General features: G+C 69.4%; 98 protein-coding genes, 1 tRNA gene and 2 pseudogenes (2 of these 101 running past the window's edge). 49 read left to right on the top strand and 52 right to left on the bottom strand.

All coding sequences use genetic code 11. The features are described from left to right. Both ACFOSH_RS02835 and ACFOSH_RS02830 read left to right on the top strand, forming a co-directional pair. Positions 1-455: the 3' portion of an NPP1 family protein gene (locus ACFOSH_RS02835; RefSeq protein ID WP_378237022.1), read on the top strand. The gene continues 298 nt to the left of window position 1, outside the view; only the last 455 of its 753 coding nucleotides appear in the window; its start codon lies off the left edge, out of view; it ends in the stop codon at positions 453-455. Positions 456-887: 432 nt separating this feature from the next. Beyond that, positions 888-2,021, top strand: coding sequence for a helix-turn-helix domain-containing protein (locus ACFOSH_RS02830; protein ID WP_378237021.1), 1,134 nt, complete (start codon positions 888-890; stop codon positions 2,019-2,021). Between the two features lie 3 nt (positions 2,022-2,024). On the opposite strand, the gene ACFOSH_RS02825 is transcribed toward ACFOSH_RS02830, so the two are convergent. Both ACFOSH_RS02825 and ACFOSH_RS02820 read right to left on the bottom strand, forming a co-directional pair. Beyond that, positions 2,025-4,337: a LuxR C-terminal-related transcriptional regulator gene (locus tag ACFOSH_RS02825; protein ID WP_378237020.1), complete on the bottom strand. Its 2,313-nt coding sequence runs from the start codon at positions 4,335-4,337 to the stop codon at positions 2,025-2,027. An 89-nt stretch (positions 4,338-4,426) separates the two neighbouring features. Next, positions 4,427-4,660: a hypothetical protein gene (locus ACFOSH_RS02820; protein WP_378237019.1), complete on the bottom strand. Its 234-nt coding sequence runs from the start codon at positions 4,658-4,660 to the stop codon at positions 4,427-4,429. A 180-nt stretch (positions 4,661-4,840) separates the two neighbouring features. Here ACFOSH_RS02820 and ACFOSH_RS02815 point away from each other — a divergent pair, with 180 nt between their 5' ends. The 7 genes from ACFOSH_RS02815 (at position 4,841) to ACFOSH_RS02785 (ending at position 9,402) form a co-directional block, all read left to right on the top strand. Next, complete coding sequence (locus ACFOSH_RS02815) at positions 4,841-6,025, top strand: sensor histidine kinase (RefSeq protein ID WP_378237018.1); 1,185 nt, start codon at positions 4,841-4,843, stop codon at positions 6,023-6,025. Continuing rightward, positions 6,026-6,697: a response regulator gene (locus tag ACFOSH_RS02810; RefSeq protein WP_378237017.1), complete on the top strand. Its 672-nt coding sequence runs from the start codon at positions 6,026-6,028 to the stop codon at positions 6,695-6,697. Between the two features lie 116 nt (positions 6,698-6,813). Beyond that, positions 6,814-7,389 (top strand): dihydrofolate reductase family protein, encoded by a 576-nt coding sequence (locus ACFOSH_RS02805; RefSeq protein WP_378237016.1) that lies wholly within the window; start codon positions 6,814-6,816, stop codon positions 7,387-7,389. A gap of 119 nt (positions 7,390-7,508) precedes the next feature. After that, the gene (locus ACFOSH_RS02800) at positions 7,509-7,874 is read left to right on the top strand and encodes an ATP-binding cassette domain-containing protein (protein ID WP_378237015.1); all 366 of its coding nucleotides are present in this window, start codon (positions 7,509-7,511) and stop codon (positions 7,872-7,874) included. Next, positions 7,858-8,175 carry an ATP-binding cassette domain-containing protein gene (locus ACFOSH_RS02795; RefSeq protein WP_378237013.1) on the top strand — a complete coding sequence of 106 codons (318 nt, stop codon included), beginning with the start codon at positions 7,858-7,860 and terminating at the stop codon, positions 8,173-8,175. Before ACFOSH_RS02800 ends, ACFOSH_RS02795 begins: the two co-directional genes overlap by 17 nt. 131 nt (positions 8,176-8,306) lie before the next feature. Then, the gene (locus tag ACFOSH_RS02790; RefSeq protein ID WP_378237012.1) at positions 8,307-8,825 is read left to right on the top strand and encodes a DUF4232 domain-containing protein; all 519 of its coding nucleotides are present in this window, start codon (positions 8,307-8,309) and stop codon (positions 8,823-8,825) included. A 25-nt stretch (positions 8,826-8,850) separates the two neighbouring features. Continuing rightward, positions 8,851-9,402 (top strand): DUF4232 domain-containing protein, encoded by a 552-nt coding sequence (locus ACFOSH_RS02785; protein ID WP_378237010.1) that lies wholly within the window; start codon positions 8,851-8,853, stop codon positions 9,400-9,402. A 40-nt stretch (positions 9,403-9,442) separates the two neighbouring features. On the opposite strand, the gene ACFOSH_RS02780 is transcribed toward ACFOSH_RS02785, so the two are convergent. After that, positions 9,443-9,856 (bottom strand): ATP-binding protein, encoded by a 414-nt coding sequence (locus tag ACFOSH_RS02780; RefSeq protein WP_378237009.1) that lies wholly within the window; start codon positions 9,854-9,856, stop codon positions 9,443-9,445. A 153-nt stretch (positions 9,857-10,009) separates the two neighbouring features. Here ACFOSH_RS02780 and ACFOSH_RS02775 point away from each other — a divergent pair, with 153 nt between their 5' ends. After that, positions 10,010-10,360, top strand: a complete 351-nt coding sequence (locus ACFOSH_RS02775; protein WP_378237008.1) for an STAS domain-containing protein — start codon at positions 10,010-10,012, stop codon at positions 10,358-10,360. A 13-nt stretch (positions 10,361-10,373) separates the two neighbouring features. On the opposite strand, the gene ACFOSH_RS02770 is transcribed toward ACFOSH_RS02775, so the two are convergent. After that, positions 10,374-10,832 carry an STAS domain-containing protein gene (locus ACFOSH_RS02770; protein ID WP_378237007.1) on the bottom strand — a complete coding sequence of 153 codons (459 nt, stop codon included), beginning with the start codon at positions 10,830-10,832 and terminating at the stop codon, positions 10,374-10,376. A gap of 231 nt (positions 10,833-11,063) precedes the next feature. Beyond that, complete coding sequence (locus ACFOSH_RS02765; protein WP_378237006.1) at positions 11,064-11,402, bottom strand: winged helix-turn-helix transcriptional regulator; 339 nt, start codon at positions 11,400-11,402, stop codon at positions 11,064-11,066. Between the two features lie 68 nt (positions 11,403-11,470). On the opposite strand from ACFOSH_RS02765, the gene ACFOSH_RS02760 reads away from it, so the two are divergent. Then, on the top strand, positions 11,471-12,022 hold the full coding sequence (locus ACFOSH_RS02760; protein WP_378237005.1) for a carboxymuconolactone decarboxylase family protein: 552 nt from the start codon (positions 11,471-11,473) through the stop codon (positions 12,020-12,022). Here the strand turns inward: ACFOSH_RS02760 and ACFOSH_RS02755 are convergent. Continuing rightward, complete coding sequence (locus ACFOSH_RS02755) at positions 12,019-12,231, bottom strand: hypothetical protein (protein ID WP_378237004.1); 213 nt, start codon at positions 12,229-12,231, stop codon at positions 12,019-12,021. The two genes, ACFOSH_RS02760 and ACFOSH_RS02755, sit on opposite strands and share 4 nt — an antisense overlap. An 89-nt stretch (positions 12,232-12,320) precedes the next feature. After that, entirely contained in the window at positions 12,321-13,307 is a 987-nt protein-coding gene (locus ACFOSH_RS02750; protein ID WP_378237003.1) for a LysR family transcriptional regulator, read from the bottom strand. 90 nt (positions 13,308-13,397) lie between these two features. Between ACFOSH_RS02750 and ACFOSH_RS02745 the strand changes: the two genes are divergently transcribed. Then, positions 13,398-14,813 carry an aminopeptidase P family protein gene (locus ACFOSH_RS02745; protein WP_378237002.1) on the top strand — a complete coding sequence of 472 codons (1,416 nt, stop codon included), beginning with the start codon at positions 13,398-13,400 and terminating at the stop codon, positions 14,811-14,813. 44 nt (positions 14,814-14,857) lie between these two features. Here ACFOSH_RS02745 and ACFOSH_RS02740 read toward each other — a convergent pair whose 3' ends face one another. Continuing rightward, entirely contained in the window at positions 14,858-15,991 is a 1,134-nt protein-coding gene (locus ACFOSH_RS02740; RefSeq protein WP_378237001.1) for a metalloprotease, read from the bottom strand. 236 nt (positions 15,992-16,227) lie between these two features. Here ACFOSH_RS02740 and ACFOSH_RS02735 point away from each other — a divergent pair, with 236 nt between their 5' ends. The 6 genes from ACFOSH_RS02735 (at position 16,228) to ACFOSH_RS02710 (ending at position 21,597) form a co-directional block, all read left to right on the top strand. After that, a complete protein-coding gene (locus ACFOSH_RS02735) occupies positions 16,228-16,827 on the top strand; it encodes a helix-turn-helix domain-containing protein (RefSeq protein WP_378237000.1) in 600 nt (199 codons plus the stop codon). A 78-nt stretch (positions 16,828-16,905) separates the two neighbouring features. After that, positions 16,906-18,078: an NAD(P)/FAD-dependent oxidoreductase gene (locus tag ACFOSH_RS02730; RefSeq protein ID WP_378236999.1), complete on the top strand. Its 1,173-nt coding sequence runs from the start codon at positions 16,906-16,908 to the stop codon at positions 18,076-18,078. Beyond that, a complete protein-coding gene (locus ACFOSH_RS02725; RefSeq protein WP_378236998.1) occupies positions 18,075-18,341 on the top strand; it encodes a (2Fe-2S)-binding protein in 267 nt (88 codons plus the stop codon). Before ACFOSH_RS02730 ends, ACFOSH_RS02725 begins: the two co-directional genes overlap by 4 nt. Continuing rightward, positions 18,338-19,687 carry an FAD/NAD(P)-dependent oxidoreductase gene (locus ACFOSH_RS02720; RefSeq protein WP_378236997.1) on the top strand — a complete coding sequence of 450 codons (1,350 nt, stop codon included), beginning with the start codon at positions 18,338-18,340 and terminating at the stop codon, positions 19,685-19,687. Before ACFOSH_RS02725 ends, ACFOSH_RS02720 begins: the two co-directional genes overlap by 4 nt. Next, positions 19,684-20,595: a dihydrodipicolinate synthase family protein gene (locus ACFOSH_RS02715; protein ID WP_378236996.1), complete on the top strand. Its 912-nt coding sequence runs from the start codon at positions 19,684-19,686 to the stop codon at positions 20,593-20,595. Before ACFOSH_RS02720 ends, ACFOSH_RS02715 begins: the two co-directional genes overlap by 4 nt. Then, positions 20,596-21,597: a proline racemase family protein gene (locus tag ACFOSH_RS02710; RefSeq protein WP_378236995.1), complete on the top strand. Its 1,002-nt coding sequence runs from the start codon at positions 20,596-20,598 to the stop codon at positions 21,595-21,597. Between the two features lie 60 nt (positions 21,598-21,657). Here ACFOSH_RS02710 and ACFOSH_RS02705 read toward each other — a convergent pair whose 3' ends face one another. The 3 genes from ACFOSH_RS02705 to ACFOSH_RS02695 are packed head-to-tail and all read right to left on the bottom strand — an operon-like array spanning position 21,658 to position 24,697. Continuing rightward, on the bottom strand, positions 21,658-22,872 hold the full coding sequence (locus tag ACFOSH_RS02705) for a metal-dependent hydrolase family protein (protein ID WP_378236994.1): 1,215 nt from the start codon (positions 22,870-22,872) through the stop codon (positions 21,658-21,660). After that, positions 22,869-23,309, bottom strand: coding sequence for a GAF domain-containing protein (locus ACFOSH_RS02700; protein ID WP_378236993.1), 441 nt, complete (start codon positions 23,307-23,309; stop codon positions 22,869-22,871). The genes ACFOSH_RS02705 and ACFOSH_RS02700 overlap by 4 nt, the downstream gene beginning before the upstream one ends. Further along, the gene (locus ACFOSH_RS02695; RefSeq protein WP_378236992.1) at positions 23,306-24,697 is read right to left on the bottom strand and encodes an MFS transporter; all 1,392 of its coding nucleotides are present in this window, start codon (positions 24,695-24,697) and stop codon (positions 23,306-23,308) included. Before ACFOSH_RS02695 ends, ACFOSH_RS02700 begins: the two co-directional genes overlap by 4 nt. Positions 24,698-24,832: 135 nt before the next feature. Here ACFOSH_RS02695 and ACFOSH_RS02690 point away from each other — a divergent pair, with 135 nt between their 5' ends. The 6 genes from ACFOSH_RS02690 (at position 24,833) to ACFOSH_RS02665 (ending at position 29,027) form a co-directional block, all read left to right on the top strand. After that, complete coding sequence (locus tag ACFOSH_RS02690; RefSeq protein ID WP_378236991.1) at positions 24,833-25,759, top strand: MurR/RpiR family transcriptional regulator; 927 nt, start codon at positions 24,833-24,835, stop codon at positions 25,757-25,759. A gap of 80 nt (positions 25,760-25,839) precedes the next feature. Continuing rightward, positions 25,840-26,013 (top strand): hypothetical protein, encoded by a 174-nt coding sequence (locus ACFOSH_RS02685; protein ID WP_378236990.1) that lies wholly within the window; start codon positions 25,840-25,842, stop codon positions 26,011-26,013. Between the two features lie 96 nt (positions 26,014-26,109). After that, the gene (locus ACFOSH_RS02680; protein WP_378236989.1) at positions 26,110-26,415 is read left to right on the top strand and encodes a hypothetical protein; all 306 of its coding nucleotides are present in this window, start codon (positions 26,110-26,112) and stop codon (positions 26,413-26,415) included. After that, the gene (locus ACFOSH_RS02675; protein WP_378236988.1) at positions 26,408-27,490 is read left to right on the top strand and encodes a VanZ family protein; all 1,083 of its coding nucleotides are present in this window, start codon (positions 26,408-26,410) and stop codon (positions 27,488-27,490) included. The genes ACFOSH_RS02680 and ACFOSH_RS02675 overlap by 8 nt, the downstream gene beginning before the upstream one ends. Positions 27,491-27,575: 85 nt before the next feature. Next, positions 27,576-28,541, top strand: coding sequence for a hypothetical protein (locus ACFOSH_RS02670; protein ID WP_378236987.1), 966 nt, complete (start codon positions 27,576-27,578; stop codon positions 28,539-28,541). A 99-nt stretch (positions 28,542-28,640) separates the two neighbouring features. Continuing rightward, positions 28,641-29,027: a hypothetical protein gene (locus tag ACFOSH_RS02665; protein ID WP_378236986.1), complete on the top strand. Its 387-nt coding sequence runs from the start codon at positions 28,641-28,643 to the stop codon at positions 29,025-29,027. Here ACFOSH_RS02665 and ACFOSH_RS02660 read toward each other — a convergent pair whose 3' ends face one another. Then, complete coding sequence (locus ACFOSH_RS02660) at positions 29,028-30,122, bottom strand: S1 family peptidase (RefSeq protein WP_378236985.1); 1,095 nt, start codon at positions 30,120-30,122, stop codon at positions 29,028-29,030. Positions 30,123-30,549: 427 nt separating this feature from the next. Here ACFOSH_RS02660 and ACFOSH_RS02655 point away from each other — a divergent pair, with 427 nt between their 5' ends. Then, entirely contained in the window at positions 30,550-31,719 is a 1,170-nt protein-coding gene (locus ACFOSH_RS02655; protein WP_378236984.1) for an LLM class flavin-dependent oxidoreductase, read from the top strand. A 10-nt stretch (positions 31,720-31,729) separates the two neighbouring features. Here the strand turns inward: ACFOSH_RS02655 and ACFOSH_RS02650 are convergent, their stop codons facing one another. From ACFOSH_RS02650 to ACFOSH_RS02625, 6 genes are all read right to left on the bottom strand, one after another. Continuing rightward, positions 31,730-32,665: a M56 family metallopeptidase gene (locus ACFOSH_RS02650; protein ID WP_378236982.1), complete on the bottom strand. Its 936-nt coding sequence runs from the start codon at positions 32,663-32,665 to the stop codon at positions 31,730-31,732. Continuing rightward, on the bottom strand, positions 32,662-33,024 hold the full coding sequence (locus ACFOSH_RS02645) for a BlaI/MecI/CopY family transcriptional regulator (RefSeq protein WP_378236981.1): 363 nt from the start codon (positions 33,022-33,024) through the stop codon (positions 32,662-32,664). The genes ACFOSH_RS02650 and ACFOSH_RS02645 overlap by 4 nt, the downstream gene beginning before the upstream one ends. Positions 33,025-33,061: 37 nt before the next feature. Next, entirely contained in the window at positions 33,062-34,108 is a 1,047-nt protein-coding gene (locus tag ACFOSH_RS02640) for a C40 family peptidase (protein WP_378236980.1), read from the bottom strand. A gap of 114 nt (positions 34,109-34,222) precedes the next feature. Then, positions 34,223-34,792: a vitamin K epoxide reductase family protein gene (locus ACFOSH_RS02635; RefSeq protein ID WP_378236979.1), complete on the bottom strand. Its 570-nt coding sequence runs from the start codon at positions 34,790-34,792 to the stop codon at positions 34,223-34,225. Further along, entirely contained in the window at positions 34,789-35,466 is a 678-nt protein-coding gene (locus tag ACFOSH_RS02630) for a DsbA family protein (RefSeq protein ID WP_378236978.1), read from the bottom strand. Before ACFOSH_RS02630 ends, ACFOSH_RS02635 begins: the two co-directional genes overlap by 4 nt. A 101-nt stretch (positions 35,467-35,567) precedes the next feature. Then, positions 35,568-35,993 carry a hypothetical protein gene (locus ACFOSH_RS02625; RefSeq protein ID WP_378236977.1) on the bottom strand — a complete coding sequence of 142 codons (426 nt, stop codon included), beginning with the start codon at positions 35,991-35,993 and terminating at the stop codon, positions 35,568-35,570. Between the two features lie 227 nt (positions 35,994-36,220). Between ACFOSH_RS02625 and ACFOSH_RS02620 the strand changes: the two genes are divergently transcribed. From ACFOSH_RS02620 to ACFOSH_RS02610, 3 genes are all read left to right on the top strand, one after another. After that, positions 36,221-36,433 carry a hypothetical protein gene (locus ACFOSH_RS02620; protein ID WP_378236976.1) on the top strand — a complete coding sequence of 71 codons (213 nt, stop codon included), beginning with the start codon at positions 36,221-36,223 and terminating at the stop codon, positions 36,431-36,433. A 110-nt stretch (positions 36,434-36,543) separates the two neighbouring features. Next, complete coding sequence (locus tag ACFOSH_RS02615; protein WP_378236975.1) at positions 36,544-37,059, top strand: hypothetical protein; 516 nt, start codon at positions 36,544-36,546, stop codon at positions 37,057-37,059. 256 nt (positions 37,060-37,315) lie between these two features. Beyond that, a complete protein-coding gene (locus ACFOSH_RS02610) occupies positions 37,316-37,726 on the top strand; it encodes a hypothetical protein (protein WP_378236974.1) in 411 nt (136 codons plus the stop codon). A 35-nt stretch (positions 37,727-37,761) separates the two neighbouring features. On the opposite strand, the gene ACFOSH_RS02605 is transcribed toward ACFOSH_RS02610, so the two are convergent. Beyond that, complete coding sequence (locus ACFOSH_RS02605) at positions 37,762-38,982, bottom strand: XRE family transcriptional regulator (protein ID WP_378236973.1); 1,221 nt, start codon at positions 38,980-38,982, stop codon at positions 37,762-37,764. A gap of 41 nt (positions 38,983-39,023) precedes the next feature. On the opposite strand from ACFOSH_RS02605, the gene ACFOSH_RS02600 reads away from it, so the two are divergent. After that, positions 39,024-39,248: a hypothetical protein gene (locus tag ACFOSH_RS02600; RefSeq protein WP_378236972.1), complete on the top strand. Its 225-nt coding sequence runs from the start codon at positions 39,024-39,026 to the stop codon at positions 39,246-39,248. A 300-nt stretch (positions 39,249-39,548) separates the two neighbouring features. On the opposite strand, the gene ACFOSH_RS02595 is transcribed toward ACFOSH_RS02600, so the two are convergent. Both ACFOSH_RS02595 and ACFOSH_RS02590 read right to left on the bottom strand, forming a co-directional pair. Next, on the bottom strand, positions 39,549-40,361 hold the full coding sequence (locus tag ACFOSH_RS02595; RefSeq protein WP_378236971.1) for a S1 family peptidase: 813 nt from the start codon (positions 40,359-40,361) through the stop codon (positions 39,549-39,551). Positions 40,362-40,873: 512 nt separating this feature from the next. Then, positions 40,874-41,194, bottom strand: a complete 321-nt coding sequence (locus ACFOSH_RS02590) for a hypothetical protein (protein WP_378236970.1) — start codon at positions 41,192-41,194, stop codon at positions 40,874-40,876. A gap of 351 nt (positions 41,195-41,545) precedes the next feature. On the opposite strand from ACFOSH_RS02590, the gene ACFOSH_RS02585 reads away from it, so the two are divergent. Next, a complete protein-coding gene (locus tag ACFOSH_RS02585) occupies positions 41,546-45,409 on the top strand; it encodes an nSTAND1 domain-containing NTPase (RefSeq protein WP_378236969.1) in 3,864 nt (1,287 codons plus the stop codon). Between the two features lie 240 nt (positions 45,410-45,649). On the opposite strand, the gene ACFOSH_RS02580 is transcribed toward ACFOSH_RS02585, so the two are convergent. From ACFOSH_RS02580 to ACFOSH_RS02570, 3 genes are all read right to left on the bottom strand, one after another. After that, the gene (locus ACFOSH_RS02580; RefSeq protein WP_378236968.1) at positions 45,650-46,234 is read right to left on the bottom strand and encodes a hypothetical protein; all 585 of its coding nucleotides are present in this window, start codon (positions 46,232-46,234) and stop codon (positions 45,650-45,652) included. A gap of 108 nt (positions 46,235-46,342) precedes the next feature. Continuing rightward, positions 46,343-46,471 (bottom strand): hypothetical protein, encoded by a 129-nt coding sequence (locus tag ACFOSH_RS02575; protein WP_378236967.1) that lies wholly within the window; start codon positions 46,469-46,471, stop codon positions 46,343-46,345. 147 nt (positions 46,472-46,618) lie between these two features. Continuing rightward, complete coding sequence (locus ACFOSH_RS02570; protein WP_378236966.1) at positions 46,619-47,905, bottom strand: serine/threonine-protein kinase; 1,287 nt, start codon at positions 47,903-47,905, stop codon at positions 46,619-46,621. Positions 47,906-47,915: 10 nt separating this feature from the next. Here ACFOSH_RS02570 and ACFOSH_RS02565 point away from each other — a divergent pair. Continuing rightward, positions 47,916-48,170 (top strand): annotated as a pseudogene (locus ACFOSH_RS02565) (histone-like nucleoid-structuring protein Lsr2); the annotation flags it as partial. 33 nt (positions 48,171-48,203) lie between these two features. Here ACFOSH_RS02565 and ACFOSH_RS02560 read toward each other — a convergent pair. The 4 genes from ACFOSH_RS02560 to ACFOSH_RS02545 all read right to left on the bottom strand — a co-directional run bounded on the left by ACFOSH_RS02560 (position 48,204) and on the right by ACFOSH_RS02545 (position 51,794). Further along, positions 48,204-49,529 carry a hypothetical protein gene (locus tag ACFOSH_RS02560; RefSeq protein WP_378236965.1) on the bottom strand — a complete coding sequence of 442 codons (1,326 nt, stop codon included), beginning with the start codon at positions 49,527-49,529 and terminating at the stop codon, positions 48,204-48,206. Between the two features lie 241 nt (positions 49,530-49,770). Continuing rightward, on the bottom strand, positions 49,771-50,022 hold the full coding sequence (locus ACFOSH_RS02555; protein ID WP_378236964.1) for a hypothetical protein: 252 nt from the start codon (positions 50,020-50,022) through the stop codon (positions 49,771-49,773). A gap of 72 nt (positions 50,023-50,094) precedes the next feature. Next, positions 50,095-50,877: an ABC transporter permease gene (locus ACFOSH_RS02550; RefSeq protein WP_378236963.1), complete on the bottom strand. Its 783-nt coding sequence runs from the start codon at positions 50,875-50,877 to the stop codon at positions 50,095-50,097. Continuing rightward, the gene (locus ACFOSH_RS02545; protein ID WP_378236962.1) at positions 50,874-51,794 is read right to left on the bottom strand and encodes an ABC transporter ATP-binding protein; all 921 of its coding nucleotides are present in this window, start codon (positions 51,792-51,794) and stop codon (positions 50,874-50,876) included. The genes ACFOSH_RS02550 and ACFOSH_RS02545 overlap by 4 nt, the downstream gene beginning before the upstream one ends. Before the next feature lie 146 nt (positions 51,795-51,940). On the opposite strand from ACFOSH_RS02545, the gene ACFOSH_RS02540 reads away from it, so the two are divergent. Continuing rightward, positions 51,941-53,086: a sensor histidine kinase gene (locus tag ACFOSH_RS02540; protein ID WP_378236961.1), complete on the top strand. Its 1,146-nt coding sequence runs from the start codon at positions 51,941-51,943 to the stop codon at positions 53,084-53,086. Next, positions 53,083-53,733 (top strand): response regulator, encoded by a 651-nt coding sequence (locus ACFOSH_RS02535; protein ID WP_378236960.1) that lies wholly within the window; start codon positions 53,083-53,085, stop codon positions 53,731-53,733. The genes ACFOSH_RS02540 and ACFOSH_RS02535 overlap by 4 nt, the downstream gene beginning before the upstream one ends. A gap of 377 nt (positions 53,734-54,110) precedes the next feature. Here the strand turns inward: ACFOSH_RS02535 and ACFOSH_RS02530 are convergent, their stop codons facing one another. The 7 genes and pseudogenes from ACFOSH_RS02530 to ACFOSH_RS02500 form a co-directional block, all read right to left on the bottom strand. Further along, positions 54,111-54,296, bottom strand: coding sequence for a DDE-type integrase/transposase/recombinase (locus ACFOSH_RS02530; protein WP_378236958.1), 186 nt, complete (start codon positions 54,294-54,296; stop codon positions 54,111-54,113). A 12-nt stretch (positions 54,297-54,308) separates the two neighbouring features. After that, on the bottom strand, positions 54,309-54,620 hold the full coding sequence (locus ACFOSH_RS02525) for an IS3 family transposase (RefSeq protein WP_378236957.1): 312 nt from the start codon (positions 54,618-54,620) through the stop codon (positions 54,309-54,311). 196 nt (positions 54,621-54,816) lie between these two features. Further along, positions 54,817-54,987: a transposase gene (locus ACFOSH_RS02520; RefSeq protein WP_378236956.1), complete on the bottom strand. Its 171-nt coding sequence runs from the start codon at positions 54,985-54,987 to the stop codon at positions 54,817-54,819. Positions 54,988-55,140: 153 nt separating this feature from the next. Next, positions 55,141-55,404, bottom strand: coding sequence for a hypothetical protein (locus ACFOSH_RS02515; RefSeq protein WP_378236955.1), 264 nt, complete (start codon positions 55,402-55,404; stop codon positions 55,141-55,143). Between the two features lie 188 nt (positions 55,405-55,592). Beyond that, positions 55,593-55,666: transfer RNA gene (locus tag ACFOSH_RS02510), tRNA-Pro, on the bottom strand. Positions 55,667-55,808: 142 nt separating this feature from the next. Beyond that, positions 55,809-56,975 (bottom strand): alginate lyase family protein, encoded by a 1,167-nt coding sequence (locus ACFOSH_RS02505; protein WP_378236954.1) that lies wholly within the window; start codon positions 56,973-56,975, stop codon positions 55,809-55,811. 155 nt (positions 56,976-57,130) lie between these two features. Beyond that, positions 57,131-58,157 (bottom strand): annotated as a pseudogene (locus ACFOSH_RS02500) (lactonase family protein). Positions 58,158-58,199: 42 nt separating this feature from the next. Here ACFOSH_RS02500 and ACFOSH_RS02495 point away from each other — a divergent pair. Further along, positions 58,200-58,907 (top strand): SDR family NAD(P)-dependent oxidoreductase, encoded by a 708-nt coding sequence (locus ACFOSH_RS02495; RefSeq protein WP_378236953.1) that lies wholly within the window; start codon positions 58,200-58,202, stop codon positions 58,905-58,907. A 52-nt stretch (positions 58,908-58,959) separates the two neighbouring features. On the opposite strand, the gene ACFOSH_RS02490 is transcribed toward ACFOSH_RS02495, so the two are convergent. Further along, on the bottom strand, positions 58,960-61,176 hold the full coding sequence (locus ACFOSH_RS02490) for a glycosyl hydrolase family 18 protein (RefSeq protein ID WP_378237080.1): 2,217 nt from the start codon (positions 61,174-61,176) through the stop codon (positions 58,960-58,962). Between the two features lie 220 nt (positions 61,177-61,396). Here ACFOSH_RS02490 and ACFOSH_RS02485 point away from each other — a divergent pair, with 220 nt between their 5' ends. Beyond that, entirely contained in the window at positions 61,397-61,999 is a 603-nt protein-coding gene (locus tag ACFOSH_RS02485; RefSeq protein ID WP_378236952.1) for an RNA polymerase sigma factor, read from the top strand. Continuing rightward, positions 61,992-62,891, top strand: a complete 900-nt coding sequence (locus tag ACFOSH_RS02480; protein WP_378236951.1) for a CU044_5270 family protein — start codon at positions 61,992-61,994, stop codon at positions 62,889-62,891. The genes ACFOSH_RS02485 and ACFOSH_RS02480 overlap by 8 nt, the downstream gene beginning before the upstream one ends. A 4-nt stretch (positions 62,892-62,895) precedes the next feature. Here ACFOSH_RS02480 and ACFOSH_RS02475 read toward each other — a convergent pair whose 3' ends face one another. Next, positions 62,896-63,675: an enoyl-CoA hydratase/isomerase family protein gene (locus ACFOSH_RS02475; RefSeq protein WP_378236950.1), complete on the bottom strand. Its 780-nt coding sequence runs from the start codon at positions 63,673-63,675 to the stop codon at positions 62,896-62,898. Positions 63,676-63,712: 37 nt separating this feature from the next. Then, complete coding sequence (locus ACFOSH_RS02470; protein ID WP_378236949.1) at positions 63,713-64,603, bottom strand: PaaX family transcriptional regulator; 891 nt, start codon at positions 64,601-64,603, stop codon at positions 63,713-63,715. A 147-nt stretch (positions 64,604-64,750) separates the two neighbouring features. Here ACFOSH_RS02470 and ACFOSH_RS02465 point away from each other — a divergent pair, with 147 nt between their 5' ends. Beyond that, positions 64,751-66,388 carry an ABC-F family ATP-binding cassette domain-containing protein gene (locus ACFOSH_RS02465; RefSeq protein ID WP_378236948.1) on the top strand — a complete coding sequence of 546 codons (1,638 nt, stop codon included), beginning with the start codon at positions 64,751-64,753 and terminating at the stop codon, positions 66,386-66,388. Positions 66,389-66,475: 87 nt separating this feature from the next. Here the strand turns inward: ACFOSH_RS02465 and ACFOSH_RS02460 are convergent, their stop codons facing one another. From ACFOSH_RS02460 to ACFOSH_RS02430, 7 genes are all read right to left on the bottom strand, one after another. Continuing rightward, the gene (locus ACFOSH_RS02460) at positions 66,476-67,315 is read right to left on the bottom strand and encodes a carbohydrate ABC transporter permease (protein ID WP_378236947.1); all 840 of its coding nucleotides are present in this window, start codon (positions 67,313-67,315) and stop codon (positions 66,476-66,478) included. Then, complete coding sequence (locus ACFOSH_RS02455) at positions 67,312-68,199, bottom strand: carbohydrate ABC transporter permease (RefSeq protein ID WP_378236946.1); 888 nt, start codon at positions 68,197-68,199, stop codon at positions 67,312-67,314. Before ACFOSH_RS02455 ends, ACFOSH_RS02460 begins: the two co-directional genes overlap by 4 nt. 7 nt (positions 68,200-68,206) lie before the next feature. Further along, entirely contained in the window at positions 68,207-69,478 is a 1,272-nt protein-coding gene (locus ACFOSH_RS02450) for an extracellular solute-binding protein (RefSeq protein ID WP_378236945.1), read from the bottom strand. A gap of 128 nt (positions 69,479-69,606) precedes the next feature. After that, complete coding sequence (locus tag ACFOSH_RS02445) at positions 69,607-71,721, bottom strand: alpha-galactosidase (protein ID WP_378236944.1); 2,115 nt, start codon at positions 71,719-71,721, stop codon at positions 69,607-69,609. A 458-nt stretch (positions 71,722-72,179) separates the two neighbouring features. Continuing rightward, complete coding sequence (locus ACFOSH_RS02440) at positions 72,180-72,617, bottom strand: PPOX class F420-dependent oxidoreductase (protein ID WP_378236943.1); 438 nt, start codon at positions 72,615-72,617, stop codon at positions 72,180-72,182. Next, entirely contained in the window at positions 72,617-73,582 is a 966-nt protein-coding gene (locus ACFOSH_RS02435; protein ID WP_378236942.1) for an RNA polymerase subunit sigma-70, read from the bottom strand. The genes ACFOSH_RS02440 and ACFOSH_RS02435 overlap by 1 nt, the downstream gene beginning before the upstream one ends. Before the next feature lie 100 nt (positions 73,583-73,682). Then, entirely contained in the window at positions 73,683-74,630 is a 948-nt protein-coding gene (locus ACFOSH_RS02430; protein ID WP_378236941.1) for a methionyl-tRNA formyltransferase, read from the bottom strand. Positions 74,631-74,767: 137 nt separating this feature from the next. On the opposite strand from ACFOSH_RS02430, the gene ACFOSH_RS02425 reads away from it, so the two are divergent. From ACFOSH_RS02425 to ACFOSH_RS02410, 4 genes are all read left to right on the top strand, one after another. After that, positions 74,768-76,111, top strand: coding sequence for a lysine N(6)-hydroxylase/L-ornithine N(5)-oxygenase family protein (locus ACFOSH_RS02425; RefSeq protein WP_378236940.1), 1,344 nt, complete (start codon positions 74,768-74,770; stop codon positions 76,109-76,111). Positions 76,112-76,157: 46 nt separating this feature from the next. Further along, entirely contained in the window at positions 76,158-98,423 is a 22,266-nt protein-coding gene (locus ACFOSH_RS02420) for a non-ribosomal peptide synthase/polyketide synthase (RefSeq protein ID WP_378236939.1), read from the top strand. Next, entirely contained in the window at positions 98,420-98,629 is a 210-nt protein-coding gene (locus tag ACFOSH_RS02415; protein ID WP_378236938.1) for an MbtH family protein, read from the top strand. The genes ACFOSH_RS02420 and ACFOSH_RS02415 overlap by 4 nt, the downstream gene beginning before the upstream one ends. A gap of 120 nt (positions 98,630-98,749) precedes the next feature. After that, complete coding sequence (locus tag ACFOSH_RS02410) at positions 98,750-99,787, top strand: metallophosphoesterase family protein (RefSeq protein ID WP_378236936.1); 1,038 nt, start codon at positions 98,750-98,752, stop codon at positions 99,785-99,787. 533 nt (positions 99,788-100,320) lie between these two features. On the opposite strand, the gene ACFOSH_RS02405 is transcribed toward ACFOSH_RS02410, so the two are convergent. The 3 genes from ACFOSH_RS02405 to ACFOSH_RS02395 all read right to left on the bottom strand — a co-directional run bounded on the left by ACFOSH_RS02405 (position 100,321) and on the right by ACFOSH_RS02395 (position 104,950). Further along, positions 100,321-101,406 (bottom strand): iron-siderophore ABC transporter substrate-binding protein, encoded by a 1,086-nt coding sequence (locus ACFOSH_RS02405; RefSeq protein WP_378236934.1) that lies wholly within the window; start codon positions 101,404-101,406, stop codon positions 100,321-100,323. A 113-nt stretch (positions 101,407-101,519) separates the two neighbouring features. Further along, positions 101,520-103,277 carry an ABC transporter ATP-binding protein gene (locus ACFOSH_RS02400; protein WP_378236933.1) on the bottom strand — a complete coding sequence of 586 codons (1,758 nt, stop codon included), beginning with the start codon at positions 103,275-103,277 and terminating at the stop codon, positions 101,520-101,522. Then, positions 103,274-104,950, bottom strand: a complete 1,677-nt coding sequence (locus ACFOSH_RS02395) for an ABC transporter ATP-binding protein (protein WP_378236932.1) — start codon at positions 104,948-104,950, stop codon at positions 103,274-103,276. The genes ACFOSH_RS02400 and ACFOSH_RS02395 overlap by 4 nt, the downstream gene beginning before the upstream one ends. A gap of 92 nt (positions 104,951-105,042) precedes the next feature. On the opposite strand from ACFOSH_RS02395, the gene ACFOSH_RS02390 reads away from it, so the two are divergent. Both ACFOSH_RS02390 and ACFOSH_RS02385 read left to right on the top strand, forming a co-directional pair. Continuing rightward, positions 105,043-106,086, top strand: a complete 1,044-nt coding sequence (locus ACFOSH_RS02390) for a FecCD family ABC transporter permease (protein ID WP_378236931.1) — start codon at positions 105,043-105,045, stop codon at positions 106,084-106,086. 38 nt (positions 106,087-106,124) lie between these two features. Then, positions 106,125-107,162 (top strand): FecCD family ABC transporter permease, encoded by a 1,038-nt coding sequence (locus tag ACFOSH_RS02385; RefSeq protein ID WP_378236930.1) that lies wholly within the window; start codon positions 106,125-106,127, stop codon positions 107,160-107,162. Here ACFOSH_RS02385 and ACFOSH_RS02380 read toward each other — a convergent pair. Then, positions 107,143-107,994 carry a DMT family transporter gene (locus ACFOSH_RS02380; RefSeq protein WP_378236929.1) on the bottom strand — a complete coding sequence of 284 codons (852 nt, stop codon included), beginning with the start codon at positions 107,992-107,994 and terminating at the stop codon, positions 107,143-107,145. The genes ACFOSH_RS02385 and ACFOSH_RS02380 overlap by 20 nt on opposite strands. Positions 107,995-108,035: 41 nt before the next feature. On the opposite strand from ACFOSH_RS02380, the gene ACFOSH_RS02375 reads away from it, so the two are divergent. From ACFOSH_RS02375 to ACFOSH_RS02350, 6 genes are all read left to right on the top strand, one after another. Next, positions 108,036-108,560, top strand: coding sequence for a DinB family protein (locus ACFOSH_RS02375; RefSeq protein ID WP_378236928.1), 525 nt, complete (start codon positions 108,036-108,038; stop codon positions 108,558-108,560). Between the two features lie 17 nt (positions 108,561-108,577). Next, positions 108,578-109,288, top strand: coding sequence for an MBL fold metallo-hydrolase (locus ACFOSH_RS02370; protein WP_378236927.1), 711 nt, complete (start codon positions 108,578-108,580; stop codon positions 109,286-109,288). Between the two features lie 139 nt (positions 109,289-109,427). Beyond that, the gene (locus ACFOSH_RS02365) at positions 109,428-110,531 is read left to right on the top strand and encodes an LLM class flavin-dependent oxidoreductase (RefSeq protein ID WP_378236925.1); all 1,104 of its coding nucleotides are present in this window, start codon (positions 109,428-109,430) and stop codon (positions 110,529-110,531) included. 113 nt (positions 110,532-110,644) lie between these two features. Beyond that, positions 110,645-111,586, top strand: a complete 942-nt coding sequence (locus ACFOSH_RS02360; protein ID WP_378236923.1) for an alpha/beta hydrolase — start codon at positions 110,645-110,647, stop codon at positions 111,584-111,586. A 33-nt stretch (positions 111,587-111,619) separates the two neighbouring features. After that, a complete protein-coding gene (locus ACFOSH_RS02355; protein ID WP_378236922.1) occupies positions 111,620-112,075 on the top strand; it encodes a GbsR/MarR family transcriptional regulator in 456 nt (151 codons plus the stop codon). A 9-nt stretch (positions 112,076-112,084) separates the two neighbouring features. Next, on the top strand, positions 112,085-112,900 hold the full coding sequence (locus ACFOSH_RS02350; protein ID WP_378236921.1) for a class I SAM-dependent methyltransferase: 816 nt from the start codon (positions 112,085-112,087) through the stop codon (positions 112,898-112,900). A 16-nt stretch (positions 112,901-112,916) separates the two neighbouring features. On the opposite strand, the gene ACFOSH_RS02345 is transcribed toward ACFOSH_RS02350, so the two are convergent. The 3 genes in view from ACFOSH_RS02345 to ACFOSH_RS02335 are tightly spaced (at most 24 nt apart) and all read right to left on the bottom strand, a layout consistent with a single transcriptional unit that may run on beyond the window. Then, a complete protein-coding gene (locus ACFOSH_RS02345) occupies positions 112,917-113,504 on the bottom strand; it encodes a class F sortase (protein ID WP_378236920.1) in 588 nt (195 codons plus the stop codon). Continuing rightward, positions 113,494-114,336, bottom strand: coding sequence for a DUF4397 domain-containing protein (locus tag ACFOSH_RS02340; protein ID WP_378236919.1), 843 nt, complete (start codon positions 114,334-114,336; stop codon positions 113,494-113,496). Before ACFOSH_RS02340 ends, ACFOSH_RS02345 begins: the two co-directional genes overlap by 11 nt. Before the next feature lie 24 nt (positions 114,337-114,360). Next, positions 114,361-115,343, bottom strand: the 3' portion of a protein-coding gene (locus ACFOSH_RS02335; RefSeq protein ID WP_378236918.1) for a glycosyl transferase. It continues 841 nt past the right edge of the window; only the last 983 of its 1,824 coding nucleotides appear in the window; its start codon lies off the right edge, out of view — the gene reads right to left on this strand; the stop codon is at positions 114,361-114,363.

The raw sequence follows: 115,343 nt of genomic DNA, 5'->3' as shown, positions 1-115,343 counted from the left end.
GCGCTTACCTGTACGCGCTCTACTTCGAGAAGGACCAGGCCGCGCTGGGCCCCGGGAGCGCCGGTCACCGGCACGACTGGGAGCACGTCGTCGTCTGGGTCCAGGGCGAGTGGGGCCAGTACGTATCGACGTCGGCGCACGGCAAGTACACGACCCGCGCACGCGACCAGGTCCCGTGGGACGAGACCGGCAAACACCCCAAGGTGATCTACCACAAGGACGGGATCGGCACGCACTGCTTCCGGCACGCGGGCTTCGGCGAGGAGCCGGAGAACCACAAGAAGCAGTGGCAGTACCCGCCGCTGGTCGGCTGGGACGGCTACCCGCCGGGCCTGCGCGACAGGCTGACCGGGCACGACTTCGGCAGCGCCCAGCTGGGGATCCGGGATTCGTCGTTCAACGGCGAACTCGCCAAGGCGAAGCCCGCCGGGATCCCGTTCGACCCGAACGCCTGAAGCCTGGGCAGGAGTCGTGAGTGGCGTTTCGGGCTCTCTTGAGAGGTAAGGCAAAGGTGGCGTCGGGTCTGAACCTGCGGTGAACGGCGTCCGATCACGCGAGATCCCGCTCTGATCACGAGTGATCGCCGTTTGATCACGCGAGACCGCACGACCGTAGGTACCTAGGACACAGTTGGTTCTATGTGGGTTTTGGTGCGTTGGATGAGCAGAAATCCACACACCCCTCACCCTGAGTGACACCTCGCGCCCTCGTCGGACACGTCGACCCGACACCTTTGCCTTACCCCTCGAATAACCCGAAGCGCGCCTTCACGAACGGGTGATGCGCAGGCGGGATGGGCCCGAGTACGTAATTCACCCGATGTGCCCCTCTACCGCGGAGTAGCAGACTCGGCGCCCCGACGATTCCCGCTGCCCCGGAGGTCGACGATGACCGCGTCCCACGCTCCAGTCCGCCCCGCCCCGGCCCCGACCCGCTCCGCCGCCCTCGTGATCGCCCGCGTGGTCGTCGACGGCATCCGGCATTCGCTGCCCGAGCACGCGCCGCTGTTCGACGCGCGCGCCACGGAGTTCGTCGCGCTGGTACTGGAGCACGACGGGATGAACTCCGCGCTGGGGATCGCCGCCGGTGCGGACGCCTTCCGGCAGGTCGGCGTCGCCGAGTACGCCGCGGGCAAGGACCTGGCCCGGCTCTCCCGGGCCTACCACTCGGCGGGCCGGTGCGCACTGCCCGTCCTGGCCTCGCTGTCACGGCAGCCCGGAGCCGGATCGGCCTTGATGGACACCGGCGTGGAGGCCCTGCTCCGGTGCGCCGACGTCTTGATCCGGCTTTCCACCGCCGCCTATCGGGCCGCGCACACGCCTTCGATGGCCGAGCTGCGCCGAGACCTGCTGAAGGAGATCCTGAGCGGGCGCCCGCCGTCGAAGTGGGCGGGACTCGCGGCCGAGGCGGGCTGGGTACCGCCCGCGCGGATGGTCGCCATAGCCGCCGAGCCCGGTGCGGTCCGCGCCTCGTTCGGCCCGGAGGTGCTGGCCGACCTCACCGGCGAGTATCCGCACCTCCTCGTGCCCGACGACATCGAGATCAGCGGTGTCCTGGCGGGGACACGGGCGGCGGTCGGGCCCGCGGTGGCGCCCGCCGAAGCCGCGGCGTCCCTGCGGTGGGCCCGCCGGACGCTGGAACTGGTCCGGCGCGAGGTGATCGAGGACGGCCCCCTCGTGTGCTGGTCGGACCACCTGACCACGCATTGGCTGTTCGCCGACGAGGTGCTCACCACCGCGCTCGTCACGCGCAGCCTCGCGCCGATCGCCGGCCTGCCGGTGAACGAGCGCACCAAACTCGCCGAAACCCTCGAAGCCATGCTCGCCGCCCGCGGCGGGGCGCCCGAGATCGCGAACAACCTGGGTGTCCACCCGCAGACGGTCCGCAACCGCCTCCGCCGTCTCCGGGTCCTGTTCGGTGCCCGGCTCGACGACCCGCAGGAGCGGCTGGACCTGCGGATCGCCCTGCGCGCGGAGCTGCTCACCCCCGACCGGCAGGCCACCCCGATCAGGGCGGCGTGAGCGTCAGGCTGGATCGCCGGACCGGGTCACCCAGGTGGCGACCTGGACGCGGTTCGAGTAGCCGAGTTTGGTGAGGATGTGGTCGATGTGGGTGTCCACCGTGCGGCGGGCGATGCCGAGCCGGTCGGCGATCTCCTGGTTCGTCAGCCCCTCGGCGACCACGTGCGCGATCTCGGTCTCGCGTTTGGTGAGCACCTGCGCGGCCTGTTTCGGCGGCTCGGGGGAGCGCTCTTCGAGGGCGTAGGCGATGGCGTCGGCGGTGGGCATCGCGGCGCCGTCGGCGAACTCCTTGATCGCGACCTCCCACCCCAGCGCCGCCGTCACGGTGTCGGTGTCGGTCTGCAGCGGTTCGATGAACGCCTCGTACCGCGTCGGCCACGCGCCCACCGTGCGCCAGACGTTCATCGAGGCACCCTGCAGGATCGCCGCCCGGTTGGGACGTCCGGTACGGGCCGCGCAGCCCGCCAGGACGGTGAGCGTGAACCCGACGACGACGCGGTCGTCCACCCGCTCGTGCAGGCGCAGGACCTGCTCGCAGCACCGGCTCGCGACCGCGAGGTCACCCTGCAGGTACTCGGCGGCGGCGCGCGACCACAGCGCCCAGCCCCGCCAGAACACCTCGCCCCGCCGCTCGCAGCGCTCGACGGCTTCGGCGAGGATCGCCCGGCCGCGGTCGATGTCGCCGTCCAGCCAGACGGCCAGTCCGTGGTTGTAGCTCGCCCAGAGGTCCGCGCCCTCGTCGCCGTGGGCGCGGAACAGGTCGATCGCCGTGCCGAACAGGCGCGACGCCTCGGGCATGTCGTCGCCGATCAGCGCGGCGTAGGCCCGGACGTGGAGCACGTACGCGGCGGCGAGTTCGTCACCGCTCGCCTCGGCCTCGGCGGCCGCCCTGTCCAGCATGCACCGATGGGCGGACAGGTCTCCCTGCACCAGCGCCAGGAAACCGGACAGCCACAGCCCGTGCGCCCGCTCCGGGACACCGGGCGCCGCGACCTCGTCGAGCCGCCGGACCCACATCCGGCCCTCGGTGTTCAGCCCGCGGACGATCCAGAACTCCTTGACGTCGCGCAGCATCCGCAACCCGACGACAGCGTCCTCAGGTTCGCCGGTGCAGTAGTCGAGGGCGACGCGCAGGTTCGCGTGTTCGCGCCGCAGCCGTCCGATCCAGGCGAGCTGATCGGTCTCCAGCCACTCGGTGGCGTACCGGCCGGCGAGTTCGGCGAACCAGTCCCGATGCCGTTTCCGAACCTCCGCCGTCCCGCCCGTCTCGCGGAGCCTGTCGACGCCGTACTCGCGCACCGACTCCAGCATGCGGTACCGCGCGCCGCCCGGGTACTCCTCGCGCAGCAGGATGGACTTGTCGAGCAGCCCGTCGACGACTTCGAGGACCCGTTCGCGGGGCAGTTCGCCGCCGGAACAGACCTGCTCGGCGGCGTCGAGGTCGAAACTGCCGGAGAACACCGACGCGCGCGCCCACAGCAGCCGTTCGGGCCCGGTGCACAGCTCGTGGCTCCAGTCGATCAGGGCCCGCATGGTCTCGTGCCGCTCCGGACGGCCGCGCCGGTCCTTCGTGAGCACGGAGAACTGCTTGTCGAGCCGGTCGGCCAGCTGGCGCAGCGACAACGCCCGCGCGCGGACGGCGGCCAGCTCGATGGCCAGCGGCAGCCCGTCGAGCCTGCGGCACAGCCGGATCAGCGGTTCGGTGTCGGATTCGGTGAGCCGGAACGACGGCGCGACCGCGCTCGCGCGGTCCACGAACAGCCGCACGGACTCGTCGTTCACCGCGCGTTCGAAGGAGTCGCCCTGCTCCGGGATCGCCAGCGGCGGCACCGGCAGGACCCGCTCGCCCGCCACGCCGAGGGACTGCCTGCTCGTGGCCAGCACCCTCACCTGGGGACAGGCCCTGACGACGGTGTCGGCGAACCAGGCGCAGCTGTCGACCAGATGCTCACAGTTGTCCAGTACCAGCAGCAACCGGCTCGCCTGCAGTGCTTCGACGACGACCTCGATGGCCGGTTTCGCCGAGCGGTCACCGAAACCGAGGACGTTCGCCACAGTCGGCACCAGCAGCGCGGGTTCCCGCAGTTCGGCGAGCGACACGAACACGACCTCGTCGGCCGTCGACTCCCGGTGGGCCGCCGCCACCCGCCACGCCAGCCTGGTCTTGCCCACGCCGCCCGGTCCGGTCAGCGTGACCAGCGACGACGCCGCCAAGAGGCGCCGCGCCTCGCCGGTCTCGACGTCGCGGCCCACGTAGCTGGTCACTTCGGTGGGATCGGCCGACCACCCCGAAAGCGAGCCGACCCCGTCCGCCATGCACTCTCCCGCTATCGCCCAGACTCGCGAAGTCCGTCCGATGTAGACGGAAATCGCCCGGCTGGGGATCCTAGCGGACCGAAGTCCCCCTAGCCGGACACTTGCTTGCCGCGGCTGTGCGCCCAGCCCGCCAGCACCGTTCCGGCCGCGGCGAGCAGCAGGAACACGATCAGCCTGCCGCTCCACTCACCGGGTACCCAGTCGAACGCTCCCCATAACTGGGTCCCGGAATGATCGAAGAGACCGCGGATGCTCGCCTGCACGAAGACGGCGACCGCCACCATCCCGAAGATCTGCAGCCCCAGATAGCCGCCCTTGCCCATGTTCCCCGCCTCCTGTTTTGCCGTTGTGCGACCAGCGTCCCGCGGGTTTGCCGCGATCACATCGGCATCGCGTCGCGCGTAGCCTTCGACCAAAGTCGAGCCACGCCGCGACCGAGGTCGGGGCCGGGATCGTCCCGTGTCCGGCTGCGCCGCCCCGGGCCGGTCCACCATGATGGGCCCGTGATCACCGACGTCGGCGCCCAGCCGCTTCTCCGTCCGTGGGGACAGGCCTGGCGCCTGCTCGCCGCGGCCGCGCTGGGTGTGGTGCTCTGGATCATCACGGCGGCGCAACTGCCGGTGGGCGCGGCGGGACCGAGGGTCGAGTGGCTGATCACCGGTGATCCGCTGCTGGCGCTCGCCTGCCTGATCGCCCTGCTGTGGCGCCGTCGCTTCCCGGTCACGATCACGCTCGCGGTCATCCTCGCCTCGACGGCTTCGACGCTGGCGAGTGGCGCGGCGTTGCTGGCGCTCTGTTCGCTGGCAGCCAGGCGGCGCCCGGCCGAAACGGCGGCCGCCGCCGTGTTGTCCGTGGTCTCGGCGGTGCTGACCACCGACCTCTACCCTCGGCGCGCCCTGCCTGAGCCGCTGTGGCTGCTGATCAGCCTCCCGGCCCTGATGGTCGGCATCGTGGTGGCCGTCGGCGCCGCGATCGGCGCGCGCCGGGAGGAGGTGCGCTCCCTGCGGGAGCAGGTCGAAAGCGCGGAACGGGAGCAGGCCGCTCGCGCGGCCGAGGCCCGGATCGTGGAGCGGCACCGGATCGCCCGCGAGATGCACGACGTCCTCGCGCACCGGGTCTCGCTGGTCGCCATGCAGGCCGGGGTGCTGGGGCACCGCCGCGACCTGCCGCCCGACCAGGTCGCGGAGCTGGCCCGCGGGATCGCTGACGGCTCCCACCAGGCGCTGGAGGAACTGCGCGACGTCCTCGGTGTGCTCCGGGCGAGCCCTGGCGAACTGGAGCCGCCGCAGCCCTCGCTCGCCGATCTGCCCGCGCTCGTCGCGGACGCGCGGGCACTCGGGCTGGACGTCACCCTGACGACCACGACGGCGGGCGAGCCGCCGGCCGCGATCGCGAGAACCGTCTACCGGATCGTGCAGGAAGGGCTGACCAACGCGGGCAAACACGCGCCAGGGGCGAAGGTGGCCGTCACCGTCGAGGGAAAGGCGGGGGACGGCTTGCGGGCGACGATCCGGGATTCCGGTGCGGCGCGGAAGATCGCGGGCCCGCCCGCTTCGGGATTCGGATTGCTCGGCCTCTCGGAGCGGGTCGAACTGGCGCGCGGCGAACTGGACCACCACGCGGTACCCGGCGGCGGATTCGTCCTCTCCGCGCGGCTACCGTGGCCGGTCCGCGAAGGGAACGAGTGAATGGACAGCGAGCGGGTACGGGTCGTGCTCGTCGACGACGAACATCTGGTGCGGATGGCGTTGCGGCTCATCGTGGACGGCGAACCGGACCTCGTCGTGGTCGGCGAGGCCGCCGACGGTGACACCGCGGTCACCGTGGTGGGGGAGCAGCGGCCCGACGTCGTCCTGATGGACGTCCGGATGCCCGGTCGTGACGGGCTGAGCGCGACCGAGGAGATCCTCCGCTTCCCGGAACCGCCGCGGGTCCTGGTGCTCACCACGTTCGATTCGGACGAGATGGTGCTGGGCGCGCTGCGAGTCGGCGCGCTCGGGTTCGTCCTCAAGGACACCCCGCCGCCGCGGATCCTGGCGGCGATCCGGACGGTCGCCACCGGGGAGCCCGCGCTGTCGCCCGCCGCCACCGCCCGGCTGATCACCGTGGCCACCGGGCCGAACTCTTCCGATGCGCGCCGGGCTTCCCGCGAAACGGCCATCGAGCTGCTGGCCACGCTGACCGACCGCGAACGCGAGACCGCGGGCGCCATCGCCGAGGGACTGTCCAACACCGACATCGCGCGGCGGCTGGAGATCACCGTCGCGACGGTCAAGGCCCACACCAGCAGCATGCTCTCGAAACTCGGCGTCGAGAACCGGGTCCAGATCGCCCTGCTCGTCCGCGACGCGGAGAGGTGACGCGGCGGCGGCCCTCGAAAAAGCGAAGTGAACTTTCTTCCGGCACGGTGTCGAATCCGCCGGTTCCCGGTCGACGCAGTGTCGAAAGCAGTTCGGAACCACCAAGGAGAAACCAGATGCGCACCCTGATCGCCACCGCGTTCGTCTCGCTCGACGGCGTCGTCGAAGGGCCCGGCGGGGAGCCGGGCTACCGCAATTCCGGCTGGACCTTCAACGGCATCGAGTTCGACGAAGCGGCCTACGAGCTCAAGGGCCGTGAACAGGGCGAGGCCACGGCGATGCTGCTGGGTCGCGTCAGCTACCAGGCGTTTTCGCCGGTGTGGCCGGACATGACCGCCGAATTCGCCGGCTACAACGCGATGCCGAAGTACGTCGTTTCGACCACGCTGCGGGAGGAGGACCTCGTCGGCAACTGGGGCGAGACCACGATCCTGCGTTCGCTGGAGGACGTCGCGAAGCTCAAGGAGACCGAAGGCGGGCCGATCATCGTCCACGGCAGCGCGGAACTGAACCGGAACCTCGCCGACGCCGGCCTGCTCGACCGCTACCACCTGCTGGTGTTCCCGGTCCTGCTCGGCGCGGGCAAGAAGCTGTTCAGTGACACCGACAAGGACAAGCAGAGCCTCGAACTCGTCGAGAGCGAGTCCTACGGCAACGGCGTCCAGAAGCTGGTCTACGACATCGTCGGATGATCGGACCCCGGCCGGGACCGGGCCGCGCGCCCTGCGATCATGAACCGCGGTCAGTCCGGTCCGAGGAGGTCCCGTGCACAAGCCCGTCTTCGTCCGGCCGAACCTCGACGGACCGGCGGGTGGACTACGGCCAGCGCTGGGTCGTCCTCGGCCGCAACGGCGCCGGGAAGTCGACGATCCTTTCGGTGGCCTCGACACAGCGGTTCCCCAGCGCGGGCACGGCGGTCGTGCTCGGCCACCGCATGGGCGCGGTCGACCTGCGTGACGTGCGGACGCACATCGGCTTCGTCGGGGCCAATCAGCGACTGCCCGACGCGGAGAACCACGACGCGCACACGGTGGTGCTCACCGGGTTCGGCGGAAGCGTCCTCCCGCTGTGGGACCGCTACGACGACGCGATCCGGGACAGGGCCCTCGAAACTGCTCGAACTGGTCGGCTGCACCGAACTGCGCGACCGGCCGGTACGGGTGTGCTCACAGGGTGAACGCGCCCGTGTCCGGCTCGCCAGGGCGCTCATGGCCGACCCGCTGCTGCTCCTGCTGGACGAGCCGTTCGCCGGTCTCGACCTGCCGGGCCGCGAGGATCTCCTGATGGCGCTGGAGAACCTGGAGGAGATCCCGGCGACGGCCACGCACGCCCTGATGGTGCGCCGCGGCAAGGTCACCGGCGCGGGGCCGATCGACGAGGTCCTCACCGACGAGGGGCTGTCCGCCTGTTACGAACGGGACGTCCAGGTCCACCGCATCGACGGCCGCTGGGCCGCGCACGCGGCTCGACGTTCGTAAAGACGCTCGTCACTCCTCGGGGTTGCTTTCGGGGGATCAACATCATCTTCACGCATCTTCCCGGCGTAGGTGGGCATCTTTCCCAGTGAGTTCGATCAACGTGAATCGATCACCGAGCGGGAGGAGATGTCATGAACGTCCAGGTGAAGCGAGCGGCCGCGGCGATGACCGTCGGAGGACTGGTCACCGGTGGGCTCCTGGTCGCGGGCGGTGTCGCCGGAGCGATGCCGAGCGACAAGCTTTGCGGCGCCTCCGACGTCGAGATGACGGTGACGCCGGATCCGTCGCACTCGGCGGGCCACGAGGCCTACGTCCTCACCTACACCGCGGCGTCGCCGACCACGAACTGCAAGCTCCAGGGCGCGCCCACCGCGCTGACGTTCGTCGATGACGGGCAGCTGATCGACGACGTCGCCGCCGTGCCGGACGCCACCGCGGCGAACGCGGCACCGGTGAACCTGCGCGACGGGCACCCGGCGGTGTCACGCGTCGTGCAGGCCTCCGCCGAGGCGCCGAACCCGCGCACGCCGACGACGGTCACCTTCGATCTGCCGACCGGGCCGGGCGGTGTTCCCGTCGTCGCGGACTGGCCCGCCGGCGGGCCGCTGAAGGGCGCCACCGTCCAGGTCACCGCCGTCACCGCCGCCTGAATCTCGCTGATCGAGGGAGGAAACCATGTCCGGCAAGCAGATCAAACGTGTTTCCCTGGGTGTCGCGGTGCTCACCGGAACGCTCGCGCTGACGGCGGCCGTCCCGGCCGAAGCCGCCGCGACGCGGTGCGGCACGGCGGATCTCGCTGTCTCCTTGGGTGAGCCGAAGCAGCTCGAAGAGTCGACGGGCCAGTACGACGTTCCGCTGGCCTTCAAGAACATCTCGTCGCGCTCCTGCGGCCTGCACGGGGTGCCCGGTGTCGACCTGGTCGGTCCGGGCGACCCGAACGGACCGGTCTACCACCTGCAGCGGGTGGACAACGGCGTGCGCGTCAACGAGGTCCCGCCGGGTTCGACGGCGACCGCGACCGTCACCGTGCTGTCCCCGACGCCGGGTTCGGTCGGCAGCGGAGGCTCCACGTCCTGGACACCCTCGAAGCTGGTGACCATCCCGCCGGGTCAGACCGAGGCATTGAGCGTGGACTGGCCGTCCGGGCTGCCTGTGCTGCGCCAGGACGCCGCCACGCGTCCGGGCAGCTGGGTCAACGGGATCCTCGCCGACCCCCTGGTGGGCTGAAATACAGGACGGGCGCTCCGATACGGGGCGCCCGTGCTTGTCAGCGGGAGGGGCAGGGCCAGGCGAGCCGGACGATGGTCCCGGTGGGCGTGCTCGTCACCGACGCCTCCGGCGCGAAGGCCCGGATGATCGGCAGGCCGCGTCCACCGTCCGGGCGGCGGCCGTCGCGCCAGCGGCCCTCGTCGGCGACGGTGATCTTGACGTGGCCGTCTTCGTGGGTGGCGGTGACGGTCATGGCGTTGTCGTCGGTGCCGTCCGGATAGGCGTGCTTGACGACGTTCGTCATCGCTTCGTAGGCGGTGAGTTTGAGATCCTCGGCCAGCTCTCGGGGGAGGCCTCGTTCGAGGGCCCAGTTCGCCAGGAGATCCCGCAACGCGGCTGCTTGGGCGGGGACGGCGGCGACCTCGAGGACCAGCTCGTCGGTGCTTTTGCGCACCGGCTCGTCGATCGGCATCACGGAGCTCTCCTCCTCGTCCGCCGCGGTCCACGACCGCCGGATCCATCGACCAGGCTAAGGCACCGCCGGAATCGGGACGCGAGTGCCGCGCGGGCGGGCGCCGCCATCCGATATCTTCGGGACTCTCGGGGTGCCGATCGTGAGGGGTGGATGACGGTGACGAGCGGAGACGGCGACAACCGGGAGGTTCCGTTCTCGGTGACCGTCGCCAGGCCGGATGGCGCCGAGGTCGTCATCGAGGTGGCGGGCGAGATCGACCTGACGACGTCCGAAGATCTCAAGGAGACGTTCGAGGAGGCGCTGGAACCCGTGCCCGGTCGGCTCGTCGTCGACCTCGAAGGCGTGGAGTTCTGCGATTCCACCGGTTTGGCGACCCTGGTCAGGATCAACGACCGGTGTGTCACCCAAGGCGTCGACCTGAGTTTCCTGCCGTCGCCAACGATCCGGCGATTGGCCTTGAAGACGGGACTTTCCACGCTTCTGCCACTCGCCGGATCCTGAACGTTCCAGCGGCTCAGGGATTCGGCGCGGGCAAGGACTTCGGTACTTCGCGGATCGCGCTGTCGAGGTGCCGGTAGACGGGGATTTGCGTCTCGACGCCGAACAGGTGCAGCAGCCTCAGTACGGGCCGGGTGTCGGCGACGACCCCGGTCGTGCGGTGTTCCGAGTGGGCGCGGGCTGCGGCGGATTCGATGACCCGCAACCCGGCGACGCCGAGGAAACTGACCTGGGTGAGGTCGAGCACCGTGGCGGCGGGGAGGTCGCCCCGCAGGGCGCGCTCGAGCCGTCCGGCGGTGGCGAGGTCGATCTCGCCGGTCGCGGAGACGACGAGGACGTCTTCACTCCATCGGGTCCGCCGGACCCGCAGCAGGAGTTCGTCCGCCGGACGGGGCCGCGGAACCACGGAGTGGATGACGGTGCGGAGGACGGGGCCGTCTCGGCTGCCCCGCGTGAAGGGGATTCGGTCGGTCATGATGCTGTCTCCCGGATAGCCGGGGACGAGACGGACAACGGGTAAGCCTGCACAACTGCTGCGCAAGTCAACTCGCCGCCGCGTCGCCCTGTGAAAGGAGCGGAACCGCGGACATGCGGGTCGTTCGCGCGGGCTGGTGGACTCAACCTACGTACTACTCACCGTACGCCGTTCACTTCGCCTGGCAATACCGAGTGTGGTGATCAAGGCATGATTCACGCCTGCGCATGATCACTCGCCTAAGGCCTTTTCCCAGGCGAGGCCCCAGTTTTCGAGTGGGTGCAGCGCGTCGAGGAGCTGTTCGCCCAGTGGTGTCAGACGGTAACCCTCCCCGCCGGTTTCGACGATGCGGGCTTCGGTGAGCTCGCCGAGCCGGGTGGCGAGCACGCTCGACGACATGCGCTCGCAGCGTCGCTGGAGTTCGCGGAACCCGACGTCGCCCTGGCGCAGTTCCCAGATCACCCGCAGGGTCCACCGGCGTCCCAGCAGGTCGAGCGCGGCCATGAGCGGGCGACCGGTTTCGGAGCCGCGGACCGGCCGTCCGGGACGCGGGATCGGATCCTCGGGCATGCCGCCCCCTTGTGCTTCGACTTCAGAAGCATCATAGTGGTTCGAAAGTCGAAGCACCCGAGGTGGTCATGGCCCGCATCGCACCGCTCGCCCCGCCCTACGAGGCGGACGTCGAACAAGCCCTCCGGAAGTGGATGCCGCCCGGCGTGGCGCGGGAGCCGCTGACGCTGTTCCGGTTGCTGCAGCACCATCCGGAGCTGGCGTCGCGGATGCGCGTCCTCGGCGCGGGGTTGCTCGCGCACGGCGAACTACCCGCGCTGGACCGGGAAATCGTCATCGCGCGGGTGACCGCACGATGCGGATGCCGCTACGAATGGGGTGTCCACGCAGCGGTTTTCGCAGCCGGGGTCGGGCTGACGCCGGAACAGGTCGAGGCGACCGTGTCCGGCGACTCCGGGCATCCGGCGTGGTCCGCGCGGCATCGGGCCCTGATCGCCGCCGTCGACGAACTCCACGACACGGCAACGGTTTCCGGCGACGTGTGGGCCGCGCTCGCCGAGCACTATCCGGTTCCGCAGCTCCTGGAGTTCCTGGTGCTCGCGGGCTGGTACCGGACGATCGCCTACGTCGCCAACGGTGTCCGTCTCGAAGAAGAGCCTTGGGCCGCCACGTATCCCTAGGGCTGGTGCGAGTCTGCTTTCCCGGTGTTGTCCCGTTCTCGTTTCGAGGCCTTCCACGCGGCGAGGACGCACAGGAGTGCCGCCACGAAGCCTGCCGCGGTGAGTGTCCCGGCCCAGACGGCGCCGGTGCTGGCGAGTAGGTAGAGCTGGATCACGGCGGTGCTCGTGTAGACGACCGCCAGTCCCAGCCACAGCCGTTGCGTCATCATCTCCCGTCTCCGTTCGCCCGGTACGGGAGGTCAATCGCGGCGAAGCGGGATCGGGTTACAAGCTGTTCGAAAGCGGTCGTTTCCCGGCCTCAAGCACCGGTCGCGCGGAAGAAGTCCACCAGCCCGTCCCAGGACCGGGAGTCCCGCCGCCGTTCCCACCAGGTCCGGAACGGTGTCGACGCCATGGCGTGCCGCGTGTACGACGTCATCATCGCGCGGTACACGTTTTCCGCCTGGTCCCACGTCAGCCGTTCCTTGCGCCAGGACAGCACCAGCCGCATCCGCATGGGGTCGTCCTTCAACGGCCGGACGACCATACCCGGCAGTTCGGGCGCGGTGGGTTCCACGAGTTGCACCGCCTGCCCGGCGGCGATCAGGTGCCGTCCGCCGCCGTTGGGGCATTCGAAGCGGATCCGCGGCGTGAACCCGGCACGATGGGTCGCCGCGCGCAGCGACGTCAGCGAGCCGTCCTCGGGGCCCGGCGGCCCGATCCACGCTTCGTCCGCGAGATCGGCGAGGTCGACCTCGAAACTGTCGGCGAGCCGATGCCGGGCGGGAAGCCCGATGAAGACAGGCACCCAGGAGAACAGCACACGATGGCCCAGATGCTTCGCCAGCGGCACTTCCTGGTCGTCGGACATGGCGATGACGGCGATGTCGAGGGTCGCGCGGGCCAGCGCCTGCGCCAGCACCGCGCTCGACGGTTCCACATGGACTGTCACGTCGAGCCCCGGCAACGCGTCGTCCAGCCGCTCCACGAAGGTCGGCAGGCAGTCCATTTGGGACGATCCGAGCCGGACCGGGCCGTCGCCCAGCGCGCCGAGCAGATCGCTTTCGAACCGGTCGAACTCCACGAGCAGGGTCAGCGCGCGGCGCAGCGTCTGCTCGCCGAACGGGGTCGGGGTCACGCCCGTATGGCTGCGGACGAACAGCGGCGCGCCGATCTGCCGTTCGAGCCGCTGGAGCAGCGAGGTCAGCGACGGCTGGGACATGCCGAGCGCGGCGGCCGCCTGCGAGAGGCTGCCCGCTTCGGCGATGGCGCAGATCGCCCGCAGGTGCCGGATCTCCAGGGCCATAGACGGAGTCTATCGCCGCCGGTCATTACGCCGGACGACTTCGCGGTGTGAGGGTGCGGCGAGGACTCCGACAACGTGAAAGGGGAGCCGATGACCGGCGACCGAACCCGGCCGGATCTGCGCGCGCTGCTGGCCGCCAAGGGGTTCCGTAACTGGATCCGCGAAGGCTGGGAGCCCGCCGATACCACCGTCGCGGTGCCATCGGGCACCGCCGAGGCCGCGGCCGCCCATCGCGGCAGGTTGTCCGCGGAACTGCCCGGACAGCGGATCGCGCTCGCGGCAGGCCGCGCCGTCGTGCGGTCCAACGACACCTTCCACGGCTTCCGCGCCGACAGCGACTTCGTCTGGCTCACCGGCTGCCAGCGCGAAGGCGCGATCCTGGTGCTGACCCCGGCGGGGGACAGCCATCACGCCACGCTGTACGTCCCGCGCCCGGCCGAGCCGGACGAGCCCGACTTCGTGGGCGACGCCGACACCAGCCCGTTGTGGGTCGGCACCGCCGCCGGACCCGCCGCGTACGGCGACGCGCTCGGCATCGAATGCCGTCCGCTGGAGGACCTCCCGCACGGCTTGCGCGGGCGGAACCCGAGCTTCCTGGTCGGCGCCGGGGTCGATCCCGCGCTCGACGCGTACGGCTTCGGCCACAGTGAACGGCTCCGGACGGCCCTCGCGGACCTGCGCCGGATCAAGGACGAGTGGGAGATCGGCCAGTTGCGCGACGCTGTCGACGCCACCTCGCTCGGCTTCGCGGACGTGCTGGCCGCGTTGCCGGAGGCGGTCCGCGGTGGCGGGGAACGCTGGCTGCAGGGCACCTTCGACCGGCGTGCCCGCACCGAGGGCACCGGCCCCGGCTACACCTCCATCGTCGCGGCCGGTCCGCACGCGCCGATCCTGCACTGGACGCGCTGCGACGGACAGGTGACCGAAGACAGCCTCCTGCTGCTCGACGCGGGGGTCGAGCTGGATTCCTTGTACACGGCCGACATCACCCGTACCTTCCCGGTCGGCGGGGAGTTCACGACGGCCCGGCGCGACGTCTACGACCTGGTGCACAAGGCGCATCTCGCGGCACTGGCGGAGGTGCGCCCGGGTCAGGACTTCGCCGCCTTCCAGACGACGGCGCTCGGCGTGCTCGCGTCGGGGTTGCACGATTGGGGCCTGCTTCCGGTGTCGGTGGACGAGGCGCTGTCGCCGGACGGGCAGCAGCATCGGCGGTACATCGTCTGCGGGACCGGCCACTTCCTGGGACTGGACGTCCACGACTGCGCCTCCGCGAGTCCCGGCGCCTATCGCCAAGGCACGCTCGCCGAGGGCATGGCGCTGGCGGTGGAGCCCGGTCTGTACTTCCACGCCGGCGACCGCACGGTGCCGCCGGAACTGCGCGGCCTCGGCATCCGCATCGAGGACAACGTCGTGGTCACCGGATCCGGGCACGACCTGCTCTCCGGCGGTTTCCCCTCGACCGCCGACGAGGTCACCGCCTGGGTCCGGGCCGCCAGGAACTGAAGGACGCTTTCCCCGCATGGCATGCGGGGAAAGTCCCCTTCAGCTCAGTACGAGATCGTGTGCCCGGCGAGGATCCGTCCGGCCGCGCCGGTCGTGGGCAGCCCGGCGGCCGGCCGGTCTTCGGTGAAGTACTCGCGGAAGTCCTGGCTGAAGTCGCGGGTCATCAGCGCGATCGTGCGGTTCCAGTTCCCGCCGTCCGGCCCGTTCGAGGCCCACAGGTCCAGCAGGGACGAGCCGACCCGGCCCTGCACGGTGTCGCCGGCGTCCCAGCCGGGCGTCGAAGCGTCGTTCCGGAAGCTGTAGGAGCTGCCGTTGTCGTAGACGTAGCGGTAGTCGCCGAGGGCGTAGGCGGCGACGGCGTCGGCGAACCCTTCGGTCCACGCGCACGATTCCGAACTGTGCTTCTCGATGTAGTGCGGATTGCAGTCGTCGACCACGGGGAAGCCGCGCCCGTAGAGCTGCCACTGCAGCCAGTGCCCGGCTTCGTGGAGTACGAGATGCTTCGAGTCCGGCATCGTCGCGCCGAGGAAGACGTAGTTCGTGTTCGAGTAGTCCCAATAGCCGCCGTCGGCGACCTTCGGATCCCAGACGAACGTGATCCGGTCACAGCGGCCGTCGGACTGGCGGCTCGTCCAGCAGGACGAAGTGGGGTTCGCGCGCTTCCAGTAGAGGACGTTGAGCGTGTCGACCACCTTCCACGCCCGCTGCAGCGTGGACGGCACCTTCACCGTGCCGAGGTCCTGGGTGCCGGACACGTTGGTGCGGCGTGCCGAGTCGAACGTGTAGTCGGTGGTGTTGTTCGCGGCTTTGACGACCCGCCACATCGACGTGCTGCTCGACCGGAACCTGACGTACGCCTCGGCGAGGGATGCGGTGTGGCAGGCGGTGAAGCGGCCGTCCGACGCGCCGGTGATCCCCTCGGCCAGCCTGCTCGCCGCGCCGGAACCGGTGCGCCCCCAAAGCTCCCAGTTCGCGTTCCGCGCCACCTGCGTGCGCACGGGTTTGCCGGTTCCGGCTTCCGCGCCGAGATGGTCGAAGGCGAGTGTGCCGGTGAGACAGGCGTTCGCGGCCGCCGTCGCCGGGGCGGTGGCCACGGCCGCTGTCAGCCCGAGGGTGGTGACGAGCACCGCGCCGAACGCCCGAAGTCGTCGGCCTGCGGATCTGCGGATCAGCTGCACGGGAATCTCCTCGCTGGAGGGAACCGACGGTGCGCCCGTGACCCTGTGTCGACGGTGACACACCGGTTGGTGAAGGAGTTTCATCGCGGCCGGAGCCGCCCACCATCGCGTCGCCCCATCGGCCGCGGCTATGCCCTCCCCGTCGTTAGCCGTGTCATGATATCCGCGAACTCGATCGGCAAAGCGAACGATTCGCCCTCCGGTCGTACGGTTTGACGAACGACAGGGGAACGGCAGTGGAGGACGAGGCGCCCTCGATCCGGGACATGCTGGCGGTCAACCTGCGTGCGGCCAGGGCGGCGAGGGGGATTTCGCTGTCCGAGCTGTCGCGGCGGTCGGGCATCGGCAAGGCGACGCTGTCGCAGCTGGAGTCCGGCGGCGGCAATCCGACCATCGAAACCGTGTTCAGCCTGTCCAGGGTCCTGGAGGTGGCGATCTCCGACCTGCTCGACCACCGGGCGGGCAGCGCGCTCACCGTGGTGCGCGGAGCCGACGTCGAGGTGCTCAGCGGCGAGGGCGTCGACCTCCGGCCGCTGCGGCGGATCGAGACCGGTGAGGGCGTCATCGAGGTGTACGACCAGGTGGTGCGCGGAGACGCGCCGCAGCGCTCCCAGGGGCACGTCGGGGTCGAGCACACCGTCGTGCAGTCCGGTTCGCTGCGGGTCGAGGTGGCGGGCCGGACCGTCGAGATCGGCCCGGGGGATTACGTCGCCTTCGACGCCCGCGAGCCGCATCGCTACACCGCTTCGGACGGGCCGGTGCACTCGGTCCTGCTGCTGCAGTACCGCGCCGACGAACGGCTCGACGGCAGGCCGCACCCGGTACTGAAGGGCTGACATCTCCCGAGCTATTGACACCTCTCCGGGAGGGAACCTACTCTCCGATCGTTCGCTATACCGAACGCTGGAGGGTCGATGAACCGAACGCGCGTGGTCATCCTCGGCGCGGGGATCGTCGGCGCCGCGTGTGCCCGTGAGCTGAGCCTGGCGGGCTTCGACGTCGTGGTCGTGGATCGCGGCCGCCCCGCCGGAGGCACCACCTCGCACGGTGAGGGCAACATCCTCGTCTCCGACAAGGGGCCCGGGGCCGAACTCGAACTCGCGAAGCTTTCGAAAGTGCTGTGGCCTCAGGCGGTCGCCGAGATCGCCGACGAGGACGCGCGTGCCGCTTCGGCGATCGAGTACGACCCCAAGGGCGGCATCGTGGTCGCCACCACGGACGACGGCGCCCGCGCTCTCGCCGCGTTCGCCGCGTCGCAATCCGGGGTTCGCGCGGAACCGTTGTCCGCCAAGGAAGTCGCTGACGCGGAACCCGCGCTGACCCGCGAGGTGACCGCCGCGTTCCACTACCCGGAGGACGCCCAGGTCCAGCCCGCGGGTGCGGCGCTGGCCCTGCTCGGGTCCGCGCTGCGCCACGGCGCCCGGCTGCGGTCCGACACCGAGGTGGTCGGCGCGTCCGTCCACAAGGGACGGATTACCGGCGTCCGCGTGCCCGGCGAGGTCATCGAGGCAGACGTCGTCGTGAACGCGGCGGGCCCGTGGGCCGGTGAAGTTTCGGCACGGCTCGGCGCCCCGATCGCGATCCGCCCCCGCCGGGGCGAGGTGCTGGTGACCACGCCGATGCCCGGTGTCATCCGGCACAAGGTCTACGACGCCGATTACGTCGGCGCGGTCGGGGCCGATTCGAGCGAACTGCAGACCTCCGCCGTGGTCGAGTCGACCTGGGGCGGCACCGTGCTGATCGGCTCGTCCCGCCGCCGGGTGGACTTCGACGACACGATCCGCCCGGAAGTGCTGAGCGCCATCGCGGTCAAGGCGCTGCGGCTGTTCCCGGCGCTCGCCGACGTCGCGGTGATGCGGGCGTACGGCGGATTCCGGCCCTATGTGGACGATCATCTCCCGGTGCTCGGCGAGGATCCCCGGCTGGGGAACCTCTGGCACGCCACCGGACACGAAGGCGCCGGCATCGGGCTGAGCGTCGGCACCGCGCGGTTGCTGCGCGAACTGCTCACCGGGACGGAGCCCGCGATGCCGGTCGGAGAGTTCACCGTGGCGCGCCCGGCGGTATTGGCGGGGGCGGCCGCGTGAGCGCCCGGCCGATCCGGATCACCGTCGACGGCGAAGCCCTGACCGGGATCGCGGGCCAAAGCGTGGCGGGAGTACTGCTCGCCGCGGGCAGGATCTCCTGGCGTACCACGCGTTCCGGTGCGCCGCGCGGCGTGTTCTGCGGGATCGGCGCGTGCTTCGACTGCCTGCTCACGGTCAACGACGTGCCCGACGTCCGCGCCTGCCGCCGCCCGGCCGCCGACGGCGACGAGATCCGCACCCAGTCACGGGAGGAGAACGCGTGAGCCGGCACGTGGTGATCGTCGGCGCCGGGCCCGCCGGGCTCGCGGCCGCCGAGCACGCCTTGCGGGCCGGTGCCCGCGTCACGGTGCTGGACCAGGCGGAAACGCCCGGCGGCCAGTACCACCGCATGTCGCCGGAGGACTACGCGGCACGGCATGGCGGACCGGAGTTCGACCGGCGCCGCCGGATGCTCGCGCATCCGCGGTGCCGGTGGTGGCCCGGGTCCACCGTCTGGGCGTTCGACCGGGCGGAGCGCCGGGTGCACCTGCTGCGAGGACAGTCCGACGGCGGCGGACGGCAGCGGCTGACCCTCGTCCCGGACGCGCTGATCCTGGCGACCGGCGCGTACGACCGCACGCTGCCGTTCCCGGGCTGGGAACTCCCGGGTGTGTACACCGCGGGCGCGGCGCAGGCGCTGGCCAAGGGGGAGCGGGTCGCGATCGGAAGGCGTGTCCTCGTCGCCGGGGCCGGGCCGTTCCTGCTGCCGGTCGCGGAATCGTTGCTGGGTGTCGGGGCCGAGGTGGTCGCGGTACTCGAAGCGAACCCGCTCTCGACCGTCCGAAAAGGATGGTCGTCCCGTCCGTGGCGCTTGGCCGCGCACGTCGGCAAGGCGAGCGAACTGGCGTGGTACGCCGCGACGCTGGCCCGCCATCGCGTCCCGTACCGGCTGGGCCGGACCGTGATCGAAGCCCGCGGCGCCGACCGCGTCCGCGAGGTCGTGACCGCCGGGGTCCGTGCGGACTGGTCGATCATCCACGGCACAGAGCGGACGTACGAGGTCGACGCGGTCTGCGTCGGACACGGCTTCGTGCCGCAACCGGAACTGGCGGTCGCCGCGGGCTGCGCCCTGGACGGCGGTTTCGTCCGGGTCGACGGGGCCCAACGGACCACAGTGGACGGTGTCTTCGCCGCGGGTGAGATCACCGGTATCGGTGGCGCCGTCACCGCCGCGGCCGAGGGCGCGGTGGCGGGACACGCCGCCGCCGGGGGAGCGCCGCCCCCGGCGTTGATCCGAGCGCGCGACCGGGCCCTCGCCTTCGCCGGACGACTCGCCAAGGCTCATCCGATCGGCCCGGCCTGGCGAGGCTGGCTGCGCGAAGACACGATCGTCTGCCGCTGCGAGGAAACCACGTACGGCGAATTGACGCGTGCGGCCGGGGACGCGGCTTGTCCCGGCTCGCACGCCCTGAAACTCGGCACCCGGGCAGGACTCGGTCCGTGCCAGGGCCGGATGTGCGGTCCGGCCGTGTCCGAACTCTGCGGTGGCACCGAACGGCACCACCGCCCGATCGCCCAGCCGATCCGGCTCGGCGAGCTCGCCGCCCGAACCGAAGGAGAATCTGAATGAGCACCCCCGACCTCGGTGGCGTCGTCGTCGCGACCGCTCTCCCGTACCGGGCGGACGAGTCGGCGCCCGCCGGGCTGGCCGTGGACTACGACGCCTACGCCGCGCACTGCCGGTGGCTGATCGACAACGGCTGCCGGGGCGTCGGCCCGAACGGCTCCCTCGGCGAGTACTCGTCGCTGACCGACGAGGAGCGCCGCCGGGTGGCCCGCACCGCGATCGAAACCGTGGGCGAGGACGGGATCGTCGTCGTCGGTGTGCACGGTCCCGGGTCGCACCAGGCCAGGCACTGGGCCGAGGTCGCGGCCGAGGACGGCGCCGACGGCCTGCTGTGCCTGCCGCCCACGATGTACCGCGCGAACCGGGGCGAGGTGCTCGCGCATTTCGAGGCGGTGGCGTCGGTCGGCCTGCCGGTGATGGTCTACAACAACCCGATCGACACCAAGGTCGACCTCACCCCGGCCTTGCTGGCCGAAATCGCGCAGATCGACAACGTGGTCGCGGTCAAGGAGTTCTCCGGTGACGTCCGGCGGGTGCTGGAGATCCGCGAACAGGCACCGGGCCTGGACGTGATCAGCGGCGCCGACGACGTCGTGCTGGAAAGCCTGCTGATGGGCGCGACGGGCTGGTTCGCCGGCTTCCCCAACGTGTTCCCGGCCGAGTCGGTGCGCCTGTTCCAACTGGCGAGGGCCGGCAAGCTCGAGGAGGCCAGGGCGCTCTACGAACCGCTGGTCGCGGCGTTCCGCTGGGACTCGCGCACCGAGTTCGTCCAGGCGATCAAACTCGGGATGGACCTCGTCGGCCGCTACGGCGGGCCGTGCCGTCCGCCCCGGGGCCCGCTGACCGGCGAGCACCACGAACAGGTCAACGCCGACATGCGCCGCGCGCTCGCCTCGCTGGGGGTGGCGTAGGTGCGGTCGATCCGGTCGATCACCGCCGTCGACTCGCACACCGAGGGCATGCCGACCCGGGTGGTGACCGGCGGGGTCGGCGTCATTCCCGGTGACACCATGGCCGAACGCCGACGCTACTTCATGGCGTGTATGGACCACCTGCGGCAGTTCCTGATGAACGAGCCGCGCGGCCATTCCGCGATGAGCGGCGCGATCCTGCAGCCGCCGACCCGGCCGGACGCCGACTGGGGAGTGGTCTACATCGAGGTGTCGGGCTGCCTGCCGATGTGCGGGCACGGCACGATCGGCGTGGCGACCGTGCTGGTGGAGACCGGCATGGTCGAGGTGACCGAACCGAAGACCGTGGTGCGCCTGGACACCCCGGCCGGGCTGGTGCACGCCGAGGTCGACGTCCGTGACGGCCGCGCGGAACGCGTCAAGCTGCGCAACGTCGCGTCGTTCCTCGCCGAGCGCGACGCCGTCGTCGAGGTGCCCGGTCTCGGAGAGGTGCGCTACGACCTGGCCTACGGTGGCAACTTCTACGCGATCCTCGAACTGTCCCAAGTGGACATCCCGTTCGACCGGGCGGAGAAGGACCGGATCCTCGCCGCGGGGCTGGACATCATGGCGGCGATCAACGACCAGCGTCCGCCGAAGCATCCGGCCGACCCGTTGATCGGCGGGTGCAAGCACGTCCAGTTCCTCGCCCCGGGCTCGGATGCCCGCGCTTCGCGGAACGCTATGGCGATCCACCCGGGCTGGTTCGACCGGTCGCCGTGCGGCACCGGCACTTCGGCCCGGATGGCCCAGCTGCACGCCCGCGGTGAGCTGCCGCTGCACACGCCGTTCGAGAACAGCTCGTTCATCGGCACCACGTTCACCGGCGAACTGGTCGCCGAGACCACCGTCGGAGGTGTCGCCGCCGTGGTGCCGGAGTTCTCCGGACGCGCCTGGATCACCGGCAACGCCACCTACCTGCTGGACCCGGACGACCCGTTCCCCGCCGGGTTCGTCCTCTGAGGCCCGCAATTGGTCACCTGCTTGCGCCGGACAGAGGGCGCAAGCAGGTGACCAATTGCGTCAGGAGGAGACCACCGTCCCGCCCTGGACGATGTGCCGGAACGCCTTCGGCTCGGCCAGGACACCGATGTCCTCCAGCGGATCCCGGTCCACGACGAGCAGATCCGCGTGCGCGCCGGGGGACAGGGTGCCGATCTCACCGGTCAGGTTCAGCAGGCCCGCCGCCGTCGACGTCGCGGAGCGGATCACCTCAAGCGCGGACTGGACCTCGCCGCGCAGCCGGAACTCGTGGTTCTGGTGCCGGTGCATCCCGCCGAGGAGGTCGGTGCCGTACACCAGTTTCACTCCGCCGCGAGCGGCTCGCTCCAAAGCGGCCATACCCGCCCCGAGGACCTCGTCGACCTTGCGCCAGCTGGATTCCGGCAGGCCGTGCTCGCGCCCTTCCTCCTTCAGCGCCCAGTACGTGACCAAGGTGGGCACGAGGTACGCGTCGTGCCGGAGGAAGAGTTCGACACTGAGGTCGTCGATCAGGTTGCCGTGCTCGATCGAGCGCACGCCCAGCTCCAGCGCCCGGTTCACCGCACGGGCGGTGTAGGCGTGCGCGGCGACGTAGCGGTTGGCCGACTCCGCCTCCTCGACGATCGCGCGCAGTTCGTCGGCGGAGTACTGCGTCGAGTCGATCCGGTCGGTGGGGGAGGCGACGCCGCCGGAGGCCATCACCTTGATGTGGTGCGCCCCCTTGCGCAGTTCGTCGCGCGCCGCCGCGCGGACGGCGTCGACACCGTCGGCGACCCGGCCGAGACCGGCGCAGCACGGGTGGTCTTCGCTGGCGTTGGCGCCGCGGGTCCGGCTGTCGCCGTGCCCGCCGGTCTGGCTCAGCGCGCGTCCGCAGAACAGCAGGCGCGGGCCACGGAACAGGCCCTCGGCCTGCGCGTCGGCGAGGCCGTAGTCGGCACCGGAGGCGTCCCGGACGGTGGTGAAGCCGCGGTCCAGCATCCGGCTCATGGTGCGGGCGCTGTGCGCGGTCACGTAGGCGGGCGAAGACGCGGGAAGCGAACCGAGATCCGCGGTCGACGCGGTCACGTGCACGTGGGCGTCGACGAGACCCGGCAGCACGAACGCGCCACGCAGGTCCTCGGTCCGCACATCGCCCGCGCTGAGACCTTCGCCGATCTCGACGATCCGGCCGTCGGCGCACCGGAGGTCTCCCTCGGTGTACTCGCCCTTGACCGGATCGAGCAGACGGGCGTTGCGCAGCAGCAGCGATCCGTTCATCGGGTCTCCTCCAGGAGTTCGCGCAGAGCCGGGACCGCCAACGGTGCCAGAGACCGGGCCGCCGCGACGGAATCATCGTCGTAGCTGCCCTCGGCGTCGAGGATGTTGAGGACGCCGAGGGTGCGGCCGTCGTCCACCACCGGCACGTTGATCACCGCGCCGCAGCCGAGCCGGTCGATGAGTTCGTGGTCGGCGAAGATCTCCCGCACGGCCGCGCTGTCCGGCCCGAAGTAGGGCTCCTGCCCGGTGATGCACCGCTCCAGCCAGCCCGCCGCCACCTCGACGGTCTTCTCGCCGCCGACCGGGTAGTCGGCCGGGTGGCTGCTGTGCACCCGGCGCAGCGCCCGCCGTTCGGGCACCCACGCCAGCACGGTGAACAGCCGTACGCCGATGGTGGCGCGGGTCTTGTCCTCCACAGTGGACAGGGGAACGGTCACTTCGTCATCTCCTTCGCGGTCTTCACGGGCGCGCCGTGTTCGGTCAGTTCTTCCAGGGAGCGGCCGGCGGTGGAGAGGCCGAACACGACCACGCACACCACCCCGGCCGCCAGGACGGCGGTAGTCAGGCCGAAGACGCCGGCGAAGCCGAGGCTTGCCGAGGACAGGCCGATGATCGTCGGGGCCAGGATGCTGCCGACCCGGCCGAACGCGCTGGACAGCCCGGTGCCGCTGGCGCGGATCCAGGTCGGGAACACCTCGGGGGTGTAGGAGTAGACGCCGGCGTAGGTGCCGTTGAGGAAGAACGACAGCACCGCCCCGGCGAGGGTGATCGACCACGGCGCGTCCATCTGGCTCAGCCAGAACGCGCTCACCGCCGACCCCGCGAGGTACAGCGCGATGGTGTGCTTGCGGTCGAGCCGTTCCGAAAGCCAGGCCGCGGAGAAGTACCCGGGGATCTGCGCCAGGTAGATGATGATGGAGAACTCGAAGCTCTTGGTCACCGTGATGCCGCGTTCGACGAGCAGTGTCGGGATCCAGGAGAAAAAACCGTAGTAGGAGAACGTGATCACGAACCACACGGTCCAGATCACCGCCGTGCGGCGCGCCATCGCCGGGCTCCACAGGAACTTCAGCGCGCTGAACAGGTTGACCTTCGGAGTTTCCGTCGCGGGCTGGGCGTCGGCCTCGGGGACGGGCGGAAGTTCCCGCCCGGTCGCCTTTTCGACGTCCCGCTCCAGCTTCGCGACGATCTTCTCGGCCTCGGCGTGCCGTCCGTTCGCGACGAGGAACCGGGGTGATTCCGGCAGGGAACGGCGCCACCACAGCAGCATGACGATCGGCAGCGCGGTGATCAGCTGGGCGACCCGCCAGCCTTCGGGCACCGTCGGGACGATGAACCGGCCGATCAGCGCGGCCATGACGAACCCGAACGAGAAGAAGCCGGCGAGCGCGCCGACGAACCAGCCGCGCCGTTTGGCGGGGACGAACTCCGACAGGAACGGCGCGATGATCGCGCTTTCGGCGCCCGCGCCGGCTCCGGCCAGCACCCGGGCGCCCAGGAAGATCTCGTAGTTGGGGGAGAACGCGGCCAGCACGGAGAACACCGCGTAGAAGGCCAGCGCGTACATCATGACCTTCTTGCGGCCGATGCGGTCGCCCAGCAGGCCGGCGGCGATCGCGCCGAAGAGGAAGCCGAACGGCGTCGCCGAACCGATCAGCCCGAGCTGCCCGTTGTCGAGGCCCCAGGCCGCTTTCGCGCTCGGCAGGAGGAAGGCGACCACGGCGGAGTCCATGCCGTCGAAGGTGTAACCGAGCCCGCCGATGAACAGGAGTAAGTAATGGGGACGGCTCAGCGGGAGCCGGTCCAGTCGTGCCAGAAGCGTCATGGGGAACGCCTTCCGTGGTTCGGGCGACGAGGAGTGCGGACAACGTATACTGCGTTTCGTCAAAACTGCAATGGTTGTTGCAAGTGGTCCGATGGGCACGATGCGTTACCGTGACGCGGTCGAGGGAGGGCGTGCGTGACAGAGACGGGAGCCGACGACGGTTTCGAGGCGTGGCTTCGGGATCGGACGCCGGAACGCGGCCTGCGGCCGAAGTCGGCCGCCGTGCTCGAAGTGCTGGTCTCGCAACCACGCCGGGCGTCGTTCGGCTCGACGGCCGAGCTCGCCCAGCTCGCCGGGGTCAACGTCGCCACCGTCACCCGCACCGCGCAGGCTTTGGGTTTCGCCGGTTGGCCCGCGCTGCAACAGGAACTGCGGGCGCGGTACCTGTCTTCGCTGAGCGCGCCGCAGGTCGCCGAGGAACACCGGGACGTCGACTCGCCCGGATCGGCGTCGCTGCGCCGCGACCTCGACAGCCTCGCTCTGCTCAACCGGCGGGTCGCCGAAGACGAGATCCGCAACGTCGCGGAGGCCGTCGCCGCCGCGCGCCGCACGCTCGTCATCGCCGACGGCAGTTACGCCGCCGTCGGGATCGCGTTCGCGCACAACGCGCGGCTCGCCGGTTACGACGTCCACGCGGTCACCGCGGGCGACGCCGAACTCGCCAACGCCACAGCGAAACTCTCCTCCGAGGACGTGCTGATCGCGATCAGCTTCTGGCGGCTGTACGAAAGCACCGTGCTCGCGGCCGACGAGGCCAAGGCCAGGGGAGCCCGCGCCTTCGCCATCACCGACGCGGCCAGCCCCGCACTGGCGGGCGCCGTCGAGCAGGTGCTGATGGTGCCTGCGGAAGGCGTGACCTTCTTCCCGTCCCTGACCGCGGGAATGAGCCTGGTGCAGGCCATCGTCGCGCAGCTCGCCGCCGTCGATCCGGTCCGCACCGGGGAATCCATCGAAGCGGCCGAGGCCATGTGGTCGCGGTTCGATCTGCTGCATCGCCGTCCCGGGTCGGCCGAAAGGCCGGTCCCGAAAAGGCCGACCGGTCGAGGCGTCTCCGCCGGATGACCGATCCGCAACCCCTTGCCGGGAGGCGATCCTGGTTCCAGGCCGCCGGAACGGGCGGCACGGGGATCGAGGAGGCAGCAATGACGATCATCGCGACTTTGGGTGCTTACGCCGGGCTCGCTCTGCTGGCACTGATGGCGGCGACCCCGCTGCTGGTCGAACTCGACCAGCGCTTCCCGGTCACCCACCGGGCCAAGACGGCCAAGGCGGCCGAACGGGAACACCGGGTGCCCGCCGGACTCGCTTCAGCGTGACGCAGAGCACAGAGAATCGCGTGAGACTACCTCACGTGAGTGATTCCGAACCTGTCAAGTCGTAACTTTGTGTCGCGTTATGGAACGCTCAGTGACGTGACCGTGGATCTCTGCCTCAACGCCCAACCCGCCGACGCCTTCGCGGAATTCCGGAGGAACGTCGACGAGTTGACCCAGGCGTACATCGACGCCTGCCGTCAAGGCCGCGCTCCGGGCGACGCCACACTCGACCTTCTGCAGCAGGTCCACCGCGAGGACCGCAACTGGGTCGTCGTCCATCTGACCTTCGCCATCGCCGCGCTCGCGCATCAGCGAGCCCTCGCCCCGGCCGACGCCGTCACCCGGCCAGGTGGTGTAACAGGTGCTCCGGAGCGAGCGTTGTTAGCTTCCGCGAGTGACTGATCCGACCATCTCCGCGGTCATCGCGGTGTTCGCGGGTTTCGTGCTCGCGGGCCTCCTGGCCGTCCCGTACATCGCCGCCAGCTACCGGCGACGCGGCGAACTCGGGCTCTGGCGGGTCCTGCTGGTGTTCGGATTCCTGGTCTACGCCATGTCTTTGTGGACGTACACGCTGCTCCCCATCCCGGAGACCACGGCGTCCTGGTGTGCCGAGCACGCGGCCGGCCATCTGCAACTGCGTCCTTTCCAGTTCGTCGCCGACATCCGCCGCGAACAGACCGGCGCCGGCCTCCGGGCGTTCCTGCGCAATCCCGCCGTCCAGCAGGCGGTGTTCAACATCGCGCTGTTCGTGCCGCTCGGGATGTTCGTGCGGCACCTCTTCCGGCGGGGTTTCCTCACCACCGTCGCCCTCGGCTTCGCGGTCTCGCTGTTCATCGAGTGCACCCAGCTCACCGGGGTCTGGTTCCTGTTCGAGTGCCCGTACCGGCTGGCCGACGTCGACGACCTGCTGATGAACACCCTCGGCGCCGCCGTCGGCTTCGGGCTCGCCCCCTTGCTTCGCTTGATGCCGGGGAAGGAGCCGTCCGCGCCGCCGGGAACACCGCGACCGGTCACCGCACGGCGCCGTCTGCTCGGGATGGCCGTCGACGTCCTCGCGGTCGTCCTGCTCGGCACCACAGCCGGGATCGTGACGGTGGTGCTCGCGGGCGAACAGAACGCCGTCGTCACCGCGCTGATCGGCACCCTGCTGCCCGCGGTGCTCCTGCTGTTAGTCATCCCCGTCGCGGGCAACGGCGCCAGCTTCGGCCAGCGGGTCGTGCTGCTGCGTCCCGCCGGTCCGGACGGCGGGAAACCCGCCGTGTGGCGGATGATCGTGCGGTTCCTGGCCGGTTCCGGCGGCTACTGCACCCTGCTCGCCCTGGCGTCCGCGGTGAACGGCGGGTTCGAGCCGCTCGCGAACCTGTTGTTCTTCGTCAGCGGCGTCCTCGCGATCCGGCCGCAAGGTCACCAAGGGCTGTCCGGGCTGATCGCCGGTCTGAGCGTGGTCGACGCGCGCGCGATCGGCGATGCCGGGTAGTCCTGGTAACAGGATCCGCCTGACCTGGTTGCGCCGCGCCCGGGACGCGAGGCTCGGAGACGAAAAGCGACAGGGAGGAAACACAATGCGCTTTCGTCAACGCCTGGTCCTGCCGGTACTTCTGGCCGCCGTCGTCGCCGGGATCGGGGCGGCTCCCGCGGAAGGCAAGGGAGGCGCGGTGGACATCACCGCGCCGTCGCTCTATCCGGAAGGGGTCGCCTGGGATCCGGGCAGGCGGACCGCCCTGGTGGGTTCCGTCCGGTTCGGCACGGTCGCGGTGGTCCAGCGCGACCGGACCGTCCGCACCCTGGTGAGCGACCCCGGCATGGTGTCGGTGTTCGGCATCGCCGTCGACGCGGCACGAAGCAGGCTCCTGGTCACCTACGGCGATCTCGGGCTCGGGGAACGGTCCGCGCCGTCGACGGTGAACCGGCAGTCCGGGCTCGGGATCTTCGATCTGCGCACGGGAAGGCGGATCGCGCTGGTCGACCTGGCCGCCGGCGACGGTGACCACGCCGCCAACGACGTCGCGGTCGATCCGCGCGGGAACGCCTACGTCACCGACACCCTCGGCGACGCGCTGTTCCGCGTCGACCCGCGAGGCCGGATCACCGCGCACGTCACCAGCCCGGCGTTCACCAGCGAGGGGTTCGGGCTCAACGGCGTCGTCTGGCATCCGGACGGCTACGTGCTCACCGTCCTGTACAACTCGGGACGGCTGTTCAAGGTGGACATGGACTCGGGGAAGGCCGCCGACGTCGCGCTGGAGCGTCCGCTCGTCGGCGGGGACGGACTCGTCCTGCGCCGCGATGGCGCGCTCGTCTCGGTCACCAACGACCTCGGTGGCCTGGGACCGAGGGCGGTCCGCGTGGTGACGTCCGCCGATCACTGGCGCTCCGCGGCCGAGCGGCGGATCGTGGCTCCGTGGCCGGACGGGAAACCGACCACCGCGGCGGCGACCCCGTCCGGGGTCATGGTGCTGACCGGCCACCTCGACGCGCTGCTCGCGGGCGACTCGTCGGTGCGGACTTTCCAGCTTCGCCGCTTCTGACACCCGCCACCCGATCGGGTCGATCCTGAAGTTCGCGCGAGTCATTACGCCTGGCAGCGGGCTCGGACCGGAACACTCCGCGCGGTGAACGTGGAGTCGATGGACGACGTGGCCGACTGTCTGCTCTCGGTGGCCTGGAACATCTTCCCGTTGATGGGGAAACCTCCCGAGAGCCCGGGCAACCGGACGGAAGAGGTCCGGACCCTCCTCGTCGACGCGTGTCACGACGCCGGGATGCTGGCCCGCGAGTGGGCGGCGGAACACGGGGCGGGGACCGAGGAGGACCGCGTTCCGTTCCTGCGGCTCGCGGAGGTCGGGACGGACGCGAACCTGTTCCTGGGTATGGTTTCCGGCACGCTGGTCGCCGATCAGGAGCGGATCCGCCGCCGGTGGGCGGAGATCGAGACGCTGGTCCGCGAGGCGGGCGAACTCGCCGGGTGGATCAGGGGGCGGCCGAGGGTCCGGCCGCCCCTCCCGGCGGGGTGATCAGTCCTTTTCGAGGGTCAGGCCGTAGCGGTTGAGCACCTCCTTGACGGGCTGGAAGAAGGTGGTGCCGCCCGAGCGGCAGTCGCCGGAACCACCCGACGTCATTCCCTGTGCCTGCACGAGTTTCGTACCGGAACCCGACGAGGGGCGGCTGACGAACGAGCCGCCGGAATCGCCCGGTTCGGCGCAGGCGTCGGTCTGGGTGAGGCCCCGCACGACGTTCCCGTTGCCGTAGTTGACCGTCTGGTCGAGCGCCTCGACCCGGCCGCACTGCCAGTGGGTGGTGATCCCGGACCGGCAGATCCGCCCGCCGACGCCGACGACGTCCGCACCCTCGATCCGCACGTCGTTACCGTCCTCGTACCGGTCTACCCGGGGCGGGGTCGAGACGTCGGAGTGGGTCACCTCGACGGTCCCGTAGTCGTTGCCGGGGAAGGACGACCTCGCGACCCGGCCGATGGTGCCGTCGACGCCGTGCACGGTGCCGCCGAGTTCGGTGCAGTGGCCCGCGGTGATCACGTAATGGTCGTCATCGTCGTGGGCGTTGAACCCGACCGAACAGGCGCCACCGCTGAAGTACAGACCCTGCCCGCCGACCACGCTCCACAACGGACGGGGCGCGCTCTCGACCCGGTCCACCCGGACCGGGACACCCGCCGCTTCGGCCCACGCCCGGCCCGCGGCGTCGCCGCCCACCACGCTGACGACGACCTCGTTCGCGGGCGCGTCGACATACCAGCCCGCGACCGAGCCCGGCAGTCCCGCGGTTCTTTCGTCCAATGTGGACTGGATTCTCTTCAGTTCGGCGGCGCTGTGCCGCACCACCTTCGGGATCGCGCCCGCCGAACGGATCCCGGCCGTGCGGCTCGCGTCGGTGGTGCCGACGACCAGCCGGCCGGTCGTCGTGTCCAACCAGGAACCGGCGAAAGCGGCTCCGAGTGAAGTGCCGATCTTCTGCTGCGCGGCGGCCAGCGTGGCCGGGCTCGCCGCTTCGGTCAGCGCCGAAGTCGCCGCCGAGGCCGGGGCCGCGAAGGCGGTGACGGCTGCCGCGGCTCCGATCAGGACGGTCGTGGTGCGCAGAGGACGTCGTATCACGAAAACCTCCATGTATCGCGGAATTCGTTGCGGGATGTGGAACGAGAATCGACGTTACGACAGTGGCATCGGGAGCGAATGCCGCCATTGGAGTAGCACTGACAATTCCCCTTTCCGGCGCAAAGGGAGGTGCCATTGCCGGGTTCTGCTCACTCTTGTGAGTGGATCATGCCCGATTTACCGTCCCCGATGTGTTGTCGGGTCCACGACAATCCGCGACCGGGGTGTGGCATTCGGGAAAAGGCGTGTTCGGAGCCCGTCACCTGATTGTGTGCGGCTGAACCCGTTTGCCCGCCTTGATGACGAACGGGTTTCGTTCGCATCCGTGGCGTTCCGGCCCCGTTGCGCCGAACGTGCGACTTCTGTAACGCGGCGCGCGCACGCGCTGACCGATCTTTCGGTGACCCGGAGCAGACGGAGGCCGTGGATGAAGATCGACCTGTTCAACGAGATCCAGAACCCTCGGCCGTGGCCCGAAGGACACGAGGGACTCAGGTTCTCCCAAGCGATCGAACAGGCCGTCCTCGCCGACGAACTGGGCTACGACTGCTGGTGGCAGGTCGAACACCACGGGGCGGAGGAGTCCAGCCTGTCGTCCGCGCCGGAACTGATACTGGCCGCGCTTTCGCAGCGGACCAGCCGGATCCGGCTCGGCCATTCCGCTGTCCTCGCGCCCGGCCGGTTCAACCATCCGATCCGTGTCGCCGAACGCGCCGCGACCCTCGACCATCTCAGCGGAGGCCGGGTCGAACTCGGCCTGACCCGCTCGACGATCCCGGAATGGCGCCTGTTCGGCATCGAACCGGACGAGGCCCGCGCCCAGACGCAGCAGGCGTTCGAAATGATCCCGCGAATGTGGACTTCCGAACGGTTCTCCTGTGAGAACGACGCTTACCGAGTCGACGACGTGCCGATCTCGCCGAAACCGGTCCAGAAGCCGCATCCGCCGCTGTGGCAGGCGGCGGCGAGTCCGGCGTCGTTCGAAGAGGCGGGCAGACGCGGGGTGGGTGTCCTGGGCACGACGATGTGGGAATCGCTGGAGCGCGCGGGAAGGCTGATCAAGCTCTACCGGGACGCGGCCGGGGAATGCGCCGATCCGGTCGGGGCGTTCGTCAACAACCAGGTCGGGTTCTTCACCTTCGTCCACTGTGCCGACACCGACGAAGAGGCGATGCGCAACGGCGCCGCCGCGGCCGCGGCCTGGTACACGGTGACGGCGCTGACGTTCTTCGAGGCGGCGAGCGAGTTCGTGCGGCTCAACGCCCGGCAGGAGGAGATCGTCGCCGCGCCCGACGGTGGCGGGCTCACCGGCGACTTCCTGCGCGGTGAGGCGACGAACGTCCCGACGGAGGCGAATCTCCTGATCGCCCGGATCCTGCAGGGCGAGTCCGTGCCGGACGACGAGATCTTCAGCGTGCTGAGCGCCCAGGACTCGCTGATCGTGGGCAGCCCGGACACCTGCCGCAAGAAGCTGCGGGCCTACGCGGAGCTGGGCATCGACCGGATGATGTGCCTGCAGCAGATCGGCGGCATCCCGCACGAGAAGGTGCTGAAGAGTATCCGCCTGATCGGCGAGCTCATCCCCGAACTGCGCTGAGGCATCCCGCTCACCAGCAGGACACGAGCCCGGCCACGAAGAGCAGCTCGACGGTGAAGGCGGGCGGCGCCAGCAGCGCGAGCGTCCCGCCCGCGACGGCCTTCGCCCTGGCCGGGAATCGGGGCGACTCGGTGGGATACGCCGCCAGCAGGCGCAGCCGGATCTCGGTGTCGCCTCCGGCCATGCCGAGCGCGCGGCGCGGCCCGTCCGTCGCGTGGATGGCCACCAGCGCCGACCGCACGGCCTCGGGTCCGTGCCAGGTGGCGGCGGCCCGGTCGGCGGCCAGTTCCACGAGCAGCCGGATCGCGCTGGGAAGCTCGCGCATGAGCGGGACGAACCGCAGCGTGCGGCCCAATACGTCGGCCGAGGCGGTCAAGAGGTGGTGCCTGCCCCGGAGATGGGCCCTTTCGTGAGCGAGCACGGCGTTCAGCTCGCGGCGCGAGAGACACGCGGCCAGCCCCTCACTGGCGACGATCAGGCCGTGACGGCCGCCGAGACTGTAGGCGATCGGACGGTCGTCGGGCAGCCACAGCGTCGGCCCCGGCCTGGCCCCGGAAAGCCGGAGCACGTCGAGATGGCGCCGGTGCAGCAGCGTGCTGTGTTTCCGCCGCCGAGCCGAGGACACGGCCAGCCGGATCGCCGCGATCAAAAGGGCGGCGCCCGCGAAGGCGCCGGCGACCGGATCGAGGGCGGGAAGGTCGCCGTGGCCGACCGCGGCCCAGCAGTCGTGGAGGATCCGGGTGATGGCCGCGGCGGGACCGTGGTCCGGCAGCACGAGGAGCAGGACGGCGCCGAGGGTGCCGGCGACGACGCCGAGCGCGGTCAGCAGCCACCACGCGAGCGCCGTGCCGGGGCTGATCCCGCCGGCGGTCAGCCTGCCGAGCAGGCGCGGCGAGAACCAGCCGATCACCACGACGCCGAACAGGAGCACCGCCGCCAGGATCATCGCTTGCCGGGCTTCCGCCGCAGCGCCCGCCGCAGGATGTCCGACTCCTCTTCGGTGACCGAGCGCGCGAAATGCAGCAGGACCGATTCCCTGTCATCCGAGGCGTCGAGGAGTTCGCGGAGGCTTTGGGCGGTGGCCTCTTCGCGGGTTGCCACGGCGCGATAGCGGTACGCGCGGTTCTCCATCTCGCGGACGACCCATTCCTTGCGGTGCAGGTTGTCCAGCACCGTCATGACGGTGGTGTAGGCGAGATCGCGGTGCTGGTTGATCGCCTCGAGAACCTGGCGCACCCGCAAGGGTTCCGCCGAATCCCAGAGCACATCCATCACCGACGCTTCGAGTTCGCCCAGCCGTTGCATGACACCTCCGCCCGGAAGGATACTGCGTGCGTCGCGCTCAGCCGACGATGCGCCGGGCGCCCATCAGATGCCCGTCTCCCTTGACCGACCGGACGTCGACCAGTTGCCCTTCGGTGGGGGCGTCGACCATCTTGCCCGGTCCGACGTACATGCCGACGTGGTGGATCGCGCCGGGATCGCCGGTGCCGTCGTCGTAGAAGACGAGGTCGCCGGGGACGAGCTGGTCGAGCGGGACGGCTTTGCCCACGGTGTACTGCTGGCGGCTGGTCCGCGGGAGCGAGATGCCCGCCTGCCTGTACGCCCACGACGTCAGGCCGGAGCAGTCGAATTCGCCCGGGCCGGTGGCGCCCCATTCGTACTGCGAGCCCCGTTTGGACAGTGCCGCCTGCAGCGCGTCGTTCGCGGCACCGGGCGGGCCGAGGTAGGAACCCTTGTCCTGGACCTTGCCGAGTTTCGCCTTGTCCGACGAGGGAAGCTCGCCCAGCGCTTCGCGGACCTTCTTGATCTGGGTGTCGAGGTCGTTCTTGCGGGTGCGGACCTGGTCCAGCGCCAAGGTGGCGTCGTTCGCCGCGAGCTGGGCCGATTCCCGCGCGCCCGCGGCGGTGGTGCGCGCGGTTCGCGCCTTCCCGAGCGCGTCGCTCAGGCCGTTCAACGCCTTGGCTTTCTCGCCGGCCAGTATCGACAGCGCGGACGAGCGGTCCAGGTACTCCTGCCTGCTCTCGCTGTCGAGCAGCAGGACGGCGTTCCCGAGTTGCTCGCCGTTCATCGCGGACCGCGCGATCGCCTCGACCTGCGGCCGGAAGCGATCGATGGCCGACTGCGCCTGCGCGAGGTCACCGTCCGCCCGGCCGAGAGCGGCGGTGGCCTGGTCGCGTTCGGACTCGCGGGTTTTCAGCCGGTCCTGCGATTCCTGCAGATCTTCGTCGGCCTTGGCCGCCTGGGCACCGAGTTCCTGGTATCGCCGCAGCGGATCCTGGCTGTCCGGTGCCGGTTGCGCGCTCGCGGGGAGCGTGCCGAGGCCGAGGGCCATGAGGGCGGCGGTGGCGGCGAGGGGGTGCCGCAGCGGGCGCCGATGTGGGGTCACGGGTGCCGAATCTCCTGTCGCACAGGTTCAACTATCGCGCTTAGTAGTACGGGGACGGAGGTGAGCGCGCGGTGAAGTCCTACTATGATGGCTAGTACTACGTGGCAGAGGAGCTCAGACGAGGGTCTTCCAGTAGCTCCAGAAGGCCTGCAGGACCGCCGCGGCGATGACGGCGTACCAGACCACGAGCACCACGGTGTGGTAGCGGAGCACCGTCCGTCCTTTATGGAGGTTGCGCAGGGTCGTGTACCAGAAGACGGCGATGGTGACCGCCCAGACGACCATGCAGTACGGGCAGAGCGCGCCGATGACGTACAGGCTCTGGTACATCAGCCAATGCACGAACACGACGCCGAGCAGCGAGCCCGCCTGCAGGCCCAGCCAGTACCACCGGGGGAGCCGGGCTCCGCCCAGCACCGCGACACCGGTCGTCACGACCACACTGAACCCGGCGATCCCCAACAGCGGATTGGGGAAGCCGAACAACTCCGCCTGCGGTGTCTTCATGATCGAGCCGCAGCTGAGGACCGGGTTGATACCGCAGGTCGGGATGTAGGAGAAATCCTTGAGCAGCGCGATCTTCTCGATGGTGAGGACCAGCGCGGCGACCAGCCCGATCGCGCCGCCGGCCAGCAGCACCCACGGCGTCACGCGTACCGCGAACGGTGCGCGCTCGTCCGTCATTTCGCCAGTTCCCGGTCGAGAGCGGCCTTGAGCGCCTGATAGGACGGTGAACCCGAGAACTTGACGCCGTTGACGAAGAACGACGGGGTGCCCTCGACGCCCGCGTTCGCGCCGTCGGTCCGATCGGCCAGGACCCGGCCGAGGGTGGCCGGGTCGTCGAGCGCGGCCTCGAAGGCGGGCAGGTCCAGGCCGAGCTCGCGCGCGAAGCCGAGGAAGGTGTCGCGGTGCGAGACCTGCTGGTCACCCCATTCCTGCTGCTTCTCGAACATCAGGCGGTACATCGGTTCGAGCTTGCCCTGCTTGCCCGCCGCCTCCACCGCCCGCGCGGCGAGTTCGGCGTTCCGGTGGCTGGGGATGGGGAAGTAGCGCATCACGAAGGTGACTTTGTCGCCGTATTCGGCGCGCAGCCGCTCGACGCCGGGAAACGCGGCACCGCACGCTTCGCACTCCAGGTCGAGGAACTCCACGAGGGTCACCTTGGCGCCGGCCGGATCCGACAGCCGATGGCTGTCCGGCCGGACCAGGATCGAGGCGGGTACGGCCGCAGGCGGGCTGTCGCCGCCCGCCTGCGCCGTCGGGGTGTCCTCACCCAGCCTGGTGAAGACGAGCAACGCGGCCACCGCCGCGATCACGACGGCCACGACCGTCAGGGAAACCTTGGTGTTCTTGGTCATTGTGCTGAGTCCTTATGCTCGAGTCCGGGCAACTGAAGGCGGCATGGCAGGACCGGTCCGCCTCGGTGAGAGGGCGGACCGGTCATGACCGGGACTGCCGATCAGGTGCGCGAAACGCAGAGCTGGACGAGCGGAGGCGTGGTCGCCAGACGCCGGGACAACAAGGACAACGGCATCGCGGGTGGCGTGCCCGCGGTGTCGGGGCGGCGCCGGACGAGCAGGAAGAGCAGGGCCAGCAGCGCGACGCCGATCCCTGTGACGTCGTCGAGGTGGTTGTGCGGAGGTTCCGCCGGGACGAGCGAGGCGGCGTGGTCACCGGCCGGGCTCAGCTGGGACGTCACCGGTTCGCATTCGTCGACCGTGTTCGCGGCATGGCCCGTTTCGGCGGCGAACAGGGGAGCGCAGGGTGATCCGGCCGCCGCGGCGCCGTCGCTGCACAGCGCGCCCTGCAGCAGGGCGACGACGACGAGCGCGGCCAGCACGGCGAACAGCCGCGCGGCCGTCGTCGCAGTCCTTCCACCGGGCACGGACAGCAGGGTAGAGGTGACCTTGTGAAGCCACGGCGAACTCGGCGGCAGGTGGCGATGGGGTGGTTCCTCTCGCGCTCAAGCACGCGCGGCATACCCGGTCTCGTCGAAATACCTCATTCAAACGCGAACGGGCACCCGGTGCCCGTGAATGATCCGACTCGGCGCGCGGGAACCGCCGTCGGCGAATCGCATTGTGGAACCAAGGAGGGAGTACCGCGCGAGTCTTGACCGTGTCCGGTCCGCTGGACAGCGTCGGCGCCAACTGGGCACGTAACAGATATCTCGCCGTGCCGAGATTCAAGAATGTTCTCGCTGTACTGCCGGTGTCCGACCACGCCGCCGCAGTCGCCTGGTACAAGCAGTGGATCGGCCGGGGGCCCGACGTCGAACCCACGGAGGGTGTCGCGGAGTGGCCGCTCGCCATCACGCTTCGGTAGGGTTCTTATCGACGTCGTGAAGGTCTCCTTCCTTACCTTGAGGGTAGGGAAGGAGACCTTCACGGCAGTGGGCCGCGGTTTGTGTCGGTGTGCTCCGCCAGTATGGGATTGTGCCGAATACCGAACGCTTGGTCCTGTCGCTGACGGGACCGGACAGCCATACCATCAAGCTGGCCCCGGGGCAGGGGAACCTGGTCATCGGGCCGTCCGCCGGCGACGGCCCGAGGCCTGATGCGGTCGTCGATCCACAGGATCGCATCGACTGGTCGGTCTTCGATCAGTTCACGGCGCCCGCCGGATATCCGTGGCCCCGGTATTTCACCTACCGGGGTGACGACACGGGTTTCCTGGAGTGGTCCCGCACCCGGCGAATCGAGCGGTTCGAGTGGGCTCCGCGGACGGCGGCCGCCATCGACGCGAGCCGGGCCGGGATCTCCGTGTTCACCCTTCGCTTGGGGACCGAGCCGGTGGAGGTGGTCGTACCCCAGTCGGTGGACGGCCGCAACGAGTTCGTGGTGGCGGGGGAGCTGTCGCTTCTCAAGCGCTACCGTTTCCACGACAGCCACGAACCCCTGGCCGGGGTTCGTGGCCTTCTGCCCGACGATCCGGCCCGACCTGGCCGGTGAACCGTCGCGATTGCCGGAGCTCCCGGCCTTGGAGGCCGCGACGAACGTCAGTGTCAATTGCGCGTCCCTGCGGTATCCCTTCGATTGCGCCAGTTTGGCGCAGTTCGCCGGAGCCCGGTCGGTGACATTGAGCGGCAGGTTCGTCAATCTGGATGCGTTGGCCCGGCTCAGCGAGCTGGAAACCCTCCGCCTGCATGACAGCCCCGATCTGTCGTCGTTTCCGCCTTTGGGAGATTTCCCGAATCTTCGCGGCTTCATGGCCTCGAACGTGGAACAGGAGGCCGGAAAGCGCCTGCGATCCGAGCTGCGTCACCTGGTCAAGAAGTCCGGCCACGTGTGGCAACACAGTGGGGTGTCACAACTACGAGCCCCGTCCTGGTTCGTCACGGAATACGGGCTGCCGTTCTCCGACTGGCCTGCCAAGGCATGCCGGTTCGCCACCAAGATCTCCCGCGCCGCCGCACTCGGCATCGCGAACGCGAAGTCCCCGGAGGAGGTGGCGGAAGCCGTACGCGGCTTCGTCCGGGTCTTCAACGATCGGCCCGGTATCGACACGATCGAACGAGAAGACCTCGGTGAGGCTGTCGCCCTCCTGGTCGCCGAGGAGCCGTTCGCCGTCACGGAAGAACTCGCGCTGTCCTGGTTCGACCAGGAGCGTGACTATTGAGACCTACTTGTCTGGGAGGTTGTGCTGTCGGACGACTACCGCCGACGCTCGGTAGCGCGGAGTTGCTCCAGGTAGGAGGCGGTCTCCTGTTCGCCAGCGAAGCGCTCCCGCAGGGCCCCGGAGAGGTCGCGAGCGACGAGCGCGAGAGAGGGGAGGGACTTACGTTCTCCGCTGAGCGCTCGTCTACCGCGGCTGATGGCCTCGTCGAGGTCTCCTTCGCGGGCGGCGACGACGCCCAGCGTGATCTGCGCTTCGGCAACCCGCATCGGCCAGCGTTCGTGTCGGTCGAAAACGGTGCTCGCTCTGAGGACTTCTTCCGCCAGTTCGCGGGCGAGGTTGTTTTCACCGATGTGTCGATAGCAGTCCATCGCGTAGAAGTCGAACTTGCTCGGGTCCACCACGAAGTGGTTGTCGATGTTGCCCGGGTACGGCATCGTGTCGAGAAGTGCTCGCCCCTTTTCAAGGGCGACCCGCATCTCGTCTCGACGGCCCGTGCGCGCCCAGGCTTTCGCTTCCTGCGCGGCGAGCTGGACCGACACACTGTGGTTCCCGGCGACGGCTTGGCCCGCCCCTGCGGCGATCGTGACGCCGCGGTAGTCGCCTTGGGTCAACGAGAACCAGGCGCGCATCTCATGAGCCCAGCCCATGACTCCACCGCTGCCGGATTCTCGCCCGAGGCTGAGGGCGGACTTTCGGCTAGCTTCTGCCGATGCCCCGTCTCCGAGGTCGTACTCGAGGCATCCGACAAGCAGGGCGAGCCAGCCGGCCAGTTCGTGAACGTCCCGTTGCCGTCGAAGTCTCTGCTCTTGCATTTCGAGCAGCAGGTGAAGCCATTGGCGAGCTTCGAGGATCAGCTCGGCAGGGGAGCGCCGGGCGTATTCGGAACACAGCTTGTCTACCGTGATCCGGACTGCGTCGAGAGTGGCTTCGTTGACGTCGGAAGCCTGAAGCCGGCCGACTGTCTCCAGATGGTCCAGGCCGGCCGAGGCCACGAGTCCGTGAGTTGTTGCGGAGCGTGGTGGGAACAAGGCTGCCGTCACAGTGCCGAGGGTGGCGGCGATGATCGGCTGATGGAAGGCAGCGGGCTTTTCCGCGCCCTGTTCCCACCCCTTCCAGCGTCGGCTGAGGTCAGCTGTTTCAGGCAACGGCTCGCTAGCGTGCTCGCGCATTCGCTGAGCGGCCTCGGTCCGCGTCCATCCACGCGCTTCGCGCATCGAGCGAATTCGTCGGGCCCACGATGGAAGATCGGCAGTCATGCGGTTCCGCCCCTCGGCATCCGCGTCCAGTGTGGCACTGGATGGTTGTCGCGGGGCTGGAACTGCTGACCTTCCGTGCCGAGATCGAGGAGCCGATCAACCGCGAGACCGTGAAGGTCGCGTTCACCGCGGCGGGCCGGACCATGCCGGACAAGTTCGGTCACAGATTTTCGCCGCGGTGCGCGCAACCCCAGCGGGCCAGTGGTGCTGGATGCGCAGGACCAGCCTGTTGTCACGGCAACCCGGCGAACATTCGGGCCTGGTGACATCCGTCGGTTCGCGAAGCTGGTCGTGGAACCGGTCGAGAGCCGGGCGAGGTGCCCTTACCGTCGTGCAGCCCCGGCCTTCGCTGATTCCGGCGAGGTGAAGAGGCAAGAACTCCTGCACCGCGCCTGCCAGCGAAGGCCGAGGCAGCACTGGTGCCACAGGACTCGGCCAGCTCATTCACTTGTCCCGTGGCCGGCGACGTCGGCTTAAGGTGACGCTCTATTCGGTGGGATGGACCTCGTTCGGTCCCCGCGTGTGAAGAGGGCCCCGGCAACAGGACGCTCGGGGACATGGAGGAGTTATGACGTCGCTTCCCACGCGGTCACCGCACCGCCGGTGACCTGGTCGATCCAGGTGCGATAGCCGGGGACGCTGTTGTAGATTCCGGGACCATTGAGGCAGTTGCTGCTGTTGTTGCCGGATCGGCTGGTGGCACCGGTCAGCTTACCGTCCAAAATGGAGGGTCCACCGGAATCGCCGTAGCAGGCACTGGTTCCAGGTGCGCCCTGGAAACAGATCTCCTTGCCTCGCTTGAAATCGGCGGTGCACCTGGAGTCCGCGGCGGTAGTGGTGTCCACCTCGCGAAGCTGTGGCGAGGCGCCACCGCAACCAGGGGTACCGCAGGTCTGACCGTGTCCGATCAGCTTGTTGACGGTGCCGACGGCCGGGCTGGAGGCCGCGATCTTGATCGGCGTGGCAGTGGCTGCTCTCGACAGCTTCACCACGGCGATGTCGTTCGCGCCAAGGGTCGCGCTCGCGGCGGTGATGAGCTCGCCGCCGGAGCCGGTGTTGATCGCGCCGATCCGGGCGGAGAAGCCGCCACCAGTGGAGCCCTGGACGCAGTGTTTCGCCGTGACAAGCCATTGCGGGGCGATCAGCGACGCTCCACAGAAATGACGACCATTGCGCTGCAGCGACGCGAAGAACGAATAAGGAGTCGTGACGACCTTGCCGCCGATGATGAAAGGTTCGATCGGCGGTCCGGCCGGTGATTCGGCCACAGCCGCAGGTCCGGCGAAGAGCGACCCGGCAACGAGGGCGGCGGCGATCATGGACATACGTCGGATCCACATGATTTTTCGGCCTCCTGTACAGAAAGGGGAGTCCAGCATGGGACGGGATTCAGCAGTGTCAGATCGATCAACACCCGACCGTAGTGCTCTGTAGAGTATCCGGTACCTCCCTTGGTACTGAATCGGACATACCATCGATGGGTGGGCAAAGGACAGCCGGCGGGTGCCCTACGGGCCCGACGCCCGGTTCGGTGACGAGCAGCCATCCGCACCCGCCGAACGGGGGCACCGTGTACGCCGCGCCTGTGTTCTTCATCGTCAAGGTGATGACCAACTTCATGCTTGGTTCGGCCCAGACGGGTAGTCCGTCCCCGTCGGCGTCGTGCTCGCCCTGGGCACCGCGGGGTGGTTGGTGCTGATCGGCCTGTTCGTTCTCGCGGTGGGCGTCCCGTCCAGACTGGCCCGGTTCATCCAGTGAGGATCGCCTTGATCACGAGGGTCCTCTTCTCCGGAGTCGTCGACGCGAAAGCCTCGTGACCTTCCCAGACAGATGAGCCGCCCGAGAAGGTCAGGAGGCTGGTATCGCGGTGTTTCACTGGCGAGGCTGTCGTTCAGCAGCTCGATGCTGTGACAGGAGCACCGTAGATCGGGTTCGCCGCTCCGGCGACCCAGACGTATGGCCTGATCGGCTTGTTGTCGAGCCAGGAGTCCCAGACGGGCCCGAACCAGCCTCCACCCGCGGCGATCGTCCGCGTCTCGTTCCAGGGGAATCGAGCGCCGACGCTGTTCTCCCGGCCCATGCTGATTGTGACTGGGCAACCTGAGAATTTGGCGTAGCCGACGCCGACCTTGCCAGGGCGGCCCGGGGTGCCCGTGATGTCACCGGTGATCGCGACCGGTATGAGAAGTCGTCGGGTCAGGGTCGTGCGCACGGATTTTTCCTGTCGGTTGTGATTTCGGGTCGGCCGCGCTGTTGTGCGGGAGCTCCGGTCGTGTGGCGGAGACGGCGGCCGGGCTCCAGGTCTAGCCCGCCGCTCGTGTCCGGTGTCGCTTCGCTCCGCACCGAACAACAGGTCCGGACAAACACTTCGGGATCGGGCCGGATCTCTACCTCTCGGCATGAGCGCATAGCCGCAGGACAGCCCCACTGCGACCGGAGAAGTGGCAGGAGCCCGATCGTGGCGTCGGCGCGTGATCGGATGTGCTTCGTTCGGGTTGTCCGCCGGATGGCCGACGCGCGGACGATGATCGTTTTGAGACCCTCGACAAGGGGAGGGGGAGCGATGCCGCGTGTGGAACAGCCGTTGCCGTCGGATGGCACGGTGCTGACGGAGTTCGCGCAGGCGCTGCGGGAAGTCCGGAGAGCTGCGGGGAAGCCGGCGTATCGGGCGTTGGCGGCGCGTGCGCACTACTCGTCGACGACGTTGGCCGACGCGGCGGGCGGCAAGAAACTGCCGAGCCTCGCGGTGACCCTGGCGTTCGCGAAGGCCTGCGGTGCGGACACCGACGAATGGGAGCGGCGGTGGCATACCGCCGCATCGACGCTCGCGGCCGAAGCACTGACGCGGACCCCGACGAAGGCGGGCCCTGGCGAGGCCGACGGTGCGGCGCCGTATCTGGGGTTGCGCGCGTACCAAGCCGGCGACGCCGCGCGCTTTCGCGGCAGGGAAGAGCTGGTGGCCCGGTTGCGTGACCTGGTCGCGGGACATCGTTTCGTGACTGTCGTCGGCGCGTCCGGCGCCGGAAAGTCCTCGCTGCTGCGCGCGGGTCTCGTCGCAGCGGCGGAGCAGGCGGGCCAGCCGGCCGTGGCGATCACGCCCGGTCCGCATCCGGTCGAGGAGATCGCGCTGGCCCTCGCCGCGGGAAACGGTGCATCGGCAAGGTCGTTGAGCCAGGACATCGCCGCCGATCCGGCGGGGCTGCACTTCGGCGTCCGGGAGTTGCTGGCCGTCCGCGAACCTGCGGGTGACCTGCTGGTGGTGGTCGATCAGTTCGAGGAACTGTTCACTCTCTGCCGGTACACCGCCGAGCGAGAGGCGTTTCTCGCGGCGCTGGTCACCGCCGCCTCCTCCGCCACCAGCCATACCAGGGTCGTCGTCGGGCTGCGCGCGGACTTCTTCGCGCACTGCTGTGCGCATTCCGACCTGGCGCAGGCGATGAACGACGCACAGCTCGTCGTCGGCCCCATGACCTCTGAGCAACTACGCACAGCCGTCACCGGGCCCGCCATCGATGCCGGGCTCAGCGTCGAGAGCGCCCTGCTGGCCGAAGTGCTCGCCGAGGCCTCCGGCGAGCCCGGCGCGTTGCCGTTGGTGTCCCACGCTCTGCTGCAAGCCTGGCGCCGTCGCCGCGGCACCGTGTTGACCCTGACCGGCTATCAGGCGGCCGGAGGGATCCGGCACGCGCTCGCTCAGACCGCCGAGACCGCGTACGACGATCTCAGTCCCGCTCAACAGGCCACCGCGCGTGATCTGTTCATCCGGCTCACTGCGTTGGGCGAGAACACCCAGGACACCAAACGACGCCTGCGACGACGCGAACTCGACAGTCACGACACCGACCTCGAGGCCGTGCTCGACAGTCTTGCCGCGGCGCGCTTGATCGTGCTTGACCACGACACCGTCGAGATCGGGCACGAAGCCCTCATCCGCGCGTGGCCGCGGCTGCGAGCCTGGCTGGAGGCAGACCGGGAAGAACTCCTGCTGCACCGCCAGCTCACCGATACCGCCCGCACCTGGACCGATCTCGAGCGCGACGACGGCGTGCTCTATCGCGGCACGCGACTGGCCAGGACCCGCGTGTGGCGGGACACCCACAATCCGGTGCTTCTGGCCGAAGAGGCCGCCTTTCTCCAAGCCAGCATCGCGGCACACGACAGGGAACGGGAAACAGAACTCCGGAGCGCCCGCCGGCTGCGGCGGCTGGTCGCCGTACTGGCCGCGTTGCTCCTGGTCGCCGCGCTCGCCACCGGCTACGCCGTGGAGTCCGGTCGCGCCGCGACCGAGCAGCGCGACACGGCTCTGGCCCACAAGGTGTTCAGCCAGGCCCAGCGGCTGCGTGAGACGAACCCGGGTCTCGCGCTGCAGCTCGAACTGGCGGCTCACCGGCTTTCGCCTCAGCCGGAGCTGCACGACGATCTCCTCAGCGGCGTTTCGGCTCCGCTGCCGACGCCACTGACCGGCAACGCGGGACAGATCACGGCCACGGCGGCCAGCCACGCCGGACATCTCTTCGCCGCCGCCGATCTGGACTCGAAAGTGGTGTTGTGGGACATCGCGAACCCGCGGCGCCCGGACACGCTGGCGACGTTGTCGATTCCCGAAAGCGCTGTCACCGCCACGGCGTTCGGTATGGACGGGAGAACGCTGGCGACAGGCAGTCTGTCGGGCGAGATCCGGCTGTGGGACCTCACCGAACCGCGGCAGCCGCGGCAACTGTCCGTGGTCTCGGCGCCGGATGCCGTGGCATCCCTGGCGTTCAGCCCGGATGATCGGACACTGAGTGCCGGTACCACGGCGAAATACGACCCGGATCCTTCCCGGCCGTCCCGAGACAACCTGGGGCTGTGGGACGTCCGGGACCGGGCACACCCGGCGCGGATGTCCTCGCCCCGATTCGGCTCGGACGTCATGGCCGCCGTTTTCACCGGGGAAGGCCGGGTTCTGGCCACCGGAGGCGGCGACGGCGTCCTTCGCCTGTGGGCCATGGGCGGCGCGGGGCCTCCAAGTCTCCTGGCGGAGAGGACCGCGAGGCCCGGTGCCATCTCCTCGATCGCGGTCAGCCCGAGCGGGAACATCCTCGCCACCGGTGACACCACGTCGGCGCAGCTGTGGGACATCACCGATCCGCTGCACCCGGCTGGTCTGGCCGTGCTTCCCGCGATCCCGCTCGGGGTGTCCAGCCTGGACTTCAGCCCGGACGGGCACACACTGGCCACCTCGGGCGATGACAAGCTCACCCGGCTGTGGAGCGTCGGCGAACCGGCGCGACCACAACAGGCTCTGGTCTTCGGCGGTCACGCGGGCAAGGTGAGCACCGTACTGTTCACCGCTGACGGGCGATCGTTCGCGACCGCCGGCGAGGACAAGGTCGTCCAGCTCTACGACGTGCCGGAACTGGCCTTCGCCGGCATGTCCGGCATGACGACGTCGGTCGCGACCGGTGCCACTGGCGTCGCCGCCTTCGGCGGAGCGGACGGGATCACACGATTGTGGGGCATCGGCGACCCCGAAGCCCCCAGATCGCTGGCGGAGTTGCCCGGGCACGCGCGACCCACTCTGGCTCTCGCCGTCAGTGGCGACGGACGGCTCCTGGCCACCGCGGACGCCGACGGCGTCCTGAACCTGTGGGACATCACCGATCCGCGGAATCCTTCGAAGAAGGCGACAACCTCCGTCGGCGGCACGTTCTCCTGGGTCACCTTCAGCGGTGACGCGCACTACCTCGCCACTTCGGACACGGTCCGCACCCGTCTCTGGGACATCACCGACACCACCCGGCTGCTTACGCTCGCGGCGCTGCCGGACTACAGCGGCGGCGGTGGTGCGGCGGCCTTCGCGCCCGACGGGAGAACGCTGGCGACCGACAGCAATGACAACTCAGTGAAGCTGTGGGACCTTTCCGATCGGCGACGGCCCGCGCTGCGGGCGAGCCTGAGCGGCCATCAGAAGTACATCGCGGCACTCGCGTTCAGCCCGGACGGGCGCACACTGGCCAGCGGGGGCGGCGACACCACAGTCCGGCTCTGGGACGTCGCCGATCTCCGGCGGGTGGGCGCGGGGACCGTACTCACCGGCCACACCGACAACGTCGTCAGGATCGCGTTCAGCCCCGACGGCCGGACGCTCGCCAGTGGCAGCAAGGACTCCACCGTGCGGCTGTGGTCCATGACCGGGCCCTTCACCGCCGGGCCGGCCGCCACGCTCAGCGGTCACACCAACGGGATCGACGGCGTCGCCTTCGGCCCGGACGGGTCTCACATCGTGGCAGGCGCGAGCGACGGCACCACGCGGTACTGGACCGCCGACTTCGACCAGGCCACCCGCCGGATCTGTGCGGTCTCCCCACCGCTCGGCGAGTCCGATTGGAAACACTACTTTCCCGGCATCGACTATCGACCGCCGTGCGAGAACAACGCGCGGGGTTGACCAGCCGCGGAGAGACACCCGCCGACGCCAGGCGAGGCGAGAACACCGAGCTCCGGAAACAACGCCGATCCGCTGTGACGGCGACCGCAGCCCTCGCCGGCTTCGGCCTCGCGGCGGGCACGACCGCCGCTGCCGCCACACACAAGATCGTCGGGAGTACCGGGGCCGGAACAGTCCTCGCCCTGGCGCTCCCGACGCTCGCTCGATGTGCTCTCTGCGCTCCTGCCGGCTACTCCGCGGCTAGCAGGAAAGAGATGTGTTGGAGCAGCTGATGAAGCCCGCTACGCCACTGAGAACGTCAGGAGCGAAAACCAGGTACCACAGCGTGCGGCCAGTCCCCGCAGGATATTCGTCTCCCCGCGCCGCGGCGTAGGTACGAAGATCGTAGTTGCCCCCGACGCTGCCCACATACGTCTCGCCGCTGACGCTCGGCTTGCTGTGCTGCCAGATCGCCTGTCCGGGCGGGGTGGTACTCAGCCGCGTACCGACGTCTAGGCAGGAAGACCCGTTGCCGATCTTGATGTCGTGGTCGCCGATGAACCCGGCGAACCCGCCCGTCTGGTCGATGATGAGCCACCATTTCGCATTCCCGCCGACCGGATCACCCCACACCGAGCAGAACCCGACGATGGAGTCGCCCGGATTGGCCGTGCCGACAACCTTTCCGGCGTATCTGGCGCTGGCATGTACCCACACACCTGCTGTCACGTTCGCAGACTGAGCGCCGCTAACCATGGTTTCGGCTGTGGCCTGCGTAAATGTGTTCAACGCGAGCCCGGTCAGCGCTGCGAGCCCGACGACAGCCGTCCTGAACCACCGTTTCATGTCTTCCTCTCCAACAGCCGCATGATGCGGGCTGCTGGGGACATGGCAGCTGACAAACGTTGTCCGTTGTCGCTCCTGCGACGCCGGACAACAAATGCCGGACAAATCTCAGTGGATCTTCAGAGGCTCGGCGAACTCCCGCAGGTGGCACTCGGGTTCGAACATCAGGGACTCGTCGAACTCGACGCCACGCAAGCTCGGCTGACTGTTGACGACCAGCAGTCCGCGACGTGGCACCGATGGAACGAGGTCGGCCAACGGTGAGCGAGCCTGCTCGAAGGAGTCTTCTACGCACCTGTGGTTCGTGGGAGCCGCACACGGAAGCTGTTGCCGACCATCGAACCGGCACCCCGCTCGTGGACCGTGCGGGGTGGGCTTGCGTCGCTACTCGACGGTCTTCTCGTCGGCTTTCTCGATCATGAGTGATCCGCCGCCCGCCGCGCCCGCGATGATCACGATCGCCCCGATGGGCGACCAGCGTCCCCAATTCCCAGGGAGCATGGTGAGGAGCCCCGCGTAGGCGAATGTCGCGGCCGCGCCGGCCAAGAGCATGATGGTGATGGCGAGCCAGCAGCTTTTGAGCGGGTGGCGCACCAGGTTCAAGGCGAGCAGGCTGCCGCTGAGTCCGCAGAAGAACATGGCCCCGAACAGATGTCCCACGTTGTCGAACGCGTCGGTTTCGCCGTTGGCGACTCGGCTGATCCCGATCATGCCGAGGACGGTGAGGGAGAACAGAATCATGAGTCCTGCGAACCATGCTGCGTTGCGGCCATGGTCCGGCGCCGTTGGTGTCGGTCGGGTGAGCTCCTTGGTCGGCTCTGGACCCGGCGTCGGAGTGATCGCCTTTGTGTCGGTGTTGAGCCGGGTCAGTACTGTGGCCACGGTGGGTCGTTGTGCTGGGTCCTTGGTCAGCAGGTCCCCGATGAGGCCGGCCAGCGGACTTCCGGCACGCTGGGACGGAGGAACCTGGTAGGTAAGGATGGCCGCCAGTGCCGCGGTGGGAGTGTCGCGGTGGAATGGCGAGTTGCCTTCAACACCCTGGTACAGGGTCGCGCCGAGGGAGAACAGGTCGCTGGCGGCCCCTGCTTTTCCTCCGTCCCATCGCTCGGGGGCCATGTACTCCACCGACCCGATCAGCGTCCCGGTTGCCGTGAGCGTGGTATCGGTTTCGTGGACCGCGATGCCGAAGTCGGTGAGCAGAATTTCCCCAGTGTCCGCGAGCAGGACATTGGCCGGTTTGACGTCGCGGTGCACGATGCCCGCGTCGTGTGCGGCGCCGAGTGCGAGCAGCAGGGCTCGTGCGATGTCGATGGCCCGGTCGGCCGGCACCGGGCCGTGTGCGCGCACGTGCTCATCCAGCGAGAACCCCGCGACCAGTTGCATGACGATCCACGGGATGTCGTTCTCGACCACCACGTCGTGGACGGTGACGATGCTCGGATTGTCGCGCAGTCTCGCCGCGTTGCGGGCTTCCCGTTCGGCGCGGCGCAGCCGGTCGGCGTGCTCGGCTGCGGTGATCGCTGTCGGTAGCCACACTTCCTTCACCGCGACATCGACGTCCAAAGTCTCGTCTCGTGCCCGCCAGACCCGGCCAAACCCGCCCGCGCCGAGCTTGCTGATGAGGCGATACCGCCCGACGACGAGATGCCCCGGCTCTGCCGATTGTGTCACGCATCGCAGTCTAGCCAGCCAGAACGCCGAGGAGCTTCGTGACGCACTGGCGCAGTACGTCGAGCACGCCCGTCGATCCGGTGGCCGTAAGCGCAGGGTAACTCCCGTGGTGGCCGCGGTTCCGGGGGCAGCCAATCCGACGACAGTGGTCGATCGTGAACAGAACCAGGCTATCCGTCTCTGGGCCCGGAAGAACGGGTTCGCCGTGTCCGATCGCGGGCGGATCCCGTCCGAGGTCGTCGAGGCGTACCCCAAGAAGCACTAGCCCACACGGGCGCGTGGTGGAGTCGGCGAGCTGTCAGGCTGCAATGCTGATGGCTACAGCTCCTTGGTCGAGCCATCCGCCCGGGGTGATGGTGTCCTTCGCGTAGACCTGGTTGGCCGAGTTCCGCAGTAGCAGCCGGCCTTGGTCGCTGATGGCGACCTGCGCCGCGGCCGCGCCTTGGTCGATCCAGCCGCCGGCGCCGAGGTGGTCTTTGGCGTAGACGTGGCTGTCCGGTGTCAGGATGAGGAGCCGGTTCGCGCCGAGCTTCAGTTGGGTGGCGGTGGCGTTCTGGTCGAGCCATCCGCCTGGCCCGGTGATGGTGTCCTTGGCGAACACGGCACCGTCTGTCCTGATGAACGCGACGCGTCCGGTCGAGCTCACTTCGACGTCTGTGGCGGTGTAGCAGTCGCTTTGCTGGATCCAGCCACCATTGTCGAGGTTGGTTTTGGCGTAGATCGCGCCGCACGGTGTCACGATGGCAACGCGGTCGAGGCCGACAGCGACATCGATGGCTTGCGCGCCCTGGTTGAGCCACGCTCCGACGCTGGTTATGTCGTCCTTGCCGTACACCCAGCCGTCCGGCGTGACGATGAACAGGCGGCCACCGAAACCAACGACGACCTTGCTGGCCGCGGCGCCTTGATCGAGCCACCCACCTGCGCCGAGGTGGTCCTTGGCGTAGACGCGGCCGGCAGGGTTGATGAGCGCGATGCGGCGACCGCCGACATCAACTGAGGGTGCCGCGGTGTTCTGGTCGAGCCAGTTCCCTCCGGCCAGATCGTCTTTGGCAAAGACCTGGCTGTCCGAGGTGAGCAGCGCGACCCGGTTGGGGACGAGGCCGCTGTGGACAGTCCCGAACCTCCACACGCGCAAGATCCAGCCCGCCGCCGGCGCGGGGACCGTGTTGTCGGCGCGGGTCACCAGCCCTGAACCTGCCGGCGAGTTCGATTGCACGATGTCGAAGCGGCCGTTGCCGTGATTGGTGATCACGACCATGGTGTGGGCGTGCGACCAGTCCTGGTCGTTGCCGTTCGCGTTGGTGTACTGGATGACGTCACCCGTGACCGCAGAACTCAGCGACACTTCTTGGGCGCCGGAGTTCCCATAGCCGCTGATGACCCCGCCGCCCCCGAAGGAGCCTCCGGCCTCTGCTACCCAGCGCTGCACGCTTTTGATGCATTCACCCGGCTGGTTCCACCCGGTCGGCCGGGACGTCCCCAGTTCCGCGAGCCCCGCGTCCGCCACGTCGGCATTGTCGAACGGCTGCACCGCATATGCGGTGCTCGTGAGGGTGACACTGCTCAAGATGACGAGCAATCCGGCCAGGATCGCGCCCACCTTCATACGTACACTGATCAAGGCTGTCCCTTCACGGGTACGACGTGGAACTCGCCGACGTGACCTGTCGAGTGGCAGTCGCCGCCCTCGCACAGGCCGTTACAGAGCTGACAGTGCATTCTGCGGTGCTGGCAACGAAGCATGTAGTCGCGGTATGGCCGATGACTTTCAGCCTGATGTGGAGTACATGACATCCGACCTCATTGCCCTGGGTGTCTGACGGCGACTTGGGCGGACCTGTTGCACCGGGCGGCTTCCGGGATCAGGCTGCCGCGGGCATCGATATCGGGCTCGACGGGGCCCGCGGCGCGTTCCGGGCGGCCGTCAGGTCAAGCCGAGAGGGGTCGACGAGATGCAGAGACACCGTGCCGACCGAATGGGGTCCGGTGGGTGGCGGCAGGGCGAACTGGAGCAGCCCCGCCGCCGGGGCGGCGTTGGCGGTGTGGATGGATCCCGCCACGCACAACGCGGTGGCAGCCAGGGCCGCGAGGCGTCCCGTGCGGCTCGTTTCCACATGCTCTCCTCGGGTCGTGATTGTCGCTGTCATTGACTTCGGGCCGTAGCCGCTGGAGTGCCGGCCCCCGGCTCAGACGTCGCGGTGGGTCAGGCGCCAGGCCGCCGCCGTGACGCTGACGGTGAGGTAGGTCAGGCAGACGACCAGGGCGAATCCGGCGGTCGGCCAGTCGGGGTCGCGGAACGTGGTCCAGGTCAGGCCTTCTGCTGCCGCAGGCGGAGCCCAGTGGATCAGGGCGGTGGAGCCGGTGGGGGAGACCGCCTTGAACACCATGGTGGAGAGGAACAGCAGCCCGGTGGTGAGTGCGGTCGCGCCCGCCGTGTGCCGGAGCAGGGTGCCGATCGCGGCGCCGAGGATCGTGACTGTACCCAGGTAGAAACCCTGGCCCAGCATCGCGCGCAGGACGTTCGGGTCGCCGAGGGTGACGTCCAAGTGCTTGCCGGCCAACACGAATTGCCCGGCGAAGAAAGCGGCGAACGCCAGCGCCTGCCCGATCACCAGTGACACGGTGCCGAGGACGACCAGCTTCGCCGCGAGAACCCGGCCGCGCCGGGGTGCCGCGGCGAACGTCGCGCGGATCGTCCCGGTGCCGTATTCCGCGGTGACGGCCAGGACGCCGAGCAGCCCGAAGGCCAGCTGTGCCACCTGGAATCCGCTGAATATCGTGAACACTGGATCGAACTCGGCGCGTGCGCGCGCTCCCCAGCCATCCCATGCTCCGACTGTCGAGCGGGCTTGCAGCACCGCGATCGCGATGGTCGCGACCGTGGCAACGGCGAGGATCAGCGGTGTCGACCGGACCGAGCGCAGTTTCGTCCACTCGGCGGCGAGCAGGCCGGTCGGGAACAGGGTCATCGGGCGTCCTCCCGGTGTGGCTCGGCCCGGTACTGGAGTTCGGGATCGGTGATGCGGCGGAAGACTTCCTCGAGCGAGGGAGCGCGCGGAGTCAGTTCGACAAGCGCGATGCCGTGCGTGGCAGCCACTGCGGCGATCTCGCCCGGGTCGAGACCTGTCACCGCCAGGCCCTGGCCGGGTTCCGGCGCCACCGTGGCCCCGCAGGCGGTGAGCAGCGCGGCGAGTGGCGTGTCACCGATGGTGCGAACCAGCACGTCGCCGCCGCCCGAGCGGACCAGCTCCGCCATGCCGGAGTCCGACAGCAACCGGCCACGGGCGAGGATCAGTACATGATCGGCGGCCAGCTGCATCTCGCTCATCAAGTGGCTGGAGATCAGCACCGTGCGGCCCTCGGCGGCCAGCGACCGGATCAGCCCGCGGATCCAATGCACGCCGTCGGGGTCGAGGCCGTTCACCGGCTCGTCGAAGATCAGGATCTCCGGGTCGCCGAGCAGGGCCGCGGCGATCCCGAGCCGCTGCTTCATCCCGAGCGAGAACCCGCCGACACGCCGGTGTCCCACGTCGGCGAGGCCGGTCACGCGCAGCACCTCGGCGACTCGGCCGCGCGGGATGTCGTTGGTCTGCGCGAGCCAGCGCAGGTGATCGCGGGCACGGCGGCCGCCGTGGACGGCGTTCGCGTCCAGCAGCGCGCCGATCTGCCGCAACGGCCGGTCCAGCCCGCGGTAGGGCCGGCCATCGATCCGCACGTGGCCGTGTGTCGGCGAGTCCAGGCCGAGGATCAGCCGGATGGTGGTCGATTTGCCCGCACCGTTGGGTCCGAGCAACCCGGTCACCCGTCCGGGCAGGATACTGAAAGTCAGGTGGTCCACCGCGTGGCGGCGGCCGTAGGTCTTGCTCAGCTCGTCGGCTTCGATCATCGGCACTCCCTTTCCGGTCGCTCCACCGTGCCGGGACGGCGGTGGCGCCGTCATCGCCGCACGGGCAGGCACCCTGCGGCGTATGCCCGTGGGCATACGTCCGGAGACTGACGCGCGCAGCGGTGCGGCCGGGCTACTGTCGGGCGATGGGGATCGACGTGCGACCACCGCTGCTCCGGCGGCTGCGGCCGGGACACTGGTTCGCGCTCGACTGCGTCGCGGCCGCCGCGGTCGCCCTGGGGTGGGGCGCCCCGCTGCTCGGCGGGCACAGCGACGCTGCGCCGGCGTCGCGGTGGGTCGGTCTGCTCGGCGCCACTGTCCTTGCCGTGCCGCTCCTGCTGCGCCGACGGTGGCCTTGGGCGGCGTTCGGGCTGGGCATCCCGGCGTTCGGGATGTCGCTGGCGACATCGGTGGTGCCGGTGGTGCCGTTCGCGTCCGTGCCGATGGCGCTGGTCGCGTATTCGGTCGCGACGCGGGATTCCCGCCGCGCGTACGCGGCGCTCGCGACGATCCTGGTTGTGGTCGCCGCCGCCGTGACGGTCTGGAATGGACAGTGGGTGACGGTGCTGCTCCCGGGTGCCGTCGTGGTGATCGGGTGGGGGGCGGGGATGTTGCGGGCGCAGTATCGCGGCTACCTGGAAGCCCTTGCGGCGCAACGAGAACGCGAAGCCGAGGCGCTGGTCGCCGACGAGCGCCTGCGCATCGCGCGGGAACTGCACGACGTCGTCGCGCACAGCATGAGTGTGATCACCGTCCAGGCCGACATGGGCCGGCTGGTGTTCGACCGCAAGCCCGCAGCCGCGGCCGCCGCGCTCGGCGTCATCGAGACCACCGGCCGCGAAGCGCTGACCGAGCTGCGCCGGATGCTGGGCGTGCTGCGGGACACCGGCTCGCGCGGCACGCTCGAACCGGCACCGGGCCTGGCCCGGCTGGACGGTCTGGTCGCGAGCACGGCGGCCGCCGGAATCAGTGTGGACGTCGTGGTGCGCGGCACGCCACGGCCGCTGCCCGCCGGCGTCGACGTCTCGGCCTACCGGATCGTGCAGGAGGCCCTGACGAACGTGGTCAAGCACAGCGGGACTCCGACGTGCCGCGTCACGATCGGCTATGGGCACGACTCGGTGCTGCTGATGGTCACCGACCACGGCCGCGGCGGCCCGCCCGGCCCCGGTGGGCACGGGCTGGTCGGGATGCGCGAGCGGGCCGCGCTGTGCGGCGGCGAGCTGCGCGCCGGGCCGGTGCCCGGCGGGTTCGAAGTCACCGCGCGGTTGCCGGACGGGGACCGCCGGTGATCCGGGTCCTCATCGCCGACGACCAGGCCCTCGTCCGGGCCGGGTTCCGCGAGATCGTCGGCTCGGCCGACGACCTCGACGTCGTCGGAGAGGCCTCGAACGGCGCGGAGGCGGTCCGGTTGGCGGCGGCCCATCGGCCCGACGTCGTCGTGATGGACATCCGGATGCCGGAACTCGACGGCATCGAGGCAACCCGGCGGGTCGTCGCGGACCTGACCGGGGTGCGGGTGCTCGTGCTGACCACGTTCGACCTGGACGAGTACGTGTTCGCGGCCCTGCGCGCCGGTGCGAGCGGCTTCCTGCTCAAGGACACCCCGTCCGCCGAGCTACTGACGGCGATCCGGGTGGTCGCGGCCGGGGACGCGCTCCTGGCCCCCGGCGTGACGCGCCAGCTCATCGCGGAGTTCGCGGCCCGGCCCGCCCGGCCGTCCCCGCGCGCGGACCTGCTCGTCGCGATCACCGCGCGGGAACGGGAAGTCCTCGCCCTGATCGCGGCCGGACTGTCCAACGCCGAGATCGGGCTGCGACTGCACATCACCGCCGGGACCGCAAAAGCCCACGTCGGGCACCTGATGCTCAAACTGGCCGCGCGCGACCGCGTCCACCTGGTGATCCTCGCCTACCAGGCCGGGCTCGCCGCGACGTGAGCGACGAATGGACATGAATTCCCATGGTTTACCGGTTACCAGGGTTCCGCGCTAGCGATCTTCGGTCGCGCGTCCCATCTGTGTTGAGATTCAGGCGGCCCGCGTTCACCCAGGCCTGCTCGATATGGCTGGCGAGGCACTGGCGTGTCGATGACATCGTTCTCAACCCGCGAAGTCCGAGGCGACAACACGACGGTGCGAGCTTCACTCACCTGGATAGCAGCCTGAGGTTCCCCCGAAAAGTGGACAGTGGTCACGCGGCCATAATGGTCGCGGTCAGTGACTTTTCGTAGTTGATGGGGCCGAGCAATTCCGATCACGGAATGCCTGCGACATTATTGTAGATATACATCCAATTGTCAACTGTCGCCGTCAATTCAGATCGCCTCCGCTGTGTATTGACTTCCTCGGTCGGAATGCGTGATGGTGCCGGCGAGGTCACCCCCACGCACGGCGATCGCCTGCTCGAGCGCCGCGGTCACCAGTTCGGTCCGCATATGGTCCGCGACCGCCCAGTCAAGGACTCGCTTGGAGTGCTCGTCCTTGATCGCACACGGATACATGTCACCTTCACCTCAGGTCAAGTACGTGATGACGGAGGTCCAGACCGCGTCAACGCGGCCCTGATCGAACTCCCGCCGCACGAGATCCGGCGGGAACGACGCGAGCGGATCGACCACCGTGGTGCGGATCTTGAACGTGCGCGGGCTGATTCCCACGATGTCCAAATTGGGCATGATCTTCGCGACCGTCTTCTCGGTAATGAGCTCACCACGGTCGCGCAGTTCGGCGGTGATACGCGGTGATCCATATACGCCGGACGAGTCGCGATGAATGTCGGTGATCTTCACTTCCAGATCCGCGCGTCGTTGCTGCCGTTGCTTCACGTGTGGCCGTGCACGATGTGCGTGATGTTGTAGTAGCCCGATGGTGAGACATCGAGCAGGCGTGCCATCCTGCCGACCCCGTAGGTCGCGTACTGCGTGGCCATCAACGTGTAGCGTTCTACTTTTGTTGATTGGACGCGAAGTACGCGGAGGCTTTTTTAGGAACGACAGGTCTTTCTCCTGCTCAGCGACCTGCTTACGCAGCCTCGCGAGCTCGGCGGCGCTCGTCGGCGACCCACCACCCGAGCAGGGCCTCGTCGACGCCGAGTTCTCGTGCGACTTCGGCGATGACGCGGCCGGAATCGATCACCCGATGGGCGGCCCCGACCTTGTACTCGGTCGTGAACGACCTGCGCTTACGGGACATGGAGACATCCTTCCAACAGGACCAGCGGTCCAGCTATCTCGATGTCCACCACCCGGGGGGAATCTCAATGAGCGTCGTTGGAGTGTCCGGCCGGCTAAGCTTCTCCATCGGGTCTCGGTCCATCTCTTCGCCTTTAACGAGATATTTAAAAGACTACTGGATTCCCTTATGTTTGTTCAGTGCTGTCGACGCGGAGCGCGTTTCGATCATCCAAGCGACGTACCATTCGACGTGCTTCCGTTCGACGTCGGTGGGGTACTGGGCAGCGTCGCTGTCGTCGTCGGCAGGCATGTCCATCGTCTCGAGGAACTCCGGCAGGTCTGGTCCGCCGACGAAGTCGGACAGCTGGGTGACGGCGAGCTCGTAGTCGTACCGGGTTGTGTGCGGGCGGTTCGCGGCCCGCAGACTGCGACCCACTCCTCGACGTAGGAACGCCACAGGTCGTCCTTCGGGCGGGGTAGACCCTGTTTGGTCAAATTCGTGATCATGAGGAGAGCCTCCAGTCAAGGTGTCACCGAGCGCTGTGCTGAACCGGAATGACACCTCTGACCGAATGAAAAAGCGGGTTTCCGCAGCTGCCGAGCTGCGAAAACCCGCTTCGTCCGTCGGGCTGACAGGATTCGAACCTGCGACCCCTTGACCCCCAGTCAAGTGCGCTACCAAACTGCGCCACAGCCCGGACCCGCACTCCGTGGAGTGCGATGTGAGTACTTTAGCGGGTCCCGAAGAGGGGCTTGCAAGCAGGGGTCACTGTGTGTCTGAGCTGGGAAAACGGACCGTGAGGGCCGCCCTGCCGCAATCAGGCGGCCCGCACGGAGTCACTATGGGTTGTCGGCGTGCGTGAGGGTCTGCCAGGAGACGAACAAGGCGTTGGTGCCCGCCGGGCGCTGGCGCAGGGTGAGTGCCTCGGTGTTGCTCATGGTGAGTCCGAGGCGGGTGTGGAGGTGGTTGTAGCCGATCTCGGTGACCGGGCCGAGGCCGAGCTTCAGGCTGCCGCCGCACAGCCACGACGGGACGGCCGCGCCCATCTGGTACTTCGCGTGGAAGCCGAGGCCTTCGCGGAGGCGGTCGGCGATCTCGGGGTAGAGGTCCTGGCCCTGGATGCGGGTCGTCTCGGCGAAGTTCGCGATGGCGGCGAGGCCGTAGCCGGTGTGGGTGAAGTCGCGGCAGGTCTCCTGTGAGAGGCCGTTGACGAACGTCGTCTGGCCTTGCCAGTACTTCACGATCTTGTCGCGGGTGTCCAGGCCGCTGCCGGGCGCGGTCTTCGGGAGCGCGCCGTCGCTGGTCAGGTAGAGGTAGGCGGGGACGCGGGTGCGGAACTTCGCGACGGCCTTGTCGTAGCTCGCCTTGTCGTCGAGGAACACGGCGATGCCGATCGCGGCCTCGGTCATGCTGAGTTCCCAGTTTCCGTTGCTGTGACTGCCGTTGCTCACCTTGGGCAGGTACACGTTCCGGAGCATGGTGCCGAAGCGGCCGGAATTCGGCCAGCTCGTGTAGGTGTGTTTGATGATCTCCGCCGCGCGCGGCCACGAGGAGGCCGACCATGCCGACTGCAGGGGTGCGTTGCTGTTCGTGTGATCTTTCAGCACCGCGGACCAGGCGTCCATGATCTCGATCGCTTTGGTCGCGTATTTCGCGTCGCGTGTGATGTACCACGCGAGAGAAAGTGAGTACGCGGCGATCGCGTCTTGCCGTTCATCGGTACAGCCGATATTCGGTTTCGAATAGGGGCCGCATTCGACGACGGCGCGTGGTTTCGGTGATCGGGACAGTGAGGCGTACGGGCTCGACAGCATCGCGTCGTAAGCCTGTTTCCACGGTTGCGCGCCGGCCTGGACCTTGGTGCGCGCGAAGTCCAGTTGCGGGCGGCTGATCAGCACGCCCGGGTGGGTGAAGGTGGCGGGCGCGGCCTGGGACGGGACACTGAAAAGGCTTAGTGCCAACGTAACGAGCGCGGTCAGGGTGAACAGTTTCCTCGGTAGGGACATGGTTCTCCTCGGGCGGGTGTGAGCCAGGTCACCGGCGGCGTGCGGTTCAGTGTCATGGTCTGGACCAGTTGCGTCAAGACCTTAATTCGCCTCGAAAAGAAAGAAATGCGTCTTTGTTCAGCGGGCTGAACAAAGTGTTCAGCCCGCTGAACGAATCACCGCCGCCAAGGGCCGACGAAGGCCGGGCTCCCGACCGGATAACTGCCGATCAGGCGCCAGGTCGCGAGTTCGTAGGCTTGGATCGTGTCATCGCTCTGCGACGCGACATAACAATGCTCGCCGACGACGGAGAAATGCCGCGGCCGGCTGCCGGTCCGGTGGTCGGCGACGGCCTTCGGGAGGGTGCCGTCGAAAGTGAACTCCGTGATCGCCTCGGGGCCCCTGCTGGAGAGGTACAGCCGATCGTCGTGCAGCACCAGCTGCCCGGGGAGGTTCTCGTCGCCGGGAGCGAGCGTGGCGGGGACGGAGTTCTCCACGGTGAACGTGCCCGGTGGCTCCTCGCGCACGGTCACCAGCGACGCGGCCAGTTCGCCGACGACGTACGCGTGGTTCGTTCCCGGGCGCCGGATCAGCTGGCGGGGGCCGGTCCCGGCGGGCAGCGCCGACACCGCCACGGGGATCAGTTCGCCTTCCTCGCCGAGGCGGTAGCTCCGGATTTCGTCGGCGCCGAGGTCGACCGCGCTGACCAGTGTGCCGGTCTCGTCGACCACGGCCATGTGCACGTGCGCCGCTTCCTGCCGCTCGGTGACAGGACCGGTGCCTTCGTGCTGGACGAGCGCCGTACGCACGGTGGGCACCCCGTCCGGGCCCAGTGCGAACGCCGCCAGACTGCCACCGCTGTAGTTGGCGCACAGCAGGAACCGGCCGTCAGGGGTGACCGCCAGATGGCACGGATCCGCCCCGCCGGTCGGGAGCGAGTTCAGGGCCTCCAGGGTGCCGTCTTCGCCGACCGCCACCGCGGTGATCGCCCCTTCGGCCGTCTCGTTCACGGCGTAGAGCACGGGCAGCGCGGGGTTGCGGGGTCAGCCAGCTCGGCGAGTCCAGTTCGAGCGAGCCCGCCGGGGTCAGCTCCCCGGTCCGCCCGTCGCGCCAGAAGGTGCCGATACCTTCGCCGTTGCCGTCGCTCGCGGCGGTGTAGGAGCCGACGATGAGCAGAGTCCGGTCGTCGTTCGCAGAAGTCACGAGGCACACTGTGCAGCAAGCCGAGGTGGAGGAGAATCCCTTTTGACCACATCCTGCGCGATCGTTTCGGGAGCGGCGTCCGGTATCGGCGCGGCGACCGTCACCCGCCTCGCCGCGGCCGGGCACACCGTCATCGGCGTGGACCTCACCGAGCAACCCGGACTGCCGCACAGCGTCGTCGGTGACGTGTCCGATGAAGACACCTGGCGGCGGGCCGTCGCACTCGCCGAGAAGCTCTGTGGCGGGGTCGATGTCCTGGTGAGCAACGCGTTCACCGCTGTGGTGGCGCCACTGCACGAGCTCGAAAGAAAGGACTGGGACCGCCAGGTCGACGTCAATCTCGCCGGCGCGTACCTCGGCGCCAAGGCCTGTCTGCCGTCGTTGCGCGAGCGGAAGGGATCGATCGTGCTGGTCTCCTCGGTGCACGCGCTGGTCGGGCTGCCCGGGAGGCCTGCCTACGCGGCGAGCAAGGGAGCTTTGGTCGCGCTCGGCCGTCAGCTGGCCGTCGAGTACGCGCCCGACGTCCGCGTGAACTCGGTGCTGCCCGGCCCGATCCTCACGCCGGTCTGGGACCGGGTGCCCGAGGCCGACCACGCCCGCTCCGTCCGGGCCACTCCGGCGGGGCGGCTCGGGGACCCCGCCGAGGTCGCCGAGGTGATCGCGTTCCTGGCCTCGCCCGCGGCCTCGTTCGTCACCGGGACGCAGCTGGTGGTGGACGGCGGCTGGTCCGCGACCAAGGATTCGGTCTAGAGAGTCGTGAGTGGTAAGGACGGTTCCGACCGTCCTTACCACTCACGAGCTTTTACTTCAGGGAGTTGTCCACTGTGGTCATGAGGGTTCCGGTGTCACCCGACATCTCCCATGCCATGACTCCGAGCAGTCCTCGGGTCTTGAGCCAGGCGACCTTCTGCTGGATGGACCAGGCGTCGTCGAAGGTCCACCATTGCCCGCCGTTGCCCGTGTAGCACGCCGTGGCCACGGCCGCGGTGTCGTGCTGGACGGTGCAGTTCGGGACACTGGCCAAGAGATTCGCGTAGCCACGAGTACCTGCCTCCTCGGCGAACTGGCCTGGTGCGGCGCCGGTCGCGGTCTGCCATTCGCCCTTCTTGCCGCCGTCCGCGACCCCTTGCCAGCCTCGCCCGTAGAAGGCGAGCCCGAGGGTCAGTTTCCGTGGATTGGCCCCGGCGTTGGTATAGGCGTTGATCGCCGCCTCCACACTGAACTTGAACTTGTACGGATCGTCCGCGTCGGCGTAGAGGTTCCCTTGATGGCCGGTCATGTTCGGCTCCCACGAGTTGTCGCTGCCCGAGCCGTGGAAGTCGTAGCCCTGCACGTTGGCGACGTCGAGGTAGTCGAAGATCTTCGGGATTTCCCAGCCACCGCTCACCTTCGCCGGGTCGGCGGGGGTGAACGCCTGCAGTTCGTACCGCTTGCCGGTGGTCGCGCCGTAGGCGTCCATCTGCGTGCGGAACTCGGCCAGCAGGGCGGTCAGGTTCGTCTTGTCGTTGGCGCTCCAGTGGTTCCCGGGGTGCCCGTCGGGGCTGCCCGGCCACTCCCAGTCGATGTCGATGCCGTCGAAGATGCCCGCGGCCGTGCCCGGCCCGCCGGCTCCGCCGTACGCCTTGATGTTCCCCTTCAGATAGGTGTCGATGCACGACGCGACGAACTTCTGCCGCGACGCGGCGGTGGCCGCGACGTCGGAGAAGTACTTCGAGTAGGTCCAGCCGCCCAAGGAGATGAGAACCTTCAGGTTCGGGTTCTTGACCTTGAGTTTCTTCAGCTGGTTGAAGTTGCCGCGCAACGTTTCCCAGCCGGTGTCGCCGACGCCGTCGACGGACTGGGACGCGGACATCGGCCGTGAGTAGTCGGCTTCCGCGTCGCCCGCGCCGTCGCCCTGGCTCGGGTCCTGGGGATTCGACGTCGTTCCCTTGGTGACACCCGAAAGGCAGGTGTGGTTGACCGGGTCGATGTTCCCGAAGGCGTAGAGCAGATGCGTCAGCTTGCTCGCGGAACCGTTGGTCACCAGGTTCTTGACGAAGAACTGGCGGCCGTAGATACCCCACTGCACGAAGTAGCCGACCCGGGCGTACCCGTTCACGATGTCGCCGGTCCGAGCGCTGACGGCGGCGCTCGCCGCGGAGACGTTGTCGTACCCGTCACGGGCTTTGACCGTGAAAGTGTACGAAGTGGACGGTGAAAGCCCGGACACGGTCGCGGTCGTCCCGGTCACCGTGGTGGCGAGGTCCGAGCCGCGGTAGACGTCATAGGAGACGACGCCGGTGTTGTCCGTGGACGCGTTCCACGCCAGGGAGACGGAACCCGAGGTGACCGCGGTCGAGCGGAGGTTCGACGGCGCTGTCGGCGCCTGGGTGTCGTCGCCCGGGTTGTTGGTGGTCACCGCCAGCGCCGGGGTGGGCGGGGACTTGGCGTCCTTGCGGTCCTTGGCGACGACGGTGAAGCTGTAGGCCGTGTTCGGCGTCAGCCCGGTGATCCGCGCTTCGGTGCCGGTGACCGAGGTCGCCAGAGTGGTGCCCTGGTAGACGTCGTAGCCGGTGACGGGCAGGGAACCCGGTGCCGAGGCGTTCCAGGCCAGCGCGGCGGTCGTGGTCGTCTTCGCCACGAGACGCAGGTTGGCCGGGGTCGACGGCGGCGCGTCGCCCGTGCCGTCGCAGTTGGCGTCGTCGATCCGGCAGGTGGTCGGGGTGACCCCGGAACTGAGCTGGAACGACGGACTGTACGGGTAGGTCGAACGGCCCGGCGCGAGCGATTTGATGTAGAACGCCGGGGTGAGGGTGACCTGGTTGCCTGCTTGGGACACCGTGGCGTGGGAGCCGCTGGTGGCGGTCACGCCGGCGGGGACGGTGAAGGTGATGGACCAGTCGGCGACGGTTTCGCTGCTGGGGTTGGTGACGGTGTACTCACCGGTGTTCCCGGCCAAGGTGAAGGCGGCGCGGAGGCGGCCCGCCGCCAGCGCCGGAGTACCTGCGGCTACGAGGAGCCCGGCGGCGAGGAGTGTCACGGTGAGTGCGCTGAGTAGTCGTTTTCTGGTGCGTCTCATGGCGGTTCTCTCCAAAAGAGGCGGCGAGACTGACCTGCTCGGAAAATGGCGCGTGTGGTCTAGACCACAGATGAATGTAGCGCGGCGCGCATAAAAGGTCTAGACCGATTCGTCGGTCGTGAACCTGTTCGACGCCGAATGCGGACAACAGGTGACACTGACGAATGGCGAAGGGCGGTTCATGAGCTCATCTGGGGCGGATCCGGGCGATCTGGAGGACGCGGAGTTGATCGAGAGGTCGGTGACCAGCCCGGACTGGTTCTCCGCGATCTTCGACCGGCATGCCGCGCACATCCACCGCTACCTGGTCAGACGCATCGGGCCGGCCGCCGCCGAGGACGCCTTGGGGGAGGCGTTCCTGGTGGCCTTCCGCAAACGCGAGGGATATGACACCGAGCGCCGCGACGCCCGGCCGTGGCTCTACGGCATCGCGACCAATCTGGTGGCACAGCGGCGCCGTGACGAGGTCAGGGAGCTGAAACTACGCGAGGCCCTCGGCCCGCCGCCCGACGAAGAAGGGCACGCCGAACGCGTCGCCGACCAGGTGACCGCGGAGGCGATGGGGGAGTTGCTGGACTCCGCGCTGGCGGAACTGGCCGACGGCGACCGCGACACGCTCACCCTGTTCGCCGGGGAAGGCCTGAGCTACGAGGAGGTGGCCGCGGCGCTGGACATCCCGCTCGGCACCGTCCGCTCGCGGCTCAACCGAGCTCGCCGCAAAGTCCGCGAAGCGCTGGGGCGCCCGGAGATCACTACTTCGAAGGAGATCGTCAACCATGGATGAGCTTCAGCTGATCGAGGAGCGGACCGAAACGGTGCCCCTCGCGGATTCCGGCGCGCTCGGCGGGGCCCGCGCGCGCTTGATGGCCGAAATCGCCGTCGCCGGAACGGAAAACGTGGCACCGCTGAGGAAACGGCGGCCCTGGGTCTGGACCGGGGTGGGTGCGGCGGGTCTGGCCGCGGCCATCACCGCCGTCGTGGCGCTCGCCCCGGCGGGCCTGGAACCACCCACAGCCGCCGCGGATCCCGTGGCAGTGCTGCGTGGCGCCGCCGAGGCCGCGCTGAAGACGCCGGACAATCCGCCGAAACCGAACCAGTTCGTCTACACCAAGACGAAGCAGCCTGACGGCGTGCGGGAATCGTGGCTTTCGGCGGATGGTACCCACGACGGGTTGATCAAGATGCCGGACGGCAGTACCGACCCGGTTCCGGGTTGCCGGGACGGGCGGGCGCAGGTGTACAAGGGCGATGAGCTGGTCAAGGGCGTCACGGAGCCGTGCACGCGGTGGCCCCATTACCGGCCGGATCTCCCCACCGACGTGGACGCGATGTTCGCCTACCTCAACGCGAACCACAGCGGTGAAGACGGCGATTACAACGCGATGGGCAAGGACGTCGTCGCGCTGGCGAACGAAACCTACCTTCCGCCCGCCGTCCGGGCGGCCCTGTACGGCGCGGCGGCCAAGGTGCCCGGTCTCCGTGCCGTCGACCACGTCCAGGACGGAGCGGGCAGGCCCGGTGTGGGCATCACCTGGCCGCTCAAGCCGGAGGACGACCCCGAGGTGGCGAAACCGACCATGATCGTCTTCGCCGCCGGCACGTTCCTGTACTTGGGCGGGAATGGGGCGGCGGTGACCGCGTCCGGTGTGGTGGACGCGGTCGGCCAGCGCCCGTAGCGGATCAGCGGCCGGTGAAGGTCGCCTTGCCGGGACCGTCGGCGAGGAACGACTTCACCGCGCCGCGCAGGTCCTCGGTGTCGAAGAGCCCGGCGGCGATCGTCGTGATGTGCTCGTTCGCCTCGGCGACGCCGCCGTGCTCGTAGTGTTCGAGGACCTTCTTGGTGGCCGCGTGCGCCCGGGTCGGCCCCTGCGCGAGGTCGTTCGTGAAAGCGCGGACGGCCTCGTCGAACCCGTCCACCGGGAGCACGCGGTTCACCACGTTCCAGCGTTCGAGGGTCGCGGCGTCGTAGGTCGCGCCGGTCATCACGAACTCCTTCGCGCGGCCGACACCGGCCCGGGCGGCGAGCCGCTGCGTGCCGCCCATCGTCGGGGTCAGGCCGACGACCCGTTCGACCAGGCCGAACTTGGCCTTCTCGCTCGCGAGGATGAGGTCGCAGGCGACCGCGACCTCGAACGCCCAAGTCAGGCACAGGCCGTGAGCGGCGAACACGGTGGGAAACGGGAGAGCGGCGATCCGGTCGGGGATCGCCAGCATCTCGTCGAAGAGCACCTTGGCCTCAGCGGCGTTGGTCTGGGCGTCGAACAGGGAAACGTCGACGCCGCCGCTGACGATCTTTCCCTCGGCCCGGATCAGGGCCGCGCGCGGCGGCGTGGCCTCCAGTTCGCCGATCGCCTCGCCCAGTTCGTCCTGGAGTTCCGCCGTGTAGAGGTTCAGCGGCGGCGAAGCGATGGTCAGGACGGCGAGGCTGTCTTCGCGGTCGAGGCGGATCGAGGTGGCCAAGGCGGGTTACCTCCCGGTAGATCGGTTTCCCGTGACCCTAGCCGGAGGTCGCCGAGAGTTCGTCCCATTGCGCCTGTGCTTCTGGTCGCCATTCGACATGCTTCCGGTGGAACAGGTCCGCCGCGCGCACACCGCTCCAACCGTCGGGGAGAAGTTTCAGCGGAAGGCGAGGATCCAGGAACGGGAAGCTGCGCCATTCGTGGACGAGTTCGGTCTGCGCGCGCAGGACGCCGCGTTCGCCGGACGGGTGGGAACCGGTGAACCGGTCGATGAAATCCTCGTAGCGATCCTTCAGCTCGCTGAGATCCCAGGACCGGGCGACCATCGTCTCCTGATCGCCGACATCACCATAAGCAGCGGAGAACGACATCGCCTGCGCGTCGAGGCCGAGTTCCTGCACTATCTGCTGCGCTTCCCGCTGGCGGCTGAGATCCGGGCTGACCCAGACGCCGGCGACAGGGGAGCCGAACCCGGCCCACGTCAGGCGTGTGCGCAGCCGGTGCCGGAGATCCCGCTTGGCTTCGGGGACCGACACGATCAACATCAGCCAGCGGCCGTCCCAGGCCTTTTCCTCGTTGCCGAAGGCGTATATCCGTTCAGCGCCTTCGGTCAGAAGCCGTCTGCCTGGTGGGGTGAGCGACCAGCGCACTCTTCGTCCGACGCGTTCGGAGACGACCCAGCCTTCCGCGGAGGACCGGGCCAGCGCCTGCCGTGCGGACTTCTCCTCGATGTCCAGCACTCGCAGCGCTTCGACCAGCGTCGACGTCCAAATCGATTGATCACGGGGCAGGACGTACTCGCCGAGGATCGTCATCAGCAGCGACCGCGCGCTGGCATGACTGACTTCGCGCCGCCTGCTCAGCGTCGGCCTGCGGGTACCGCCTTTCTGCTGGTGGACGACGGGGACCGGGGTGGCGGAGTCCGCCATTTGCTGTCACCGACCTCAATGCTCGGGGGATTCGTTCGGGTCCAGAAGAACATCCAGGTTACCCACGTTCCGTGATCGCTTGGATACTTGCCACTCTTCCGAGGGACCACGAGCTGTTCAATCGGTCCCCGTAGACTTACCGATCTCATGAGCGCCACACTCGTTGCCAAAGATCTCGCCGCCGGCCACGGCGACCGTGTTCTGTTCTCCGGTCTCGACCTGGTCGTCGCCCCGGGCGAAGTGATCGGTCTCGTCGGCGTCAACGGCGCGGGCAAGTCGACCCTGCTGAAGACCCTCGGCGGCCTCGTGCCGCCGGAAGAGGGCAGCGTCCGGCTGAGCCCGCCGACGGCCACTGTCGGTCACCTCCCACAGGAGCCGGAACGCCGCGAGGGCGAGTCCGTCCGCGCGTTCCTCTCGCGCCGCACCGGCGTCACCGCTGCCCAGGCCGCGCTCGACGCGGCCACCGAGGCGCTCACGGCGGGTGAACCCGGCTCGGACGACGCCTACGGTGTGGCGCTCGACCGCTGGCTCGCGCTCGGCGGTGCGGATCTGGACGACCGGGCGGGCGAGGTCGTCGCGGACCTCGGGCTCACGGTCAACCTCGACCAGCCGATGCTGTCACTGTCCGGCGGGCAGGCGGCCCGAGCGGGAATGGCCTCACTGCTGCTGAGCCGGTACGACATCTTCCTGCTCGACGAGCCGACCAACGACCTCGACCTCGACGGCCTGGAGCGGCTCGAGCGGTTCGTGACCGGGCTGCGCGCCGGGACCGTGCTGGTCAGCCACGACAGGGAGTTCCTGGCCCGCACCGTCGACCGCGTCGTCGAACTCGACTACGCCCAGCAGCAGGTGCGGACCTACGGCGGCGGTTACGAGTCGTACCTGGAGGAGCGTGCCGTCGCGCGGCGGCACGCCCGCGAGGAGTACGACGAGTACGCGAACACCAAGGCCTCCCTCGAATCCCGTGGCGCGATGCAGCGTTCGTGGATGGAGAAGGGGGTCAAGAACGCCCGGCGCAAGGCCACCGACAACGACAAGGTGGGCCGCAAGTTCCGGAGCGAGGCGACGGAGAAGCAGGCGTCCAAGGCCCGCCAGACCGACCGCATGATCGAACGGCTCGACGTCGTCGAGGAACCGCGCAAGGAATGGGAACTGCGGATGGAGATCGCCGCGGCGCCCCGGGCGGGCGCGGTCGTGGCGACCCTGCGCGGCGCGGTGGTGCGGCGGGGCGGGTTCACCCTCGGCCCGGTGGACCTGCAGATCGACTGGGCGGACAAGGTCGCGATCACCGGGGCCAACGGCGCCGGGAAGTCGACCCTGCTCGCCGCCCTGCTCGGCCGGGTCCCGGTCGACGAGGGCGGCGCGTCGCTCGGCTCCGGTGTCGTGGTCGGCGAGGTCGACCAGGCGCGGAAGCTGTTCCTCGGCGACCTTCCGCTCGTCGAGGCCTTCGCCCGCGAGGTGCCGGAACTCGCCGACGCCGATGTGCGGACGCTGCTGGCCAAGTACGGCTTGAAGGCCGCGCACGTCCTCAGGTCGGCGGCCACGTTGTCGCCGGGGGAGCGGACCCGGTCGGCGCTGGCGCTGCTGCAGGCGCGCGGGGTGAACCTGCTGGTGCTCGACGAGCCGACGAACCACCTCGACCTGCCCGCGATCGAGCAGCTGGAGTCGGCGCTGTCGGAGTATCCGGGGACGCTGCTGCTGGTGACGCACGACCGGCGGATGCTGGACGCGGTGGCGACGACGCGGCGGCTGGAAGTGGCCGAGGGCAAGGTCACCGAGCTCTGAGCGGCCTGCTCCGGATGTCATGAAAGGGTCTTTCAGGACGAAAAACGTCTTGAACGACCCTTTCATGACATATGCGAAGGGCGAGACTCAACCCTTGGTGGCCCCGCCGGTCAGCCCCTTCACGAACTGCTTCTGCAACGCCAGGTAGAAGATCAGCACCGGCAGCGTCGCCAGGAACATCAGCGCGAACACGCTGCCGAGATCCGCCTGGTACTGGCCGATCGAGCGGTAGATGCCGGTGGTGATCGTGGTCCCCTGACTCGGGCCGAGGATGATCAGCGGGTCGATGAAGTCGTTCCAGATCCACACGCCGAGGAAGATCAGCACACTCGCCGTGGCCGGGCGCAGCAGCGGGAACACGATCCGCCAGAACACCTGCGCCCTGCTCGCCCCGTCGAGCAGGGCGGCCTCCTCGAGTTCCACCGGCACCCCGCGGATGAACCCGGTGAACACGAAGACGCCGAACGGCACGTAGTACCCGACGTTGAACAGCACCAGGCCCTGGAGCGTCGCCATCAGCCCGGTCAGCCGCAGCACCTCGGTGACCGGGATCAGGATCACCTGTGGCGGGATCATCAAGCCCGCCAGCAGGATCAGCGCGAGCACCTTGGTCCATCGCTTGTCCGAGCGCGCCAGGTAGTGCCCGAGCATGGCCGAAAGCACCGTCAGCACGATGATCGACAGCAGCGTGACGAGCATGCTGTTGGCCAGGCTCACCCAGAACAGGCCGTCGGGACGGGTGAGCACGGCGTGGATGTTGGTCAGCGTCGGTGGCAGCGGGACCGACGCCGGATCCTGGGCGATCCGGTCGCCGGGTTTGAAGACGTTGACGAGCACGTAGTACAGCGGCACGAAGAAGATCGCGCTCACCAGTATCGCCGCGGCCGGCCGTAGCCACGAACCTCGCGGACTGTCCTTTGTGGTCACAGGTCGACCTCCCGCCGCCGCAGGAACCGCAGCACGATCGTGGTCAGCGTCGCCACGATCACCAGCATCACCACGGCCATCGCGGAGGCGTAGCCGACGTGGTTCGCGTCGAGGCCGGTGGCGAGGACGTCGAACGCGATGGTGGCGGTGGTCCCCGAACCCGGTCCGCCGTTGGTGACGACCTTGACGTGGTCGTAGGTCTTGAAAGCCGAGATCAGCAGGACGACGGTGTTGATCGTCAGTGACGGCGCGAGCAGCGGCCAGGTCACCGCGCGGAACCGCCGGACCGGTCCCGCGCCGTCGATCTCCGCCGCCTCCAGCAGTTCGGCCGGGATCCCCTGCAGGCCCGCGAGGTACACGACCACGCAGAACCCCAGCATCTGCCAGCACACGATCGACGCGACCGAGTACAGCGCGAGGTCCGGGTCCGAAAGCCAGCCCGGCGGATGCTCGACGCCGAGCGCGCGGAGGACTTCGTTGATCGGGCCCCGGTCGTCGAGCAGTTTCGTCCAGATGATGCTGACCACGACCGAGCTGAGGATCACGGGCGTGAAGAACACGCTCCGCAAAGTGTTGTACAGCCAGCCCTTCCGGTCGAGCAGCAGCGCGACGCCGAGTCCGAGCACGTTCGGCACGACCACCACGATCACGGTCAGGATCGTCGTGACCCGGAGCGCGGTGAGGAACTGGTCGTCCTGGAAGAGGAGCTTGTAGTTCTCGAGACTCACGAACTCCGAAGGCGGGTTGAACGGGTTGTGGTTCGTCAGGCTGTAGCCGACGCTGATGAGGATCGGCGCCATGACGAAGCAGAGATAGATGACGACGCCGGGTGCGCCGAACGAGGCGAAATGCCACACCCGCGGCAGGATCGGTTTTCTCGCCATCGTGGGGTCAGCGCGCCTTCGCCCACTCGGAGTCCAGGAGCGCGCACGCGTCGGCCACCGTCTTGCGGCCGGTGATGACGTCCTGCGCGGATCGGTAGACCTTGTCCTTCATCCCCGGAAGGAGCCCGTCGTCCGCGGTTTCCCAGCTGAAGGCGTTCACGACGGCGTTCTTCGCCACGGCTTCCTTGTAGAGCTCGTAGCCCGCCTTGAAGACCGGGCCGGCGTCGGACGGCGGCGTGTAGCCCTTGATCGCGGGGAACAGGCCGTCGGCCTTGACCGACGCGTCGATCTGCTCCTTGTCGAGCTGGAACGCGAGCGCGAACTTCCTCGCCGCGTCGAGGTTCGGGGACTTGGCGTTGACCACGATGCCGCCGCCGGTGTAGGCGGGCACGACGAGTTTCCCGTCCTCGGAGGGGAAGTTGAAGACGCCGATCTCGAACGAAGGCTTTTTCGCGTCGGCGCTGGCGGCGAACCAGTTGCCCATCGGGTACATCGCGCCTTCGCCGTTGAGGAAGGCCGCCTCGGTCGCCGAGTAGTCCCGCGAGACCTGCGTCTTGTCGAGGTAGCCCTTGGCGACCAGATCGGCGAACTTGCCGAATGCCTGCTGGAACGCCGGGTCGGCGAACTTGACCTTGTCGGCCCGTCGCTGGGAAAGCCAGTCCGGGGTCTTGCCGTAGACCTCGACACTGACCAGGCCGTCCAGCAGCATCGCGGACGGGAACCCTTCCTTGCCACCGCCGATGGTGAACGGCGTGATGCCCTTCGCCTTGAGTTTCTCCGACGCGGCGAGGAGTTCGTTCCAGGTCGACGGCGCCGACGCGATCCCGGCGTCGGCGAAGAGCTTCTTGTTGTAGTAGACCGGCGGGATGGTCTGGGTGTTGGCCGGCAGCTGGTGGTGCCCGCCCTTGATCGGGTTGGCGCCGGGGAACTGGAAGTCCTTGAGCTCCTCGGGCGTCCACGCGTAGAGGTTGCCCGATTCGGCGAACCCGGCCGAGTCGACGGCGATCGCGACGTCGGGGAACTGGCCGGACTGCAGGAGCTGCTTGGCGTAGCCGGTGCGGTCGGTCGAGGGAGCGACGAGCTTCTTGACGCTCAGGCCGGGATTGCGGTCTGTGACGCGTTTGATGGCGGAGTCCCAATAGGACGGTGGCAGGTTCGGCGTCTCGAACGTCAGGAAAGTGATCTCGTTGCCCGAGGCACTCGTCCCGCCGCCGACCGTGCAGCCGGTGAGGCTCGCGGCGACGAGTAGCGCCGCCCCCAACGCGAAGGACCTTCTCATGCCCCAGTCACCCTTCTCGCGGCGTCTCATAGACGACGGCATTCGATCGGATGTCTAGGGTGATGTCAAGCGGTCGGATCGGTCTTTGGTGCCCCGAAATGGGCAATACATCTGATCTATCGCCGTGCTCAGAGCTTGGTCAGCCGGATCAGCGCGCTGGCGAAATCACCGTCCGGCAGACCCGGGAACAGGCCGTGTGCCAGCAGCGCGGCGCCGTGCCACACCTTCCCGGTGTCCTCCTCGCGGTAGCGGGCGGCGGGGTCGAGACCGTCGAGCCGGACCGGTCGTTCGTGGGTGTGGAAATGTGCCGCTTGCCGGAACACGAACACGACCGCGCGCCCGCCGTCGTCCGCCACGTACTGCAGCGCGGAGACGCCGTCGGTGGCCGGCGGCACCAGCCGGTGGAGCCTGCCGTGCTGGACGATCGGCCGGATCTCCTTGTACAGCGCGATCTGCTCGCTCGCGTAGCGGAGGTCCTCCTCGGACCACTTGACGATGTCGCCGCCGATGCCCAGCACCCCCGCCATCGCGACGTGGAACCGGAAGCGCAGCGGGGTGGACCGGCGGGTGACGAAGTTGGGGTCGTCGGTGACCCACGCCGCCATCGCGCGCGCCGGGTACACCTGGCCGTAGCCGTGCTGGATGACGAGCCTGTCGAGCGCGTCGGTGTTGTCGGAGGTCCAGACCTGGTCGGTCCTGGCCATGATCCCGAGATCGATCCGCCCGCCGCCGCCGCTGCACGCCTCGATCCGCAGCCCGGGATGGCCGGCACGGAGGCGATCCATGATCGCGTGGACCGCGCGGGCGTGCTCCACCCACAGCCGATCCGGGTCGCCGTCGGCGGGCCAGCCCGCTTCGCTGAACGGACGGTTCATGTCCCATTTCAGGAAGTCGATCCCGTGCTCGCCGACGAGGGAGTCGAGCGTGTCGAACGCCCAGCCGGCCACGTCCGGGCGGGCGAAATTGAGCACCAGCTGCCGCCGCAGCTCCGAGCGTGTCCGATGTGGATGGTGCAGGACCCAGTCCGGGTGGGCGCGGTAGAGGTCGCTGTCCGGATTCACCATCTCGGGTTCGACCCAGAGCCCGAACTTCAGGCCGAGCCGGTGCACCTCGCCGACCAGTGGTTGGAGGCCGTCGGGGAACTTGTCGCGGTTCACGTGCCAGTCCCCGAGTCCGGCGTGGTCGTCGCTGCGGGCGCCGAACCAGCCGTCGTCCATCACGAACAGTTCGACACCGAGCGCCGCCGCCTTTTCCGCCAGCTCACGCTGCCCGGCCTCGGTGACGTCGAAACCCGTTGCCTCCCAAGAGTTGTAGAGCACCGGCCGGAGCTCGCCGGGATGGGGGAGGACGTGGGCGAGCGTGTACGCGTGCCAGGCGCGGCTCGCGGCGCCGAACCCGCCGTCGGTGTACAGGCCGGCGAACACCGGCGTGGTGAGCGTTTCGCCGGGGGCGAGCAAGGGGACGACGCCGTCCTGGCCGAAGCCGCCGGTCACGGTGAGACGGCCGGTGGACGAGCGGGTGGTGGTGATCCGCCACGAACCGCTCCACGCGAGCGCGGTGCTGTAGACCTCGCCGTGCCGCTCGGTCGCTTCGCCGTCGTCGAGCATCACCCACGGATTGGCGTGATGGCCGGTGATGCCGCGTCTGCTGCCGAACGTGGTCTCGCCGTGGGGGACCGGCTCACGGAGCAGCTGACTCTCGGCGGCCCAGCGTCCCGTGACGTGGCTGACGCGGTAGCCGGGCCGGACCGGGACGACCCAGGTCGCCGAATCGGCGCGGATCACCTCGATCGGATCGTCCGTCCCGTCGTGGGTGAGTTCGGTCCAGCGTTCGATGACGTCGGTGCCCGGCGGGACGCGGTAGCCGAGCGTGATCCGCAGGGGATAGTGGCGATCGCGGAAGTGGACGCGCAGCTCGCCGCCGTCGGTGCCGTCCACGTCGTGGTCGAGGTACCGCCACTCGAGGGCGCGAGTCCCGTCAGCGAACCGGACCTGCAGCGCGGGGGTCCAGTAGCGGGTGCCGCCGTCGGCGGCGAGCTCGTCCAGGCCCTCGTTGGGATCGTTGAAGGCGTCCCAGCGTTCTTTGGTCCGGGGGAGGACGTCGGCGAGCTGGTCCGGGGTGAGCGCCGGGCCCCAGTAGACGTGGGAGGGCGTGTCGTCCTCGGCCAGCCTGAGCGCGTAGCTCGTGTTCGCCGTGCGGATGAGCCAGGAACGGGTGTTCTCGTCGAAAACGATCTCTGCCACGCCGCCATCCTGGTCCCGAAGCGGTCCGCAGGCCAAGGGAGCGGCCCGCTTGGCGGTACATCGGGTGGTGGGTCTCGTGAGTTGCGATTCGGGTTATAACCCGAGTCGCCACTCACGACCACCCCGGTCGACTCGGTACTTCACGTGACGGGGTGGGCGGCACGTGTGATCAGACGGGCCACACACGTGACTGGACGGGCGACGCGCGCGGGTCGGGGTCTGACCGCGTGTGGCCCGTCTGATCACGGGAGTGGCCCGTCCAGTCACGGGAGTTGTCCACCCAATCAGCCGATGCTGGGCCATGTACACGGTAAGGTGTGAAGGTCGAGTTTCTTCGGCTGAGTCGAGGCAAGGGGTCCTTCACGGACCGGACCCGCGAACAACAGCCGCCACCCCCAGTAGGTACCTAAGACACTTTTGGCCCTAGCCGTCCTTGCCACTCACGAGGCCCGACGTGCTCAGCCGCCGACCTTCGCGATCGCCACGATGTTCTCCGGCCGCACTCGCACGATCACCTTCCCCGGCGACGTCGCGTAGGCCAGCCAGCCCTCCATCGCCTCCGGCCCGGCCTCGCCGAGGTATCGCTCGGCGATCAACGACGAACCCGCGCGGACCCCGTCGGGATCCGAAACGATCTCCGCGACACCCTCGACACTCACGAACGAGAACGGCGGACGCGGGTCGTCGGCGACCACCGAAACCCGGGGATTCTCCTTGAGCGCTTTGCCTTTGACGGTGTCGGCGCCCAGGTTGACCAGGATGTCGTCGCCGTCGAGGGCGAACCAGACCGGGACCGCGTGCGGCCTGCCGTCCGGGCGGACCGTCGCGAAGACGGCGGTGCGGGTGCCTTCGGCGAGAAACGCGCGGCGCTGCTCGTCGGTCATCTTCTCCGGCATTACTTTCCCTCCAGAACGGCGTCCAGGCCGAAGGCCGGGAACAGGTGGCTGTCGAACGTGGTGAACTCGGCGGCCTTGCCGTCGACGACGCGGACGAGGTCGAGTTTGAAGGCGCGGAAGACGGTGTCGCCGGGGCGGCGCAGGTACGAGGCGAACGCGGGCATCCGGTTGGCGTCGACGGCGACGGCACGCCATTCGCCCATCTCCTCGGCGATCCGGCCGTGGCGGGCGAGGTGTTCGAGTCCGATGTAGCAGTTCGGCTCCGGCGGCATGGTGTGGCGGACGTCGTCGCGGACCAGGCTGCTCATGGTGCTGAAGTCGCCGCTGTCGTGGGCCTCGATGAGCCGCCGCACCAGCGCGCGTTCCTCTTCGGACGGTGCCGCCGCCGACCATTCGCCGCGCTGCTGCGGGAGGCGTTCGCGCAGGGTCGCGCGGCCGCGCTGCAGGGCGCTGTTCGCGGCGGGGACCGAGAGGTCGAGCAGGGAGGCGGTTTCGGCGGCCTGCCAGCCGAGCACGTCGCGCAGGATCAGCACCGCGCGCTGCTGCGGCGGCAGCATCTGCAGGACCGCGAGGAAGGCGAGTTCGATGGTCTCCCTGGCGACGGCGAGCGCGTCCGGCTCGGCTTCGGACGGCGCGATCTCGTCCAGCAAGCGGTCCGGATACGGCTGGATCCAGGGGACTTCGGCGAACGAGCGCAGCGACGGCACCCGCCGCTCGTTCTTGCGGATCGCGTCGAGGCAGGCGTTGGTGGCGATCCGGTACAGCCACGCGCGGAAGTTCCCGCCGTCGAAAGTGTCCAGCCCGCGCCAGGCGTTGAGCAGCGCCTCCTGGACGACGTCTTCCGCTTCGTCGAACGAGCCGAGCATCCGGTAGCAGTGGACGTGCAGTTCCCGCCGGTGCCGTCCGGTGAGCGCGGCGAAGGCAGTTTCGTCTCCCGCCTTCGCCGCGGCGATCGTGTCTGTCATGGCGCCTCCCATCGAGTGTTCTTACCCGATGTAACGGCGCCCTTCGGCCGAACTCATCGGTCCCGCGATGACTTTTTTCGCGGGACGGTGAAACGGCAGGTCAGGGGCGGGTGGTGAGGTAGCCGCCCATGGTGCGGAAGTACTCCGTCGCGGCGAGTTCGGTGCCGTCCTCGGTCCGGACCCGCTCGATGACGAGCCCGTGTGAACGCCCGCGGCGCGCTTCGGGACCGGCGACGATCACGACCCCCTCGCCCTCGCGGATGAAGATGCGGCCCGGGGTGCCCCCGTAGAGGCCCGTCGACACCGAGGAGCGGACGACGCGCAGCTGCTTCCCGCGGTGGTGGGTGAAGGCGTTGGGGTACGGGTCGGACTGCGCGCGCACCAGCCGCTCGATCTCGTCGGCGGGCCAGGACCAGTCGATGAGGCTGTCCTCGAGGGCGCGCTTGTGGAAGAAGCTGGCCTTCGACCTGTCCTGTTTGACCGGCGTGAAGTTCCCCTTCGCGATCAGCTCGATCGCGTCGGTGGTGATCGGCGCGATGAGGTCGACCGTCCGGTGGAAGAGATCGGTCGTCGTGTCCTTCGGTCCGACAGGGACGGACCGCTGCAGCACGACGTCGCCCGCGTCGAGGTCGGCGTCCATCATGTGGGCGGTGAGCCCCACTTCCGGCTCGCCGTTGATGAGCGCCCAGATCAGCGGCGAGAAGCCGGCGTAGGCGGGCAGCAGCGAGTCGTGGACGTTCAGCGTGCCGTGGCGCGGCATCTCGAAGATCTCGGGCGGCAGCCAGGTGCGCCAGTTGTTGGCGACGATCAGGTCGAGATCGGCTTCCTTCAGCTCCGCCATCAGTTCCGCGTCGTCGGGACGCTGACGCAGCAGGGTGCGGATCCCGTTGGCCTCGGCGAGATCCGCGACCGAGTCGGCCCAGATCTTCTCGTAGGCGTGGTCGCTCTTCGGGTGGGTGACGACGAGGGCGACGTCGTGGCCCGCGTCGATCAAGGCCCGCAGGGTGCGGTGTCCCCAGGTCTGGTATCCGAACATGGCGACCCGCATGGGACCGGCCTCCTCCTGGTCGAGGGATGAACATCACCACTGAAAGTACTAGTTGAGCCTCACCTAACTTAGGTTAGGGTTCCCTGGTCTTTGTAACGAAGTACCGAGATGCGGCTGAGCCGCGCAAGGGGTTCAAGATGGCACGAGCAGTGGTCGGTGAACGGGTTCCGGTCTACGACGTGGTCGGGGTCGGGTTCGGTCCCTCGAACCTGGCGCTCGCCATCGCGGTCACCGAGCACAACGCCTCGCCCGGAGCCGAGACCGTCACCGCCCACTTCCTCGAGCGTCAGCCCCGTTTCGGCTGGCATCGCGGGATGCTGATCGACAGCGCCACCATGCAGGTGTCCTTCCTCAAGGACCTGGCGACGATGCGGAACCCGACGAGTTCGTTCAGCTTCCTGTCGTATCTGCACGGCAAGGACCGGTTGGTCGATTTCATCAACCACAAGAGCCTGTTCCCGTTGCGGATCGAGTTCCACGACTACTTCGAATGGGCGGCGGAAAAGGTCGACGACCTGGTTTCCTATGGCACGGAAGTGCTTTCGGTCACGCCGGTCTTCGACGGCGACGAGATCGTGTTCTTCGACGTCCACGCCCGCACCGACGGCGAGCTGGTGAACCTGCGCGCCCGCAACCTGGTGATGGGCACCGGGTTGCGGCCGAACCTCCCCGAAGGTGTGACGCCGGGCACTCGGATCTGGCACAACAGCGAGATGCTGCACCGCCTCGAGGGTATGGCCGCCGAGGATCCGCGCCGGTTCGTCGTCGTCGGCGCCGGTCAGAGCGCGGCGGAGGTCAGCGCGCTGCTGCACGACCGCTTTCCCCTGGCCGAGGTGTGCGCGGTGTTCGCGCGGTACGGCTACAGCCCGGCCGACGACAGCGCGTTCGCCAACCGGATCTTCGACCCCGAGGCGGTCGGCCGGTTCTACGAGGCGCCGGAAGAGGTCAAGGACCGGTTGATGCGCTACCACGGCGCGACCAACTACTCGGCTGTCGACATCGAACTGATCGACGAGCTGTACCGGCGCATCTACCGCGAGAAGGTGCAGGGGATCGAGCGGCTGAAGCTGATCAACGTCTCCCGCCCCACCGAAGTCGTCGACACCGGCTCCGAGGTGCGGGTCACCATCGAGGCGCTGGAGAACGGGGAACGGACCCGGCTCGACGCCGATTTCGTCGTGTACGCCACCGGGTACAGCCCGGCGGACCCGACGCCGTTGCTCGGCGAGCTCGCCTCCGCCTGCACGCGCGACGAAGAGGGCAGGCTTCGGGTCGAACGCGACTACCGGATCGTCACCGAACCGCCGCTGGACGGCGGGATCTACCTGCAGGGCGGCACCGAACACACCCACGGCATCACGTCGTCGCTGCTGTCCAACACCGCCGTGCGGGTCGGCGAGATCCTCCAGTCCATTGTGGACCGGCGGGCGGCCGGTGCGTCCCGGCCCGAGTACGCGGTGAGCGGCACCGGCCCCGCTTGACCCGCAGACGACGTTTCGCGCTCTTGAACGGTGGAGGCAGATCCCGATGAACCGCGGCTTTCCCCTGACCCCGGCACAGAAGGGAATCTGGCTCGCTCAGCAGCTCGACCCGGCCGATCCGGTCTACACGATCGGCTGGGTCGCCGAGCTCCGCGGTGACCTCGACATCGCCCGGCTGGGTGACGCCGTTCGGCGGGCGGTCGCGGAGGCGGAGTGCCTGCACGTCACGGTCGGGCTGGAGGGCGACACGCCGGTCCAGCGCCCGGTCACCCCGGGCGAGGTCGCCGTCCTCGACTTCACCGGCGAGCCGGATCCGGAGCGGGCGGCCGACGAGTGGGCGCGGGGCGAACTGGCCGTGGCGGCCGACCCCGCCCGTGGCCCGCTCACCGGGCACACCCTGCTGGTCCTGGCCGGGGACCGGGTCCGCTGGTTCCAGCGCTACCACCACCTGGTGATGGACGCGCACGGACAGGCCGTGCTGACCCGGCGCGCGGCTGCGCTCTACTCGGGCACCGCCGATGAGGTCGCCTGGCCGCTCTCCGGGCTGGTCGAGGCCTCGGAGGACGGGCAAACCGACCGCGGCTACTGGCTCGGAGAGCTCGCGGGCAGGCCGAACCCGGTGCGGCTGCTCGGCCGCGCCTCGGCCGGCCCGATCCGGCTGCGGCGGCACTCGTGGGAACTGCCCGCGGCGGACGCCGGCCGCCTGCGGAAGTTCGCGTTCGACGCGGGAACGAGGCTGTCCCGCGTCGCGATCGCCGCAGTGGCCGCCTACGCCCACCGGGTGACCGGTGCCGAAGACCTCGTCCTCGGCCTGCCGGTCACCGCGCGCACCACTCGCGCCTTGCGCGAGCAGCCGGGCATGGTGTCCAACGTCCTGCCGCTGAGGCTGGAGGTCCGGACCGAGGCGACGCCGGCGCGGCTCGTCGCCCAGGTCGCGGAGAAGATCTCCGCGCTGCTGGAGCACAGCCGGTACCGCGGTGAGGACCTCGCGCGTGAACTCGGCGCGAGCGGCGGGGTGCACGAACTCGTCGGGCTGAGCGTGAACTTCATGGCCGTGGACGGCGAACTCGCGTTCGGCGACGCGAGTGCCACGGTGCACAACCTGGAACTCGGGCCGATCAGTGACGTCGCCATCGCCGTGTACGACGCCGGTGAGGGCCGGGGCCTCCGGTTCGACTTCGACGCGGACTCCGCCGTCTCCACCGACGACGAGCTCGCCGAACACCGCCGCCGGTTCGCCGCGGTGCTGGACGCGCTGATGGAGGGGCCGAGCCTGCCGCTGGCCGCGATCGACCTGCTCTCGGGTGAGGAACGGGCCCGGATGCTGGCGCTCGGGACCGAGGTGGCGGATTCGCCCGAGGTGTCCTGGCCCGAGGCGTTCGACCGGATCGTGGCTCGGAAGCCGGACGCCGAGGCCGTCGTCTGTGAGGACGTCCGCCTGACCTACGCCGAGCTCGACGCCGCCGCCAACCGGCTCGCCCGCCTGCTGAAGCGACGCGGCGTGGGCGACGAGGACGTCGTCGCCGTGGCGATGCCGCGGTCGGCCGATCTCGTGGTCGCGCTCCTCGCCGTCATGAAGGCCGGGGCCGCCTATCTTCCGCTCGACCTCGACCACCCCGAGGACCGCCTCGCGTACATGCTGTCCCACGCGGGCGCGGGAATCGTGGTGTCCACAAGGGAGGAATCGGCGCAGCTGCCGCCCGGGGTGGACGTCGAACGGGTCCTTCTGGACGAACCTGCTCTCGTGGCCGAACTCGCGGAACTCGATTCGTCCACTGTGGATGTCGGCGGGATCGCACTGAACCAGGCCGCGTACGTCATCTACACCTCGGGTTCGACGGGGAAGCCGAAGGGCGTGGTCCTGTCCCATGACGGGGTCGGCAGCCTGATCAGCACAGCGACCGAACGGATCGGCATCGGCGAGGACAGCCGGGTGGTCCAGTTCGCCTCGACCGGGTTCGACGTGACGGTCTGGGATCTGGTCATGTCCCTGTGCGTCGGCGGAACGCTGATCGTGGTGCCGTCGCACCGCCGGGTCGCGGGCGTCGAACTGACCGGCTACATCGCCGACAACGCGGCGACGCACATGATCCTGCCGCCGTCGCTGGTCGCGGCGCTGCCGCCGGACTGTGAACTGCCGAAGGGCGCGGTGCTGATCGTCGGCACCGAGACCGTCCCACCGGAACTGATCGCGCGCTGGGCCGAGGACCTGAAGGTCGTCGCCGCGTACGGGCTGACCGAGGCGACGGTGAACTCGACGCTGTGGGCGGCCGAGCCCGGCTGGACCGGGCCCATCCCGATCGGCAGGCCGGATCCGAACACGCGGTGCTACGTCCTCGACACCGCGCTGCGGCCGGTTCCGGTCGGCGTCGAAGGAGAGTTGTACGTCGGTGGCCGCGGTCTCGCGCGGGGTTACGCCGGACGTCCCGGGCTGTCGGCGGAACGGTTCGTCGCCGACCCCTTCACCGGCGGCGGCGAGCGGATGTACCGCACCGGCGACCGGGTCCGCTGGCGCGCGGACGGGAACCTCGACTTCCTCGGCCGCACCGATCACCAGGTGAAGATCCGCGGTTTCCGGATCGAACCGGGGGAGATCGAATCCGCGCTCGCCGCGTACGCCGGGGTCGAGCGGATCGCCGTCGTGCCGCGCGAGGTCAAGCCGGGGGACCGGCGCCTGGTGGCGTATGTCGTCCCGGAGTCGGACGGATCGCCGTCGCTGATGAAGGACCTGCGCTCCCACGCGGAATCGGCGCTGCCGCACTACATGGTGCCGTCGGCGTTCGTGGCGCTCGACCGGCTGCCGATCATGCCGAACGGCAAACTGGACCGCACCTCCTTGCCCCTGCCCGATTTCGGCGCCGCCGCCACGGGCCGCGCGCCGCGTACCGAGCGGGAACGGATCCTGTGCGACGTCGTCGCGGCCGTCCTCGGGCTGGCCTCGGCCGGCGCCGATGACGACTTCTTCACCCTCGGCGGCGACAGCATCCTGTCCATCCGGCTGGTGCTCGGCGCGGCCGAACGGGGCCTCGCCATCACGCCACGCCAGGTGTTCCAGCATCGGACACCCGAGGCTCTCGCCGCCTGCGCGGAGACGGTTGCCGGAAAGTCCGCCGTGTCCACTGTGGACGAGGGGCCGCTGCTGGAGCTGACCGGCGCCGAGCGCGCGTCGCTCGCCGAGTTCGCCGACGTCCTGCCCGTGACGCCGTTGCAGGAAGGGTTCTTCTTCCACGCGGAGTTCGAAGGCGGTCAGGCGGCCGACATCTACACGGTCCAGGAAGTGCTGGACCTCGAAGGCGAGGTCGACGCCGACGCGCTGCGCCGGTCCGCGCAGGCGCTGCTGGACAGGTACTCGTCGCTGCGGTCCGGTTTCCGGCAGCTCGACGGCGGCCAGGTCGTCCAGACGGTGACCCGGCACGCCGAACTGCCCTGGCGTGAAGTGCTCGCCGAAGACGCCGCGGAAGCCTTCGAGGCCGATCGCGCGCGCCGGTTCGACTTCGCCCGGCCGCCTTTGCTGCGCGCGACCTTCGCCCGGGTCGGCGAGGATCGCGCCAAGCTGGCGCTCACGTTCCACCACATCATCGCCGACGGCTGGTCGGTCGTGGTGCTGCTCCGCGAACTGCTGGCAGGATACGCGGGAACGGACGCCCCGCTCCCGGAACCGGGCACTCGCGTAGACCACCTGCGGCGGCTCGCATCGCGTGATCACGAGGCTGCGCGGGAAGCCTGGCGGACCGCACTGTCCGGAGTGGACGAAACCACTCGGCTGATCGAGGGGCGGTCCACGGCCGGGAGGCGGCCGTCGCGAGTGCACCTGAACCTCGGTGAGCGGGCCACGGCGGAGCTGTCCGCCATGGCCCGCGCACACGGTCTCACCCTCGGAACCGTTCTGCACGGCGCCTGGGGTCTTCTGCTCGGCGGGCTCACCGGCCGAGACGACGTGCTGTTCGGCAGCACGGTCTCCGGTCGCGACTCCGGTGCCGACGGCCTCGAATCGGCTGTCGGCCTGTACATCAACACGGTTCCGGTCCGGCTGCGCTGGTCCCCGTCCGAAACCGTCGCCGCCGTGCTGCGGCGGCTGCAGGACGAGCAGGCGGCCTTGCTGGACCACCAGCATCTCGGCCTCGGTGAACTGCAGCGGGTCGCCGGCGCCGGGCAGGAAGAACTGTTCGACACCCTCGTGGTCGTCGAGAACTTCCCGCGTGAGGAGGAGCCGTCCGGAATCCTGCGGCTCACCGGCGTCGAGGTCACCGACGCGGTGCACTTCCCGGTCGCGTTGATCGCGACCCCGGGCGAGGATCTGGCGTTCAGCCTCAAGTTCGACGCCGCCCGGATCGACGCGGTCGCGGCCGGACACCTCGCGGAACGGTTCGCGCGGCTGCTGGAGACGCTGACCGCGAACCCCGGTCTGCCGGTCACCGCCGTCGACCTGCTCTCGCCCGCCGAACGCGGCCGCCTGGCCGAACTCAACGCGACCTCGCATCCGGTGCCCGAACGGACGCTGGCCGAGGCCTTCGCCGAACAGGTCGCCAAGACACCGTCCGCGACCGCGGTGGTGTTCAAGGACACCGAACTGTCCTATGTGGATCTCGACACCCGTGCCGAGCGGCTGGCCCGCAGGCTGCGTTCCCTGGGTGCCGGTCCCGACGAGATCGTGGCCGTCGCCGTGCCGAGATCGGCCGAACTGATGGTCGCGCTCCTCGGCGTGGTCAAGGCCGGGGCCGCCTACCTGCCGATCGACCTCGACTATCCGGCCGATCGGCTCGAATACATGCTCACCGACTCCGGTGCGCGTCTCGTGCTCTCCGAACCCGGGACGGCGTCGCGAATCCCCTCCGTCGCCGGGCTGACCCAGGCCTCCGTGACCAGCGAGTCCACCGTCGAGGACGTCCAGGGCGCGGCCGCCGGGCCGGACAACGCCGCCTACCTGATCTACACCTCCGGATCGACCGGGCGGCCGAAGGGCGTGGCTGTCACGCATCGCGCGATCGTCAACCGCCTCGCGTGGATGCAGCACGAGTACCGGCTCACCGGGTCGGATCGGGTGCTGCAGAAGACGCCGTCGAGCTTCGACGTGTCCGTGTGGGAGTTCTTCTGGGCGCTGTGCGAGGGCGCCGCGGTGGTGCTGGCCGAACCGGACGGCCACCGCGATCCGGCGTACCTCGCGCGGCTGATCCGGGAGCGGGAGATCACCACCCTGCACTTCGTCCCGTCCATGCTCGCCGCGTTCCTCGGCAGCGACGACGTCACCGAAGACCTGGGCCGGGCCCGATCCCTGCGCCGGATCTTCTCCAGCGGTGAGGCGCTGACCGGCGAGAACGCCGCGCGCTGGCGCTCGATCACCGGTGTGCCGCTGCACAACCTCTACGGCCCCACCGAAGCGGCCGTGGACGTGACCTACTTCGCCGTCGATGGAACCGAAGGCGCGGGAGTCCCGATTGGACGTCCGGTGTGGAACACCCGGGTGCACGTCCTCGACGGCTGCCTCCGCCCGGTGCCCGACGGCGTGGCGGGAGAGCTGTATCTCGCGGGTGTCCAGCTTGCCCGTGGCTACCACGGACGGCCCGGCCTGACCGCCGAGCGCTTCGTCGCCGACCCGTTCGGCGAACCGGGACAGCGGTTGTACCGCACCGGCGACCTCGTCCGGCGCCGCGCCGACGGCGAGATCGAGTACCTCGGCCGCACCGACCGGCAGGTGAAGATCCGCGGCAACCGGATCGAACTCGGCGAGATCGAAGCCGTTCTCGCCGCGCAGCCGGAGGTCACCGCCGCGACGGTCGTGGCGAAGGACGGCGTGCTCGTCGGCTATGTGGCCGGCGGTGCGGATCCGGAGCGGCTGCGAGCCGCGGTGAGTGAAGCGCTGCCTGCTCCGATGGTCCCGTCGTCGTTCGTGGTTCTCGACGAGTTCCCGGTGACGCCCAGCGGAAAGCTCGACGTCCGGGCTTTGCCCGCGCCGGAGATCGGCGAGTCTGTCAGCACGCCTGAGAACGACCAGGAACGCGCCCTCGCGCGGATCTTCGCTGACGTCCTCGGCCTGGACACGGTCGGCGCCCACGGCGATTTCTTCCTGCTGGGCGGCGACAGCATCTCGTCGATCGCCGTGTCGAGCCGTGCCCGGCGGGCGGGGTTCGAGTTGAGCCCCAAGGACGTCTTCGAGCTTCGGACCCCGGCCGCGCTCGCCGCCTCCTCGGCGCCTGCCGAACCGGTGGCCGATGCCGACGGCGTCGGCGCCCTCCCGCTCCTGCCCGAAGTGCTGCGTCTGCGGGAATTGGGCGACGTGCTGCGACCGGAGTCCGTGTTGCTGACCGTGCCGTCCGGGGCCGACGTCGAGACCCTCGCCGCGGCACTGCAACTCGTGCTCGACCACCACGACGGCCTGCGACTCGAACTGTCGCGGGTCGCCTCGGTGCTGTGGTCGCTCGAAATCCGTCCACAAGGGAATCTGCAAGCCGCTGACCTGCTCCGTCACTCAACTGGGTCTGTCGAGGTCGAATACCGGGACGCGGCAAACCGGTTGTCGGACAACTTGCTGCAGGCCGTCTGGTTCGACGAATCGGGCAGGCTGCTCCTGGTCGCTCATCCGGTCCTGTTGGACGCGCGGAGCCTGACGATTCTGGCGGTTGATCTCGCGAGCGCCTGGGAAGCCGTGACCGGCGGTCATCCGCCGGTGTTCACGCCGGTCAGGACCTCGCTGCGGACCATCGCGCGCCGGATCACTGAAACGGCGCAGGATCCCGCACTGCTCGGCGAAATCGAGCACTGGGCCGAGACCTTGGCACCCGGTGCCTTCGAGATCGCCGCTGACGGTGACGTCGCCGAACGCCGGATCACTCTGTCCATCGAGGACACTCGGAAGCTCGTCGCACTCCACGGCGATGTGACGGACGCCCTCCTGACGGCGCTGAAAACCGTCGTCGACGGCGAACTTCTCGTCGATCTCCATGGCAGGGTGGATGCTTCGGACACCATCGGCGCGCTGACGTCGGTCCGCCCGGTGCGGATCACCGCGGCGGGCGAACCGCTCGCGATGCTCAAGGCCGTCAAAGAGACCGTCCGGAAGACGCCCGAGGGCTACGGCCCGCTGCGCTATCTCAACGCTCAGACCGGTCCGCTGCTCGCCGGGCTCGCGAAGCCGCGGATCGCCCTGCGCTACGACGGCCGGATCCCGGCCGGACCGGGGGAATGGCAGGTCGCCGGGCACGCGGCGACGCCCCCGTCCGGAGACCACGTCCTGCGGATCGGGGTCGCCTGCGAAGACACCGAGGACGGGCCGAGACTGACGGCGACGTTCGCGGGCCCGGCCGGAGCGCTCGCCGAACGCTGGGCCGCGGCCTTACGCGAACTCGCTGCCGCGGACACGGGCGTGCCGCTGGGGCTCACGCCGTCCGACCTCGAACTCGTCTCGCTGACCCAGGAGGAGATCGGCCGCGTCGAGCGGTTCAGCCCGGCGCCGGTCGCCGACGTCTGGCCGCTGTCACCGCTGCAGGAAGGCCTGTTCTTCCACTCCAGCTACAACTCCGACCGGGTCGACATCTACACGATCCAGGAGGTGATCGACTTCGATCACCGCCTGGACGCCGAGCGACTCCGAGCGGCGGTGTCCGCGCTGGTCCGCCGGATCCCCAGCCTCGGCGCCGGCTTCACCAGCGAGGGACTGCGGGGGCCGGTCCAGTTCGTGGCGGACGAGGTCGGACCTCCGCTGTCCGAAGTGGATCTTTCGACGCTACCCGAGGACGAGCAGCAGGCGAGGCTCGACGACCTGATGGCCGAGGACCGCGCGACGCGGTTCGACCTCGGTGCTCCGCCGCTGTTCCGGCTGAAACTGGTCCGGCTCGGGGACGGCCGCGACCGTGTCGTGCTGAACAGGCACCTGCTGCTGTGGGACGGCTGGTCCGCCTGGCTCTTCATCGAGCAGCTGTTCGCGTTGTACGACCTCGGCGGAGACGACCGGACGCTGCCCGCCGCCGGGTCCTATGTGGACTTCCTGCGCTGGCTGGACCGGCAGGACATCGAGGCCGCCACCGACGCCTGGCGCGAGGCGCTGTCCGGACTCGCGGAGCCGACCGTCATCGGACCGGAAGGCCGGGATCTGGTCCCGGCCACCCCGGTCAACCTGGACACCGTCCTGCCCGGCGACCTCAGCCGGGGGCTGCGGGAACAGGCCCGGCGCCACGGCCTCACCGTCAACTCCGTGCTCAACGCCGCCTGGGGCCTGGTCCTGTCGACCATGACCGGGCGGCACGACGTCGTGTTCGGCGCCGCTGTCGCGGGCAGGCCCGCCGCCGTGCCCGAGATCGAGAACACCATCGGCCTGTTCCTCAACACCGTGCCCACGCGGGTGCGGCTCGACGCGGCCGAGTCCGTCCTGGACCTGGTGCGGCGCCTGCAGTCCGAGCGGATGGACCTGACCCCGTACGAGTTCATGAGCCTCGGCGTCCTGCAACGGGAGGCCGGGCACCGGGTCCTGTTCGACACGCTGTTCGTGCTGCGCAACGCGGACGGTGACGAACGGCGTGACGGCCTTCGTCACCGGCACGGCATCACCGACCTGCTCAACATCGACGCGACGCACTATCCGCTGACGCTGGTGGTGACGCCGGGCGAGGAAATCCGGGTCACGCTGTCCTACCGCGACGACGTGATCGACGCCGCTGAGGCCGCGTCGGTGCTGGGGCGGTTCACGTCGCTGGTCGCCCAGATCGTCGACGACCCGGCGAAACCGGTCGCCGCGCTCGCGACGGTGTCCATTGAGGACCGCGCCGCGCTGGAGGCGGGCTGGGCCGAGGCCGAGAACCCGGTCATCGAGGACACGATCGCGGATCTGCTGGCGGTCCAGGCCGAACGGGCCCCGGACGCGACGGCTGTAGTGTTCGGCGAAGAACAGCTGACCTACGCCGAACTCGACGCGCGCATCAACCGGATGGCCCGGCTCCTGCTGGCGAAGGGGGCCGCTCCGGAACAGGTGATCGCGCTCGGCCTGCCGCGGTCGATCGACATGGTCGTCGCGCTGTTCGCCGTCCTGCGGACCGGCGCGGCGTATCTGCCGCTGGAACTCGACTACCCGGCCGACCGGCTCGCGGTGATGCTGGAAGACGCCGGGCCGTTGTGCCTGGTGTCCACAAAGGACGTATCGGCGACGCTGCCCGATGCCACGCCGCGGGTGCTCGTCGATGACCCTGAAGACGACGACCACGGCGACAGGGCGTTCGGCGTCGGCCCGATCTCCGACGCCGAACGCCCGCTGTTCGCGCGAGGTCGCGCGAATCGCCTGGAGCACCCGGCGTACGTCATCTACACGTCGGGCTCGACAGGCAAGCCCAAGGGCGTCGTCACGCCGTACCGCGGCCTGACGAACATGCAGCTCAACCACCAGGGCGCGATCTTCGCCCCGGCCATCGCGTCGGCGGGCGGGCGGCGACTGCGGATCGCGCACACCGTGTCGTTCGCCTTCGACATGTCCTGGGAAGAGCTGCTGTGGCTCGTCGAGGGGCACGAGGTCCACATCTGCGACGAGGAACTGCGGCGCGACGCGCGGGCGCTCGTGGCGTACTGCGACGAGCACGAGGTCGACGTCGTCAACGTGACCCCGACGTACGCCCACCTGCTGATCGAGGAAGGGCTGCTGGAGGGGCACCGGCCCGCGCTCGTCCTGCTCGGCGGCGAGGCCGTGTCGGAGTCGGTGTGGAACCGGCTGAGGGACACCGACGGCACCTACGGCTACAACCTGTACGGCCCCACCGAGTACACGATCAACACCCTCGGCGGCGGTACGACCGACAGCGACAGCCCGACCGTCGGCAAACCGATCTGGAACACCCGCGCCTACATCGTGGACGCCTGGCTCCGGCCGGTCCGCGACGGCGTCGCGGGTGAGCTCTACATCGCCGGTGAGGGGCTGGCGCGCGGCTACCTCGGCCGTCCCGGGCTGACCGCCGAACGGTTCGTCGCCGACCCGTTCGTCCCCGGCGGCGGGCGCATGTACCGCACCGGAGACCTGGTGCGCCGCCGTGCGGACGGCAACCTCGACTTCCTCGGCCGGACCGACGACCAGGTCAAGATCCGTGGCTACCGCGTCGAACTCGGCGAGATCGAGACCGCGCTCAGCCGGTACCCGGAGGTCGCACAGGCCGCCGTCATCGCCCGGCCCGACCCGTCGGCACCCGGTCTGCAACGGCTCATCGGGTACATCGTCCCGGCCGAACTGAGCGGGGACGCGCGGGCCGAGGCTGAAGCCGACCAGGTCGGTGAATGGCAGCAGATCTACTCAGACGAGTACACCGAGATCCCGACGGCGTTGTTCACCGAGGACTTCGCGGGCTGGGACTCCAGTTACGACGGCGATCCGATCCCGCTGGAGCACATGCGGGAATGGCGGCAGGCGACCGTCGACCGGATCGCCGAACTGAAGCCGGAACGGGTGCTGGAGATCGGCGTCGGCACCGGTCTGCTGATGGGGCAGATCGCGCCGTCGGCTCAGGAGTACTGGGGCACCGACCTCGCCGCCCCGGTGATCGCGAAGCTGAACCGCGAGCTGGAACGGGATCCGGCACTGGCGGCCAAGGTGAACCTGCGTGCCCAGCCGGCGCACGTGTTCGAGGGCCTGCCCGCCGGCCGGTTCGACACGATCGTGATCAACTCCGTCATCCAGTACTTCCCGAGCGTCGACTACCTGACCGACGTCGTCACGAAGGCGATCGGCCTGCTCGCGCCCGGCGGCGCGCTGTTCGTCGGCGACGTCCGGAACCTGCGGCTCGCCCGCGCCTTCCACACCGCGATCCAGCTCACCCGCGCCGACGCGACCTCCGACGTCGCCCAGGTGCGGCGGGCGATCGAACGCGGGGCCGCGCTGGAGAAGGAACTCCTGATCGACCCGGACTACTTCACCGCGCTCGCGCGGCAGCTTCCGGAGGTCGCGGCGCAGGTCCGGATCAAACGGGCCCGGCTGCACAACGAGCTGAGCCGGTACCGCTACGACGCGGTCCTGGTGAAGGAAGCGGCCGACACCTTGTCGGTCGCCGAGGCGGCACGCTTCTCGTGGGACGAAGTCGGGTCCCTCGCCGCGCTGGAGGAGCGGCTCACCGGGGCGGAAACGCTGCGCGTGAGCCGGATCCCGGACGCGCGGCAGGCCCCCGAGGTCGAGGCGACACGGGCGCTGGACGCCGGTGCGCCGCTGATCGACGTCCTGGACCTGTTCCGCGCCCCTGGCGGGATCGAGCCCGAGGACGTGCACGAACTCGGGGACCGGCTCGGCTTCCGGGTGTACTGCACCTGGTCGGCCGAGGGCGCGTTCGAGGCGGTGTTCGTCCACAAGGGACAGCCAGACGTTCTGGTCACCGGGGTACACCAGCCGGTTTCAATCGGTGCGAACCTGGCCAAGTACGCCACGAGCCCGACGGCGGCTCGCGGTGGTGGCGAACTGGTGCAACGCCTGCGGGACAGGCTCAAGACGGAACTGCCGGACTACATGGTCCCGGCCGCGTTCGTCAAGCTGGGCGCGCTGCCGCTGACCGACAACGGCAAGCTCAACACGCGGGCGCTGCCGGAGGCCGACCAGGCTGTGCGGCTCGCCGAAAGCCGCCCGGCCGAGACCGCCGCGGAGGAGACGCTGTGCGCGCTTTTCGCGGAGGTCCTCGGGGTGGACGGGGTCGGCGTCGAGGACAACTTCTTCGACCTCGGCGGCCATTCGCTGCTGGCCACCCGGCTGATCAGCCGGGCCCGGACCGAACTCGGCGCCGAACTGGCCATCCGTGACCTGTTCGAGGCGCCGACGGTCGCGGAACTGGCTGCCCGCGCGGGCGGTGGCGAACCGGCGCGGTCCGCGGTGGTCCGCGCCGAGCGCCCCGAACGGATCCCGCTGTCGTCCGCCCAGCGCAGCCTCTGGCTCGTCGACCGGTTGGAAGCGAACGCGGTCGCCTACAACTTCCCGCTGACCTTCCGGCTGCGGGGCGGTCTTGATCTCGGCTCTCTCCGACTCGCGCTCGGTGACGTCCTCGGCAGGCACGAGGTGCTGCGGACCGTCATCGCCGAGCACGACGGGGAGCCCTATCAACGTGTCCTCGACGCGCCGGAGATCCCGTTCACCGTCGAGAAGTGCGACGAGGCCGGCCTGGACGCTCGGATCGCTTCGCTATCCAGGACACCGTTCGACCTGGCGCGGGAGATCCCGGTCCGGCTGCGGGTGCTGCGGCTCGGCGACGGCGACCAGGTGATCTCGCTGGTCCTGCACCACAGCGCGACCGACGAATGGTCGGACCGCCCGTTCCTGGGCGACCTGAGCTCGGCGTATCAAGCGCGGCTCGCCGGTGAGGGTCCCGTGTGGACGGAGCTGCCGGCGCAGTACGCCGACTTCGCTCTCTGGCAGAAGGACTTCCTGGATCAGCGCGGCGCCGCTCAGGTCACGTTCTGGGCCGAGGCCTTGCGTGGCGCGCCGGACGAGCTGACGTTGCCGCTGGATCGCCCGCGTCCGCTCAGGCCGACAGGCAGGGGCGGTAAGGTGAAGGCTCCACTGTCCGGAGAGCTGTCGGACGCCGTACGCGAGCTGGCGGCGAGGGCGGGAGCGAGCCCGTTCATGGTGCTGCAGGCGGCTGTGGCCGCGTTGCTGCACCGGACCGGGGCCGGGGACGACATCCCGCTGGGTGCCCCGATCGCGGGGCGCACCGACGCGGCGCTCGACGACCTCGTCGGGTTCTTCGTGAACACGCTGGTCCTGCGGACCGATCTCTCCGGCGACCCGACGTTCGCCGCGCTGCTCGACAGGGTGCGAGAGGCGGATCTCGCCGCCTTCTCACACGGTGACCTGCCGTTCGAACGCGTCGTCGAGGAGCTGAACCCGCCCCGCGTGCCGGGGCGCAACCCGCTGTTCCAGGTGATGGTGGGCTACCACCGGCACAGCGGTGCCCACGACGTGCTCGGCCTGCCCGCCGAGTGGTTCGAGATGGACACCGGCATGGCGAAGTTCGACCTGCACTTCACGATGGTCGACGACGAGAACACCGCCACGCTGATGCTGGAGTACGCCGAAGACCTCGCCGACGAAGCGACGGCAGAGCGATTGCTCGCCCGGCTCACGGCCCTGCTGGAACAGGTCACCGCCGCGCCGGATCGGCCGGTCGCTCTACTCGACGTCCTCGTCGGTGACGAACTCGCGCGGGTGGCCGAGTGGAACCGCACGGCTCGTGAAGTCCCGGCCACGACGTTGCCGGAGTTGTTCGAGGCGCAGGTGGCGCGGACGCCGGATGCTGTCGCCGTGGTGTTCGAGGGCGCCGAGCTGTCGTATGCCGAGTTCAACGTGCGGGCGAATCAGCTGGCGCGTTGGCTGGTGGACCAGAAGGTCGGCGCGGAGTCGGTGGTGGCGGTGTCGTTGCCGCGATCGCTCGATCTGGTCGTCGCGCTGTACGCCGTGCACAAGGCAGGAGGCGCCTACCTGCCTGTCGACCGCGACTATCCGGCGGATCGCGTCGCCTTCATGCTCGAAGACGCCGCTCCTACGGTCGTTCTCGACGAGTTGCCTGTTCTGGACGGCTATTCGGGCGAGAATCTGGGCCGGGTGGTGGATCCGTCCGCTCCGGCCTACGTGATTTACACGTCGGGTTCGACGGGGCGTCCCAAGGGTGTCGTGGTGTCACATGAGGGCATCGTGAACCGGTTGCTGTGGATGCAGGACGAGTACGGTCTGACTTTGGATGATCGTGTGTTGCAGAAGACGCCGTCGAGTTTCGATGTGTCGGTGTGGGAGTTCTTCTGGCCGTTGATCACCGGCGCGGTGCTGGTCGTCGCCAAACCCGAGGGCCACAAGGATCCGGCGTACCTCGCGGAGCTGATCCGCACCGCCGGGATCACGACCGTTCACTTCGTCCCGTCGATGCTCGCGGCGTTCCTCCTCGAAGAGTCACGATGGCACGACGTCCGCCGGGTCCTATGCAGCGGCGAGGCGCTGCCTTCGGAACTTGCCGCCCGCGTGGACGTCCCGCTGTACAACCTCTACGGCCCGACCGAAGCGTCCGTCGACGTGACGGCATGGCGGGCCGGTGCCGAAGCGACGCCGACCGTCCCGATCGGGCGCCCGGTGTGGAACACACGGACATATGTGCTGGACGCGCGGTTGAACCCGGTCCCGCCGGGTGTCCCCGGCGAGCTCTACCTCGCCGGTGCGCAGCTCGCCCGCGGGTACCTGGCCCGGCCCGGGCTGACCGCCGAGCGCTTTGTCGCCGACCCGTTCGGTGAGGCGGGGGAGCGGATGTACCGCACCGGGGACCTCGCGCGCTGGTCGGACGACGGTGTCCTGGAGTTCCTCGGCCGTGTCGACGACCAGGTCAAGATCCGCGGTTTCCGGGTCGAGCTCGGCGAGGTCGAGGCGGCCTTGGCGGCGTCGGCGTCCGTCACCCGTGCCGTGGTCGTCGCTCGCGAAGACCGGCTGGTGGCCTATGTCGTCGGTTCCGATGACGGACTGCGGGACGCGGTGGCCGCGAGGTTGCCCGAGCACATGGTGCCGTCCGCGATCGTCGTACTCGACGAGATCCCGCTGACCCCGAACGGCAAACTCGACCGGAAAGCCTTGCCCGCGCCCGAGTTCGCGACCACCGAAGGCCGCGAGCCCCGGAACGCGCGGGAAGAAGCTCTGTGTGCGTTGTTCGCCGACGTGCTCGGCGTGGAGCGGGTCGGGATCGACGACGGCTTCTTCACCCTCGGCGGCCATTCGCTGCTGGTGATGCGCCTGGTCAGCCGGATCTCGGCGAGCCTGGACGCCACGGTGTCGGTCCGTGACGTTTTCGACGCCCCCACCGTCGCGGCGCTGGCGGAACGGCTCGCCGGACCGTCGGCCCACCCGGTCCCGATCGCCGGGAACCGGCCGGACGTGCTGCCGCTTTCGCCCGCGCAGCAACGCTTGTGGTTCCTCTACCAGCTCGAAGGCGTCACACCCACCTACAACATCCCGCTCGCCTGGCGCCTGCACGGCGAGCTGGACGCGGACGCGCTGCGCGCGGCGGTCGGCGACGTCGTCGAGCGGCACGAAACGCTCCGGACCGTGTTCGTCGAACAAGACGGCGTCGTCGCGCAGCGGATCCTCGCCGACGCGCGACCTGACGTCGTGTTCGCCGAGGCCGTGGATCTGCCGGCGCAGCTGTCCGCCGAGGCCGGACGTGGGTTCGCTCTTGACGAGGAACTCCCGATCCGGGTCACGGTCTTCGCGGTGTCGCCGCGGGAACACGTCCTGTTGCTGGTGCTGCATCACGTGGCGACGGACGAGGGCTCACAGGCTCCGCTGATGGCTGACCTCGCCACGGCGTACGAGTCCCGCTTGTCAGGCGTCGCTCCACAGTGGACGGAACTGTCGGTCCAGTACGCGGACTACGCCTTGTGGCAACGGGAACTGCTCGGTTCGACGGCGTCCGGGCACCTCGATTTCTGGCAGGAAGCGCTGGCGGACCTGCCGGAGGAACTGGCACTGCCCTCGGACCGGCCGCGTCCGGCCGAGTCGAGTCACCGCGGCGGTCTCGTCACCTTCCCGATCGACGCCGCGCTCACCGAACGCCTGCGCGACGTCGCCCGCGAACACGACGTCAGCATGTTCATGCTGGCCCAGGCCGCGGTCGCGGCGCTGCTGCACCGGCTCGGCGCCGGGGACGACATCCCGCTCGGCGCACCGAGTTCCGGCCGCACCGACGAACGGCTGGAGCCGCTGGTCGGCTTCTTCGTGAACTCGCTCGTCCTGCGTACCGACCTGTCCGGCGACCCGGCGTTCGGTGACCTGCTCTCGCGGGTGCGCGCGACGGATCTGGCCGCCTTCGAACACCAGGACCTGCCGTTCGAGCGCTTGGTCGACGCGGTCAACCCGGAACGCTCGCTGGCCAGGCACCCGTTGTTCCAGGTGATGGTGGTCTACCTGCCCGAATCCGGCGACGGGCTGACACTGCCCGGCCTTCGCGCGGATCAGGAGGATTTCGCGCAGGGCATCGCCAAGTTCGACCTCGAATTCGGATTCCTGGAGACCACCGACGGCATCTCGGCCGCGATCGAATACAGCGCCGACCTGTTCGACCACACCACGGCTGAAGCGTTCGCGCGGCGCCTGGCCGCCGTCCTGGCGCAGGTGGCCGCGGATCCCACGGTCCCGGTCGGCGCGCTCGACGTCCTCGACGAAGACGAGCGCGCGCTGCTCCGGCGGTGGAACGACACCGCACGCGACGTCCCGGCGGTGACGTTGCCGGAGCTGTTCGAGGCGCAGGTGGCCCGTACGCCGGATGCTCCCGCTGTGGTGTTCGAGGGCGCCGAACTGTCGTACGTCGAGTTCAACGCGCGGGCCAATCAGCTGGCGTGGTGGCTGGTGGACCAGAAGGTGGGCGCGGAGTCGGTGGTGGCGGTGTCGTTGCCGCGGTCGCTTGACCTTGTCGTCGCCCTGTACGCGGTCCACAAGGCGGGCGCGGCGTATCTGCCGCTCGACACGGACTATCCGGCCGACAGGCTGGCCTTCATGCTCGAAGACGCGTCACCCGCCGTCGTTCTCGGCGAGTTGCCTGTTCTGGACGGCTACTCGGGCGAGAATCTGGGCCGGGTGGTGGATCCGTCCGCTCCGGCCTACGTGATTTACACGTCGGGTTCGACGGGGCGTCCCAAGGGTGTCGTGGTGTCACATGAGGGCATCGTGAACCGGTTGCTGTGGATGCAGGACGAGTACGGTCTGACTTTGGATGATCGTGTGTTGCAGAAGACGCCGTCGAGTTTCGATGTGTCGGTGTGGGAGTTCTTCTGGCCGTTGATCACCGGTGCGACCCTGGTGGTCGCCAAACCGGACGGTCACCGCGATCCGCGGTACCTCGCGGAGCTGATCCGCACCGCCGGGATCACGACCGTTCACTTCGTTCCGTCGATGCTGGAGGCGTTCCTCGCCGAAGAGCCGCGGTGGCACGACGTCCGCCGGGTTCTCTGCAGTGGCGAGGCGCTGCCGTCCGAGCTCGCCGCTCGCGTGGACGTCCCGCTGCACAACCTCTACGGGCCGACCGAGGCGTCGGTGGACGTGACCTCCTGGGCGGTCGTCGACGACACCGTCCCCATCGGACGTCCGGTGTGGAACACCCGCGTCCACGTCCTGGACGCCCGGCTCCGCCCGGTTCCGCCGGGTGTGGCGGGCGAGCTTTACCTGGCGGGAGCCCAACTCGCGCGCGGCTACCTCGGCCGGGCCGGGCTGACCGCCGAGCGGTTCGTGGCGAACCCGTTCGCCGCGGGGGAGCGGATGTACCGCACGGGCGACCTCGCGCGGTGGCGTGTCGACGGCGCGCTCGACTACCTCGGCCGCGCCGACGACCAGGTCAAACTGCGCGGATTCCGGATCGAGCTGGGCGAGATCGAGTCCGTGCTGTCCGGGTGCGTGGTCTTGAGAGAAGGCAGGCTCGTCGCCTACCTGGCCGGGGAGGTCGACGTCGAAGAAGCCCGGCGGCTGGCCGAAGCGGCTCTGCCGGAGTACATGGTGCCCTCGGCGTTCGTGGTGCTGGACGCTTTCCCGTTGACACCGAACGGGAAGCTCGACCGCAAGGCGCTGCCCGCCCCCGACTTCGCCGTCGAGGTCTCCGGCGACGCCCCGCGGACACCGCGAGAAGAACTGCTCGCGTCACTCGTCGCCGATGTCCTCGGCTTGGCGAAGGTCGGCGTCCACGACGACTTCTTCCGCCTCGGTGGGGACAGCATCGTCGCGATGCAGCTGGTCGGCCGCGTGCGGAGCGCGGGGTTGCTGCTCAGCCCGCGCGACGTCTTCCGGCACCGGACCGTCGCGGCGCTGGCCGAGGTCAGTTCGATGCGGCTCGACGCGCCCGTGCCGGCGAGCGGGAAGCCGTTGGTGGACCTCGACCCGGCCGAACGCGCGGAGATCCTCGACGTCGCACCGGACACGGCCGAGGTGTGGCCGCTGACGCCGTTGCAGGCGGGGTTGCTCTTCCACGCGACGATGGACGGCGACGGGCCCGACGTCTACACCGTCCAGGTGTCCTTCGATCTCGAAGGATCGCTCGACCCTGTTCGCTTGCGGGAGGCCGCTCAGGAGCTCGTCGACCGGCACGCCGTCCTGCGCACCGGTTACCGCTACCTCGCTTCCGGCCGTCCGGTCGCGCTGGTGGCGCGTTCGGTCACGGTTCCCTGGCGCTTGGCGGCCTCGGCGGACGTCGTCGAGGCGGAGATGGCCCGCGACCGGCGCCGGTTCGATCCGGCGGTCGCACCGGTACTGCGTTTCCTGCTGGTGGCCCTGCCGGACGGTCGGCACCGGCTGGTGTTCACCCACCAGCACGTCCTGCTCGACGGCTGGTCGGTGCCGCAGCTGTTCGCGGAGTTGTCCCAGCTGTACGCGGGCGCCGATCCGGCACCGGCGCGGCAGTACCGCGATCATCTCGGCTGGCTCGGTGACCAGGATCGGGAGGCGGCGGACGCCGCTTGGCGGCAGGCGCTCGACGGGCTGACCGAGCCGACCCATCTCGTCCCGCACGACCCGCAGCGGGTCCCGGCGCTGCCGGAGCGCTTGTCCCTGGAGCTGCCGGAACAGGCGACGAGTGCGCTGGCCGCGCTCGCACGCTCGCGAGGGTTGACGCTGAACACCCTCGTCCAGACCGCGTGGAGCATCGTGCTCGGCAGGCTGACCGGCCGGTCGGACGTCGTGTTCGGCGCGACGGTCGCCGGGCGCCCGCCGGAGCTGGCCGGGGTCGAGCGGATGATCGGCCTGTTCATCAACACGATCCCGGTGCGGATCACGGTCGACCCGGCCGCGAAGCTGGGAGACCTGCTCGACCGGGTCCAGGACGAGCGGTCCGGCCTGCTCGCGCACCAGCATCTCGGCCTTGCCGACATCCAGCGCGGCGCCGGGCTGGGGGAGCTGTTCGACACGCTGATGGTGTTCGAGAGCTACCCGGGCGCGGACGAAGACGAGACCGGCGCCGGGCTGCGCGGGGAGATCGTGCGCCACGAGGACTCCACGCACTATCCGCTCACCTGGGCGGTGGAACCCGGCGCCCGGCTGAAGCTCACCGCCGAGTATCGGTCCGACCTGTTCGACGCGGGTCTGCCGGACCGGCTTCTCCCCGCGATGGAGCGGGTGCTCGCCGCGATGGTGTCCGATGTGGACATACTCGTCGGCAGGGTCGACATCCTGGCGGAAGCCGACCTCGACCTGATCGTGCGCGAGTGGAACGGGACGGCGCTCGCCGTCGAACCGTCCACTGTGGCCGGTCTGTTCGAGGAGCAGGTCCGGCGTTCGCCCGGTACGACGGCGGTGGTGTCCGGCGAGGTCACCTGGTCGTTCACCGAGTTGAACGAGCGCGCCAACCGGCTCGCCAGGGCGCTGGTCGCCCACGGCGTGGGGCCCGAGGACTTCGTCGCCTTGGCACTGCCGCGTTCGGCGGACGTGCTGCTGGCGATCCTCGCTGTCCACAAGGCGGGGGCGGCATATCTGCCGCTCGATCCGGACTATCCGGCCGAGCGGCTGGCCGCGATGCTCGCCGACGCGCGGCCCAAGGTGCTCCTGACCGAGCCCGAACTGCTGGAATCGCTACCCCGGACGGACATCGAGACGCTGGCACTCTGCGCGCTCGTCACCGAGGACCGGCAGGCGCACGACCTCACCGATCGGGATCGCGTCCGTCCGCTCGGCCCGGACCATCCGGCGTACGTGATCTACACGTCGGGTTCGACGGGGACACCCAAGGGGGTCGTCGTCCCGCATCGCGGTGTGGTGAACCTGTTCCACAGCCACCGCGCCACGTTGCACCGGCCCGCGGTCGAGGCCACCGGCAAACCGCGTCTGCGGGTGGGGCACGCGTGGTCGTTCTCCTTCGACGCCTCCTGGCAGCCGCAGCTGTGGCTGCTCGACGGGCACGCCGTGCACATCGTGGACGAGCCGACCCGGCGCGACCCCGAGCTCCTGGCCGCGATGATCGAACGGGACGGCTTCGACTTCATCGAGGTCACACCGTCGTTCTTCGCGCAGATGGCCGAGGCCGGCCTGCTCGACGGCGACCGGTGCCCTCTGGCTGTGATCGGCGTCGGCGGCGAGGCGGTGCCCGAGAGCCTGTGGCACCGTCTGGCCACTTTGGACGGCACCGAAGCCTTCAACCTGTACGGACCGACGGAGTCCACAGTGGACGCCTTGGTCGCGCGGATCGGTGACAGCGAGAAACCACTCGTCGGCCGCCCGGTCGCGAACACCCGCGCCTACGTGCTGGACGCGGCGCTGCGGCCGGTGCCGCCCGGGGTCACCGGCGAGCTGTACCTCGCCGGTTCCGGCCTCGCCCGGGGCTACCTCGGGCGGGCCGCGTTGACGTCGGAGCGGTTCGTGGCGGATCCGTTCGGCCCAGTGGGAGCCCGGATGTACCGCACCGGCGACCTCGCCCGCTGGACCTCGGACGGACGGCTGGACTTCGGCGGGCGTGCCGACGACCAGGCGAAGATCCGCGGGTTCCGGGTCGAACCGGGGGAGATCGAGGCCGTGCTCGAACGGCACGGCGACGTCGCGCAGGCCGTCGTCCTGGTGCGTGAGGACCGTCCGCGGGTCAAGCAGCTGGTGGCCTATGTGGTGTCCACTGTGGACCGTGCGGAACTGCGGCGGTTCGCGGCCGAGGCGCTGCCGGAGTACATGGTCCCGGCGGCCTTCGTCACGCTCGACGCGCTTCCGGTGCTGTCCAACGGGAAGCTGGACCGCAAGGCGTTGCCCGCACCGGACTACGCCGAGCTGGCCGGTGGCAGGGCACCCGAGACCGAACGGGAAAAGGCGCTGTGCGCGCTCTTCGCGGAGGTGCTCGACGTACCGGAACTCGGTGCGGACGACGACTTCTTCGCGCTCGGCGGGGACAGCATCGTCGCGATGCGGCTGGTCAGCCGGGCCCGCGCGGCCGGGCTGAAGATCACGCCGCACGAGGTGTTCGCGCGGCGCACGGTCGCGGGTCTGGCAGAGGTCGCCGAGAGCCTGGTGGACGACGGCACGGTCGCGCTCACGCCGATCATGCACGCGCTCCGCGAACTCGGCGGGCCGATCGACGGCTACCACCAGGCGGCACTGCTGCAGACGCCGTCCGGGATGACCGGTGAGCAGCTGACGGCCGTGCTCGGCGCCGTCGTCGCCCGGCACGACATGCTTCGCGCGCGGCTCGACCGGTCCGCGGACGGCTGGGCGCTGCGGGTGCCCGGATCCGTCGACGTCCGCATCGAACGTGTCGAGGTCGACGGCGATCTTCCCGCGCTGATCGCACGGCACGCGGAGCCGACGCGGTCCCGTCTGGACCCGGACGCCGGCGTGATGCTGAGCGCTACCTGGTTCGACGCGGGAGCGGCCGGACCCGGCCGGTTGCTGCTGATGATCCACCACCTGGCCGTCGACGGTGTCTCGTGGCGGATCCTGTTGCCGGATCTGGCTTCCGCGTGGGAGTCGGTCGCTCGCGGCGAGGCGCCGGAGCTGCCCCCGGTGCCGACCTCGTTCCGGCGGTGGTCGCGGAACCTGTCCACTCAGGACCGTGGGGGCGAACTGGACCGGTGGAAGTCGCTGCTGGGCGGCGGCGATCCGATCCCGCTGGACCGGCCGCTCGACCCCGCTCGCGATGTGCTGGGGACCGTGAGGAAGGTGTCGCTGACGCTGCCCGCCGACCGGACTGCCCCGCTGCTGTCCCGCGTGCCGTCGGCTTTCCGGGCGACGGTCAACGACGTCCTGCTCACCGGCCTCGCGCTCGCCGTCGCCCGCTGGCGCCGGGACGAGGGACGGGCGGTGCTGGTCGACGTCGAAGGGCACGGCCGCGAGGAGGAACTGGCCGGTGGCGCGGACCTTTCGCGGACGGTCGGCTGGTTCACCAGTGTCGTCCCGGTATGCCTGGACCTGGGTGACCTCGATCTGGACGACGCGTTCGCGGGCGGAGCCGCCGCCGGTGCCGCGCTCGAGCGGGTCCGGGCGCATCTCGGCGGGCTGCCGGACGGAGGGATCGGGCACGGTCTGCTCCGGTACCTCGATCCGCGGACCGGTCCTGAGCTCGCGAAGTTCGCGAAGCCGCGGATCGAGTTCAACTACCTCGGCCGGATCAGTGTCCCCGAAGCGACCGACTGGTCGTACGCGGCGGAAGCCGAGGCGGCCGAAATCGGGGCGGACGATGGGATGCCGCTCTCGCACGCACTGACGGTCAACGCGCTGACCGAGGACCGGCCCGGCGGCCCCGAACTGGGCGCGGAGTGGTCCTGGCCGGAGGCCGTGCTGACCGAGGAGTCGGTGCGGGACCTGGCGGAAGGCTGGTTCGCCGCGCTCGACGCGTTCACCCGACGAGCTGAATCATCGGATACACCAAAGGAGAACAAGACATGACGAACCCGTTCGAGAACCCCGACGGCACGTACCTGGTGCTGGTCAACGACGAGGGCCAGCACAGCCTGTGGCCAGAGTTCGTCGAGGTCCCGGCGGGCTGGGCGACGAAGTTCGGCCCGGCCTCGCGTCCGGAGTGCCTCGAGTATGTCGAGACCCACTGGACGGACCTGCGGCCCGCTTCGCTCGTCAAGGCCATGGAGTCCTGAGGCGGTTTTGGCCGGTCAAGTCCGTGAAGGCCTCTGGATCTCTCAAGGAGGGCTTCACGGACTTGCGCTGTTCAGATGCGCGACCGAATTCGGCCATAGAACGTGAGTAGCGTTCACATTATGGATCGAAGAGCATTTATGGTGACCGCCGGTGGCGCGGCGGCAGGGGCGGCGATGCTGCCGGGTCAGGCGGAGGCGCAGCCCCAGGCGCAGGCGAAGTGGGGGCCGCAGTGGCCGGTCGTCCGGTTCAACATCCTCAGCGACATCCAGGGTGATCTCACCGATTTCGGCAGCGCGCTCGACGATCTGCACGCGATCAACCCGGGCAGCGCGGGACTCGGTATCGCGGGTGACCTCACCCCGCGTGGCTACGACTTCGAATACGCCCAGCTTCGCGAGACCTTCGACAAGCACCGGCATCCGCGCGAGGTCGCCTGGGCCATCGGCAACCACGAGTTCTACGTCCCGAAATGGCGGGATCCCGACACGCTCGCGCAGGAGACCTGGCCCAACAACACGACCGAGGACTCGCTCTTCCGGAGCTTCTACCGGTTCGCGGGCCGCAACACCGTCTACAACGAGACGTCGTTCGGCGGGGTTCCGGTACTGTGCCTCGGAACCGAGCGCTACGCCAAGTATCACGACCCCAAGCTGTGGGACGAGGTCTGGATGAGCGACCGGCAGTTCACCTGGCTGGAACAGCGCCTCCGGTACTGGTCGATCCGGCGCAGCCCGGTGATGGTGCTGACTCATCACCCGCTGCCCAACACCGTTTCCGGTACGCACAACAAGCTCTACCGGTCCGATTACCTGCAGCCCGACAGGCTGCTCTCGATCCTCGGCCGCTACCGGGACGTGTTCCTCTTCTCCGGGCACACGCACTGGGACCTGAACCTGTCGGACTGGGTGGTCCGCCGGGTCGTCCCGGGCACCGGCAACCTCGAAGGGTTCACCGTGGTGAACACCGCCGCCGTCCAGGTCGGCTGGACCGACGACGGCAAGGGCGGGGAAGTGTCGCTCGGCGGCGCGTTCAACCAGGGGCTGCAGGTCGAGGTCTCGCCCGGCTCGGTGGTCATCAAGGCCCGTGACTTCACCACGAAGACCTGGCTCAAGCAGATCACCGTTCCGCTGCACGACTCCTGGGGATTTCCGCACTGATCGCGAGGCGAGCGTCGGTACAGCGGGTCGTGAGTGGCGATTCGGGTTATTGAGGTGTGCGCCGAATGTGGCATTGGGGAGTGAGTGTCCGCAATGCCACATCGGGGGCACCTTGGGGTTCGGTGCCTCGATGTCGTGTCCTGAAGAGTCCCTTTAGGACATTCCGCGGCGCGACTCAGGACACCGGAACCCTTGCGGACGTGACGCGAAGGGAACCTTCCCCGCATGCGATGCGACGAAATCCCCTTCACCCCGGCAGACAGGACACCTTTGCCTTACCCCTCAATAGAACCCGAATCGCCACTCGCGACCCATCCAGCCCGACGCGCAGCCGTTGTGACTACTGGTGTTTCTGGGGCAGGGTGTGCGATCGCCGGTTCCGTGAAGGCCTCCTTCACTACCTTCAGGGTAGGCAAGGAGGCCTTCACGGACCGCCGCTCATGGCCGCGACACCTCGGCCGGAGTCGCGCCGGCCAGAAACGAAACGGGGCCGCGAGCAGAAAGCTCGCGGCCCCGTTCCTTGCCGAATGGGCTCAGCCGGCCGGTTTGACCTCGGTCTTCGGGTCGCCGTCGACCGCGGCGGTCAGCTGCGGGACGATCCGGTCGAGCACGTACGGCAGGCTCAGCACGGTCACGAAGGAGACCGCGCTGCCATAGGTGCCTTCGTTCTCGATGAAGACCTCGCGCTTTTCCTTCGCCACCTTCAGGCCGGTGTAGAGCGCGTCCTTGCCGAGGATCTCCGCCGCCTTGGCCGGGGTGTCGATCAGCCACACGAGCGCGTCGCGGTCGAGCAGGTCGGTCCGCTCCGCGCTGAGGCTCTTGCCGAACTTGTCGCCGATGGCGGCGTCGAGGTCGGCAGGGAGCTTGAAGCCGAGCGATTCGAGGATCCTCGAACGCGGGTCCTGGCTGCCGTAGACGAAGTAGCCCTCGTAGGTCGACGCCATCAGCGCCGACTTGCCCTCGAACTCCGGGTGCTCCTTGCGGACCTGGGCGAACTTGTCCTCGACGCCCTTGACCAGTTCATTGGCCTTGGTCGCGCGTCCGACAGCCTGGCCGACCTTCTTGGTCGCCTCCTGCCACGGGATGCCGTAGTCGTTGTATTCCTTGGGCTGCGCGACCACCGGGACGCCGATCTGGGCCAGTTTGTCGTACTGCTCCTTGGTGAGCCCGGAGTACAGCGCGATGATCAGATCCGGCTTCAGCGCGGCGATCTTCTCGTACTGCGGCCCGTCGACGTCCTTGAGGACCTCGGGCAGCGCGGCGCCGCCGAGCTTGTCGGTCGCCCACGGGGCGATGGTGCCGGGGAACTTGCCGAGCCACTCGGTGACCCCGACCGGGATCACGCCGAGGGCGAGCAGTGCGTCCTGCTCGGTCAGACCGACCGTGACGACGCGCTTGGGCTCCTGGGTGATGGTGGTGCTGCCGTACTTGTGCTCGATCGTCGTCGGGAACGCGTTCGCGTCGACCGCCGAGCCCGCGGAGTTCTGCGCGGCCGGGGTCGTTGACTCGCCTCCTCCTCCGCACGCGGTGAGCGAGGCGGCCAGCACCAGGGTGGACGCCAGCACGCCGGCGGTCTTCAGGCGCCCTCGCACGGCGGAGAGAGTGGGGATTCGGGCCATCGTCCGTCCTTCTTGATCGGCGGTCCGGCGCACTGCCGGATTAATCGAGATTCAGGTTTGCCTAACCTAAGACGCCGAACGGCCGATTGCAACCGTCGCCGCTGCGTCCCGGATCACGTCCGTGAACGGTTGTCCGACCAGGCCGCCCAAAGGGTCGCGTACCGACCGCCGGAGGCCACGAGTTCGTCGTGAGTCCCGCTCTCGACGACCACGCCCGCGTCGAGCACGATGACGCGGTCCGAGGCCGCCGCCTGCGTCAGCCGGTGCGCGACGACGAGACCGGTCCGGCCTTCCAGCGCGGCCGCCGCGGCAGCTTCGAGGGTCTTCGCGCCCGCGCTCCCGGCTTCGGCGGTGGCCTCGTCGAGGATCGCGATCGGGGGATCCGCGAGGACCAGCCTGGCGAGCGCCAGTTGCTGGGACTGGGTGACTGTCAGCTGATGCCCGCCTTCGCCGACCACGGTCGCGAGACCCTCGCTCAGCGCTTCCGCCCAGCCGCGCGCGCCGACCTTTTCCAGCGCCGCCAGCAGTTCCGGGTCGGACGCGCCGGGCCGGGCGAGCCGCAGGTCGTCCGCCAGCGAACCGGCGAAGACGTGCACCTCCTGGCTGATCAGCGCGACAGCCTGCCGGGTCGCGGACGGCCCGAGTTCGTCGAGCGGCACCCCGCCGACGGAGATCGTTCCGGAGTACGGCGCGTGGATCCCGGCGATCAGCTTGGCCAGCGTCGTCTTCCCGGCGCCGCTCGCGCCGACCAGCGCGACCCGCTCGCCGGGGGAGAGGCTCAGGTCGACGTCGCGCAGTACCGGATGTCCGTCCACATAGGAGTGGGAGACCCCGGCCGCCTTCACCGAGGCATCGACGGGTTTCGCGGGCCGCTCGGGCTCGTGCGGGGCGGGCAGATCGGCGACACCGATCAGCCGGGCGAGGCTCGCGGCGGCCGCTTGCGCGTCGTCCACCAGTGCCAGCGCGGTGTTGATCGGGCCGAACAGGCTGTGGAAGTACAGTGCCGCCGCCGTCGCCACGCCGACGGTCACCGCGTCGGCGCCCACCAGCAGGAAGCCGGCCGCGAGCACGGCCGAGAGGCCGACGAACTCGGCGAGGTTGAGCCGGGCGAAGAACTTCGTCATCAGCCGGACACCGCGCAGCATCAGGTCCATCGCGCCCTCGGACCGCTGCCGGACCCGCTCCACGTGGGCGTCGGCGAGGCGGAAGGCGCGGACGGTCTTCGCGCCGCCGATCGTGTCGAGCAGTTGCTGCTGCTGTGAACCCGTCGCGATCCGCTGCTTCGCGTACAACGGGACGGCGTTGCGGACGTACCAGCGCACGGTGTGCAGCTGGATCGGTGTCGCCAGCAGCGCGGCCAGCAGGAACCGCCAGTCGAGGACGGCGAGGGCGCCGAGCGTCAGCACGATGGTGAGCACTGAACGGCCCAGTTCGGGCAAGGCGTCGCGGACCGCTCTCGCGACCACCGTGACGTCGTTGGTGACCCGGGCGGTCAGGTCGCCGGATCCCGCGCGTTCGACTTGGTCCAGCGGGAGGCTCAGCGCCCTGTCGACGAACCGTTCGCGCAGTTCCGCGAGCATGGTTTCGCCGAGCCTCGCTGTCAGCGAGACACCCAGCGCCGTCGCGATCGCCTGGGCGACGGCGACCAGGACCAGCCCTGCCACCGGGGTGGCCAGTTCGGTCGCGGGCCGTTTCTCGATGACGAGATCGACGATGTGGCCGAGCAGGCGGACGGTGAGCAGCCCGATCGCGGTCGCGCCGACGAGTGTCAGGAACGCGCCCGCGGCACGCGCTTTCGACGTGCGGAGCAGATCGCCGAGGACGGCGCGGATCCGCTTGCCGTCGGCGGTGGGGAGGAGTTCGCGGGTCATGACAGCACCGCCGCGCGGTAGTCGGCGCGATCGCGGGCGAGTTCGGCGTGGGCGCCCTCTCCGGTGACCCGGCCGCCGTCGAGGACGACGACGCGGTCGGTCACGGCGAGCAGGGCGGGACTCGTGGTCACCAGGATCGTGGTCCGTCCTTGTCGTAGCCGGGCGAGCCCGGTGACGATCTTCGCCTCGGTCACCGTGTCCACCGCCGTCGTCGGGTCGTGGACGACGAGCACCGGCGCGTCCGCGGCGAGCGCGCGGGCGAGCGCGACGCGCTGCCGCTGGCCGCCGGAGAGGGAGCGGCCGCGTTCGGTGACCGCGGTCGCGGTGCCGTCCGGCAGTGCCGCCGCGACCTCGTCCGCCGCCGACGCGGCCAGCGCCTCGTCCGGGGCGCTACCCACATTCTCCGCCAGCGTTCCTTCGAACAGATCCGCGTCGTGCGCGGCGACCAGGACGACTTCCCGCACCCGGTCGGGGTCCACAGTGGACAGATCGACGCCGTCGACGTGGACCTCGCCCTCGACGGGATCGCCCGCGCGGCCGAGGCAGTCGAGCAGGTCGGTCGCGGCGGCCGGGTCGGCGGCGACGACGCCGACCAGCTGCCCGGCCGGGATGTCGAGGTCGACCCCGCGGAGGCTGCCGTACGAGACCCCCGTGAGCCGGACGTTCCCGGTGGCGGGCGAGGGGAGCTCGCCGTCCCCAGGCTCGACCGCGGCCGGTGTGGTCAGCAGGCCGGCGACGCGGGACGCCGACGCGCGGCCCTGCGCCAGTTCGCCGTTGACCCACGAGAAGATCAGGAACGGGGTGAGCAGGAACTGGGCGAGCCCCACGGCCGCGACGAGGTCGCCGACGCTGATCGAGCCCGAAGACGCGAGGTTTCCGCCGACGAGGGCGACGATCGCGATGAAGATCCCGGTCAGCGCGAGCACCGCGCCGTCGTGCCAGGCCTTGGCCCGCGCGGCGCGCAAGGTCGCCTTGAGCGAGTTCTGGCTGGTGTCGCGATACCGGGCGACCGCGGCCGGTTCGGCGCCGATGCCCTTGAGCACCCGCAGGCCGGAGACCAGATCCGTGGCGATCCCCGAAGCGTGCGCGGAGCGCTCCTGCTCGGCTTCGCTGCGGCGCTCCAGCGGTTTGCCGATGAGATGCGCGAGGTACAGCAGCGGCGGCGTGCCCAGGAGGACGAGGAGACCCAGCGGCAACGAGATGCGCAGCAGGGCGACGGCACTGACCAGCACACCGGCGAGCGCGGCGATCCCGAACGGCAGCGCCGCGTTCACGACCCCGACCCGCTGCGCGTCACTGGTGCCGATGTTGACCAGTTCACCGGCCAGCTTGCCGTTCTCGGCGCCGCCGCCGGGATGCAGGACGCGCCTGCTGATCGCGAGCCGGAGGTCGTGCGCCGCCCGGAGCGAGGCGCCCTCGGCCGCTCGCGCGGCGAACCGGTAGCTATAGGACAGTCCCGCGAAGACCACGCCGAGCACGGCGAGCCAGACCACGAGCGTGCCGACCGAACCGCCGTCGACGGCCTGGTCGATCACCACGCCGATGATCACCGGGACGAGTGCTTCACCGCCCTGATGCCCGGCGGCGAGCACGGAAGCGAGCGTGACCTGGCGTCGCTGTCCGGAAATCGCCTGGCGCAGGACGCTCCGGCTGGTGGTGGCCGTTGCGGGCACCGGCGCCTCCGTTCGTGAGAGGTAGGTAAGGCTAGTCTAAGTTGATAGCTCGTTGAGGTGAACTCCGGCGCCTCATTCGCAAGGAGGGTCCCGTGGTCGTCACCGAACGCCCGCCCGCCGCGGCGTCCCCGCCCAGCGCGGCGGCACGGACGTTCCGCGTCGGCGGTCTGGTGCTCGGGCTCGCCCTGCTGGCGCTCGTGTTCCTGCTCAGCATCTGGGTGGGGTCGAAGAGCATCCCGTTCACCTCCACCTGGTCGGTGCTGTGGCACAACGACGGCTCGACCGAAGCGGTGATCATCCACGACCTCCGCATCCCGCGGACCCTGCTGGGAGTCGTCGTCGGCGCGGCGCTCGGCCTCGCGGGCGCGGTGATGCAGGCACTCACCCGGAACCCGCTCGCCGACCCCGGTCTGCTCGGGGTCAACACCGGCGCCGCGGCCGCGGTCGTGTCGGGTATCGCGTTCGTCGGTGTCACCGGAGTGCTCGGCTACATCTGGTTCGCCTTCGCCGGCGCGGCGGTCGCCTCGGTCCTGGTGTACGTCCTCGGCTCGGCGGGCCGCAGCGCCACACCGGACCGGCTCGTGCTCGCCGGTTCGGCCGTCATGGCCGTGCTCCAGGCGTACATCGTCGGGGTGCTGCTGCTGATGCCCGAGACGTTCAACCAGTTCCGGTTCTGGAACGTCGGCTCGCTCAGCGGCCGGAAATGGGACGTGTTCTGGCAGATCTCGCCGTTCGTCGTGATCGGCATGATCATCGCGCTGCTGCTGGCCCGGCCGCTCAACGTGCTCGCGCTCGGCGACCAGACCGGCAAGGCGCTCGGCGCCCACGTGGGCCGCACCCGGGTGCTGGGCGCGATCGTGGTGACCCTGCTCTGCGGCGCGGGCACCGCGGCGATCGGCCCGGTCCTGTTCCTCGGGCTCGCCGTGCCGCACGCCGCGCGCCTGCTGGTCGGCCCGGACCAGCGCTGGGTCCTGCCGTACTCGATGCTGCTCGCGCCGATCGCGCTGATCGGCGCCGACGTCGTCGGCCGCGTGCTGAACCCTCCGGAGGAACTGCAGGCGGGCATCGTCGTCGCGTTCCTCGGGGCACCGGTGTTCATCGCGCTGTGCCGCCGCAGGAAGCTGGCCCGGCTGTGACACCAGGAAAGGGGACCGCGATCAAGGAGTATCCACCGATGAGCACCCGCGTCCTGCGCACCCCGGGCGGCGGGCTGTCCCTGCGCGTCACCCCGCGGGCGGCGATCGTCGTCGTGGTGCTGGCCGTCGCAGTGTTCTTCCTCGGCGCTGTCAGCATGACCACCGGCGACTACCCGCTGAGCGTCGGCGAAGTCATCCAGACGTTGTTCGGCTTCGGAGACCGGAGCACCGAGTTCATCGTGACCACGTTGCGGCTGCCGCGGCTGCTGACCGCGCTGCTGGTCGGCGGCGCGCTCGCGGTCAGCGGCGCGATCCTGCAGAGCCTGTCCGGGAACCCCTTGGGCAGCCCCGACTTCATCGGGTTCACCGAGGGCGCGGCCGCCGGCGCGCTGCTGACGATCATCGTCGTGCACGGCGGGATGCTCCAGGTCTCGTTCGGCGCGCTCGTCGGCGGCATCGTGACAGCGGCGCTGATCGCGCTGCTCGCGTTCAAGGGCGGAGTGCACACCTTCCGGCTGATCCTCGTCGGGATCGGCGTCAACGCGATGCTCATCGCGTTCAACTCGTACCTGATCACCCGGGCCGCCCAGCAGGACGGCCTGGCGGCGCAGGCCTGGCTGGTCGGCGGTCTCAACGGGCGCGGCTGGGAGCACGTCGTCCCGGTCGCGATCGCCATCGCCGTCCTGGTCCCGCCCGCCTTCGTCTACGGCAGAAGGCTTTCCCTGCTGGAGATGGGCGACGACTCGGCCATGGGGCTCGGCGTGCCTGTCCAGCGGAGCCGGATCGTGCTCCTCGGCGTCAGTGTCGGGCTGTGTTCGATCGCGACGGCGGCAGCCGGTCCGATCGCGTTCCTGGCGCTCGCCGCGCCTCAGCTGGCGAAACGGCTCACCCGGTCTTCGGGACCCGGGCTCGCCGCCGCCGCGCTGATGGGCATGCTCCTGCTGGTGGTGAGCGATCTGGTCACCCAGCAGTTCCTGGCCGGTCTTCCGGTCGGTCTCGTGACCGGGGCCATCGGCGGGCTGTACCTGGCCTGGCTGCTGGTGTCCCGGCGCGGGGTCAACCGAGCTGCGCGCTGACCGGCTCGATCGGGGTGGGCTCGCCGAAGCGGGCCAGCGCCAGCGCCGCCGAAACCGCGAGCGCGAAACCGACCACCGCCACGGCCGCGAACCCGGGCCGCGTGGTGTCGCCCAGCACGACAACCCCGATCAGGGAAGGGAAGACGGTCTCGCCGATCACCATCATCGCGGTCGAGGTGGTGACACTGCCGCGCTGCAGCGCGGTGGCGTAGAACAACATCGCCAGCGCGCCCGCCACGCCGAGGGCGTACGTGGCCGGATCGGTCAGCAGGTCCAGCGGGGCGAGGCTGGTGAGCACGCGGCCGGAAAGGGCGACCACGCCGAAGCACAGTCCGGCGATCAGGCCCAGCGCCGGTGTCCGGATGCGTCGCGACGCGCGGCCGGCGAACATCCCGGCCGTGCCGAGCACGACCACCGCGCCGATCAGCACGAGCCGGAAACCCAGGCCGGTCGCGTCCGAGCCCTCGCTCTCCGCCGACATCCCGAGCAACGCGAGCCCGGCGCAGACGACCGCGACCGCCGTCCACTCGCGACGTCCCAGCCGGACGCCGAGCACCCGCGCCGCGACCGCGGTCACGGCGAGGCTCGCCGCCAGCGCCGCCTGGACCACGAACAGCGGAAGCACGCGCAAAGCGGCGAGCTGGGCGACGAACCCGACGACGTCCAGCGCGAGGCCCGCGACGAACTTCCACTGCCTCAGCACCCGCACGAGGAGCCGGGGATCGACGCGGTCTTCGGCGCCTGAAGTCGCCTTCGCCGCGATTGCTTGCATCACCGAAGCGACGCCGTACGAACAGGCCGCGAAGAGCGCGCAAATCAGTCCCCACCACATGAAGCGTCAGCCTAGTCCTGCTCGATGTGTAGAGTGACTGGATGTCGAACACGAGTTCGAGTGCCGCCGAGCCGGTGGCCCGGGCCTGGCCGGCCGGGATCGCCGAGGACGAAGCCGGGATCCAGTGGGACTTCCTGCGCTTCCTCCGCGCCACCGCGGTGAACAAGGTCGCCGGGCTGACCAGGGATCAGGCGGTCGCGACTCCGCTTCCGGCGTCCCCGCGGATGAGCGCGCTGGGGGTGCTCAAACATCTGACCGCGGTCGAGCGCTGGTGGCTCTCGATCGAAGCGGGTGGCGCCGAGCTGCCCTCGCTGTGGGAAGGCTCACCGGATCCGAGCTGGGATCTGACCGAGGACGACGACCCGCGTTCGGTCGTCGAGGCCTACCGCGCGGAGTGGGCGCTCGCGGAGTCGTCGCTGGCCGGGGTCTCGCCGGACGATCGCGCTCGCCGGTCGGGGAAGTTCACCGTCCGATGGGTGCTCGTGCACGTGCTCCAGGAGACCGCGCGGCACGCCGGGCACCTGGACATCCTCCGGGAGCTGGCCGACGGAACCACGGGCGAATAGGGCCGTAAGGTGTCCGCATGGCTGACAGGCTGTACTTCCGGCAGTTGCTCGCGGGCCGTGACTTCGCGGTGGGGGATCCCGTCGCGACGCAGATGGTCAACTTCGCCTATCTGATCGGCGACAGGGAGACGAACGAGGCGGTCATCGTCGACCCGGCTTACGCTGTCGGCGATCTGCTCGACCTGCTGGAAGCCGACGGCATGCGGCTCACCGGTGTCCTCGCCACGCACCACCACCCCGACCACGTCGGCGGCGAGATGATGGGCTTCTCGCTGCCGGGGATCGCGGAACTGCTGGAACGCGAGCAGGTGCCGATCCACGTCAACAGCGCCGAGGCGGAGTGGGTCCGCCGGATCACCGGCGTCTCCGAAACCGATCTGCGCTCGCACGAGCATGACGATGTCCTCGAGGTCGGCGCGGTGCCGATCCGGCTGCTGCACACGCCGGGGCACACCCCGGGCAGCCAGTGCTTCCTGGTCGACGGACGCCTCGTCTCGGGCGACACGCTGTTCCTCGAAGGCTGCGGCCGGACCGATTTCCCCGGTGGTGACGTGGAAGCGATCTACCGGAGCCTGCAGTGGCTGGCCGACCTGGACGGGGATCCGGTCGTCTACCCGGGACACCAGTACTCGGCCGAGCCGTCGGCGAACCTGTCGCGGGTGAAGGACACGAACTTCGTGTTCCAGCCGAAGTCGCTGGACGAATGGCGGCTGATGTTCGGCGGCTGATCCGCGTTTAGTCCTCTGGATGCGGTAGTTGCACGCGCAAGTGCCGCATCCAGAGGACGAAATGCGGAAGGCGTCCAGATCTCGGGATGCGAAGCCCGCCGATTGACCGGACCTGTCCGGGAAGCCGAAGCTCGGAACCGTGACGCTCAAGCTGCATTGGTTCCTGCCCACCACCGGCGACGGCCGGACGATCGTCGAGCACTTCCACGCCAGCCGCGCCGCCGGAGCGTCCGCCGCGCGCGAGCCGAGCCTTGACTACCTCGCCCAGGTCGCCCGCGCCGCCGAGGCCAACGGTTTCGAAGGGGTCCTGACGCCGACCGGGACCTGGTGCGAGGACGCCTGGCTGACGACGGCGGCGCTGATCCGGGAGACGCGAAGCCTCAAGTTCCTGGTCGCGTTCCGGCCCGGGACGGTCTCGCCGACGCTGGCCGCGCAGATGGCCGGAACGTTCCAGCGCCTCTCGCAGGGGCGTGTGCTGCTCAACGTCGTCACCGGCGGCGACGCTGTCGAGCAGCGCCGGTTCGGCGACTGGCACGATCACGACCAGCGCTACGCCCGCACCGGCGAATTCCTCGAGATCGTGCGCGGGGTGTGGAGCGGCAAGCCCTTCGACTACGACGGCGAACATCTCAAGGTCGAGGGCGCGACCACCCGCGCGGCGCCCGATCCGGTGCCACCGATCTACTTCGGTGGCTCGTCTCCGGCGGCGTTGCCGATCGCGGCGAAGCACGCCGACGTCTACCTGACCTGGGGCGAGCCGCCCGCGCAGGTCGCCGAGAAGATCGCCAAGGTCCGAGAACTCGCCGAGGAACAAGGCCGGAAGATCCGTTTCGGGATCCGGCTGCACACCCTTTCCCGTGACACGTCGGCGGAAGCCTGGGCGGAGGCGGGAAAACTGCTGGAGGCGGTCGATCCCGAGCGGATCGCGCACACCCAGAAACAGTTGTCCGCCAGCGAATCCGTGGGTCAGCAACGGATGGCGGCGCTGCATGGCGGGAAGACCGACGGCGGCGTCCGCGGACTGGAGATCCACCCGAACCTGTGGGCGGGCATCGGCCTGGTGCGTGGCGGCGCGGGCACGGCGCTGGTCGGCAGTCATCGTGAGGTCGCCGACCTCATCGAGGAGTACCACTCGCACGGCATCGACGAGTTCGTCCTCTCCGGATACCCGCATCTGGAGGAGGCGTACTGGTTCGGCGGAGGTGTCCGGCCGGAGCTGATCCGCCGAGGACTGCTGATCTAGCAGGTCCTTCGCCGCACTCGCCCGACACACCACGAGACTCCGGGCTTGACTTTGCTAGTGAGTTCAGTCAAGACTGAAATCACTAGCAAAGTTCTACTGGGAGGGTGACTGCGATGGATCGGTCTCCAGAGAAGGTGATGTTCACCAGCCTCGGCACCTCGTGTGCAGGCGACCTCTACTTGCCGGAGGCGGACGCCCCGGTGCCCGGCTTGGTGCTGGGGCACAGCGGCGTGATGGTCAAGGAGGCGTTGGCCGTGTTCGCGGCCTACTTCGTGCGCGCCGGATTCGCCGTGCTGGCGATCGACTACCGCACGGTCGGCGCCAGTGAGGGGGAACCGCGAGGTCAGGACCATCCGCTGCGGCAGGTGGAGGACTTCCGCAGCGCTGTTTCGTACCTGTGCGGCCGTTCGGAGGTGGACGCGGCGCGGATCGGCTTGTGGGGTGTGAGCGTCGGGGGATCGGTCGCGGTGCAGGCCGCGGTACTCGACAGGCGCGTGAACTGCGTCGTGGTGCAGAGCCCCAGCGTGTGGAACGGGTGGCGGTATCTGGAGCGCCTGGTCGGACACGCCGGTGTGCACGCCCTGCGGGCGCGACTGGACGAAGACTGGCAGCGCCGGTACGAGGGCGAGCCCAGCGCCCGGGTCCCGCACCTGAGCCTGGACGGGGAGTCCGTCCGGGACGCGCCGGATCTGGCCGCGAAGATGTTTCCCTCCTACCGCAACGAAAAGACGCTCGACTCCACCGAGCATCTGCTCACTTTCGCCCCGGAAGACCTCATCCACCGGTTGGCTCCGACTCCGCTGTTGATGATCGCCAACGGCGGCTGGGACCCATACCACCTGCTTGAGGAGGCGCAGAGCGCGTACGCCAAGGCGGGTGAACCGAAGCGGCTGGAGGTGCTGCCCTACGACGTCCTCGGGCTCTACACGGGACCGGGTCTCGACGAGGCGATGGCGCTGGCCGTGGACTGGTTCGACCGCTACCTGCGCGAGGCCCCCGCCGTCACCGTCACCCCGACACCCACTGCCGGGTCGGTGGCCGCCATGACACAGTGACAGCCCCGAGAAGTCAGCCGAGGAGGACGGGCGATGTCCGAAAAGGACAAGCAGGACGAGGTGCTGCGGTGGGTCGAGCGAGTGGCCACGTTCTGCGTGGAGGAATGGGCGCTCCCGCCGATCACCGGGCGCATCCTCGGCCTGCTGATGATCTGTGACCCGCCCGAGCGCTCCGCCGGCCAGATCGCCGAGACGATCCAGGCCAGTCGCGCCTCGCTGACCTCGAACATGCGCTTCCTCACCACCATCGGCCTCGTCCGCAAGGTTCGCGTTCCGGGTGACCGCACCACGTACTACCGCGTCGAGGACGACGCCTGGCACAAGGTGATCCAGCGCAAACTCGACAGCCTCGGCGCCTTCGGCGACATCGCCGACGAGGGGATGAAACTCGCCGGCGGCCGTGGGCCGCACACCGAACGCATCCACGCCGCGCAGGAGGCCTTGACCTGGCTTCGCGACATCGCGGCCCGCAATCCACCCAAAACCTAGGGACTTCTCGTGCAACGCCTGCGACTCGACCTGGATCCGCTCCGGGAAACCCTCCTGCTCACTCTCCAGGCGAAGGCCCTGGACGCCAAGACGCCCGACCCGATCCTCGGCGACGCCCACTCGGTCGGTATCGCCGAGGAGATCGACTACGACTTCGCCAAACTCAAACTCAAGCCCAGCCTTGTCTGCGGTACAGCCTTGCGCGCCAAGAAGCTCGACGAGGCTGTCCGGGCGTTCGTCGCCGACCATCCCGACGCCGTGGTGCTCGACCTCGGCTGCGGACTCGACACTCGTGTCCTCCGCTGTGACCCACCCGCCGGTGTCGACTGGTACGACGTCGACTTCCCCGACATCGTCGACCTGCGGCCCCGGTTCCTTCCTGACCGATCCCTGTGCATCGGCGCCGATCTGACCGAAGGAGGCTGGCTCGACCCGCTGCCCCGCGACCGGCCGGCCATGATCGTCGCCGAGGGCCTGCTGCCGTTCCTGCCCGGTGACACCTTCCAGCGGATGATCCGGGACCTGACCGCGCATTTCGCCACCGGCGAGCTCGCCATCAACGGCTACACGCGCTTCGCCGCCTGGTCGATGAAATACCATCCCACGATCAAGGCGATCGGCATCACCGCCGCCCAGGGGTTCGACGACCCGCATACCCCCGAGACCTGGAACGCCGGTTTGGTCATGCTGGAGGAGCAACTGCTCGTGGGCGCGCCGGAAGTCGCTCACTTTCCTCAGCCGCTGCGTGCGGCGACCCGGCTCATGAGCCACAGCACGGCTTTGTCCCGGCAGGGCACCCGGGTACTCCGCTACCGTTTCTCTTGATGGGCCAGGACACGAGCTAGTCCCAGCGTTGTGAGGCGTACACGACGACGTTGTCCCGATAGGACCGTTTCGCCGTGTCGAAGCTTCCGCCGCAGGTGATCAACCGGAGCGCGCTTCCCGGCGCCGGCCCGTAGACGGCCCGCGTCGGGAACTCGTTCTTCGGGTAGCGCTGGACGGAGTCGACCCGGAACACGACGTCGGTGCCATCGGACCGCGCGACCCGCACCTCGTCGCCGGATCGCAGTTCGCGCAGCCGGTAGAACGGCGCGGGTCCGGAACGAGAGTCGACGTGCGCGGCCAGGACGGCGGGGCCGGGATCGCCCGGCACCGGGCCGTCCTGGTACCAGCCGACGTCGGAGAAGCGCTCGGGAGCCCGGAGTTCACCCGCCGAGCCGAGCGCGAGCGGAATCAGGCCCGCCTGGTCGAAACCGATCGCCGGGATGATCAGCCGGACAGGCGTCACCTCGGCCCTGGCGGGGAGCGGGAGCGGGCCCGGCACGGTCGGCGCGACCGCTCCCGCCGGGACAGGAGGAGTCGCGACGGGAGCGCAAGCGGCGAGCGCGGCGAGTCCTAAAAGGACAAATGCGGCGCGCTCAGCGATCATGCGCCGGACGTCGCCTGCTCACCAGGACCGCGAGCAGGACCAGCACGGGCAGAGCGGCGAAAGGCCACCACGGCACCGAATCCGGGCCGGCTCCGCCGCCACCGGTCTCGACGCCGAGCTTCGGCGGGTCCGGCAGGGTGGCGCCGTCGGCGATCGCCTCGGTCTTCAACCCGGTGCCGTTCTCGGTCACCAGCAGGCTGGTCGTCGACCCGGCCTTGATGTCCACCGCGGACTCCGAGGTCGTGCCGCCGGAGGTCAGCTTCAGCGACCAGCGTCCTTCGGGAAGGTCGGTGTACGGCGTCGTAGAGCCGTACGCGGCGCCGTTCACCACCGATTTCCCGTCCTGTCCGGTGACGCTCACCGGCGTCAGGGCGGCAGACCCTTGGACGACGCGCACCCGTCCGCTGCCCGCCGCGGGCGCCGTCAGGTCGTCCTGCACCAGAGTGCCCTGCAAACCTCCACCGGGCCCGTTCGCGAACACCAGCAGGGAGTACGCGCTGGCCTCCTTGATCTCGATCGTCGCGCTCAGCGCGGGTGGCGAGGACGAGGCCGCGTCGGCGGGCCGCATCGAAACCGTGTACGCGCCGGGAGCCACCGAGGAGTACTGCGTCACCGCGCCGTAGCCCGCCTTGCGGATGACGACCTTCTCGGGTTTGCCGAAGGCCGCGAAGTAGACGTCGACCGGCGGGACCTTGGGGGAGAGGTGCCCGACGCGGATCCAGCCGACGCCGGGACCGGGAGCGGCGTGGGCAGCGAGCGACGAACCGCCGAGCAGCACCAGGGCGGCGGCGAGCACGCCGGCGGGTCTCAGCAAGGCCTTGAGAGGACGCATGGCGGAGCCCTTTCTTGCCGGGGATCAGGGTGACGAGAACGGCGTGAGCAGTCCGGACGGTGGGAACAACGGATACGTCACGAGCACCCCGCCCGGCACGCGCGTGACGGACGCGGGCTGGAACGTGGCGCGCTGGCCGGTGTAGAAGTCGGCGATGGCGGCTTCGTCGTTACCGGAGACGACCAGTCGGCGTAGCGGCTGATCCGCGGCGGCTTCGCTTGGCGCGGAAGGAAAATCGACCAGCCGGATCGGATGGAGGGTGGCGAGCGCGGCGAGAGTGGCGATCAGCCGGGGATCGACGTCGCCCGCGTTCAAGGCCTCACGAGTGCGCCCTTCGCACTGAATTTGCGACGACGCCGCCAATGCCGCACCGGCGCGTGAGCGCGCTCCGGATTCCTCGGTCTCGGCGGGCGGATCCTCGGTTTCACCGAAACGGGAAATGGTGACGGTGCCGAACACGGCGACCTTCGTGGCACCGGTGAGCCTCGTCGAGGCGGCGGGGAAACGCGTCTGGGCACGCTGCCCGGACGCGGTCAGCACGGCCCAGTCCGGGGCGGCGCAGGAGACCGCGCAGGAGCCGATCGGGATCAGGGAACCGGTCGGCCAGCCGTCCGCGGCGAGCTCGGTCCAGCTCGCGTCGTCGACCAGGACTAAAGCGCCGGAGGCGTTGTCCTGCAGCCATTTCCGCGCCTGGGTGAGCGCGGCCTCGGTGGTGGAACCAGGTCCCAGCCTGCCGAACCCGTGCACCCAGCCCGCCGCGGAGACGAAGGTCAGCACCGTGGCCAGCACGAGGGCCGACGTGGGGTGACGCGTCGGGACCAGGCGATGGCCCGCGGGCGGGCTGCCCGCCGCGACCGTGGCCGCGACTTCGGCGACGAGCAGCGGTGTCAGCGGGATCAGGAGCGCGAGGGGGAGCTCGACGGGGATCGCGGGCACTGCGAGGACCGCGGCGATCAGCAACGCGGACACGGCCAGCGGCCGCGTGCGGGGAAGGATCATCCCGGCGA

It is taken from the genome of Amycolatopsis speibonae (assembly GCF_042647925.1).
Classification (GTDB): Bacteria; Actinomycetota; Actinomycetes; order Mycobacteriales; family Pseudonocardiaceae; genus Amycolatopsis; species Amycolatopsis speibonae.
This window is presented reverse-complemented; position numbering and strand designations above follow the sequence as displayed.

What these genes read in the sequence shown, in the direction of transcription:
- ACFOSH_RS02830 (WP_378237021.1), top strand. Translation starts at nt 888, where the DNA reads ATGACCGCGTCCCACGCTCCAGTCCGCCCCGCCCCGGCCCCGACCCGC.
- ACFOSH_RS02825 (WP_378237020.1), bottom strand. Translation starts at nt 4,337, where the DNA reads ATGGCGGACGGGGTCGGCTCGCTTTCGGGGTGGTCGGCCGATCCCACC.
- ACFOSH_RS02820 (WP_378237019.1), bottom strand. Translation starts at nt 4,660, where the DNA reads ATGGGCAAGGGCGGCTATCTGGGGCTGCAGATCTTCGGGATGGTGGCG.
- ACFOSH_RS02810 (WP_378237017.1), top strand. Translation starts at nt 6,026, where the DNA reads ATGGACAGCGAGCGGGTACGGGTCGTGCTCGTCGACGACGAACATCTG.
- ACFOSH_RS02805 (WP_378237016.1), top strand. Translation starts at nt 6,814, where the DNA reads ATGCGCACCCTGATCGCCACCGCGTTCGTCTCGCTCGACGGCGTCGTC.
- ACFOSH_RS02790 (WP_378237012.1), top strand. Translation starts at nt 8,307, where the DNA reads ATGAACGTCCAGGTGAAGCGAGCGGCCGCGGCGATGACCGTCGGAGGA.
- ACFOSH_RS02785 (WP_378237010.1), top strand. Translation starts at nt 8,851, where the DNA reads ATGTCCGGCAAGCAGATCAAACGTGTTTCCCTGGGTGTCGCGGTGCTC.
- ACFOSH_RS02780 (WP_378237009.1), bottom strand. Translation starts at nt 9,856, where the DNA reads ATGCCGATCGACGAGCCGGTGCGCAAAAGCACCGACGAGCTGGTCCTC.
- ACFOSH_RS02775 (WP_378237008.1), top strand. Translation starts at nt 10,010, where the DNA reads ATGACGGTGACGAGCGGAGACGGCGACAACCGGGAGGTTCCGTTCTCG.
- ACFOSH_RS02770 (WP_378237007.1), bottom strand. Translation starts at nt 10,832, where the DNA reads ATGACCGACCGAATCCCCTTCACGCGGGGCAGCCGAGACGGCCCCGTC.
- ACFOSH_RS02765 (WP_378237006.1), bottom strand. Translation starts at nt 11,402, where the DNA reads ATGCCCGAGGATCCGATCCCGCGTCCCGGACGGCCGGTCCGCGGCTCC.
- ACFOSH_RS02760 (WP_378237005.1), top strand. Translation starts at nt 11,471, where the DNA reads ATGGCCCGCATCGCACCGCTCGCCCCGCCCTACGAGGCGGACGTCGAA.
- ACFOSH_RS02755 (WP_378237004.1), bottom strand. Translation starts at nt 12,231, where the DNA reads ATGATGACGCAACGGCTGTGGCTGGGACTGGCGGTCGTCTACACGAGC.
- ACFOSH_RS02750 (WP_378237003.1), bottom strand. Translation starts at nt 13,307, where the DNA reads ATGGCCCTGGAGATCCGGCACCTGCGGGCGATCTGCGCCATCGCCGAA.
- ACFOSH_RS02745 (WP_378237002.1), top strand. Translation starts at nt 13,398, where the DNA reads ATGACCGGCGACCGAACCCGGCCGGATCTGCGCGCGCTGCTGGCCGCC.
- ACFOSH_RS02730 (WP_378236999.1), top strand. Translation starts at nt 16,906, where the DNA reads ATGAACCGAACGCGCGTGGTCATCCTCGGCGCGGGGATCGTCGGCGCC.
- ACFOSH_RS02715 (WP_378236996.1), top strand. Translation starts at nt 19,684, where the DNA reads ATGAGCACCCCCGACCTCGGTGGCGTCGTCGTCGCGACCGCTCTCCCG.
- ACFOSH_RS02705 (WP_378236994.1), bottom strand. Translation starts at nt 22,872, where the DNA reads ATGAACGGATCGCTGCTGCTGCGCAACGCCCGTCTGCTCGATCCGGTC.
- ACFOSH_RS02695 (WP_378236992.1), bottom strand. Translation starts at nt 24,697, where the DNA reads ATGACGCTTCTGGCACGACTGGACCGGCTCCCGCTGAGCCGTCCCCAT.
- ACFOSH_RS02685 (WP_378236990.1), top strand. Translation starts at nt 25,840, where the DNA reads ATGACGATCATCGCGACTTTGGGTGCTTACGCCGGGCTCGCTCTGCTG.
- ACFOSH_RS02670 (WP_378236987.1), top strand. Translation starts at nt 27,576, where the DNA reads ATGCGCTTTCGTCAACGCCTGGTCCTGCCGGTACTTCTGGCCGCCGTC.
- ACFOSH_RS02665 (WP_378236986.1), top strand. Translation starts at nt 28,641, where the DNA reads ATGGACGACGTGGCCGACTGTCTGCTCTCGGTGGCCTGGAACATCTTC.
- ACFOSH_RS02655 (WP_378236984.1), top strand. Translation starts at nt 30,550, where the DNA reads ATGAAGATCGACCTGTTCAACGAGATCCAGAACCCTCGGCCGTGGCCC.
- ACFOSH_RS02650 (WP_378236982.1), bottom strand. Translation starts at nt 32,665, where the DNA reads ATGATCCTGGCGGCGGTGCTCCTGTTCGGCGTCGTGGTGATCGGCTGG.
- ACFOSH_RS02645 (WP_378236981.1), bottom strand. Translation starts at nt 33,024, where the DNA reads ATGCAACGGCTGGGCGAACTCGAAGCGTCGGTGATGGATGTGCTCTGG.
- ACFOSH_RS02635 (WP_378236979.1), bottom strand. Translation starts at nt 34,792, where the DNA reads ATGACGGACGAGCGCGCACCGTTCGCGGTACGCGTGACGCCGTGGGTG.
- ACFOSH_RS02630 (WP_378236978.1), bottom strand. Translation starts at nt 35,466, where the DNA reads ATGACCAAGAACACCAAGGTTTCCCTGACGGTCGTGGCCGTCGTGATC.
- ACFOSH_RS02610 (WP_378236974.1), top strand. Translation starts at nt 37,316, where the DNA reads ATGGCCTCGAACGTGGAACAGGAGGCCGGAAAGCGCCTGCGATCCGAG.
- ACFOSH_RS02605 (WP_378236973.1), bottom strand. Translation starts at nt 38,982, where the DNA reads ATGACTGCCGATCTTCCATCGTGGGCCCGACGAATTCGCTCGATGCGC.
- ACFOSH_RS02600 (WP_378236972.1), top strand. Translation starts at nt 39,024, where the DNA reads ATGGTTGTCGCGGGGCTGGAACTGCTGACCTTCCGTGCCGAGATCGAG.
- ACFOSH_RS02595 (WP_378236971.1), bottom strand. Translation starts at nt 40,361, where the DNA reads ATGCTGGACTCCCCTTTCTGTACAGGAGGCCGAAAAATCATGTGGATC.
- ACFOSH_RS02585 (WP_378236969.1), top strand. Translation starts at nt 41,546, where the DNA reads ATGCCGCGTGTGGAACAGCCGTTGCCGTCGGATGGCACGGTGCTGACG.
- ACFOSH_RS02580 (WP_378236968.1), bottom strand. Translation starts at nt 46,234, where the DNA reads ATGAAACGGTGGTTCAGGACGGCTGTCGTCGGGCTCGCAGCGCTGACC.
- ACFOSH_RS02550 (WP_378236963.1), bottom strand. Translation starts at nt 50,877, where the DNA reads ATGACCCTGTTCCCGACCGGCCTGCTCGCCGCCGAGTGGACGAAACTG.
- ACFOSH_RS02545 (WP_378236962.1), bottom strand. Translation starts at nt 51,794, where the DNA reads ATGATCGAAGCCGACGAGCTGAGCAAGACCTACGGCCGCCGCCACGCG.
- ACFOSH_RS02540 (WP_378236961.1), top strand. Translation starts at nt 51,941, where the DNA reads ATGGGGATCGACGTGCGACCACCGCTGCTCCGGCGGCTGCGGCCGGGA.
- ACFOSH_RS02530 (WP_378236958.1), bottom strand. Translation starts at nt 54,296, where the DNA reads ATGTATCCGTGTGCGATCAAGGACGAGCACTCCAAGCGAGTCCTTGAC.
- ACFOSH_RS02520 (WP_378236956.1), bottom strand. Translation starts at nt 54,987, where the DNA reads ATGTCCCGTAAGCGCAGGTCGTTCACGACCGAGTACAAGGTCGGGGCC.
- ACFOSH_RS02505 (WP_378236954.1), bottom strand. Translation starts at nt 56,975, where the DNA reads ATGTCCCTACCGAGGAAACTGTTCACCCTGACCGCGCTCGTTACGTTG.
- ACFOSH_RS02485 (WP_378236952.1), top strand. Translation starts at nt 61,397, where the DNA reads ATGAGCTCATCTGGGGCGGATCCGGGCGATCTGGAGGACGCGGAGTTG.
- ACFOSH_RS02480 (WP_378236951.1), top strand. Translation starts at nt 61,992, where the DNA reads ATGGATGAGCTTCAGCTGATCGAGGAGCGGACCGAAACGGTGCCCCTC.
- ACFOSH_RS02470 (WP_378236949.1), bottom strand. Translation starts at nt 64,603, where the DNA reads ATGGCGGACTCCGCCACCCCGGTCCCCGTCGTCCACCAGCAGAAAGGC.
- ACFOSH_RS02465 (WP_378236948.1), top strand. Translation starts at nt 64,751, where the DNA reads ATGAGCGCCACACTCGTTGCCAAAGATCTCGCCGCCGGCCACGGCGAC.
- ACFOSH_RS02455 (WP_378236946.1), bottom strand. Translation starts at nt 68,199, where the DNA reads ATGGCGAGAAAACCGATCCTGCCGCGGGTGTGGCATTTCGCCTCGTTC.
- ACFOSH_RS02450 (WP_378236945.1), bottom strand. Translation starts at nt 69,478, where the DNA reads ATGAGAAGGTCCTTCGCGTTGGGGGCGGCGCTACTCGTCGCCGCGAGC.
- ACFOSH_RS02440 (WP_378236943.1), bottom strand. Translation starts at nt 72,617, where the DNA reads ATGCCGGAGAAGATGACCGACGAGCAGCGCCGCGCGTTTCTCGCCGAA.
- ACFOSH_RS02435 (WP_378236942.1), bottom strand. Translation starts at nt 73,582, where the DNA reads ATGACAGACACGATCGCCGCGGCGAAGGCGGGAGACGAAACTGCCTTC.
- ACFOSH_RS02430 (WP_378236941.1), bottom strand. Translation starts at nt 74,630, where the DNA reads ATGCGGGTCGCCATGTTCGGATACCAGACCTGGGGACACCGCACCCTG.
- ACFOSH_RS02425 (WP_378236940.1), top strand. Translation starts at nt 74,768, where the DNA reads ATGGCACGAGCAGTGGTCGGTGAACGGGTTCCGGTCTACGACGTGGTC.
- ACFOSH_RS02420 (WP_378236939.1), top strand. Translation starts at nt 76,158, where the DNA reads ATGAACCGCGGCTTTCCCCTGACCCCGGCACAGAAGGGAATCTGGCTC.
- ACFOSH_RS02415 (WP_378236938.1), top strand. Translation starts at nt 98,420, where the DNA reads ATGACGAACCCGTTCGAGAACCCCGACGGCACGTACCTGGTGCTGGTC.
- ACFOSH_RS02410 (WP_378236936.1), top strand. Translation starts at nt 98,750, where the DNA reads ATGGATCGAAGAGCATTTATGGTGACCGCCGGTGGCGCGGCGGCAGGG.
- ACFOSH_RS02405 (WP_378236934.1), bottom strand. Translation starts at nt 101,406, where the DNA reads ATGGCCCGAATCCCCACTCTCTCCGCCGTGCGAGGGCGCCTGAAGACC.
- ACFOSH_RS02400 (WP_378236933.1), bottom strand. Translation starts at nt 103,277, where the DNA reads ATGACCCGCGAACTCCTCCCCACCGCCGACGGCAAGCGGATCCGCGCC.
- ACFOSH_RS02385 (WP_378236930.1), top strand. Translation starts at nt 106,125, where the DNA reads ATGAGCACCCGCGTCCTGCGCACCCCGGGCGGCGGGCTGTCCCTGCGC.
- ACFOSH_RS02380 (WP_378236929.1), bottom strand. Translation starts at nt 107,994, where the DNA reads ATGTGGTGGGGACTGATTTGCGCGCTCTTCGCGGCCTGTTCGTACGGC.
- ACFOSH_RS02375 (WP_378236928.1), top strand. Translation starts at nt 108,036, where the DNA reads ATGTCGAACACGAGTTCGAGTGCCGCCGAGCCGGTGGCCCGGGCCTGG.
- ACFOSH_RS02370 (WP_378236927.1), top strand. Translation starts at nt 108,578, where the DNA reads ATGGCTGACAGGCTGTACTTCCGGCAGTTGCTCGCGGGCCGTGACTTC.
- ACFOSH_RS02360 (WP_378236923.1), top strand. Translation starts at nt 110,645, where the DNA reads ATGGATCGGTCTCCAGAGAAGGTGATGTTCACCAGCCTCGGCACCTCG.
- ACFOSH_RS02355 (WP_378236922.1), top strand. Translation starts at nt 111,620, where the DNA reads ATGTCCGAAAAGGACAAGCAGGACGAGGTGCTGCGGTGGGTCGAGCGA.
- ACFOSH_RS02345 (WP_378236920.1), bottom strand. Translation starts at nt 113,504, where the DNA reads ATGATCGCTGAGCGCGCCGCATTTGTCCTTTTAGGACTCGCCGCGCTC.
- ACFOSH_RS02340 (WP_378236919.1), bottom strand. Translation starts at nt 114,336, where the DNA reads ATGCGTCCTCTCAAGGCCTTGCTGAGACCCGCCGGCGTGCTCGCCGCC.